The sequence below is a fragment of the Pseudomonas paralactis genome, assembly GCF_001439735.1.
GTDB classification, from domain to species: domain Bacteria; phylum Pseudomonadota; class Gammaproteobacteria; order Pseudomonadales; family Pseudomonadaceae; genus Aquipseudomonas; species Aquipseudomonas paralactis.
The window spans coordinates 171,678-287,020 of record NZ_JYLN01000001.1; the positions used below are offsets into that span (position 1 = coordinate 171,678).

Sequence of the window (115,343 nt, forward strand, 5' to 3'; positions counted from 1 at the left end):
CGCCACGCCCACATCCAACGCCAACCCAAGATATGTTCCTTGCTTTAACCATTTCGATATCTGCGTAATCGTCTGAACCCGCTGCGCATACCCCGCAATCTCGCCTTGATGCAGATAGCTTTTGGTCGAAATCCCAAGCTCTCCCTTCAGCGGTTGATTGCCACGCAACCTCGAGCCAAATCGTGCCGCCCCTTGCAGTTGCGAATCCAAAACGCCAAACATCCGTTGGCGTTGGCGTATAAACGTCTCTCTGTCCAAACCACCGTCCTTCAATTGGCGATGCAGTTGCTCGATTTCTTCCAAAGTATGTGCAACCTCCTGCAGGTGCCGGCTCCAAGCCGACGTCGCACTGCCGATGCCTATCGAGCCATACCCCAGAATGCTCTGCGCCAAGTCGTAATTTGTGTTTCCTGCTCCATCGAGCCGCCTATCCTGGTCCAGTTGGCGACTAATCTTTTCAGCGTGGCGCATCAACCAGGCTTCTTCGATTGTGCAATGGGTACTGGACGTTTCTGGAACGATCACCAACTCACCCGGCCTCACCATTCCTTGGCTCAGATGTTGATTCAGCACATCAAAATGATCTGGGCCCTGCAACAAGCCTGCGTGCCACAGCCGCGATTTCAAAAATGAGTATGGTGTTGACTGTTGATTTATGTAGCCGTACGCCATGTCCTGGATTCCGATACCGAGAAAAATGGCATCGAAATATAAGCAAGCACCTACAGCCCGGACACGAGCAGACGGGGGTCAAAAAATACGTTTGGGAAGTTGCCTACACAGCAAAAGATAAGCGCCTACAGAAGACGCCCTAATACCCCGTCATCTCCAAATACCCCACCCCACCTTCGAACTTCACCGGCCCTTCCCAGTAGGGAATCCCCAGGTTCATCCACGCCTTCGGATTGAGCGCCTCGGTGGTGATGTCCAGTTGTTTGCCGGGGATCTTCAGCGACCAGCGCGTGGGAATGCTGCGCCCGTCGATCTCGGTGCTGGTCAGCGGTACAAGTTGAATATCTGCGTTATGCAGGGTCTCGGTGCGGCCCTGGGCGTCGATCCAGGTGCCGGTGAGATACCCGCCGCCGTCTTTGTCCCGCACGCGAAAGAGCATCAGCTGTTCGCCCCGGTCCAGGTGCAGGGAGAACCAGTCCCAGCCGGTCTGGCTGGCGGCCAGGGGTTGGCTGCTCCATTCGCGGTCGAGCCAGGCCCGGCCGCTGACTTCGTACCTCTGGCCGTCGATGCTCACGCTGCCGGTGGCGGTAAAAAACGGCTGGCTGTAGTAGTAAGACGCCTGGCCCTGGTCGGATTTACGGCTGTAGCCGTTGTCGCCTTGCAGCACCAACGGGCGACTGGAGGTCAGTTGCAGGTCGTAGGCGAATTGCGCGCCATTGGCCTTGAGTTGCATATCGGCCAGCGCGCTGGTGGCGCCTGGGCGGGTGGCGAAGTTCCAGTCATCGATCCAGGCATTGAACGGCAGCGCCTGCGCCCCGGCCTGGCCGACGCCACCCCGGGCGAAGCGTTCGGCGGCGTAGTGGCGTGTGGCGCTGGTGACGGCGGCGTGGCCGAGCCAGATCGTGGAGTCGCGCCAGCCCGGTGGCATCGCCCCGGCATTTACAGCGTTGCGAAACAAGGTCCATTGCACGCCGAAGACGTTGCCCCGGGCGTCCTTGAGGTTGGCGGTGACGTACCACCATTCGATGCGAAAGCCTGGGTGCGGGCCGTGATCTTCGGGGAAGCTGAAGACTTTACCGGGGACCACCTGGGCAAACTCCGCCGCATCGCTGCCCAGCCCGGCGAAGCTTTCCTCGGGCGCGGGCGGCTTGTCGCAAGCACTCAACAGCAACACCACCACCCACCCCCACGCTTTAATCTTCACGGGCAAAGGTCCTCAACAAATCCGCCGGGCGGCTGCGGTAGAGCTGCCATAGCGGCCAGGCCGAGGCCAGCAATGTCGCCAGCATCGCCAGCCCCATCAACTGCGCAAGCTGCCCGGGGAATACCTGCAACGGCAGGCGCCAGCCGAACGCCTGGACGTTGATCACTGCATCCAGGCACCACGCCAGCAACAGCCCCAACGGCAGCGCCAGGACCAGCGTCAGTACCGCCAGCAGCCAGGTCTGGCCGAGGTTGAGCAGCATCAGTTGGCGACGCGTCACCCCCAGCGCCCACAGCGGCGCAAGTTGCCCCAGGCGGCTCTGGCTCTGGGTCAGCAGGCTGATGAACAGCGCCACGCCCGCCACGCCCAGGGTCAGGCTGTTCAACGCAGCGGTGGCAGCGAAGGTGCGCTCGAAGACCTGGCTGGACCAACCCTTGAGTTGTTGTTGATCGACAATACGGCTGTCTTCCAGGGCAAACTCACGCTGCACTTCACCTATCAGGAGCTGCACATCCTGCGGCGCCACCCGCAGGTTGAAACGCACCGGTGACAGCGTCGGCCAGTGAATCAGCAGGTGCCTGGCGTTGACCAGCAGATGGCCCTTGGGGTTGCCATAGTCGGCGTAGATCCCGACGATTGTCGGCGCCCATGTGCCCTGGGGCGTGGGGACTTGAACCCTGTCGCCCAGGCGCACGTTCAAGCGCCGCGCCAACTGCTCGCTGAGCATCACGCTGTCATCTTGCAGCAAGCGGTCCCAGGGCGTGCTCGCTGCCTCCAGCAGCGGCCAGTGCTGACGGTAGGTGGGGTTGTCGACCACACCAAACACTTCTGCCGGCCAGCCTTGCAACTGCACCGCGACCTGCCAGCTGGGCAGCACCGCCTGCACCAAGGGCTGCTGGGCCAACCAGCTGTGCAGTTGCTGCGCCTGGGCCGGATTTTGCGGGTTGAGGTAAAGCTCGGCGGTTAGACGTTGTTCCAGCCAATGGTTGAAGGTCTGGCGAAAACCCGAGGTCATGGAGCCGGCGCCGATATTCGCCGCCAGCGCCAACAGCAGCGCCATCAGGGCCAGGCTCAGGGCTGGCAGCTGCTGGCGACAGTCGGCGAGAAACCATTGGCCCAGCACCGAACGACTGCGCCCCAGCACGCCTTTCAACAGCGCATTGAGCAGCACCGGCAAACTCAGTGCAGCGCCCAGCAGCAAGGCCGCCATCAGCACGAACCCGGCGGCCAGGCTGTTGCCTAATCCCAGGGCCAGCAACGCGATGAGGAGCGCTGTGACAGCAACCCAACCCTGGCGCCGCAACCAGCGTCCATGGGCCTCATGCCAGGCCTGGGCATTGGCCAGCGCCAGCAACGGCAAACGCGCCGCACGCCACAGGCTGCTGGCCCCGGCGAGCACGGCACCGAGCAGGCTCAAGCCCAGCCCTGCCAGCCACCACCCGGGGCTCAAGCTCAGTTGGCCTGCCACTTCGGCCCCGTACAGGCCGCGCAAGCTGGCGGCGACATCCGGCAGCAACAGGCTGGCCAACAGGTAACCACTGGCAACCCCGAGCAAGCCGCCCAGCAACGCCAGAAATCCCAGTTCAACCCCCAGGCTGAGGATGAGCATTCGCGCACTGACCCCGCAGGCACGCAGGGTGCGCAGCAGGCCTCGACGTTGTTCCAGGGCCAGGCCGATGGCTGCGTGCACGATGAACAGCCCCACCACGAAGGACAAAAAGCCCAAGGCATCGAGGTTCAGGTGAAAGCTTTCGGTAAGGCGTGAGAGGTTGTTGTCCTCGCCCTGCTTGAGTTGCAAACCGGCGGGCGGCTGGGGATGGCGGGCGGCGAAAGCGTTATCCAGCAGCAAGCGCGACAGCCGCCCCTGCATGTCCAGCAAGGGTTGGGCAAACCCGATATCGGTGAGCAGCGTACCGGGAGCCATATCCGGCTGAACCTGCAACGGCGGCAAGCGCTGCCCGTTGGCCGTCAGCGGTTGTTCGCCTGCGCGCAAGCCGAGCGCTTCCAGGGTTTGCGCGGCAATCCAGGTACGCCCCGGCGCCTGGAAAAACGCCAGCATTTGCGCCTGACTCAAACGCTGCCCCGCCACGCTGCCGCTACCGGGTAACGATACCGGCTCGATGCCCATCAATTGCAGCCGTTGCTCTTCATGCCCCTGGAGTACGACTCGCCCCTGCACCACCGGTGACACCGGCCACCCGGCGCGGCGCAGCTGTGCAAACAGCGCCTGAGGGAAGGCGGCGCCGTCCGGTGCGCTCAAGCTGGCCTGCGGTTCGCCGCCAATCAATTGGCTGGCGCGCGCGTAGCCGTCCCGCGCCTGGCTGTTGAGGGCCTGCACGCCCGTCAATAATGCGGTCGCCAGCCACAGGCCGGTCAGCACGCTGAAAAACTGCACCGGGTGGCGTCGCCAGTGGCTCAACAAGGCACGCAACGCCCAATAGAACACCGCCATCTCAGCGCGCGTCCATCGGTACGACGCGGCCATGGTGCAGCAACACTTGCTGGTCCAGGCGTGCGGCCAGGCGTGGGCTGTGGGTGACCATCAACAGGCTGGTGGGGCTGTCGCGCAGCAGATCCAACAACAACTGCAGCACTTCATCGCTGGTGGTTTCGTCCAGGTTGCCGGTGGGCTCATCAGCCAACAGCAAACCCGGGCGCGAGGCCAGTGCCCGCCCTACCGCCACCCGCTGCTGCTGACCGCCGGACAGTTGCTCCGGATAACGCTTGAGCAAGTCGCCCAGCCCCAGGCGCTCCACCAGCTGCGCCTGCCAATGCGGATCGAAACGCCCCGCCAGACGCGCCTGGAAGGCGAGGTTGTCTTCCACGCGCAAGCTGCCGATCAGGTTGAACTGTTGGAACACCAGGCCGATTTCGGTGCGGCGCCAATGGGCCAGTTGCCCTTCGTTGAGCTGGTCCAAACGCTGCTCGCCGATGCGGATGCTGCCGCCGTCGACCCGATCCAGGCCGGCCACCAGGTGCAGCAAGGTACTTTTGCCACTGCCCGACTCGCCCATCAGCGCCAGGCTGCTGCGCGCCCCCAGGGACAGATCGACACCGGCCAGCACGGCCAGCGGACCTTGGGGAGTGGCGTAGTGTTTGATAACCCCTTGCACCTGCAACATAGGAACGCTCACTTGAAAGACTGCCGTTGAGAATAACGGCTGAGGGCAATGCCCACGCAAATTTTTCACATGGTTTTCACTGCCCGCCCATCCCCGGCACTTTAAAGTGCGTTCACAGTGGTGATAAGTCCCAACTTGTTAGTTGCCTGCCCTCACACTTTTCACGACGCAAATGTTCAGCAAAAAGACAGCAGTACTGTGACAGGCTGCTGCTCCAAAACCGGCTAACTGCACCTTTTATAAACACAACTAGAGCACCGAGGGTTAACAGCGTGGCAGACATGATCCTGGCCAACCCAAAACCCAAATGGGCAAGGTTAAAGCGCCTGAAAAAATACCGCCTGCACATGCTGGGCATCACCATGACCAGCCTGCTGCTGGCAGGTTTTCTGTTATGGCCCTCTTCACCACTCGACCTGGGCGTCGGCAATCGCCTGGTCACCTCCGGGGTGCTCGCCAGCTGGCGCCAGGGCGACGTAGTGGTGCTGGTGCGCCATGAAGAACGCTGCGACCGCTCGGAAAACCCCTGTTTTGGACCGGCCCACGGCCTCACGATTCTGGGCACGCAACGCGCGAGCGAAATGGGCAAAGCCTTTGATTCATTAGGCATGGAGGCAACCGACGTGTTGAGCAGCTCTGCCACACGTACCGCCCAAACCGCACTGTTCATGTTTGGCAAGACCGAGCTTTCCGCGGCGCCACTTGCCCTGTGTGGGGATGCAATTGCAAAGGAAATCCTCAGTCACAAACACCCTGGGCGCAACCTGATGCTGATCACCCATAGCGGCTGCATCAGCGACCTTCAGACAAGCTTGGGCTTTCCCCACGCTGCAGCCGCCGAATACGGCAGTGCGCTGTTCGCCAAAGCTTTGCCCAACGGCAGCCTGGAAGTTATCGGCACTCTGAAAAGCCAGGAATGGGCCGCAGTACTTAAACAACTTTAATTACACTTATTTACATATCCAGCAGCTATTACGTTCAGCAAAACGACAGCCCCGCTCTGGCATGTTTAGTTGCGCCTCTTAGTTAGGCTACCCCTTCATTTCGATTCAGTGAACATTCTGATGCTCGGCCCGATTAACTTAATACGCACACTGCACCTGATAGAACGTCATGGAGCGACGTACTCATGACGCGCTTGAATCCTCTGTCCTGGTTAATTCTGGGTTTTGCCGTTTTCTTCTTGCTGCCCCTGGGTTTTCACGGCCTGTGGATCCCGGATGAAACCCGCTACGCCCAGGTCAGCCAGGAAATGCTGATGAGCGGCAACTGGGTAGCGCCGCACTTTATGGGCGTGCGTTATTTCGAAAAGCCCGCCGCGGGTTATTGGCTGATCGCGCTGGGCCAGGCGGTGTTTGGCGAGAACCTGTTCGGCGTGCGCATCGCCTCGGTGCTGGCCACGGCGTTGAGTGTGCTGTTGGCCTACCTGATCGCGCGGCGCCTGTGGAACGACCCACGTAAAAGCTTCGCCTGCGCACTGCTCTACATGAGCTTTGGGCTGGTGGCCGGGCAAGCGGGCTATTCCAACCTGGATCCGCAGTTCACCTTATGGGTCAACCTGAGCCTGGTCGCCCTGTGGTTTGCCCTCGACAGCCCTTCCTTACGCGGGCGATTGGGGTGCTGGGCATTATTGGGGCTGGCGTGCGGCATGGGGTTCATGACCAAGGGGTTTCTGGCGTGGCTGCTGCCGGTATTGGTCGCGGTGCCTTACCTGATCTGGCAGCGCCGCGTCGGCGAGCTGCTGCGCTACGGACCGTTGGCGATTGTGGTCGCGGTGCTGGTTTGCCTGCCGTGGGCATTGGCCATTCATGTGCGGGAACCGGATTACTGGCGCTTTTTCTTCTGGCATGAGCACATTCGCCGCTTCGCCTCCGACAACGCACAACATGCGCGGCCCTTCTGGTTTTTCCTGCCGATCATGGTGGTGGCGTGCCTGCCGTGGGCCGCGCTGCTGCCGACGACACTGTGCAAGGCCTGGAAAGAAAAACGCCAACCGGCAATCGCCTTTCTCGGCCTGTGGTTGCTGCTGCCCCTGGGCTTTTTCAGCCTGAGCAACGGCAAGCTGCCGACCTACATCATGCCCTGCCTGTTGCCTCTGGCGTTGTTGATGGGCCACGGCTTGATCGACCTGATCAAGCAAGACAAGGCCCGTACGATTGTGATCAACGGCGCGGTCAATTTCGTCCTCGGCATGGCCGCCATGGTCGGGCTGATTTACCTGCAAATCACTGACCCGCTGTACAGCAACAGCCACGCGGAGATGTTCAGCCTGTCCCTGGCGTTTATCGTGCTGCTGGGCTGGATCCTCGCCAACCTGTTGCAAGCGGTGCGCCCGCTGACGCTGTGGGCGATGCCGGCGCTGGGCATTGGCTTGCTGGTGGCCCTGCTGCCGGCGGGAATGCCGCAGTTGATCGCCGATAACGAAATGCCTGATCAGTTCGTGCTTGAGCACCTGGACGAACTGCAACACACCCGTGCTTTGCTGAGCAACGAACTGGGCCTGGCGTCGGCGTTGTCATGGCGCCTGCGCGAGCCAGAGGTGGCGTTTTACGGTACCGAGGGCGAACTGCGCTACGGCTTGCATTACGAAGAGGCGGCGCACCGCAAGGTCACGCTCGACAACGTGCAAGCCTGGTTGGCCGAGGCCCGCGAGCGAGGTTCGGTGGCCGTGCTGATGCGAGTGCACAGCACCAGCGAACACCGCGAAGAAGGACAGTTGCCGCCCGGCGGCAAGCGCTATCGCAAAGGCAACCTGGTACTGACGATTTACCCCCAACACCCTTGATCGCCGTTGCAGGAACAGACCATGAGCCTATGGAAAACCGAACGCGGCGCCCTGGTCTTACTGCTGGGCGTCTCGGCCTTGCTTTTGTTGCTGGGCCTGGGCAGCCGAGACCTGTGGGGGCCGGAGACGCGCTGGGCGAACATCGCCTTGCAGATGCTGCAAAGCGGTGATTACTTCGACCCGTATCTCAAAGGCACGCCGTATTACGATAAACCCCTGCCCTCCTACTGGCTGATCACCGGTTTCGCCCATTTGATGGGCGGCCTTGGCCCGTGGTCATTGCGCCTGTCATCGGTGATTGCGGCGTGGCTGAGCATCTGGCTGGTGTACCTGATCGGCGAACGGCTGTTTCGCAAAGGCACAGGCTTGATCGCCGGCTGGATGCTCGCCACCACCTTCTACTTCCTGTTCTGGGCCAGGGTCGCCACCGCCGACATACTGACCGTGTGCGGCGTGCTGGCCGCCGTGTGGTGGTATTGGCGCGGGCCGGAAGATACCCGACTGGGTCGCTACACAGTGTTTTTTCTGTTGCTGGCGGCGACGTCATTGTTCAAGGGCTTGATCGGTTTTGTGCTGCCGGGGCTGGTGCTGTTGCCACACGTGCTCAGCGAGCAGCGCTACAAGCGCCACCTCAATCTGCGCCTGCCGTTGGCCATGCTGATCGCCGCGGCGTTTTACGCGATTCCCTTCGTACTGTCCCACCACTACAGCACGCCGTTCTATGGCCAGAGCGGTCTGGAGTTGGTGTTCAGGGAAAACGTGGTGCGTTTCTTCAACCCCTTCGATCACATGGGGCCGATCTACACCTACCTGATCTACCTGCCGGTCTACACCCTGCCCTGGGCTCCCTGCTGGCTATCGGGTTTGTGGTTGGCGGTGCGGCACTGGCGCCACACCCCGCCCAACGTGCGCTGGCTGGTGTGGGGCCTGGGCCTGTTGTTTGTATTCTTCACCGCCAGCGGCAGCCGCCGAAGCTATTACGTACTGCCGCTGGTGCCGTTTGCACAACTGCTCGCTGCCTGGTGGCTGAGCGAACGCCTGCAACAAAAACCGGCGAGCTGGCCGCGCTGGCAAAAGGGCTTCGGCATCAGCGCAGGCGTGCTCTTGCTGGTATTGGGCGTGATCTACCCCTGGACCACCGGCAACGGCGGCGTGACCCGCTTCGCCGAGGATGTGCAAGCCCAAGCCGTGAAAAGCGCACCGTGGAACCAATGGCAAATGGTGCTGGTAGAGGTCGATAACAAGCTGCCCATGTACCTGCAAAACCACGGCAAACCCTTCTACTACGTCAGCGAAACCCAGAACTACCCCCGCCAGGGCGACAGCGCCGCGTTCATGGCCTGGCTGGAAAAGACCAGCGGCCAAAGGTTCGATCCGCAACACACGATTGTCGTCGCGCAGTACTCCCGAGAAGATCCGATGCCGCTGGCGTTTCTGGGCGTGGATCATCGAGTGGTCACCACACAATCGGATAATGGCGAACGCTTGTTTCAGAAGCGTGAGGAGGGGAGCGTGGCGTTTGTTCCGATGCCACGCTGAGACTGTGGGAGCAATCCCGTTTTGAAGATGCGTTGCTCTTGCTCGACAGAGCCTGAGCCACGGCGCTCGATTGTGGCGAGCTGCTCGAAGAAATGTGGGAGGGGCGGTGCGACGACTCGACTTGCCCCCGATGGCGCCGGGTCAGTTGATATATCTGCTGCTGACACTCCGCTATCGGGGGCAAGCCGTAATGTCTGTAGGAGCGAGCTTGCTCGCGAAAAACGTCAACGATAACGCGTGTTTCCTGAATAAACGCGGCGCTTATGGTTTTTTCGCGAGCAAGCTCGCTCCTACAGGCATATGGCCTGCCGCCCCACACACATTGAAGGCATTCCAATACTCAGATCCGTCGGCGGCGGTTGAGGGCGGGGATGGCGGTTTGCGGTACTTCAACGCGCTGGACCTGCGCCACCGTCCTGGCCGCGAGTTGCGCCAGGGTTGGCTGGCTGAACAAGGTGCGTGCATCCACTTCCAGCCCGGCCTTGCGCAGGCGAGCTACCAGGTTGACTGCCAGCAGCGAGTGCCCGCCCAGTTCGAAGAAGTGGTCGTGGCGCCCTACCCGTTCCAGTTTCAACACGTCGGCCCAGATGCCGGCCATCAAGGTTTCCACCTCCCCCTGAGGCGTTTCGTAGGCACGGCTGAGCACGGCGTCCAGGCCGGGCGCCGGCAGGGCCTTGCGGTCGAGTTTGCCTGCAGGGTTCAGCGGCAGTGCATCGAGTTGTACGAAGGCGGCCGGCACCATAATTTCCGGCAGTTGTTCCAGCACATGGGCGCGTAAAGCCTCCAGGCTCGGCGCCTGGCCGCGCAGGGTAAAGTAGGCGACCAGGCGCTCATCGCGGATCAGTACCGCCACTTCCCGCAACGCCGGGTGTGCGCTCAGGCGTGCTTCGATCTCTCCCAGTTCCAGGCGCACGCCGCGCAGTTTGACCTGAAAGTCATTGCGCCCGAGGAATTCCAGATTGCCGTCCGGCAGGTAGCGCACCAGATCGCCCGTGCGATACAGGCGGTCACCGGCAACGAAGGGGCTGTCGATAAAGCGCTCGGCGGTCATCTGCTCCAACCCCAGGTAGCCGCGGGCTACGCCCACACCACCGATATGCAGTTGACCGCTGATGCCCATGGGCACCGGCGCGTCATGGGCGTCCAACACGTACAGGCGGGTGTTGTTGATCGGGCGGCCAATGGGCAATTGCACCGCAGGCACCGGCGCGCCGGGTTCGAGGGTCCAGGCGCTGCTGTCGACCGTGGCTTCGGTAGGGCCGTAGACGTTGTGCAAGCGCACCTTGGGCAAGCGCGCCTGCACGCCACGCGCCAGGGCTTCGGTCAGTTCGCCGCCGCCGCACAACACATCGGTGAGGCTGGTGCACAGCGCCGACTCGTCCAGCTCAAGAAACTGCTGCAACATCGCCGGCACAAACTTGATCACGCGGATCTGCTGCTCGCGAATCAACTGGGCCAGGTACGCAGGTTCACGATGCCCCTCGGGCCGCGCCAGCACCATGCGCATACCGTTGCTCAATGGCCAGAACAGTTCCCACACCGAACCGTCAAAGCTGAATGGCGCGCGCTGCAACAAGGCGCCGCCTGCGGCGTCGGGGCACAATTGCGAGCCCCAGTGCAGCAGGTTACCCAGGCCGCGATGTTCGATCATCACGCCCTTGGGGGTGCCGGTGGAGCCCGAGGTGTACATCACGTAGGCCAGGTTGGCGACGCTCAAACCCGGTACCGATGGATTGTCGGTCGGCGCCTGGCTCCAGGTGCAGTGGTCGAAGTCAATCACGGGGATTGCAACCTCGCCCGGCACTTCGCGGGTAGCACCGTGTACCAGCAGCGCCACCGGCTGGCTGTCGGCAAGCATGTAGGCCAGGCGTTCGCGAGGGTAGCCCGGGTCGAGGGGCACGTAGGCACCGCCCGCCTTGAGAATGGCCAATAACCCCACCACCAGCTCCAACCCGCGCTCCACACACAACGCCACCCGCGCGTCGGGCTGTACGCCATGCTTGCGCAAGTGAAAGGCCAGTTGATTAGCGCGTTCGTTGAGTTCGCGGTAGGTCAGTTGCTGTTCGCCGGCCTGCACCGCGATGGCATCGGGAATGTCCCGCGCATGAGCTTCGAACAGCGCCTGGACGGTGAGGGTTTGCGGGTAGTCCGTGACGGTGGCGTTGAAGTGCACCAACTGAGTGTGCAACTCGCTGGCAGGCAGCACCTGTACATCACGCAGCAGCATTTTCGGCGCCTGTTCAAGGGCATCCACCAGGCCGTTGAGCACCGTGTCCAGGTAGCCAAGCACCCGCTCGGCACTCACTGAACGCGGCGCCTTGGCCTTGAGCCGGAAGCCGCTGGCCACGTCGTCCACCGTCAACATCAGCGGGTAACTGAGGATGTCTTCACTGCTGAGCAAGGCCATGCCCGGCACCAGCTTAAGTTCGGGATCGGCCGAGGTGTGGCGGTAATTGAGCAGGCTGTTGAACAACGGAGACACGCCACTGCAACGCTGGGCCAACGCCAGGGAGGCTTGTTCATGGGCGAGCAAGGCGCTCAGTTGTGTATGGGTGTGATGCAGCGCATCCACCACGCTTTGCCCGGCCAGACGCAAGCGCAGCGCCAAGGTATTGATGAACATGCCCAGCGCCCGCTCGGCCCCCTCGCCTGCTTGCAAGCGGCCAAGCAATACGGTGCCGAACACCACATCGTCGCGACTCGCCACACGGCTGAGCACCTGGGCCCAGGCCAGGTGGAACAGGCTCGCGGCGCTCACGCCAAAAGCGCGGGCCTGGCGGCGCAGGCGCAGGTTGAGCGCGTCGCTGAGCGGGCGTTCGGCGTCTTCGGTCTCGGCACGCTTGGCCTGACGCTCCTGCAAGCCGAACGCCAGGGTCGGCTCATCCACCGCCGCCAACTGCTCGCGAAAGAACGCCTCGTGTGCCGCCTGGCGCACGGCTGATCGGGCTTGCGCCACCACAATGCGGTACGGCACCGGCACGGGCAGTTGCGTCTGTTGGCCCAGTAGATGGGCGCGGATCTCGTCCACCAACAGTGTGGTCGAGGTGGCGTCGTTGACCAGGTGATGAAAGCACAGCCTGGCGACCCAGCGCTGATGGTGAGGCTCTTGGGCGTAGTCCAGGGCCATCAGCGGCGCCTGACGCAAGTCCAGCGGTTGAGCCGGCTCACACAGCGGTTCGACTCGCAATCGCGCTTGGCGCCATACCACCTGCATCGGTTGTTCAAGGGCATCCCACACCAGGCTGGTACGCAGGATGTCATGGCGGTCGATCACCTGTTGCAGGGCGTGGGCGAAGGCATCCAGCTGCTCGCGGCGCTCAAAGCTGAACAGCGCTTGTTGCTGGTATGGGTCGTGTGCATCGGTGATGTGGTGATAAAGCAAGCCTTCCTGCAACGGCGCCAGCGGGTAGATGTCCTGCACGTTGGCAGCGCCGCCGGGGATGCTTGCAACGATGCGGTCAAGGCTGGGTTGATCCAGCTCGGCCAAGACGAGCAGGTCGGTGGTGATATGCAAACAGCCCGGCGGGATTCGATTGTCTGGCACCGTCATTTCAGTACCGCCACACGCCGCCGCCAGCGCCGCCAACGTCGGCTGGCCGAACAACACCTGCACATCCGCGTGCAGGCCGGCCTCGCGCATACGTTGCACCAGTTGCACCGCCAGCAGCGAATGCCCGCCCAGTTCGAAGAAGTGGTCGTGGCGCCCTACTGGCTGCACGTTCAGCAACTGCGCCCAGATTTGCGCCAGGGTGGTTTCCACCCCGCCCTGTGGGGCTTCGAAGCGGCGAGTGACAAAGGCTTCCTGGGTCGGTGCGGGCAAGGCTTTGCGGTCGAGCTTGCCATTGGCGGTCAGGGGCAACGCCTCAAGACGAACATAGGCCGCCGGCACCATGTAGTCGGGCAACGAGGCTTGCAGATGGGTGCGCAGGGCCTGGATATCGACTGGCTCGCGGGGGATAAACCAGGCCAGCAATTGCCCGTCGCGAAATTGCAGTACCGCGTCCTTGACGGCCGGGTGTGCGGCCAGAGCCGACTCGATTTCCCCCAGCTCGATACGTACACCACGGATTTTGACCTGATCGTCGTTGCGCCCCAGGTACTCAAGGTTACCGTCCGGCAGCCAGCGCGCCAGGTCGCCGGTGCGGTACATACGCGCGCCGTTGAAAGGGTCGTCCAAAAAGCGTTCGGCATTCAGTTCAGGACGGTTCAGATACCCCCGCGCCACGCCCTTGCCGCCCACATACAACTCCCCCACTGCGCCAATCGGCACCGGGCGTTGTTGCGCATCCAGCAGATAAGCCTGGGCGTTGGCGACCGGCGCGCCGATATGCAGCGGCTGGCCCACCTCGACAGCGCCCGAGGTGGCAACCACGGTGGCTTCGGTGGGGCCGTAGTTGTTGATCACCGCAAACGTCTGCGCCTGGGTGAACGTGCGCAAGCGATCGCCACCAATCAGCAAGGTACGCAAGGTGGGATGCCCAAGCTGCTGGCTGAAGGCGTACTCGGCCACAGGCGTGGGCAGGAAACACACGTCCAATGGCTGTGCGCGCCACCAGTCGAGCAGCCCATCGATATCTTCCGCACCGTCGTGGGCCGGTGGCAGGTGCAGCGTCGCCCCCACACACAGCGCCGGCCAGATTTCCCAGGCCATGGCGTCAAAACCAAAGCCGGCGACGCTGGCGGTATGGCCGCCCGCGTGCAGGCCGAACGCCCGGCAGTGCCAGTCCACCAGGTTCGAGACGCTGTGGTGCTCCACCATCACGCCCTTGGGCAAGCCGGTGGAGCCGGAGGTGTAAATCACATAGGCCAGGTTTGACGACGAGACCGCGACCTCGGGGTTACTGTCGATGCTGGCAGTGGCAGGCTCCAGCGCGAGCACCGGCACCGCCGATACGGGCAAACGCTGGTGCAAATCCTGTTGGGTCAGGATTGCCACAGGCGCACTGTCCTGCAGCAGGTAGTCCAGGCGTTCAGCAGGATGGGCCGGATCCAGCGGCACGTAGCAGGCGCCGGATTTGAGCACCGCCAACAACCCCGCCAGCGTGTCCAGGCCGCGTCGGGCCAGCACGGCCACGCGATCATCCGGCTGTACGCCGTGTGCCAACAGTTGATGCGCCAGGGCATTGGCCTGGCGGTTAAGTTGGGCGTAGGTCAGTTGATGGCCCTGGTACACCGCGGCAATGGCGTCGGGCGTGCGTGCGGCTTGCGCTTCAATCCGCTGGTGCAAGGTTTGCGTCAGTGCGTAGGGTTGTGCGGTGGCGTTCCAGTGCAGCAGCCGAGCCTGCGCTTCAGGCGCCAGCATGGAAAATTCACCCACTGACAAGCCGGTGTCTTCCAGCCCTTGCTCCACCAGCCAGGTGAAGCCGCGCGCCATCGCCTGGACTTCGTCGTGCTGGAAGTACGCCTCGTTGTAGACGCAGTGCAGCCACGCGCTGTCCTGGTAGCGGTTGCTGCGCAGGTGAATGGCGATCGGCAATGCCTCATGGTGGTTGGACACCTTGATTGCACGCGCCTGCACCTGACCGAAGCGCAGGTCATGGTCGTCCTGCTCGAACGACACTGACAGGTCGAACAACTGCCCGCGATCGCTTCGACGCAGGCCCAGCTCGCGGTTCATCTCGCTTAACGGGAAGCGCTGATGGCGAAAATCCTGTTTGAGCTGATCGCGTACGCCACGCACCAGTTCACCAAAAGGCAACCGCTCGCTGAACTGGAAACGCACCGCACTGACCTGAGCAAACATGCCGACAGTAGCGCGAAAACGTGCGTTGGAGCGGTTGAGAATCGGCAGCCCCACTACCCATTCCTGCCGTTGGCTGGTACGGGTGAAATACACATACATCGCCGCCAGCAACACATGAAAGGCCGATGCCTGGCAGCGGTTGGCCACCTGTTCCATACGGTTGAGCAGCGCCACCGGGAACGCTTCCAGGAAGGTGTTGCTCGACACCTTGGGGGTTTGCTTGGGCGTCAGCAGCGGCTCGGGCAGCAACTGGAATTTTTCCAGCCAATAATCGCGGTCACGGGCGTAACGGGCCGAGTGCAGGTAGTGCTGGTCGGCGTCGATAAAGTCGATATAGGACGGTGCCAGCAGCTCCACATGCCGGTCCTGCTCCAGGGCGGTGTACAGCTGCGCGAGGGACTGCACCAACTGGCCGAAGCCCCAGCCATCGAGAATCAGGTGGTGGGCCTGGATACCGAGGTGGTAGTGGTCGTCGTCGAGTTTGACCAACAGGACGCGTACCAGCGGCACGCCGCTCATCATGAACGGTCGGGCCATTTGCGCCTGCATCAGGGCCAGGCTTGCGGTGCACGGGTCGGATAACGCCGCGAAGTCATGCAAGGCCACGTCCACCGTCAGTGCCGAGGCGAAGGTTTGCCGCGCCAGCCCCTCGGCATCGGTATGCAGTTGAATACGCAACGCATCGTGCCTGGCCACCAGCTGCGCTACGGCTTGCTGGATGCGCTCGGGCATCACCGGGCCGGCGACATCCAGATAGCCGCCGATGTTGTACAGCGGCGAATCGCCCACGCGTATCTGATCAAGCCAGATGTCCTGTTGGGCGGCAGTGAGGGGGAAGCTGGCCGGCTGGCGGGAGGAATACTGCATAAGATCCTTCTCATGGGGGTCAGGCACTGGCCGCGCAAGGTGGCCCATTACGCCGAATTTGCCGGATTGGAGCATGGAGGGCCGCAGGTGTCTGTCACCTGAAACCCGGACATTCAAATGGATGGAACGAGCTTGGCGGGGCGTTCACTGCTGAAACGATTAAAGCGCTGTAGGAGATTGGCTATATCTCACCGATGCTGGCACTTTGGAATTCTGCGAGCATTAATACTTTTACTTTAAATATCATCTAGTTAATAAAATTTAAAAATACTTAGCGCGCGTTCGTTGCCGGTTTTATTGATCACAGACGTCGGAATAATGGCGCAGATTCTATGGCAGCTTGTGTCCCTCGTTTCCGCTACATACGTAGGACAAATCCATATGGCTAAATAAAATCTCGAACGCCGAGTCACGTTCAAGCAGTACGCATCGCTCCGCCACAGCCCGGGGCTTGCGCAGACGGTTTTCGACATCAAGGATGAGATGGCTATGAATCTGACCCGTAGTATTGGCGAGACACAGGGCCCGCATTTTTATGCCGAAATGGGCGAGTTGATTTCAAACAGCGGCGACGAACGTTTTGCCGCTGACATGTTGCACCTGGTGGACAAATGGGTGCCGATTCACCTGGTGGACCTCAGCGAATGGACGCTCGATGAGCTGCGCGACAGCGTGCTGGACATCAAGCTACTGGGCAGCGCCGGGCTGAAAAAGGAGTTGTCTGTACCCCAGACACTGCACCCGTTGAACGACCATCCGCTGATGCGCGAAATGCTGCGCATGCAAGACCCGCTGTTGATCCAGATGAAAGCCAAGGCCAACAGTGCGCACCCGCTGGGCAGTTCGCACCAATGCAACCTGGTATCACGCCAAGGGAACCGGCGTTGTGTGATTTCGTTCTACCGCCCACCGACCCAGCGTGGGTTTTCTCTGGCTGAGTTGTCGTTTCTCAAGTGTTTGTCGGACACCCTGTTGCCATTGATGGAGCGGCACGCGCAACTGCTGCGCCAGGTGCCGCACACCGAGGCTGAGCCGGCCCACACCCTGCTGGAACAATCGCAATTGCAGCGCGAGTTCTACAAACGTCTGGCTCTGAGCGATATCACCCTTTCGGCGCGTGAGCAGGAAGTGTGCCTGGGCCTGCTGACTGGCGGCACCGTGCCGCAGATCGCAGAAAAGCTCAGTGTAAAAAACAGCTCCATCGAAACCTACCTCAAGCGCGCCGCCGCCAAGCTGGGCGTGAGTGGTCGGCATGGCCTGGCCAAATGGATGGTGGGTTCCTGATGAACAAACGGTTGCTTTGCTGCGTCGGCGCGGCCTGGATGCTCGGTGGTTGCTCACTGATCCCCGAGTATCAGCGGCCCGCTGCGCCGACGCCTGCGCAGTATCCCCAAGGCGGCGTGTACAGCCAGACGCAGGCCGGCACGCTGTCGCCAAACCCGGATTGGCAGCAGCTGTTCCACGACCCGGCGCTGCAACGGTTGATTGCCGATGCCCTGGTCAACAACCGCGACCTGCGGGTGGCGGCCCTGAATGTTGAGGCGTTTCAGGCGCAGTATCGTATTCAGCGTGCAGACCTGTTCCCGGCGATCTCCGCCAGCGGCGCCGGCAAGCGCCAGAAATTGCCAGGTGAAGTGACGGGCACCGGCAAGTCGGCGATTACCTCCAATTATTCCGCCACTTTGGGCCTGAGCGCCTATGAGCTGGATCTGTTCGGCCGCGTGCGCAGCCTCAGCGAACAGGCGTTGCTGACTTACCTGGGCAGCGAAGAAGCCCGGCGCAGTGCGCAATTGAGCCTGGTGGCAAACGTGGCCAACGCCTACCTGACCTGGCGCGCTGATCAGGAGCTGTTGGCCCTGGCCGAGCAAACCCTGGAGGCCAACGACCACAGCTGGCAGTTGACCAGCCGCAGCAAAAGCGCAGGCAAAGCCTCGGCGCTGGAGGTAGTGCAAGCCCGTACAGCGGTGGAAAGCACCCGCGCCAGCGTCGCTCGCTATGAACGCCAGGTTGCCCAGGACCTTAACAACCTTGTGTTGCTGGTGGGCGGCCCGGTGGATGAGCACCTGCCCGCCCGCCCGCTGGCCGATGACCTGGTCGCACGGGTCCCCGCCGGTTTGCCCTCCGACCTGCTGCAGCGCCGCCCGGATATCCTCCAGGCCGAATACCAGTTGCAGGCGGCCAATGCCAATATCGGGGCCGCTCGTGCTGCGTTCTTTCCGTCGGTAACCCTCACGGCCAACGCCGGCAGCACCAGCAAGGAACTGTCGGGCTTGTTCAACGGCGGCTCGGGCACCTGGACCTTCCAGCCGCAAATCAACCTGCCGATCTTCAACGCCGGCAGCCTGCGTGCCAGCCTCGATTACGCCAGGTTGCAGAAGGACATCACGGTGGCCCAGTACGAAAAATCCATCCAGACCGCCTTCCAGGAAGTCGCCGACGGCCTTGCCGCCCGCCAGACCTTCAACGACCAACTGGATGCCCAACGGGACTTCGTCGCCGCCAACCAGACCTATTACGACCTGGCCCAACACCGCTACCGCAGCGGCGTGGACAGCAACCTGACGTTCCTGGATGCGCAGCGTGCGCTGTTCAGTTCGCAACAGGCGTTGATCGTGGACAGGCTGGCGCAGCTGGTAGCGGAGGTGAACTTGTATACCGCATTGGGTGGCGCGTGGCGCGTCAACGCAACGCCGACTGCCGCAGCCGATACTCCCCCGGCGTCATCTGCGCATACCGCAGGAAAAACCGGCTGAAATACGCCGGGTCCTTGAACCCCAGCTGGTAGCAGATTTCATTTGCGGAGCTGCCGGTAAACAACAGCAAGCGTTTGGCCTCTTGCATCAGGCGCTCAAGAATCAGGCGCTTGGAAGGCAGGTCGGCGATGCGTCGGCACACCTCATTGAGGCGCGCCTGGGTCACGCCGATGGCCTGGGCATAACGCGCCAGCGGCCAATGCTCCAGGTAATGGGCTTCGATCAGTTCGTTGAAGCGATGAAAAATGCGCAGGTCTTCATGGGCCGTCGGGCGTGCCGGCAGGGCGTGGGCGCACAGGCGCAGCAGGCGGATCATGATCAGGCGCGTCAGGCTGTCGAGGGCGGCCGCGCGCCCTGCCCGCTCGGCGTTGATCTCGCTGCACAGTTCTTCGAAAAGTTGCTCCAGCCCCTCAGCATCGTCCCCCAGTGCCACACACGCCGCACCAGAGGCGAGGCTCGGGTCGGCGTCGATCAAGCCCCACACAAGCTGCTGGCGCACCGTCAGCACGTGCCCGTCGGCATCGGCTTCGGTGACGAAGGCATGGGCCACCGTGGGCGGCGTGAGAAAAAACATCGGCCCCGCCTCGACGTACTGGCGGTCGTCCAGATACACCCGCACCGCGCCACTCTTGACGTAATGCACCTGGAAAAACCGGTCATGCCGATGCACGGCCATATTGCGCCCGAAAAAACCTGCCAGGTTGCCCAGCTTGTCGTAATGCACCTCGGCGTCGCTGTAACGCTGGTCGTAGACCTGCCCGAGGTTGATGTTGGGAATCGGCTGCACGGGGCCCTCCTCTTGTTGTTGTGATGCCTTCGGAGTTTGCCACGCTTGACGGTAGTTAACATATTAATTATAACGTTAACAACTTAACGAACTGCCTACGCAGCCGTCGTCACCGCCAGGAGAAACGCATGAGCCGTACCCTGCATGATGTTGCCAGCGGCACCCTGTTCGGCGTTGCGCTGAACTACCAGGGCCTGCTGGACCAGCATCTCGCCGCCTTCGAGCAGGCGCCCTACCAGCAGCCGCCGACCAAGCCGGTGTTGTTTATCAAGACGCCCAACACCCGCAATGCTCATGGCGGCGTGGTGCTGCAGCCTGCGGGCGAGCGCCTGCAAGCGGGCCCGGCGCTGGGCGTGGTGATAGGCCAGCGCGCCAGCCGCGTCAGCCTGGACAATGCCATGGCCCATGTGGCCGGGTATGTGGTGGTCAACGAATTCAGCCTGCCGGAAGACAGCTACTACCGCCCTGCCGTCAAGGCCAAATGCCGCGATGGCTTTTGTGCCCTGGGCCCGCAAGTGATCGCACGGGACCAAGTGACCAACCCCAATCAGCTGGACCTCAAGCTCTTCGTCAATGGCGAGCTGCGCCAGCAAAACTGCACCGCACATTGGGTGCGCGACATCCCGCAATTGATCGCCGAGATCAGCGAGTTCATGACCCTGCATCCCGGTGATGTGCTGATCACCGGCACACCGGAGGGCCGCGTGGATGTGCAGCCGGGGGATCGCGTTGAAGTTGACATCACCGGCGTTGGCCGTTTGCTCAATATCGTTCAGGCAGAGGCATTGGCATGAAGCGCGCACGTATCCGTTTTGAAGGCCAAATCCACGCCGTGCAGGTAGACGACGATCACAGCGTGCGCCTTGGCGATGGCCGGCGGCTTGCCGAGGATCAGGTGCAATGGCTGCCGCCTGCCACCGGCAACATGTTCGCCCTGGGCTTGAACTACGCCGACCACGCCGCCGAACTGGCCTTTACGCCGCCGACCGAACCGCTGGCCTTTATCAAGTCGGTCGGCACCTACACCGGCCACCGCCAAGTCACTTGGCGCCCGGATGGCGTCGCCTACATGCACTACGAGTGCGAACTGGTGGCGGTGATCGGCAAGACCGCGCGCAACGTCAAGCGCGCCGACGCCCTGGACTACCTGGCCGGTTACACGGTGTGCAACGACTATGCAATCCGCGACTACCTGGAAAACTACTACCGCCCCAACCTGCGGGTTAAAAACCGCGACGCCACCACCCCGGTGGGCCCATGGATCGTCGACGTGGCCGATGTGCCCGACCCAGGCAACCTGAAATTGCGTACCTGGATCAACGGCGAACTGCGCCAGGAAGGCAGCACCCAAGACATGATTTTCGATATCCCCTACCTCATCGAATACCTGTCCAGCTTCATGACCCTGCAACCGGGCGACATGATCGCCACCGGCACGCCCGAGGGGCTGGCCGATGTGGTGCCGGGGGATGAGGTCGTGGTGGAAGTCGAAGGTGTGGGCCGCCTGGTCAACCGTATTGTCAGTGAGACGGAGTTTTTCTCCGCGCGCAAAGAGGCTTGAGCACCATGATCAAACACTGGATCAACGGCCGTGAGGTCGAAAGCAAAGACACCTTTATCAACTACAACCCGGCCACCGGCGAGGCTATCGGTGAGGTGGCCAGCGGCGGCGCCGAAGAGGTCGCGCAAGCCGTGGCTGCGGCCAAGGAGGCGTTTCCCAAGTGGGCCAACACCCCGGCCAAAGAGCGCGCACGCTTGATGCGCAAGCTCGGCGAATTGATTGAACAGAACGTGCCACGCCTGGCCGAGCTGGAAACCCTGGACACCGGTTTGCCGATCCACCAGACCAGGAACGTGTTGATCCCGCGTGCCTCGCACAACTTCGACTTTTTTGCGGAAGTCTGCACCCGCATGGACGGCCACACCTACCCGGTGGACGACCAGATGCTCAACTACACCCTCTACCAGCCGGTAGGCGTGTGCGGGTTGGTGTCGCCATGGAACGTGCCGTTCATGACCGCCACCTGGAAAACCGCGCCGTGCCTGGCGCTGGGCAATACCGCCGTGTTGAAAATGTCGGAGCTGTCGCCGCTGACCGCCAATGAACTGGGGCGCCTGGCGGTGGAGGCCGGGATTCCCAATGGCGTGCTCAATGTGATCCAGGGCTATGGCGCCACCGCCGGTGATGCCCTGGTACGCCACCCGGATGTACGGGCGATTTCCTTTACCGGCGGCACCGCCACCGGCAAGAAAATCATGCAGACCGCAGGCCTGAAAAAGTACTCCATGGAGCTGGGCGGCAAATCGCCGGTGCTGATTTTTGAAGACGCCGATCTGGAACGCGCCCTCGACGCCGCACTGTTCACGATCTTCTCCCTGAACGGCGAGCGTTGCACTGCCGGTAGCCGGATCTTTATCCAGGAAAGCGTCTACCCGCAATTTGTCGCCGAGTTCGCGGCGCGGGCCAAGCGTCTGATCGTCGGCGACCCGCAGGATCCCAAGACCCAGGTCGGCTCGATGATCACCCAGGCCCATTACGACAAGGTCACCGGCTACATCAAGATCGGCCTGGAGGAAGGCGCCACGCTGTTGGCCGGCGGCCTGGAGCGCCCGGCCAACTTGCCTGCGCACTTGAGCCGCGGCCAGTTTATCCAGCCCACGGTGTTTGCCGACGTGAATAACCGGATGCGCATCGCCCAGGAAGAAATCTTCGGCCCGGTAGTGTGCCTGATCCCGTTCAAGGATGAAGCCGAAGCGCTGCAATTGGCCAACGACACCGAATACGGCCTGGCGTCCTATATCTGGACCCAGGACATCGGCAAGGCCCATCGCCTGGCGCGCGGTATTGAAGCGGGCATGGTATTTATCAACAGCCAGAACGTGCGCGATTTGCGCCAGCCCTTTGGCGGAGTGAAAGGCTCGGGCACCGGGCGTGAGGGTGGCCAGTACAGCTTCGAAGTGTTTGCCGAGATCAAGAACGTGTGTATTTCCATGGGCAGTCATCACATTCCGCGCTGGGGCGTGTAGCCCAGGCTCAAACAAGCCTCCTGTGGGAGCCGGGCTTGCCCGCGATGCAGACACCGCGGTCCTTCAGCCGTACCGAGTCGATGCCATCGCAGGCAAGCCAGCTCCCACAGGGACCTCACAGGCCATACAAGAATAATTATTCAGGAGAGTCATCATGGGCGAAGTGGTTCTGGCAGCGAAGATCTGCCACGTACCGTCGATGTACCTGTCGGAACTGCCCGGCAAGCATCACGGCTGTCGCGAAGCGGCGATTGCCGGGCACAAGGAAATCGGTCGCCGCGCCCGTGAACTGGGGGCCGACACCGCGGTGGTGTTCGACGTGCATTGGCTGGTCAACAGCGGCTATCACGTCAACTGCGGCGAACAGTTCCAGGGCACCTACACCAGCAACGAGCTGCCGCACTTTATCAAGAACATGGACTACGCCTACCCCGGTTGCCCCGAGCTGGGCGAGCTGATCGCCGCCGAAGCCAACCTGGCTGGCGTGCGCAGCATGGCCCACAACATCCCGAGCCTGGAGCTGGAATACGGCACCCTGGTGCCCATGCGTTACATGCATATGGGCGTACCCGAGGATCAAAAACTCCAAGTCATTTCCATCGCAGCCTGGTGCGCCTGGCATCGCCTGGAAGACAGCTTCACCTTCGGCGCTGCCGTGCGCCGGGCCATCGAAAAGAGTGACCGCAAGGTGCTGGTGCTGGCGTCCGGCTCGCTGTCCCATCGGTTCTCCGATGACCGTCAGGCTGAAGCGAATATCCATAACTGGACCCGCGAATTCGACAAGCAAATGGACCTGCATGTCGTCGAGATGTGGAAGCAAGGCCGCTTCAAAGAGTTCTGCGCCATGCTGCCCGACTACGCCGAACACTGCTTTGGCGAAGGCAAGATGCACGACACCGCCATGCTTCTGGGCCTGTTGGGTGGACCGGATTATGCCCAGCCAGCCGAGATCATCACGCCGCCGTTCGGCAGTTCGGGCACCGGCCAGATCAACGCGATTTTCCCGCTATAGATTGGGAGAAACCTATGCCGCACTTTATCGCTGAATACACCGACAACCTTGAACCACAGGCCGATTTGCCTGGCCTGTTTGAAAAAGTCCACCGCGTGCTGGGCGACAGCGGGGTGTTTCCGTTGGGCGGCATCCGCAGCCGTGGCGTGCGCCTGGACACCTGGCGCATGGCTGACGGCAAGCATGACTACGCCTTTGTGCACATGACCCTCAAGGTCGGCCACGGCCGCGACCTGGCGACGCGCGAAGCAGTCGCCCAAGCAGTGTTCGCGGTGATCACCGCACACTTCGCCGAGCTGCAGGCGCAACGGTTGTTGGCGCTGTCGTTCGAGATGATCGAGCTGCACCCGCAGCTCAACTTCAAGCAGAACAATGTGCATGCGTTTCTGAACAACGCGGCGAGCTGAAACGCCCCCGGCTCCTGTAGGAGCGAGCTCGCTCGCGAATAAACTCACAGGCACCGCGGGTCACCGACAGCACTGCGTTTTCGTTGACGTTTTTCGCGAGCAAGCTCGCTCCTACAACAACAAGAAGAACAACATCATGAGCACAGCCCATTCCACTGCAAGCCTGCGGCTTGCCGAGCACGACCGTACCCATCGTTTGGTGACCTGGCGCCTGATGCCATTGTTGCTGGTGTGTTACCTGTTCGCCCATCTGGACCGTATCAACATCGGTTTTGCCAAGATGCAGATGAGCAGCGACCTGCACTTCAGCGACACCGTGTATGGCTTCGGCGCCGGCCTGTTCTTCATCGCCTACGCACTGTTCGGCGTGCCAAGCAACATTGCCCTGGACCGCGTCGGGCCACGACGCTGGATCGCCTGCCTGATGGTGGTGTGGGGTCTGCTCTCCACCGGCATGTTGTGGGTGGAGAGCGCGCGCGGGTTCTACGTGCTGCGCTTTCTGCTGGGTGTGGCCGAGGCCGGTTTTTTCCCGGGGATCCTGGTATTCCTCAACCGTTGGTACCCGGCACGCCGTCGCGCCCAGGTCACTGCCTTGTTTGCCATTGCGGTGCCCATGGCCGGAGTGCTGGGCGGGCCGATTTCCGGGGCGATCCTGGAGAACTTCCAAGACGTCAGCAGCCTGCGCGGCTGGCAGTGGATGTTCCTGATCGAAGGCGCGCCCGTGGTGCTGCTGGGGCTGGTGGTACTCAAGTGGCTGCCGGACAGTTTCGAAGCGGTGCACTGGTTGAGCCGCGAGCAAAAACAACAACTGCGCACACAGTTGAGCAACGAAGAGCAACGCAAGACCATCACCTCGTTCAGCGGCATCCTGCGTGACCCGCAGGTGTGGCTGCTGGTGGCCGTGTACTTTGCGGTGATGCTGGCGGTCAATACCCTGGCGTTCTGGATGCCCACCCTGATCCACGGGGCCGGCATCGGCCGTGACAGCCAGGTCGGCTTGCTCAGCGCCGTGCCGTACCTGGCCGGTTGCTTCTTCATGCTCGGCTGCGGGCGCTCGTCCGATCGCCACCGCGAACGTCGCTGGCACTTATGCATCCCCCTGCTGATGGCCGCTGTCGGTATTGCCGTCGCAGGCCTTGCGCCTGGCAATGCGCTCCTGGTGATGAGCGGGTTGGTGGTGGCCGGCATGGGCGCCAGCGCGGCGCTGCCGATGTTCTGGCAATTGCCGCCGGCGTTTCTTTCCAACACCACTCAAGCGGCGGGCATCGCCATGATCAGTTCGTTCGGCAGCATCGCCGCGTTCCTCGCGCCCTACCTGATCGGCTGGATGCGCGACGCCACCCAAAGCGCCAGCCTGGCCCTGTACGTCCTTGCCCTGTTTATCGCCCTCGGTGGCCTGCTGGTGCTGCGCACTCAGGCTGCCATCGTCAACCCACACTAGAGACCGTTGCCATGCTCGACTCCCAGCAAATCCTCGCGGCCGCCGCCCACCTGGACCGCGCCGAACGCAGCCGCGAACAGGTGCGCCAGTTTTCCCTCGACTACCCCGATATGACGATCGAGGATGCCTACGCCATCCAGCGTGAATGGGTCGCGCAAAAGATCAAGGACGGGCGCACGCTCAAGGGCCACAAGATCGGCCTCACGTCACGGGCCATGCAGGTGTCGTCGAATATCACCGAACCCGATTACGGCGCCCTGCTCGACGACATGTTTTTCGACGAAGGCAGCGACATTCCCTTCGAGCGTTTCATCGTGCCACGGGTGGAGGTGGAACTGGCCTTCATCCTCGGCAAACCGCTCAAGGGCCCCAATTGCACGGTGTTCGATGTGCTCGACGCGACCGAATGGGTGATCCCGGCGCTGGAAATCATCGACGCACGCATCCAGCAGGTCGACCCGCACACCAACGCCACGCGCAAGGTATTCGACACCATCTCCGACAACGCCGCCAACGCCGGTGTGGTGCTCGGCGGCCGTGCGGTGCGCCCCACCGAGATCGACCTGCGCAAAGTGCCGGCGGTGCTGTATCGCAATGGCGTGATCGAAGAGTCCGGCGTCTCGGCGGCAGTGCTCAACCACCCGGCCAAGGGCGTGGCGTGGCTGGCCAACAAGCTGGCGGCGTATGACGTAACGTTGCTGCCGGGCCAGGTCATTCTCGGTGGTTCGTTTACCCGCCCGGTCGCAGCACGCCCTGGCGATACCTTCCACGTCGACTACGACCTGCTCGGTTCGATCGCCTGCCGCTTCGTCTGAACACTGGAGGATTGTCATGGACATGCCCGTCAACCGCTTCAAACAACGCCTGCACAACGGCGAGGTGCAGATCGGCCTGTGGCTCGGCCTCGCCAATGCCTATAGCGCCGAGTTGGCCGCCAATGCCGGCTTCGACTGGCTGCTGATCGACGGCGAACACGCGCCCAATCAGCTGCCGGGGATGCTCGCGCAATTGCAGGCCATCGCGCCCTACCCCAGCCAGGCGCTGATCCGCCCGGTGATCGGCGACACGGCGCTGATCAAGCAACTGCTGGATATCGGCGCGCAGACGCTGCTGGTGCCCATGGTCGAAAGCGCTGCCCAGGCCCGGGAACTGGTGCGCGCCCTGCACTACCCGCCCCAGGGTATTCGCGGGGTCGGCAGCGCCCTGACCCGCGCCTCGCGCTGGAACAGCATCGCCGATTACCTCGACCAGGCCGACGCGCAGATGTGCCTGCTGGTGCAGATTGAGAACCGCGAGGGCCTGGCCAATCTGGACGCCATCGCCGCCGTCGAAGGCGTGGACGGTGTGTTCATTGGCCCTGCGGATTTGAGCGCGGCCATGGGGCATCGCGGTAACCCGGGGCACCCTGAAGTGCAGGCGGCGATTGAGGATGCCATCGTGCGTATTGTTCGAGCGGGTAAGGCGGCGGGGATTCTCAGCGCCGATGAAAATCTCGCACGGCGCTATATCGAACTGGGAGCAACGTTCGTGGCGGTGGGGGTGGATACCACGGTGTTGATGCGCGGGTTGCAAAGCCTGGCCGGGAAGTTCAAAGGCGTACCTGTGGCTGCCAATACCGGTGGTGTCTACTGAAATCCATGTGGGAGCTGGCTTGCCTGCGATAGCGGTGTGTCAGCGACAGATAAGCCAGCTGACCCGGCGCTATCGCAGGCAAGCCAGCTCCCACAGTTGATCGGTGGTGATTCAGCTGTTGGTTTATCGCTTGATGTTCTTCAAGTCATCCAGCAACCCCAACAAGGTCTGGAATTTCTCTTCGCCAAACTGATCCTGCAAGCGCTGGTAGTTTGCCTCCATGCACTGGCTCATGGACTCGAAACTCGCCTTGCCCTTGTCCGCCAGAGTGATAAGCACCCGCCGCTGGTCCTGTTCGGCCTTGCGCCGGTGCACCATGCCGGCCGCTTCCATGCGCACCAGCACGCCGGTCATGCTCGGTTTGAGGATGCACGCCAGTTCCGCCAATTGGTAAATCTCCAGCTCACCGTGCTGCTCAAGGATGCGGATGATGCGCCATTGCTGTTCGGTCAGGCCGTGTTCATTCAGGGACGGGCGGAAAAAACTCATCGCGGCTTCGCGGGCTTGCAGCAGGGCCAGGGTCAAGGATTGTCGAGGTGTAGGCATAGGGATCAGGGTCACGAAGTATTTAGTTAATAATTTAACGAAACTCTAACATTCCCCGCCCGCGAGCGCGCTATAACTTGTGTGTGGCAGTGCCCGTGGCGCGCTGAATCAAAAACCCGGGCACGCAGGATCAAGACTTCCACCCCGTCAGAGGCCCTAATGGAGGCATCCGCTTTAGCGCCTTCTTTCACTTTTTCAGGCTGCGCCATGATCAACATCGAAACCCCCACGTATTACACCGCCACCAAGAAATACAACCTCAGCTTCCCCACCCTGGAGCAGGACATCGACGCGGACGTCGTGGTGATCGGCGGCGGCTTTTCCGGGATCAACACCGCACTGGAACTGGCGGAAAAAGGCATCACCAACATCGTGGTGCTTGAAGCGCGCTATCTGGGCTTTGGCGGCACGGGCCGCAACGGCGGGCAAATCATGGCGGGCATCGGCCATGACCTGGAGAAGATCAAAAAGGACGTGGGTGAAGACGGCCTGCGCCAAGTGTTCGAGATCAGCGACCTGGGCGCCGACATCATCAAGAACCGCATCGCCAAGTACAACATCGATGCCGATTTCTGCCACGGCTACGGCTATATGGGTTTCAACGCCCGCCAGGAAAAAACCCTGCGTGCCTGGGAGAAAGACTTCAAATCGGTCAACAGCCAGCACGAGATCCGCTTTCTCGGTGGCTCCGACGTGCAGCAGATCATCGGCTCCAACGCCTACACCAGCGCCCTGCTGCACATGGGCGGCGGGCATGTGCACTCGCTGAACCTGCTGCTGGGCGAAGCCACCGCGCTGGCCGGCCATGGTGTGAAAATCTTCGAGAACAGCCCGGCCCTGGAAGTCAGCTACGGAGAGCGCATCACCGTGCGCACCGGGCGCGGTTCGGTGCGCGCCAGCAAGTTGCTGTGGGCTTGTGACAGTTTCCTCAACAAGCTGGAGCCGGAACTGCACCGCTCGACCATTAACACCTATGCGTTCCAGATGATGACCGAGCCATTGTCCGAAGAATTGATCCAGCGCATCAGCCCGATCCGTGGCGCCTACAGCGACATCCGCCCGGTGATCGACTACTACCGCGTCACCAATGAAAACCGCCTGCTGTTCGGCGCCGCGACGCCATTGGTTGAACATATTCCGGGCGATTTAAAAGCCTGGAACCGCCACCTGATGCTGAAGATTTTCCCCTACCTCAAGGACGTGAAAATTGATTTGGCCTGGGGCGGCCCGATGGCGTGCAGCCCGAATCTGTTCCCGCAGATCGGCACCTTGCCGGGGCGCAGCAATGCGTTCTTCGTGCAGGGCTATTCAGGCTTTGGCGTCACCCCCAGCCACATCATCTGCAAGGTCCTGGCCGAAGGCATGAGCGAAGGCTCGACGCGCTATGACCTGGTCAGCTCGATTCGCCGCCCGACCATCATCGGCAAGGACGCGATCCGCCCGCTGCTGCTGACGGCAGGCAAATCCTGGCACCAACTGTCCGGCTACTGGAACGGGCGCCGCTAACCCCTGTGGGAGCGGGCTTGCCCGCGAAAAACATCAACGATAACGCGGGCGTTCAGGTCAATCGCGCTGCCTTGACGTTTTTCGCGAGCGAGCTCGCTCCTACAAAAATCTCGCACTTATCGGAGCATTTGCCATGACCCTTACCACTATCAAACATAACGTCCAGCTGTCGGAACTCGACGCCTGGGGCACCGTGGCCGACCTCGGCTCGCAAATCCTTGAAGGCGACGTACGCGCCTTCGGCAAGATGACCTTCGGCGCGCCGACCGATGCGGTCAGCAGCGCTTACTTCGGCACCACCCAGGGCAAATTCCGCATGGTCTACCCCTTTGCCGAACAGGCCACCGTGGTCACCGGCGAGGTGGTGCTCACCGATGAGTCCACCGGCCAGTCCACCCGCTACAAGGCCGGTGACAGCTGGTTCGTGACCAAGGGCACGCCGGTGCTGTGGGAAGTGGTCAGCGAGAGTTTCGTCAAACACTACTTCGCCGTCGTTTAAGGAGCGCTGCCATGACCACTTCTTCCGACTGGATCACCGTGGGCGCCCTGGCCGACGGTTTTGCCCCCGAGGCGTTCATCCTGCCCAACCTTGCCGACCTGGCGGGCCAGACCTTCACCCTGCACTTTGCCAATGGCTGGCAGATCGAGCATCGCTTCGAACAGGAGCGCCTGGCCTGGCACGCTGCCGACGGTCACTCCAGCGGCAGCGCCGCCTACCGCGCCAGTTCGATTCGCCCGGGCCTGTACCTGGTGGACTTTATCAAGCACGAGGCCGGGCAAAGCTGGTCGATCAGCCTGGTGCTGGACACGCCAAATGCTTCCTTTACCGCGGTGATTGGCCGGATGCCGGAACCGGCAGAGACCCACGAAGGCCTTTACCACCGTGCCCTGGCCGGCAAACCGCTGACTTCGGTGCAAGTCGAGTTTCTGCACGGCAGCCTCGACCGGCCATGGCAGGCCGGTCATTGCCTGCACGCACCGACCGACGAACTGGTGGGCCTGCGCAACCACTACCGCTACAGCCCCAGTGAGGTTTACGAGCACATCTACCTCAACCCGCGGTTCTACGCCTGGCAATGCCTTGAGGGCGTGGAAAAAGGCTTGTGCGACACCGACCGCTGCCATTACTACAAGATCGCCGAGCAGCTGTACCTGTTCGTCTGGCAGGAGAAAATCGTGCCCACCCTCGGCCTGGTGCTGATCGACCTGCAGCAGCACCGCAGCGATGGCAAGATCTTCGGCTATGCCGGGGCGTCCTTCGACGCGCTGTCGAACTTCCCGATCAGTTCCTATTGTCAGGTGCTCAACCGCACGGAGTATCCCCGTGACTGAGCCGCGCACGGTGGTGATCACCGGGGCCGGCACCGGCATCGGCGCTGCCTGCGCACGCTTGTACGCACAGGAAGGCGCGCATCTGGTGCTGATCGGTCGGCGCCGCGAGCCACTGGAGCAGGTGGCGCAGGACACCGGCGGGCTGATCCTGGTGGGCGATGCCGCCTGCCCGGACACCTGGGACGGCTTCATCCAACAAATCCGCAGCCACTTCGGGCGCCTCGATGTGCTGCTGGCCTGTGCCGGCGGCCATGGTCTGGGCAGCGCGACCCAGACCAGCCCGGCAACGTGGGAAGCGGCGCTGCGCAGTAACCTGGACAGCGCGTTCTACAGTGCTCGCGCCTGCCTGCCGCTGTTGCAGGCAAGCGCCGGCAGTGTCGTGCTGATCGGCTCCATTGCCTCGCTCGCGGCGGGGCCCGAGGTGTGCGGCTACACCACGGCCAAACATGCGCTACTGGGGCTCAATCGCTCGCTGGCACGCGACTATGGCCCCCACGGCGTGCGCGTGAACGCAGTGTGCCCAGGCTGGGTGCACACGCCGATGGCCGATGCCGAGATGCAGCCGTTGATGCAGGCCCATGGTGACACCTTGCAGCAGGCGTACGAACGCGTGTGTGCCGATGTGCCGCTGCGCCGTGCGGCTCGCGCCGAAGAGATCGCCAAGGTATGCCGCTTCCTGGCCAGCGACGACGCTTCGATCATTACCGGCGCCACGTTGGTCGCGGACGGTGGGTCCAGCATCGTCGACGTGCCGACGCTGGCGTTTACGCGCCTGGAGCCTGCCCATGCCCAATGATCTGGATTTCAGCGGCCAAGTCGTGCTGGTCACCGGCGGCGCCCAGGGGATTGGCCTGGGCATCGTCCAGGCCTTTGCCCAACGCGGCGCGCGGGTGGTGATTGCCGATCGTCTGTTTGAACAGGCTGAAGCCGTGGCTGCCGGGTTGTGCGCGCAGGGCTATCAGGTGGAAGCCGTTGGCGTTGACCTGGCGGATGCCGCAGCGGTGTTTGCTTGCGTCCAAGGCTTGGCGCAACTGGATGTGCTGGTGCACAACGCCGGGTACTTTCCGCTGACCGCCTTTGCCGACATCACCCCAGCGATTCTGGATCGCACCCTGGCGGTGAACCTGTCGGCGCTGTTCTGGCTGACCCAGGCAGCGTTGCCGATGTTTCGCGAGCAAGGCCGTGGCTGCGTGCTGGTGACGTCGTCGGTCACCGGCAACCGGGTCGGTTATCCGGGGCTGAGCCACTATGCGGCGTCCAAGGCGGGGGTGAATGGTTTTATCCGCAATGCGGCGCTGGAACTGGCGCCGTTGAATGTGCGGGTCAACGGCGTAGAGCCCGGCATGATCGCCACCCCGGCGATGGGTAACCTGGGCGATGCGGCCGTGAATGAGAGCATCGCCCGCCGTGTGCCGCTGGGGCGCCTGGGCGCGGCGGCGGATATTGCCGGGGCGATGGTGTTTCTGGCCTCTGACCTGGCGGGCTATATCACCGGGCAGACGCTGGTGGTGGATGGTGGGTCTACCCTACCCGAAACCTGAAACCCGAACTAACTGTAGGAGCGAGCTTGCTCGCGAAAAACGTCAACGATAACGCGTGCTTCCTGAATGAACGCGTCGCCTGGGGGTCTTTCGCGAGCAAGCTCGCTCCTACAAAATGCCTTGCCTGTTCCCACAGTGGATCTCATGCAGCTTGAAGAAGCTGTTTATGCCCCCACCGCCTGCAACCGGCTGGAACGAAAATCCTTGGGTGATACCTCGAACTGCTTCTTGAACGATCGGCTGAAGTGCGCCGAGTCGGTAAAGCCCCACTTGTAGGCAATCGAGGTGATCGATTCACTGCGCAGGAAGGGGTTGGTCAAGTCGTCTGCGCTGCGCTTGAGCCGTGCGCGCTGGATGTAGCGGCAGACGCTGTCATCCTGTTCCTCGAACAAGCGGTACAGGTGCCGTACCGAGATATTCAGGCGGTTGGCCAGGCCAATCGGGCTCAGGCCAGGCTGGCCAAGCGACTCATCAATAACCTTTTGCACGTAGCTGCGCAGGTTATTGCCCTGCAACGAGGCGACGCCTTCACAGCGTTCATCGCCCTGCTCCAGCGCCGAGCCCAGCAGCGACACAAAGGCCGCCTGCAGTGCGTCCACTTGCGTGGCGTCGTCGTCAGTGTCGTCCTTGCACAGTTGGTCCATCAACACATGCAACATGCGCCCGCAGGCTTTGGTCGAGGAGATCTTGCCGAACGCCCGCGTCTGACCGCCCAGGTGCTTGCACACTTCGGTGCGCGACAAAGACAGCGACGCATGTTCGATCAAACCAAAGGGGGTGATTTCGATGGAGCCCACCGAGTCCATCAACAGCATCTCGCCGGGCGCCAGTTGCACGGTCTGCTCGTTTTGGGTGATCTGCGAATAGCCGCTGCGCTGGCTGACCAGGAAGCACTCCTGGTCATTATCATGATCGGCGTGGTGCGTCGGGCGTTTGATCAGCCCGGCATTGGTGCGCAGGATCGCCAGGCCTCGGGGCAAGTTGTGGATCTGGCCAATAAACAGCGAACGGTTGAAGGCCAGTTCCGTATCGAAGTGGCCGCACGCGGCGCGCAGTTCGCGGTTCCAGCTGTCGAGCCCGTCGGGTGCATGCTGTGGGATGCTCATGGGGGTGTCTCCGCAGTGGCGTTCTTTTTGTTGTTCTGATGCAATAGTTAACATGTTATCTATATACACGCAACAACAACCTGTTTGCCCTTTGCAGAAGCACTAATGATGCCAATCACAGCGTCGACAGCGCCCGCTTGATTCCCGCCAAGGCCGCCAGTAGATGGTTGCGTTGCTCAGGGCTGACAGCAATGTAACGCCGAAACGCTGGCATCCGGTTGACCACCTCGCTGCCGCCCATATGCTCCAGGCGCACGCACCATTGCCCGTCCTTGAGATCAATGCGCAGGCGCTTGAAATCCAGGGGCATCAGCGCTTCGAACAACCTGTTGTCGGCCAGCAAACGCGCCTGTAGCTCGCAAGCCATGGCCTGGCTGCCGGAACGCCGGCGCACGCGGATACCGTTGCGCCGAATAGCGCCACCGTGGTGCACATCGAAGCTGCCCGCCCCTTCGGTGGACGTGGGTACATGCAAGACGAATTCAGTCATCACTACATGCATCAGCAACTGCGATTCGGTGCGCTCGACAAGCTCAAACACCAGGCCATTCACATCGAGCGTCGCCAGGCCCAGATCCCGCCGCAAGCGCGCCAGGGTCACCCCGGGTCGATAACCGCTCGGTGCACGGTCTGCGCTGAACAGCTCACACAGTTTTTGCCGCAAAGTCGTTATAACCGTCATGGACAGGCCCCGGTTCGTGGCTGAATTCCTTGGCCAACACCTCCTCAACGCAGGCGGGCTTGAAGGGGTTGACCTTCTGTACCACCAGGGTCCAGAACAACGCATAGGTAGCCGTCACGCCGAGCATCACCCCAAACGGCACATAAATGTCGGCCGGGTTCATGCCTGGCGGGGTGATAAACCACATACCCAGCAGGATGCCGATGCTGGAGACGATCTGCGGCAGCGGGAACCACGGCGAGCGATAGGCCCGGGGCAAGTCCGGACGCCGAATGCGCAGGATCACCACCGACAGTGTCACCAGCAGGTAAGCAAAACTCCACGCGCACACCGCGGCCAGCACCAGGTGCATGATGTTGTCGGTATTGCCGCCCAGGTACAGCGCGTGCAGGCACGGGATCAGCATCGCTACCAGAATGCACAGCAGCGGCGTCTTGAAGCGCGGGTGCAGGTAGGTGAACACCTTCGGCAACGCACCATCCACCGCCATGCCGTAGAGGATGCGCGGCACACCAGCCATCAAGGTATTAATGGTCGCAGCACCGGCGAAAAGAAATCCGATACCCAGCCACAGCGGCCCGATCTGCCCCATCACTTGCTCGGCAAACCGAGGGATGGCCATGGGTGTGTCCAACAGGTGCACCCCTGAAGCTGCGTCGAGCACCACGTTCTCCACCTGGCGTTTCATCGCGGCGCCATAGATGAACATGCAAGTCGCCACGCCCATCAGCCCGAGCATCATTGCCCGAGGCATGACCTTGGCCGATTGGCGCAGGTCTGGTGCCAGCGGGGTCACGAACTCACAGCCGACGAACATGAACATCGCCATGCCCACCAGCGACAGCACGGTGACCAGGTCGGTGCCCACCAGCGACTCACCGAACCAGCCATTCAACTGCACCGCCGGTGCGGCGATCAGGCCCAGTACACCAAACACCATCAGGGTGGTCCACATGCCGAACGTGAGGATGATCTCCGCCCGGCCAAACGCGCTGACCCCAAAGGCATTCAGCACGCCGAACACCAGCACGAACCCCACGCCCAGCAGCCATGAGCCGCCGGCCGATTCTGCCAGGGTATTGAGGTGTTCAAAGTTCACCAGGGCCATGACCCCGGCGAGGATGGTTTCAGCGGTGCCGGCGAACACATGCACGATCAGGTACGCCGACAAGGTGCCAGTGATTGCAAAGAACCGGCCCATGCCGCAGTTGATGTAGTCGTACACCGAGCCGGTGGTGGGCAGCATCGAGGCGGCCTCGGCGAAAGTGGTCGCCTGGGCCAGCATCATCACCACGGCGATCAGCATCGCCAGGGCAAAAGCGCTGCCGCCGATACCGAAACCCATGGTGGCGGTGAGGATCACCGGGCTTGCCATGATCAGGCCGATGGTGCTGGCCAACGCGGTGGGGAAACCTACCGTGCCCCGGTTGAGGTGCGCAGTGAGTCGGTCGTTGATCGACATGGTGGGGTCCTCGAAAGCGGTTTTTTTAGTGTGTCGGCACTCTGCGCCCCACCTGGCTCGATCGTCTTGCCCCTGTCTGCCGAAGGTTTTGTTGCTGCCTGCCACGGCGCATCGCCTGGCGGCCAGGGTCAACTGCCTGGCACGCATATGAAAGACTTGGCCCGCGACCGCTCGCCCTAATGCGCCCTCACTCTTAACCAAGATGGGGACAATAACAATGGAGCACACAGTGAAAAACCGCCGCCTGCGCCAGGCGGTCGTGGTGGGCATTGCGCTGCTGGTCGGCCAGGCCCAGGCCATCGAGTTGTATGCCGATCCCGACACCCAGGTCACCGGCAACTTCCTCGCCGTGTACGGCCTGTTCAATAGCCCGAAGAACTATGATGGCCGCAGCGGCGGCTCCACCTGGCGCGAGGGTTTCATCAAGTACGGCCTGAGCGTCGAGCAGCGCCTGGGCAACCTGGGCGGCGTGTACGGCACGGCGAACCTGGTGAGCTCCGGCACCTGGGGCGACGGTGACGCGGCGGGGTTGACCAACGGCACCGAGCGCACCACCAAGTTCGATGAAGCCTTCGCAGGCTGGCGCTCCGGCGAGCTGTTCCCGGCGCTGGGCACGGATGGCGTAGACCTGTCGTTTGGCCGCCAGATCATCATGCTGGGCGACGGTTTCATCATCAACGACGACGGCCCCAACCTCGGCAATGGCGTAGGCGACGGCGAGTTCAACCGTGGCGGCGCCTACTACATCGCTGCGCGCCACGCGTTCGACAAGACTGCGGTGATTCGCCTGGGCGGCAAGGACGGCGTGCATGGCAGCCTGATGTGGATCAAGTCCGACAACCGCGCCCAGGCCCTGACCGAAATGGCCGCCGGGACCCTGGAGTACAGCACCGCAGCGGGCACCCTCGGGCTGACTTACCTACACGGTATTGATGTAGATGAGCGCTTTGCCACCGACCTGCAGCGCCAGCGCAACGGCATGAACCTCTATAGCCTGCGTGGCGCGGGCAATGCAGGCATCGACAACGCGCACTTCGCCTTTGAACTGGCCCGTCAGGACCGGCGCGACAGCCAGCAAAATGCCGGTTACGCCGAAGCTGGCTACACCTTTGCCGAGCTGCCGTGGTCGCCCGACCTGACCTACCGCTACGCACGTTATTCGAAAAACTGGGACAGCCTGTTCTCCGGCTTCAATCGTGGCTACGGCACCTGGGTACAGGGTGAAGTGGCGGGCAACTATTCAGGCCCATTCAACAGCAATACGGCGGTGCAGCACGTGGCGCTCAAGGTCAAGCCGCTGGAGAACGTCACCCTCGGTGCGCTGTTCTTTGACTACAACACCGTCAGTACCCGCGACCAACCCAACCTGGATGGCCGCGAACTGGACCTGTACGCCGAATGGGCCGTGAACGACCACCTGATCATCACGCCGCTGCTGGGCCTGTACAAACCCGCTAAAGCGGCCGACACCGGCGGTAACCAGGTCGGCGGCAACGGCACCAATGTCTACAGTCAGTTGGTGGTGGCCGTACCGTTCTGAACCGCTTCGGGCGCGCATGGACGCAGCGCCTGCACCTGGGCGTAAGCCCCCTGGTGATACAACAACGGCGCACGCCCGAAGTCATCGAACGCCACCACCTTGCCGATCATGATCCAGTGGTCGCCGCCATCGATCTGCTGGTATTTCTCGCAGTGAAAGCGCGCCGAGCAATCGGCGAATACCGGCGAGCCGCCCTGCCCCGGCTCGTACTCGATCAGGGCGAAACGGTCTTCGCGGGGGCGCGCAAAGTTGTTGGACAGGTGCACCTGGTCCGCCGCCAACACATTCACCGCAAAATGGCTGGCCTCCTCGAACACTTCATGGCTGTTGGAGCGTTTGTCGATGCTCCACAGCACCAGCGGCGGGTCGAGGGATACAGAGTTGAAACTGTTGGCGGTCACACCGACCTTGCGCCCGGAAGCGGTGGCGGCGGTGACAACGGTTACACCGGTGGCGAAGTTGCCGAGGGCGCGGCGAAAGGCCCGTGGGTCGAAAACGTCAGACATGCAAGACTCCCGGGTGGCCGTCAGTGGCCGCCCTTATTGTTATCGGGTGATCAACGCGGCTACACCATGCTCGGGTCGGGCTCCAGGCCCATCAGCTCACGGCCGAGGATCTGCGCGCACACGTCGTAGTCGGTATAGGCATGGGCGCCGGTCATATGGGAATCGCGGAACAGGCGCTGCATTTCGTTGTGCTCGAACCAGGCATTGCCGCCCGCAGCGGCGAACAACCGGTCTACTGCTTCGATGCACATCTTGGTGGCATAACCCTGGTTGGTGCGCCAGAACGCCAGGGTTTCTCGCGTGGGGTAACGGTGGGCGGCGCTGTGTTCGGCGTGTTCCTGCCAGGTTTTTTCCAGGAACGCCCGGGCGGCGGCCACCTGGTGGGTGGACTCGGCCAGGCGCATCAACGCCGGAGTGGCGGCGCCGACGGCGGCACCGGTATAGGCGCGCACCCGGGTCCTGGTTTTTTCGCGGAACACCTCAAGCATACGCTCGGCCACACCGAGGCTGACGGTGGAGAAGCCACTGGCGAAATACGGCCGATAGGGTGCATAGAAAATCTGGCTGTCGGGGTAGAGGCCAAAACCTGCGGACTTGCCTTCCATCATGTCCCTGGCCTTCTGAATACGGTGCTCGGGCACCCAGGCGTTGTCGATGATCAGGGTTTTGGTGCCGCTGCCTTTCATGCCCGCTGCGAACCAGTCGTCACGAATCTGATAGTCACTGCGCGGCAACACGGCAAAGCAGTAATCCTGGGTGCCCTCGGCGTTCTGGCGACGGCAGCCGACAATCGCCCACTCGCCATGGTCGCAGCCGCTGCTCCAGCCCATTTCGCCGCTCAAGTGCACGCCGCCCTCGCCTTCAGTGATGCGCCCGAACGGCGCAATACTGCTGCTGGCCGTGGCATCCGGGTTGGCGCCCCAGATTTCCTCCTGCAACTGGGCCGAAAACAGCGCCAGTTGGTGGCTGTGTGTGCACAACAAACTCATGGCCCAAGCGGTACTCGCACAACTGCCGGCGAGCAAAGCGATGCAGTCGGCGAATTCGGGCAGCGACAGCTCCAGGCCGCCGAAGGCCTTGGGCTGAAAGGCACGGTGCAGGCCGATGCTTTTGAGCAGTGCGATATTTTCATCCGGTACCTGGCGCAGTTGCTCGGCACGGCTGGCATTCGCGGCAATGGCCGGTAAAAGGGGTTTGAGGTCTTCAAGGAGCGGGTTTGGCTTTTTCATGGACGGCCCTGCTTATTATTGGAAGTCCGACAGGCGCTCCGAAGTGCGGAACGGCGCTGGATGCAGGGCCAGTATCGAACGGGCCGTACAGGCGGGAAATGCACGTTCGGCAGGCAAGCTTGTACTTTTCACAGGCGCGGCAGGCACAGGCATAAAACCTGGCAGGCACAGTCAAGCCGCTTATCGGTGCGTTGGTTACCCTCGGGTTTTCTTTTGTGAACTGCCAGGAACCTGCCATGAGCGATACCCCGCTGTTGCCTCAAGTCGAAGCCTTTTTGCGTCGCCGCCATGGGCTGTTTATCGACGGTGTCAGCGTGCGCAGCCACGCCGATCAAACCCTGAACATCATCAACCCCGCCAACGGCCAGGTAATCGCCGAAGTGGCCGACGCTGACCTGGCGGATATCGACGCCGCGGTCGCTTCCGCCAACCGTGGTTTCCAGCAATGGTCCCAGGCCGCGCCCGCCATCCGTGGCAACGTACTGCTCAAGTTGGCCGATCTGCTGGAACAGCACCGCGAAGAACTGGCACAGATCGAAACCTGTCAGTCGGGCAAGATCATCCAGATTTCCCGCGCCTTCGAGGTCGACCAGGCTGCGCACTTCCTGCGCTACTACGCCGGCTGGGCCACCAAGCTCAGCGGCCAGACCTTGGCCCCCTCTCTGCCGTCATTCAATGGCGAGCGCTACACCGCCTTCACCCTGCGTGAGCCGGTGGGCGTGGTGGTGGGCATCGTGCCGTGGAATTTTTCCACGATGATCGCCATCTGGAAGCTGGCCTCGGCGCTGGTGACCGGCTGCAGCATTATCATCAAGCCCAGCGAATTCACACCGCTGACCCTGCTGCGCATCGCCGAACTGGCCATCGACGCCGGGCTGCCGGCGGGTGTGCTCAACGTGCTGACCGGCGGCGGCCATGTCGGCAAGGGCCTGGTGGAACACCCCGGCACGCACAAGGTGTCCTTCACCGGCTCAGTGCCCACCGGCATCGCCGTCGGCCGCAGCGCCATGGGCGCCGGGCTCACCCGTGCGACCCTGGAACTGGGCGGCAAGAACGCCGCCGGCTTCCTGCCGGATATGGATGTAGACAAGGCAGTGGGCGGCATCATCGAAGCCGGTTTCTTGCACTCCGGGCAGATCTGCGCGGCGGCCGAACGCTTCTTCGTGCACCGCTCACAAATCGACGCCGTGCTGGAAAAACTCACCGCGCGCCTGAGCCGCCTGAACATCGGCTCGCCCCTGGACGAACGCACCGAATTCGGCCCGCTGACCCATCAGCAGCACCAGCAAAAACTGCTCGGCTACTTCAACCAGGCCCGCGCCGAGAACAACACGATCATCCACGGCGGCCACCTCCTCGACCGCCCCGGCTGCTACGTCGAACCCACCGTAATCCTTGCCAACCACCTGCACGACACCCTGCTCAACGAAGAAACCTTCGGCCCCATCGCCACCTTCCTGCCCTACGACGACGAAGACGAACTGCTGGCGCTGATGAACCACGGGCCCTACGGGTTGAGTGCCAGCCTGTGGACCAACGACCTGGGCAAGGCCCTGCGCATGATCCCGGCGATCAAGGCAGGCACCTTGTGGGTGAACATGCACACCCTGCTCGACCCGGCGGTGCCGTTTGGCGGCAGCCGGTCTTCGGGGGTTGGGCGGGAGTTTGGCAGTGCGTTTATCGAGGATTACACCGAGCTTAAATCGGTGATGATTCGGTATTGAATGGCTGTAGGAGCGAGCTTGCTCGCGAAAAACCCGCAGGCGCCGCGCTTACTCAGGAAGCCCGCGTTATCGTTGACGTTTTTCGCGAGCAAGCTCACTCCTACATGGGTTATTCAGCGTACCCGCAATGGCGCGCTTGTCGGACCGCTCTTACGCAACTTTCGGGTTGCGTCCGATGAGCCTCGCCGCTAGCCTTCGCGGGTCGCTGCAAAATCAGCGAATGGGTGTGGTAGCCCAGTTATTTCATAGACCCCGAAACGCTCAAGGGCGTTTTTTTATGCGGGCTGCTTTGTGGCGGCTGTGCATGGGAGGCTTCGGCCTGCCGGGTTTCTATGACCGGTCTACCACTCCGTGTACAAACCCCCTCCCACATTCGATCTGCTGCACCCGAACCATCGTGCTCGACGCTGGACGATCACTGCTATCATACAGCCACTACTTATGGCATGGAGGTCGCTATGCGCCAGGTAACAACCCTCGCTTGCTTACTGGTATGCAGCGCCCTCACCGGCTGCAGCATCACGCAAACCGTCACGCCCGTCCCCTCCTCGACTGTTCACTCGCCTGAAATCTGCATGATCCCCGCTGCCGGCTTGCGTGAAGGCTTCAACACCACCTACACAGCCCAATTGCGCAGTAAAGGCTTTCAAACCCGCGAGTTACCGCCAGGCACCCCGCCCGCCAATTGCGCGCTTTCGACCACTTACATCGGTACATGGAGCTGGGACATGGCGTTGTATATGAGCTTCGCCGATATTCAGGTGTTCGAGAACGGTCGTCGGATCGGACAGGCACTGTATGACTCAACCTCCGGCGGCGCCCGAATGGGCAAGTTTATTGATGCACAAAGCAAGATCATCGAGATGACCAACCAACTGTTTCCCCACACTGACTATGGCAAAACTGCGGGTCAGGCCAACCGCCTTCCATAGACTGAATTCGTCAGACGGCTCTTACACAAACTTCGGGTTGCGTCCGATGAGCCTCGCCGCTAACCTTCGCGGGTCGCTGCAAAATCAGCGAACGGGTGTGGAAGCCCGAACTCTCCAGGCGTATAAGCGCCCATAGCCTTAGCGGGCGCTTTTTTCATGCTCGCTATAAAGTGTTATGGCGGCTGTGCGCGGGGCACTTTCGAGTGCGCCGGGGTCCTGGAGTCCGGTCTTCCACACCTGCGTACAGTCGCCACCCCATCATGTGGAAGTGATTGTGGCGGCTCCTCTAACTCCAGGAGCAACCGTATGAAAAAAGTCACACCCAATCCCCCGTCATCCCCCTCGGATGACAACCCGCAACTACCTCCCGATGTCATCTTCACCGTTCGCCCCGGACTCAGCACTGAAGCCGCCTTGAGCAATGCCAGCGAAATGCTGGAGTCAGCGACTGTCTGTGCCTACGACTGTGCCGAACAGCTTGACGGTCAGCGCCGCAAGCACGTGCTGGCTGTGGTGCAGATGATCGAGATTGCGCAGTTGCTGGTCGATGAAGCGCTGAACCGGGAATGCCCGGCGGCCTGATGAGCAAACGCAAACTCAACAGGCAATGACGTTCCCCTGTGGGAGGGGGCTTGCCCCCGATTGCGGTGGGTCAGTCACAGATGTGTTGGCTGACACTGCCTCATCGAGGGCAAGCGCCCTCCCACATTTGATCTGGCTGTGCCAGGGAGCGGGTGACAGGCTACCCGATGCCCATCGCCAGGCTGTGCGGCGAAAACTCAGCGAATTGCCAACGCAAGGCCAAGGCTGCCGGGCGGCGGACCATGTGCTCCACCGTCACCGTCCACAAGCGCTGCGCGCCTGCAAACTCAGCCACTTGCGGCCCGCTCAGGATCAACGAAGTACGCCCGGCCACTTGCAGCACGTCGCCGGTCTCAAAATCCACAAACAATAACCCTGCCACCGGATTGGCGTGCAGGTTGCCAAGGGTGTTGAAGAACAGGTTGCCGGCAAAATCCGGGATGGTCAGCACGTTACCCTCCACCCGCACAAACCCCGTGTTGCCGCCGCGATGGGAAACGTCCACCGAGCGTTCGCCGTGCTGGTCGATGTAGCTGGCGACGAAGAAGGTGTCAGCGTTGCGGATCAGCGCTTGTGCAGCAGCGTCCAGGCCATTGCTGCGCTCGGCAGCGTTGCCGGGTTTGCGTGCAATCCCGGCGACGGGGCGCAGTTGGATGTACTTGGGGCAATTGCCAAAGGTGTGCACCACCTCGACCGCCAAGCCTTCTTGATCAAGCATTCCAATCCGGCCATTCATGCGGTTGCGGCGGCGGGTGTTGAGGTCGATGCCCAGCAGGCCGATCGCCGCGCCATCCGTTACCCCGGCCCAGGCAGGATCGCTTTTGGCGGGCAGGCTGTCGATCTGCAGCGTGTGTGGATCCGGTGAATGCGCGAACCCGGGTGCGCCTTCCAGCATCGTCGCCCAGGGGATGCCTTGTTCGTCCACCACGCCCGCGATCAAGTACGGCAACAGAGGATAGAAATCGCGGTGCTGCTCAGGCAGATGATCACGAATGACCTTGGGCCCGATCATGGCCATGCGTTCAGAGACGCCGGCACTTTCCTGCATCTGTCGTTCGCCGACATGCCAAGGGGTTGCTTCAATCGAGTGCATGGCGCTCACCTCCGGTTAGATACTGAAGATGCTGCGCCCAAGCCGTGATAGAGAGAACGCCCACCCTGGGCAATCCACTATTACGCCAACTGAAACGCCGGATGCTCGCGCATCGCGGTGACGCAGTAGTCGACAAAGCTGCGCACGCGCATCGACGCATGACGGCCTTCGCGGTAGACCACATGCACCGGCTGCGGCGGCAACTCGAAGGTAGGCAACAGGCGCTGCAACTGGCCGCTCGCCAGGTGTTCGTGCAGCGGGTAACTCAAGGCTCGAATCACGCCCGCCCCCTGCACCGCCGCATTGATCGCGCCTTGGACAGTGGCGCAACTCAACCGGGCGCGGGCCTTGAGGGTGTAATGCGGGAAATCCCAATGCACCGGGTCGGCGCTGGCAATCAGATGATGCTGCTTGAGTTCAGCCGGATGCCGGGGTTCGCCCCGGGTCGCCAAGTAAGCGGGGCTGGCACAGACGACAGTGCGCACCTGCCCGACTTGCCGCGCAATGAGTGACGAGTTGGGCAACTCACCGATCAGCACCGCTACGTCCAACCCCTCTACGTGCAGGTTCGGATAATAGTCGTGGTAATGAGCGATAACACGCACCGCCGGGTAGCGATCCGCATAATCGGCCAACAGCGGCGCCATGACATAGCGACTGAACAGTAACGGCACAAATATCCGCAGGTCGCCCTGGGCCTGCACATGCAAACCTTTGGCCGAGGCCTCGGCCGCGTCCAACGCAGCCAGCAGACGCACGCAGTCGGCAAGGTAAGCCTGGCCTGCGTCGCTCAGGCTGACGCCGCGGGTACTGCGATGCAGCAACACCACATGCAGGCGTGCCTCCAGGCGCGCAACTGCACGAACCAGGGTCGGGCCGGAGACCTGCGCATGGCGCGCCGCCGAGGCCAGGCTGGGTTGCCCGGCCAGCGCGGCAAACAGCTGCATATCGCGATAACGCTCCATCAGGCGCGCTGCTTCGTCGCCGGGTTCAGGGCCGCGTCCTGCCCGAGGCGCTGACTGAGGAAATCCACAAAGGTATTAACCTTGGCCGGTACGCGGCCGTTTTGCTGGAACACCACGTGGATCGGCAGCGGCGCTGGTTCGAAATCTTCCAGCACCAGCTCCAGCTCACCCGCCGCCACCGCTGCTGCGACTTGATAGGACAGCACCCGCGTCATCCCCCAGCCCAGACGCGCCAGGTTGATCGCGGCATTGTTGGCCGTGACCACCAGGCGTGGCTCGATCGGTACCTTCAGCGGCTGGCCGGCGTCAATGAATGCCCACTCACTGACCAGTTGGCTGGAGGATGAGGTGACGAGCTTAGCCTCACACAACTGCTCAGGCCGCTGGGGGCGCCCGTGCTGGTCGAGGTACGCCGGCGATGCGCACACCACCCGTCGCACTTCGCCGACCTTGATCGCTTGCTGACCGGATTGCTGCAGGTGGCCGATGCGCACCGCCACGTCGACACCTTCGTCGGTCATATTGACCACCCGATCAACCAGCAAGGCGTTGATATTTACCAAGGGAAAACGGTCCAGATAATCCCCCAGCACCGGCGCCACATACAGTTCGCCAAACAACACCGGTGCGGTCACCGTCAACTGACCGCCCGGGATGGAGTAACTGCCCGCCGCCGCTTCTTCGGCCTCGTCCAACTCGGCAAGGATGCGTCGGCAATCTTCCAGGTAACGCTGGCCGGCTTCGGTCAAGTGCAGGCTGCGCGTAGTGCGGGCCAGCAGCTGCGTACCGATGCGCTGCTCCATAGCGGCAATGGCGCGAGTCACGCTGGGGGGCGAGGTTTTCAGGCGGCGCGCAGCAGCGGCAAAACCCTCCTCCTCGGCCACGGCCAGAAACACCTGCATCTCATGAAATCGATCCATTGGCGCCCCTCGGTTGTTATTGCGATTGCAGCCCCACTGCCGTGCGCGGCATACCGACAAACCCCGGCAAGGCTTCGATGCTGGCGAGCCAGGCACGAACCTTAGGGTAGTCGGCCAGCGACACATTGCCTTCCGGCGCATGGGCCACGTAGGTGTAGAACGCGATGTCGGCAATGCTGGGCTGCTCACTGGCAAGAAAACGGCTCTGCTTCAGTTGCTGCTCCATCACGCTCAGCAAGGCATGGGCACGCTTGATTGCGCTGACAGTATCCACCTCAGCGCCAAACACCGTGGCCAAGCGCGCCGTGGCAGGCCCGGCATGGAGTTGACCGGCGGCGGCCGACAGCCAGCGTTGTACCCGCGCTTGGCCAGTCGGATCGCTGGGCAACCATTCGCCGTTGCCGTAGACAGTGGCGAGATAAACCAGGATCGCGTTGGAGTCGGCCAGCACCGTGCCGCCGTCGTCGATCACCGGCACCTGGCCGAAGCTGTTGAGGTTGGCGAGGAACTCAGGTGCTTTATGGGCGCCCTGTTTGAGGTCCACGAGGATGAATTCGCTCGGCAAGCCCAGCAGAGACAGCATCAGCTCGACTCGGTGGGAGTGACCGGACAGGGGAAAACCGTAAAGTTTGATCGCGGACTGGGTCATGTAAAGCTCCAAAGGAAAAGGTAGCGACGCCAGGCATATTCCACTGCTGCCTTATTCGGCGGAATGACCAGAAATAACAATCCAGCATTTCACCCAATGAAACAATCCTTCATTGAAGCCGCCTCACGCTGGGAGCGAATGCGTTCATAAAAAAATTCAAACTATCGCCCTCCCCATCGTTCACACCTTCACGTGCAACGTTAAGTAGGAGGCGATATGCAATACCGACAACTGGGTCATTCCGGCCTGCTGGTCTCGGAAATCATCCTGGGGACCGTGCCCTTTGGCGGTCGGGCAGAGTTCGAAAAGTGCGGCGCGGTGGACGTGCCCTTGGCCAGGCGCATGTTCGATATCGCGTTCGATGCCGGGGTGAATATGGTCGACACGGCCGACCTTTATTCCCATGGCCTGGCCGAAGAAGTGGTCGGCAAGGCCCTTGGCGACAAGCGCAACGACATTCTGCTGGCGACCAAGGGCCGCAGCCCGGTGGACCAGAACCCAAACAATTCCGGCTCATCGCGCTACCACCTGGTTCGCGCCTGTGAGGCCAGCCTGAAGCGCTTGGGCACCGACCATATCGACCTGTACCAAGTGCATAACTGGGACGGCATGACGCCGATCGAAGAAACCCTCGAAGCGCTGCGTCTGTTGGTCGGCTCGGGCAAGATCCGCTACTTCGGCACCAGCAACTTTACCGCCTGGCAGATGATGAAAACCCTGGGTAAGGCCGAACTGCACGGCATGCTCAAGCCCATCACCCAGCAGATCTATTACACGCCGGAGTCCCGCGAAGCCGAGTATGAGTTGCTGCCGCTGGCCCTGGACCAGCAGGTCGGCACGTTGGTGTGGGGCCCGATGGGCGAAGGCTTGCTGACCGGCTCGACTCGCCGCGGGCACCAGCCGCCGGCCAATACGCGCCAGGGCAGCGGCTGGCCGGAGCCCTATGTGCATGACCGTGAGCGCGCTCTGGACATTATCGAAACCCTCGCCGCCGTCGGTGACGAGCACGGCGTCTCGGTCGCCCGCACCTGCCTGGCCTGGCTCAAGGATCGCCCGGGGATCACCTCGTTGATCGTCGGTGCGCGTACCGAAGAGCACCTGCGTGACAACCTCGCCGCGACTGAGCTGAAGCTGACCGAGGCACAGTCGTCACGTATCGAGGCGGTCACCCGTCGTCAGCCGTTGTATCCCTACTGGCATCGCTTTACGGCCGGGATCGATCGTTTTGATCCGGCCGAGCAGCCGTTCCTGGCCGAGCATCAAAAGACTATGGATGCGCGCAAGGGCGATGGGCAAGGTTGATTTGCTATCGTGCGCTGCCGCCGTTCATGGCCGACATGATCTTTCATGTGTTGGTACGTGACACGCAGATCAATGTTCGCGCGACATCCCGGCGGCACGCGCCATGGCCGCCGGGTCGAGCATCTCCAGGCAGCGGCACAGTGAGATGAAATCCGGTGATTGCGACAGGGGCAGATGCAGCGTCTGCCTGGCCGATACCGACACCACCGAGCGCTGTGCACATTGCCCGTCATAGATCAGCGCGTGGCGGATCATGGGGTTGTCACGGCAGTAGTTGAGCAGGTCGATCTGCCGCGAGCGTACCAGTGTGGTGTTGATGATCAATAAGTCGAATGTCACGCCGCCTGCGCGCGTCAACGCCTGAACCTCGTCGAACGAACTCAAGGGGGCGATCCGGTAATAACCCAACTGATTGAGCATTTTCTCGATCTTGTTGCGCTCCAGATGCTCACCATCGGCGATCAAAAAACGTAACGCTTTATTAGGCATAGGCAAACCTGGCAGGTGGGCATCAACGTGGATCACTCAACGCAGCACACACTACCCGCCCAGGGTAAGGCGTGGCTCTAAGAAGATTCTGAAATCGCACTGAGTTGCGCGCCGTGAATTAGACTACTGTGCTGACCACGCCCGACGATCTTCGAGACCCAGTCCCATGCGCACCCTGTTCTTCGCCAGCCTCTGTTTGCTTACCACGGCCCTTGCGGGCTGCCAGCAACACCCACCGGCCAACGACCAACTCGACGCCGTGCTCTGGACCCAGACGTCCATCGAGCACGAGATGATCTACCGCCAGCTCTTCGCCAACGCCACCCGCCAACTCGATGTAGCGCTGGCCGACCCCAACTGGGACGCACTGCCTTTACCTGCGCGCAAGCTGGCCGGCCTGCCGCCGGCGGTGATTGTGGATATCGACGAGACGCTGTTGGACAACGTGCCGCTCAACGCTCGCGACATCATCAACAATCAGGTCTATTCCTACGATCGCTGGAATACCTGGGTCGAGCAGGCCAAGGCCGAGGCACTACCGGGTTCCGTGGCGTTCCTGCAAACGGCCAGGCAAAAAGGCATCAAGGTGTATTACCTCACCAACCGCGAGCACAGCCAGGTCGCGGCCACGGCCAAAAACCTGCGTTTGCGCGGCTTTCCGATAGAGAGCGACGCACAGATCCTGGCGGCCAGCACCCCCATCGGCCATTGCGAAAGCGCTGGCTATGGCAAGAACTGCCGTCGCCAGTGGGTCGCCAGCCAAGCCCGCGTGTTGTTGATGGCCGGTGACTCGCTGGGAGATTTCGTGCAGGCCGAACACAACACCCTGGCTGCGCAGCGCAAGGCCGTCGAACCCTATGTGAACTGGCTGGGGCAGCGCTGGTTCCTGCTGCCAAATCCGAGCTACGGCAACTGGTACAGCGCGCCGTATGGGGACGATGAGAAGTTGCCGTTTGCGCAGAAGCGCAGGCTCAAGCAGCAGGCATTGTTGTTGCAGGAATAGAGAGTAGCCCCCTCCCACATTAGAAAACCGAGAGCCGTTCATCCCACTCATTTGCACCATGGCCCTCTTGTCATCACACTCGTCATCCAGCCGCCGACTCAGGAATCACGAATGCCTCACTCGTTGCTCAAGCCTGCCTTGCCCGGCGTTGCGATGCGGCGATGGCGTTTGCTGCACCGCATCAAGCAAAGTCATACAGCGCAGTTGTTCAACGTCACGCAATCGACTGTTTCGCGCTGGGAAAGTGGCGTACAAGCGATGGATCCGGCCGCGCACCAGCAGCTTGAGCAGTTGTTGGCAGCCCGGCTTGATGCAGCCGCCGATCAGGCATTGGCTCGGCTGGTCAGTGAGAGCTCGCAAGCCATGCATCTGGTGTGCGACCTGACGCACCGCCTGCTCGCGTGCTCGCCCTCCCGCGCACGCCAGTTCAGCAGCCCGCTCGCCGAGCTTATGGGCCAGTCGTTGTGGCGCCTCGCAACACCGCAAATCCAACTGATCGAAGCCAGCCTGGAGCACACCGGCTGGCGCGAAACCCAGGCGCCACCGGCTCTTGAGTTCGCCACTGGAAGCAACGATTCCAACCTCGTGCCCATCCACCCAAGCCTGTGTCGTTGGACACGCATGACCCTGAGCGATGGCAGCGCAGCACGCCTGGTCGAAACACTCTAAAGCCCGCCGCGCATATTTTATGCGTGGACGATCTGCACTCCCGCACCTAGGCTTACCTGCACAATCGACCTTGCGGGGCAGCAGCATGGACATGGAAAAAATCAAAGGCCGTCTCGATTTTCTGCGCGAGGCGGAAAAACTCAAGGATGTGCTCAGAAGTGCCCACACGGCTTCGGGCCGCACTGAAAGCACGGCCGAACACAGCTGGCGCCTGTGTCTGATGGCGATGGTGTTCGCCGATCAATTGCCCGGCCTGGACCTGCTGAAAATCCTCAAGATGTGCGTTATCCATGATTTGGGCGAAGCCATCCACGGGGATATTCCGGCAGTTAGCCAGGCGGCCTTCCCCAACAAGGGCGAACAGGAACGGCGCGATCTGCTGCTCTTGGCGCAGTCCCTGGACAGCCCCCTGAAAGCCGAGATCCTGACGTTGTGGGATGACTACGAGAACGCGCTTTCGCCGGAAGCAAAAGCCGTCAAGGCCATGGACAAACTTGAGACTCTGCTGCAGCACACCCAGGGGCTGAACCCGCCCGACTTCGATTACGCCTTCAACCTGGCCTACGGCAAAAAACACACGGATGCCGAACCCTTGTTCGAAGCGCTGCGGGCGTTGATCGATCGGGCGACAGAGCAAAGGCTTCACGCCGCAGAGTAACGCCTGTCATCTCAGCGCCCGGGGAGCAATCACCTCCACGTTCACCGACGCCAGCCACTGGAACCGTCTGTACTTCAGTGCTGGATAAAAATGTGGGAGAGGGCTTATTGGCCGGGTCGCAACAACTGCATCTGCTGGCGATAGTCATCCGTCACCTGCCGTGCCTGGCTGCTGCTGGTAATCACCCTCGGCGTGATCAATACAATCAACTCCGTACGGTCCCTGGACTTGCCAGTGTTGCCAAACAGCCACCGCAACCCCGGTATCTTCGCCAGGTAAGGCACGGCACTGACGCTCTCGGCATTGTCTTGCTTGATCAACCCGCCGAGCAACACCGTCTGCCCACTCTGCACCGCCACCTGGGTCGATACCGAACGCGTGGAAATGCGCGGGTTCACCGGCGTCTCACTGCTGCCCGCCGGGTTCTGGGCATCACTGACCTGCTGCTGGATATCCATGTACACCAGCCCGCCCGGATTGATGCGCGGCACCACATCCAGGATCACCCCGGTCTGTACATATTCGACACTGCTCAAGGTGGTGTCGGCGTCACCGGTGTTGACGGTGGTCTGGCTGATGGGAATGTTATCCCCCACCTGGATCTGCGCCGGCTGGTTATTCATCACCACCAGCGACGGCGCCGACAGCACCTGGGTACGGCCGTTGGTTTCCAGGGCGTGCAAGGCCACTTGCAGGTTGGAGCTGACAAAGGAGTAGAACAACGAATCCGCCGCCCCCAGCCCCGCCCCGCCACCGCCCAGGGCGCCATGGCTGCCGGAGGCGTTGGCCACCGTGGTGCTGGTGGAATTGCCGGCCAGGCGGCCGAGGTACCATTGCACGCCCAGGTCCAGTTCACCGGTGAGCTTGACCTCCAGGATGCGGGTCTCGATCTGCACTTGCAGCGGTGGGTTATCCAAGCGTTTGATCGCCGCTTCGATCTCTTTCCATTGCGCCGGGCGAGTGCGTACCAGCAGTTGGTTGCTGCTCTTTTGCGCGGTGATGCGGGTGCCGGCTTCGAGATCGCTGGTGGCGGGCGTCTGGGTGTTGTCGGCGGGTTCGGATTCGGCTTCGTCGGGGGCTGGCGCTGGGACATTGGCCTGCAACCCTGCGCTGGTAGACGAGGACAAGGTGGTGGTACGCAACCCTGGCGCGACCTTGGCCGGTGCGTCGTCCTTGATCGCGCCATTGCCGTAGATCTGCCGCAGGTATTTGGCCAGGTCGGCGGCCTTCATATTGCGCACGTCGTACACATACATCTGCGGCTCATTGCCGCCGCCTTCGTCGATGGTGCGGATCCAGTCACCCACCTCGCTGAGGTACTCGGGCTGAGACGAAATCGCGACTACCGAGTTGGTGCGCTCGACCGGCAAAAACCGCAACATGCCCGCCAGGGGGGTGCCGCTGTCGGCGCCGAACATGGCTTGCAGCTCGGGCATCAGTTCGGCTACCGAGGCGCGTTGCAGGCCGAAGACCGCCACCGACATGCCCTTGAGCCAGTCCACATCGAAGGTGTCGATGGTGTCCTGGTAGTTGGCCAGCTCTTCTGCGGTGCCGGCCAGGCTCAGTACATTGCGCGCCGGGTCGACCAGCAGAAACGCGTTCTCTCGGGCGAAAGGCTTGAGCAGTTTCTGCATCTCGGTGGCCGAGATGTAGCGCAGCGGGAAGAGTCGCGCCGAGAGGCCGCTGGAGGGCTGCGCCACGCGTATCTGCGGCACCAGCTTGCCCGCTACCGCCTGGCTGGCCGGTAGGATCACGTAGCGGTTGCCCTGCTTGATCATGGCGTTGTCGGTCCAGGACAGCAGGGTTTCGAGAATCGACAGGGCCTGCTGCTTGTCCACCGGCTTGGAGGTGGAGAAGCTGACATTGCCCTTCACGCCCTCGGCGATGCTGTAGTTCTCGTGCAGCAGGTCGCCCATCACGCTGTTGATCACCGCTTCGATGGGCTGGCCCTGAAAGTTGAAGACAATGTCGCCGCCCTCCTCACCGGATTTCACCGGCGCGTCAGGTTTACGTACGAACGTCTGATTGCCACGAATCAACTGGCGCTGCGGTGGCGACTTCGCCGCGGGCAAAGGGCTTTGCATCGCAGGCTCCTCATTGAGCGGGCGTTGCGAACCGGTGCCTTGCAGCGCCTCGTTCAGCAGCTGGTCGTCCGGATCAAGGCGGTCGGGTAAGGATCCACAGCCGCCCAGAGAAACGGCAGTGGCCAGGCAAAACAGCGAAGTGCGCATATCGATCAAGGGAGGGGCTCGCGGGGATGGGAAATCAGGGGTAACCGCTTGCCATAGAGGCTCAGGGTCTGGGTGCGCCCGTTGAGGGCGAAACGGGCGTATTGCGGGGTCAGGTGTTCCAGGCGCCAGCCGTTGGGCAGCGTCTGGCCCAGGCGCACCGTCAGGGGTGGGCCGCCAGCGTGTTTGAGCATGGCCATTTGCAGGTTGCCGGTGATCATGATGCCGCTGAGGGTCAGGTTGGCCAGGCTCGCCACCCGGGTCTTGCCGACCACGCTGTCCGGGCGTCGATCGGGACTGAACAGCGGCGTCTGCCAGGTGCTGGCGAGTGCTTGCAACGCTGGCACCGGTGCGGCCTGCACAGTGACGGCAGGCTGCGACGTCACAGGCGCTTGCGGCAACCATCGTGGCTGATCACCGATGCTGCTGAGGATCACCGCCATCAGCACGCCCAATAGCCCGGCCAAGCCGAGCAAGCCCCACTCCAGGGGGCGCAGTGCACCGATCATGGCGCCACCCGCGCCGGTTGCAGGTAGCCACGCACCAGCAGTTGGACCGCCAGCTTGCCCGCACCACCTGTGGCCGGTGCCTGTTTGCTGCGGCGGATGCGCAACTCATCAACAAACAGAAACGGCGGCTGGTATTCCAGCGCGTGCAAGATTGCGGTCAGCGGTTCGATGGCGCAGTTGAGCGTGAGGCTGACCTTGACCTGCCGATAGGGCTCGCTGTCGTCCTGTTCGGTGGTGATGGGCTTGCGCTGGGTGAGGGTACAGCCGCCGCCAAGGTTGGCGTGGCTGTTGATCAGGTCGGCCAGGCGCTGCATCAGGTCGGCGGCGACCACATCGGGGTCATCGCCTGGCAACAGGCTGGCGCTGCTGGCCGGGTCTTGCCGCGCCTGCTCAAGCTGCTCGCGCAATGCATCGCCCTGGCGCAACACGCTGGCGTAGCGTTGCTGCTGTTCACGCAGCTGTTGGGCCTGTTCGCCCATGGTGCGCAGCGGGCCGGCGAACCAGCTGTCGATCAACAGCCAGTAGGCCGCGCCGAGCACCACAGCCAGGAGCAACAAGGCTGCGCCGCGACGTTCACGGGGCGTCAGGGGTCGGTGCATCGGCGGCCTCCGGGCGTAAATGGGCGCGCAGGGCAAACTGGTCCTTGCCGGTGCGCGCATCGGGTTGAATGACCCCTTCGAATTGGGCATTGTCCAATCGTCGGCAGCCTTTGATGCGAGTAATCAGGCCGCTGGCCTTGGCGCTTTGGCCAGAGAACGTCACCTCAGTGCCCTTGACGTCCAATTGGTCGAGCCAGGTGTCGGCGGGCAGGCAGGTGGTCAAGTCATTGAGCAGCGCAGCCAGGGGCGGTTGCGCGAGTTTGCGCTGGGTCAGGTACTGCGCCGCGCCGCGGGTATTGAGCAGTTGCTGGCGCAGGGCGTGCACCTGGGCGACCTGGGCTTTTTGCTCCTGCACGGTGGTGTGCATGGCGTCGAGTACGCGCTGGCGGTCGTTGAGCCACAGCAACATGGCGGCGATCAGCAAAGCGCCGCATAGCCATGGCAGGCTGCGCTGCAAATCCTTGCCGGTGCGGCGTTGGCGCGGGCGTAAGGGTGCCGGCAGCAGGTCAACGCCCAGGCCCGCCACATCGACGCGATGGGGGTGCAGCCCGAGGGCAGCGCAGTCGCTGAGAATCCGATCCAGACGCTCGCGCAGGATCGCCACCAGCGTGACCTCAAGATGGGTGGATGTGCGTTGCTCCTGCCGCGCCACGAAGTACAACTGCTCTGCATCGAACGGGGTGTAGCGGTCCAGTTCATAGCCGACCACCACCGTGAGGTTGCGCGCGGCAGCCAGGGGCAATTGCAAGCGTTGCTGCAGCACCACATCAGGGCCGAGCATCAGCACCTGGCGGGCGTTGCCGGGGACAACCGGCGCCGTCAACGGCCAGTGATGCACCTGTTCAGGCGCCTCTTGCAGGGCCAGCCAGCTCGGCACACAGCCGCGCAGCTCCGTGAGCCACAGGCGCCAGCCTTGTTGCAACAGACTGCCGCGCCACTGGCGGGCGATAGGTTCGAGTCGATTCATTCTTGCCACCGCACCACCCGATAGGGCTGTGCACGGTCCTCCGCTGGGCTTAATAAGACGGTGAGTTGCAGGCGTGCCTGATAGCCGCCGGGGCGCTCGGCGCGGCTGTCGATTTCCAGCACCCGGCCGGGGTCGGCACCCTCGGCGTTTTGGCGTGGCAGGTTTAACGCCTTGCGCATCAAGGGGCTGGCAAATGCCGGATCGGGTCGATCCAGGTCGCTCCACAAGGTGATTTCCGGCAGCAATTGGCTGTACAGCGCCTGAGTCATACCGGGCAGCTGCCGCACTTCTTCCAGCACCCGAAACGGCGCCAGGCCCTGATGGCGACGAGCCTCAAGCGCCTGCACCAGTTGCCGGGCCTGGGCCGGATCAGCGCCGCAAGCCAGGGCCAGGTGCAGCCAGTCTTCGGGGTCGGCGTTAACCAGGTACAGCTTGCCGCGCTCACTGCGCAGGCGCACCTGCAGGCCGGCGTCGTCGAAGATCAGCGTGATGACACGCCCGTCCGCCACCCAGTGCCGATCAGCCATGACCTGGGCAATACCGGCTTCGGCGGCCAGGAGCGTCTGGGTGTGCTGGCGATACCACAGGGCCTGGCGACTTTGCAGTTGCACCCAGCCAGCCAAGCCGCCGAGCAACAGGCTAAGCAAGGCCAGTGCCCACAGCACCAGCAACAGCGCCGCTCCGCGTTGGCGCTTCACTGGTCACTGCTCGCGCTGCCGAGGTTCAGGCGCAGGGCAATCACTTGGGTCAGCCACGGCACCGGCCCGTTGACGCTGGCGTTGATGCGTACTGCGGCGGGCAAGCGCCTGGGCCAGGGCCATGCGCTCAACCAGCCGGTGGGCTGGCCCAAGGGTGATACACCGCGATAACTCAATTGCAGCGCCTGGACGTCATGCAGCAACACCTGCGGTTCAGCGAGCTGGGCGTTGGCAGCTGACTCGGATTGCGAAAATGTCACCTGAACATCCTGCTTTACCCGTTGCAAAGTAAAGCGCTGGATGCCACCGCCGAGCACCCCGGGCAAGGTCGCCACAAACTGCACGCGTTCAGCCGTGCCGATAAAAAAACCCTCGGCCTGGCTGTCGTCTTCAGTGATGTCCAGGGGCAACGCCTCACTGATCGCGGTGCGTAAAAACTGTTGAGCGGTGCGCATTTCATCCAGGTTGGCGGTGTAACCCTGGGCTTTGGCCACCGCACGATTGGCACCCAGCAAAGCAGCGCTAACCAGCAACAACAACATCGAAAGCAAGCTGAGCACCACGAGGATTTCCAGCAAGGTGAAGCCCTGCTCGCGGCGCTTCACAGGCGGGCCTTCAAGGTGCTGAAGCGGGCCTGATGCGCGCCTTCCCGCAGGCTCAGGTCCAGACGAAACAGATGGGGCTGTTGCCGGGTGCTGGTCAATTGCCAATGGATACCATCGAGTTCGCCCTGCCAGGTGCCTTCGCTCAATGGGCCGGCGGCTTCCTGGTCCAGCAGCGTGAGCGCCGCCTGGGTCAGCCGGTCACTGTGGGCGACCTGGGCCAGCGAGCGCGCACTCTGGCCAAAGGCAACCAGCAACACACTGCTGCACACCGCCATCAACGTCAGGGCGGCGAGCATTTCCAGCAGGGTAAAACCGGCCTGATGCTTCATGGCAGCGCCCTGGACTGCACGCTACCGGTGAGCCAGCCGATGTCGATACGCCAACGCCGGGCGCCGCTGGCCAGCAGCAGGTTGCCGCCGGTGGAACTGCCATCGGGGTAGAACACCACGGCGGCGCCCGTCTGCTCGGCACTGTGCAGCGTCACCTGCAACGGTGCCTGCCAGTGTTGCGGCGCGCGCCCCGGGGCGCGAAATGTCAGGCGTTGCAGGTCGAATTCGGTACGCGCCGCCTGGCCGCTGACGATCGCACCCGCCCGCGTGGCGCGCAGTGCCTCGACCATCTGCCCCACCACGCGCCGCTCCTGGGCCACTTGCAGCCCCTGGCGCACACCCAGCCCCAACAACGCGGCCGCAATGCCGATCAATACAATGACCACCAGCATTTCCAGCAAGGTAAAGCCGCGCTGGCTCATGGGCGGGTTATTCCCAGTTACCCAGGTCGGCACTGTAGCCCTCGCCGCCCGGTTGACCGTCCTGGCCGTAGAAGATCAGGTCGAAGGCGCCGTGCTGGCCGGGGAAGCGATAACCGAACCCGTGGCCGAACGGGTCTTTCAACTCCGAAGGCTTGGCATAGGGGCCCGCCCGGCTGGCCGCATTGGCGGGCTTTTCAAGCAACTGTTTCAGGGTGTTGGGCGGCGCTCCCACATCCAGGGCGTAGCTGTCGATCTTCATACTCAAGCTCGCCAACTGCGCCTTGCCCGCGCCGTATTTGCCCTTGTCCACATTGCCGCCGACCTGGCGCACCACAATGGTTGCGACAATGCCCAGCAGCACGATTACCGCGAGCATTTCCAGCAGGGTAAAGCCGTTTTGGCGGTGCCTGGTTCTCATTGATTCCACTCCATGAAGGTTCATATATGGCTGGTAAGGCTCATCAGCGGCAGCATGATCGCGAGCATGATGATCGCCACCAGCACCGCCATGATCACGGTCAGGCTCGGCACCAGCGCAGCGAGCAGGCGGTCGATAGCACGCTTGGCCTCGACGTCGAAAATGTCGGCGACCTTGAGCAACATGCCCGGCAGTTCACCGGCGTGTTCGCCGACTTCGATCATTTGCAGAGCCAGTTGCGGCAACAGCGGTTGGCTGCCAAACGCCTCCGCCAGGGTGCCGCCGCCTTTGACCTGTTGCGCCGCCGACGCCACTTGCGCCTGCAATGCATGGTTGCTGCAGACCTGCCGAGCGATCACCAGCGCGGGCAGCAATGCCACGCCATTGCTGAGCAAGGTGCCGAGGGTGCGGGTCAGGCGTGCGGCCTGCACCCGTTGCAGCAGCGGGCCGACCACACGGATGCCCAGCAGGCGGCGGTCGTAGCGTTCGCGGCGGCCGGGCTCGCGCAGGCGCGCCGTCAGGATCCCTGCACTGGTCGCCAACCCGGCCAACAGCACCAGGCCATAAGCCGACAAAAACTCCCCAAGCCCCAGGATCACTTGAGTGATCAGCGGAATCGGCACGCCCAGGTCCTGAAAAATCGGCACAAATTGCGGCACCACATAGGCCAGCAACAGCGCCAGGGAACCCAGTACGCCCACCACCAGAAACGCCGGGTAGATCAACGCGTTGATTACTTCGCCGCGCAGTCGCTGGCTGCGCTCCAGGTAGTCGCTGAGTTGGCGCAGGGTGTCTTCCAGCGCACCACCGGCTTCACCGGCGCGCACCATGCTCAGGTACAGCGGTGAAAACGTGTCGCCCTCTTGCTCAAGCGCCGCCGACAGCGGTTTGCCGGCCTTGACTTGGTCGCGGATACGCTCGATCAAGGCCTGTACCTGAGGTTGGCCGGGTTGTTTGAGCAGCAGGTTCAACGAGCGTTCAAGGGGCTGACCGGCGCCGAGCAGCGTCGCCAGTTGCTGGGTGAAACTCACCAGCGCTGCGCCCTTCAACGGCCCGCGTACCCGACGTAGCGAGGCACTGCCCGCCGTTTCGATATGCAACAGCAACCAGCCACGCTGGTGCAAGACGGCGACAGCGGCAGCCTGGTCGGCAGCTTGCAGCGTACCGCTCTGAGCGGCGCCCTGGCTGTCCAGAGCACGGAACTTGAACAACCTCACGCGTCCTCTCCACGGGTAACACGCAGCACTTCTTCCAGGGACGTGACACCTGCCAGCGCCTGACGCAAGCCGTCTTCATACAAGGTGCGCAAACCGCCGCGGCGCGCGGCCTGCTCAAGGGTGGCGGCGTCGGCGTGGGCCATCAGCAGGCCGCGCAACTCGTCGTTCATCACCAGCAATTCGGTGAGGGCGCTACGGCCATGGTAGTCGCCGTGATACAGCAAAATCGGGCGCTGCTCGGTCAGGCGATCCAGGCCATGCTCCTTGATCAGCGCAGGCGGCGCCTGGAACGCAACCCGCGTGGCCGGGTCCAGGCGCCGCACCAGGCGCTGGGCGAGAATGCCACTGACGGTGGAGGCGATCAGGTAGCTTTCCACGCCCATGTCCAGTAAGCGCGTGATGCTCGCGGCCGCGCTGTTGGTGTGCAGGGTTGAGAGCACCAGATGGCCGGTGAGTGAAGACTGGACGGCAATGCGGCACGTTTCCAGGTCGCGGATTTCACCGATCATGATCACGTCCGGGTCCTGACGCACGATGGCGCGCAGCGCTGCGGTAAAGTCCAGGCCGATGGCGGGCTTGACCTGGATCTGGTTGATGCCTTCAAGCTGGTATTCCACCGGGTCTTCCACGGTGATGATCTTGCGTTCAGCGGTATTGAGCCGCGACAAGGCGGTGTAAAGCGTGGTGGTTTTGCCCGAACCGGTGGGCCCGGTGACCAGCAGGATGCCGTGGGGCCGCTCCAGCAGATCAAGGAAGGCTGCCAGGCGCTCGCCGTCAAAACCCAGGCAGGGAAAGTCGAACTGCACGGTTTGCCGGTCCAACAGGCGCATCACCACCGACTCACCGAAGCTGGTGGGCACCGTAGACACCCGCAAATCCAAAGCCTTGCCCTGAATGCGCAGCATGATGCGCCCATCCTGGGGCACGCGCCGCTCGGCAATATCCAGGCGCGCCATGATCTTCACTCGCGAGATCACCGCCGCCGACGAACTGGCGGGCGGCGCTTCGGCGTCGTGCAGCACGCCGTCGATGCGGTAGCGCACCTTGAACTGGTTTTCGAAGGGTTCGATATGGATATCCGAGGCGCGTTGTTCCACGGCGCGTTGCAGGATCAGGTTGACCAGGCGAATCACCGGCGCTTCGGAAGCCATGTCTTTGAGGTGCTCGATATCTTCGAGGGCGCCGCCCTGCTCATCGAGGTTTTCGATCAGCGTGCCCATGGCCGAACGGCCCTGGCCGTAGTAACGCTCGATCAGGCTCTCGACATCGGTATGCGCGCCGATGGCAAGCCAGACAGGCACTTGGCAGGCATAGGCCAGGGCCTGAAACGGATACAACTGCGTCGGGTTGGCAGCCAGCACGCGCAGGCCGCCCTCGTCCCAGCCCATGGGCACCAGGTGGTAGTGACGCAGGAAGCGCTCGGTCACGGCGGGCAACGGGTCGAGCAACGGCGGCGCTGCGTCGACCGGCAGCAATGGCGCAGCCAGCAGATCGGCCCAGGCGCGGGCCAGTTCGATTTCCGACACCAGACCCAGGCGCGTGAGTAAACCCAGCAGGTCGAGAGGGTCCCTGGATAAGCGCCGGGCGCGTTCCAGATCCAGCGTTTTCAGCCCGGCGTGCTGCATCAGCCACGCGCACACCTGGTCGGTGTGCGGGATGTGCATCTTGCAAGCATCGATGGGGGCTGGCGACATCATTGAGGAATATCTAACGTTGCGAAAAGTATGGCTATTTGGAACTACCGAACAATGCCATTAGTTCGCCACAGCCGATGCAGAAGTTAGCCGGGGGTATCGACTGGAAGTTATAGCTCTAGTTCCTGCTGGCGGGAAATTAAATACAAAACATTGCCAAATACACTGATTTAGAGCGTTAGCAGCCAATAGCCACTAGTTGCACTTAGCCATACTCCGTAATGACTAGGTACTTTCCCTTTCAATTAACTGACAGTGCAAGAGATTCAAGCGTGCAACTTCGCCCTCAATCGGTAATACACCCAGACTTTGCAGAACGCGGGAGGCGGCTAATACACCAATCTGCAGGGCCGGTGGCTGGATCGTGCTGAGGCTGGGCAGCAACATCTGTGCGAAGGGGTAATCGCCAAAGCCTAATACGGCGCAGTCCCGGGGGATGCTTAGCCCGGCGCGTTGGCCGGCGAGCAAGCCGCCGGCAGCCAGGTTGTCGTTGGCAAAGAAGATCGCGTCGGGCCGGGTGACCTGCCCCATCAACGCCTCCATGGCCTGCTTGCCCGCCTCGAAAGGCGCGCGGTCGGCGTCCGGGACAAAGACCCAGGGCTGCACACCCAGCTCGCTCAAGGTGGCGGTAAAACCATCACGGCGCTCCAGCGCGCTGAAATCCCCCGCCGCGCTGTTCTGCACGAAAGCGATACGCCGATAGCCCTTGCCATGCAGGTAGCGCGCAGCAGTGACCCCCACTTGGTAATGGGAAAAACCCACTTGCAACGGCTCGCGTTCCGGCACGTAGTCCCAGGTTTCCACCACTGGGATATCCACTTCGGCGATCATCTTTTCCGTGCCTGGGCTATGGAAGCGGCTGGTCAGCACCAGCGCGGCCGGCGACCAGCCGAGAAAGGCGCGCACCGCGCTTTCCTCTTGCTCGACGCTGAAATAGCTGGACGCCAGCAACAGCTGATAACCGTGGCGGCTGAGGGTATCGCTGAAGCCCTGCAAGGTATTGGCAAAGATCGGCCCCGAGATATTCGGAATCACCATCGCGACGATTTTGCCTCGCGCAGAGGCCAAGCCACCGGCCACCAGATTGGGCACATACCCCAATTGCGCCACCACCTCGGCGATACGCTCGCGGCGCTCGGGCGAGACCTGCTCCGGCTGGTTGAAGTAACGCGACACCGTAATCGCCGACACCCCGGCCTGGCGTGCCACGGTGTTCAGGGTGACGCGTCCGGCGCCCCGGCGTTTGCGCGGTGGGTGTTCGCTCACGAAATAGACCTATAAAAAAGGAATATAAAACTAATTTTTTAGTATTTGACGCTCTAAATCCGCGCCTTCAATAATGCCGATGTTAGCGCTAACAAGGCGCAATGTCTGCTACTCGCTCGAGCGAATGCCAAGACATTTTCACAGGCGCTGACGGTCGCAGAACCGCAGCGGACCAGGGTATTTTTTCGAGCGGGCACAGCATGCATAACTTTCCACGGCACACCCCTTTGTTGCTCCTGGCTGGCCTCTGCGCCCTGCCCGTGTGCGGCGCGGTTGCAGCTGACGAGCAAGAGCCCACGCTCCAATCCATAACGGTTACCGCTACCCGCCGCGAAGAGTCGCTGCAAAAAGTCCCGGTGGCCGTCTCGGTGCTTGATGGCGAACAACTGGAGCGCGATAACCGCAACGGTGTGGCGAGCATCGCGCAGCAGGTGCCGTCACTGAACTTTCGCACCGGCGCGTCGAACAAGGACACCTCACTGTTCGTGCGCGGCGTGGGCACCATTTCTACCTCGCCAGGGGTGGAGCCCACTGTGGCCACGGTGATCGACGGCGTGGTCTATGCACGCCCCGGCCAGGCCACCCTCGACCTGCTGGACCTTGAGCGCATCGAAGTACTGCGCGGCCCGCAAGGCACGCTGTTCGGCAAGAACGCCTCGGCCGGCGTGCTGAATATCACCAGCAAGGCGCCGACGGCCCAGACCCACGGGTTTATCGATCAATCGTTCTACAGCGGCAATGAAAGCCGCACGCGCTTCGGCATCGGCGGCAGCCTGATACCGGAGGTACTCAAAGGCTCGATCAGCACCTTGTTCGGCAGCTACGACGGCAACGTCGACAACCGCCATAACGGCCAGGAGGTCAATGGCTACAACCACAAGGGCGTTCGCGGCAAGCTGGAGTTCACGCCCAACGACGACGTGAAGCTGACCCTGATCGCCGATTACATGCAGTCCCACGATGACGCGCCCAATGGTGTGGTCAGCAAGTCCCTGAACCCGGCGTTCAGCAATGCCTTGAGGCCGGTGCGCGCCTCAAGCGACAAGCGCGATATCAACACCGATACCCGCAGCCATGTGCAAGACACCAACAAGGGCCTGTCGGCACAGTTGGACTGGAACCTGGGCGACTACACCCTGACCTCGATCACCGCCTGGCGCGGCTGGGACAACACCCAATACCAGGACGGCGACCGCCTCGGCACCGTCACCGCCGCCTTCCCCGGCACCGCCGACAAAGGCGACCTGGCGTTCGACCAGTATTCCCAGGAGCTGCGCCTGGCCTCGCCCAAAGGTGAATTGCTTGAGTACGTCGGTGGCCTGTTCTACATGCATGGCAAGGACGAAGAAACCTATCAGCGCACCCTCACTTCCACCACGCGCACCGACCGTGGTATCGCCGACTACAGCACCACCAGCGACAGCTACGCGGCGTTCGGCGAGACCACGCTCAACTTCACCTCGCGCTTTCGTGGCATCGCCGGCTTGCGTTATACCCATGACGATTTGAAGTACGACCACCGCCGCGTGTCCACCTCTGCCACCACCGTCAGCGGCATTCAACCGGCGACGTCGAGTTCCGGCTCGGTAGACGAGGACGGTTGGTCCGGTCGGCTGGGCGTGCAATACGACATCAGCGACACCGTCACCAGCTACCTCACCTACTCGCGGGGCTATAAAGGCCCGGCCTACAACGTGTTCTTCAACATGCAGCCGCGCGACACCGAGGCGCTCAAGCCGGAGACTTCCAACACCTGGGAAGCCGGGATCAAGGCCACCGCGTGGAACAACCGCCTGACCACCAACCTGGCGGTGTTCCACAGTGATTACGACAACTACCAGGCCAACTTTTTTGACACCGTCGCCGGCCAGGTGGTGACGCGCCTGATCAACGCCGGCCGCGTCAGCACCGAAGGCGTCGAGCTCGATTATGCGTTGCAGGCCACCCGGCAACTCAAGCTCTCCGGCGCCCTGGCCTATACCCGAGCGCGTATCGATGAATTTGCCTGCCCGGCGGGTGCGGCGGCGACCTGCAATGTCAATGGCAAGCCACTGCCATTCAGCCCGGACTGGAAAAGCTACGTGCGCGCCGACTACACCATCCCCCTGGATAACGGCCTGGATGTCGAACTGGGCACCGACTACAGCTGGCAGAGCGAAGTGCAGTACGACATCAGCCAGAACCTGGACACCAAGCAAGGCGCGTACGGCATCTGGAACGCCAGCGTGGCCCTGGCCGACTACACCGCTGGCTGGCGCGTGGCGCTGTTGGCGAAGAACCTCGCCGACAAATCCTACTCACCGCTGCTGGCCAGCGGCGGCAATTACATCTACCGCGCCGTGCCCCGTGACGATGAACGTTACTTCGGCGTGCAACTGCGCAAGGATTTCTAACATGAGCCGTCAACTCAAACTCGGCGCGTTCCTGATGGCTACCGGGCACCACGTGGCCGCCTGGCGCCACCCCGATGTACCGGCGAATGCCGGGCTGGATTTCGCCCACTACAAGCATGTGGCACGGGTGGCGGAGGCGGCGAAGTTCGACGCACTGTTCGTGGCCGACAGCATTGCCGCCGCCACCGGTGAGGTCGCCAGCCAGATGGCGCGTTCGGATCATTTTGAGCCGCTCACCCTGCTCTCGGCACTCAGTGCGGTGACCGAGCATATCGGCCTGATCGCCACCGCCACCACCAGCTACAACGAGCCCTACCATGTAGCGCGCAAATTTGCCTCGCTGGATCATCTGTCCGGTGGCCGTGCAGGCTGGAATCTGGTGACCTCGGACAATGCCGCCGAGGCGCTGAATTTCGGCCGCGACGAACACCTGGGCCACGCCGAACGCTACAGCCGCGCACGGGAGTTTCATCAGGTGGTGACGGGCCTGTGGGACAGCTGGGACGACGACGCGTTCGTGCGCGACAAGGCCAGCGGTCGTTATTACGACCCGCATAAACGCCATGTGCTGGATCATGTTGGCGAGCATTTCCAGGTCAAAGGCCCCCTGAACGTGGCGCGCTCGCCCCAGGGCCAGCCGGTGATCGTACAGGCCGGCTCTTCGCAGACCGGCCGGGAACTGGCGGCGCAGACTGCCGAGGTGGTGTTTACCGCACAGACTTCGCTGGCCGAGGCTCAAGCGTTTTACCGCGACCTCAAGGGGCGTCTGGGCCAATACGGACGGGCGGCCGATTCGCTGAAAATCATGCCGGGCATGTTCGTGGTGGTCGGGCAAACCGAAGCCTTGGCCCAAGCCAAATTCGAAGCGCTCCAGGCGCTGGTGGAACCCGCGGTGGGCGTCGCGTTGCTGGGACGCATGTTGGGTAATTTCGACCTGTCCGGCTACCCGCTGGATGGGCCGCTACCCGAATTACCCTTGACCGACAGCGGGCAACGCAGCCGCCAGCAACTGCTGAGCGAACTGGCCCAGCGCGAACAACTGACGCTGGCGCAACTGGGCCGACGCATTGCCGGTGGACGCGGTCATTACAGCGTGATCGGCACGCCCACGCAGATCGCCGATGAGCTGCAGCGCTGGTTCGAAGAAGGCGCGGCGGATGGCTTCAATATTCTGGTGCCGCACCTGCCGGGCGGGCTGGAGGATTTTGCCCGCCTCATCGTTCCCGAGCTACAGCGGCGTGGCTTGTTTCGGCGCGAATACACAGGCACCACACTGCGTGAAAACCTCGGGTTGGCGCGCCCGGTCAGCCGCTACAAGACGGCTCAATCATGAAGAACACGGTGCGCGCGCCGAGCAAAGGTGGCCTGGGCGATTACTGTTTTGTCGCCAACACGAACCGGTGCACGAGCCCACCAAACACACCACCGAGTAAAGGCACCACCCAGAACACCCACAACTGAGCCATCGCCCAATCGCCTTGAAACAGTGCTACGCCCGTACTGCGCGCCGGGTTAACCGATGTGTTGCTCACCGGAATACTGATCAGGTGAATCAAGACCAGCGCAAACCCAATGGCCAGCGGCGCAAAACCGGCCGGCGCCTTTTTATCGGTAACACCCAGGATAATCAGCAGGAAAAACGCCGTGAGTACAAACTCGCTCACCACCACTGACAGAAACGAGAAGCCACCTGGAGAGTGCTCGCCATAACCATTAGTGGCAAACCCCGCCGACACATCAAACCCGGCCTTGCCGCTGGCGATGAGGTACAACACCCCGGCCGCTGCAATCGCACCCAGAACCTGAGTGAGGATGTAGGGCAGTACGTCCTTGCCACCCATACGCCCCGCGGCGAGCAAACCCAGAGTGACCGCCGGATTGAAATGACCGCCGGAAATATGGCCGACGGCGTAGGCCATGGTTAATACCGTCAAGCCAAATGCCAATGCCACGCCGGCAAAACCAATGCCCAACTCAGGGAACGCGGCCGCCAACACCGCACTGCCACAACCGCCCAGAACCAGCCAGAACGTGCCGAAGAACTCGGCGGCTAGACGTTTTGTCATCAGGAAACTCCTTGAAATAAGGTCGAAGAGTTGGAGCCTAACAACCGGGCATGGGTCTTGGATGTGGGAAATTTCCTTAGCGCATGTCACATATGAACACGCGCCAGCAAGGCACTCTCCCCTGTGCATATCTAGGCGGTTTCCAGCGCCCCTGTGGTAGCTGCCGCTTTCGGCGTTCTGCCGAGCATAGAGACAGGGATCGCCAGGATCAGCCCACCACTGACGAACAGACACAGGGCCAACACATAGGTGCCATTGTTGATGTTGCCGGTGAGGTTCTCGGCCACGGCAGTGATCATCGCCCCGGTGAACCCCGACAGGTTGCCGATGGCGTTGATCATGCCGATGCCGGCTGCAGCCGCTACGCCCGACAACAAGGTCCCCGGCAGGGTCCAGAAAATCGGCATCAGGCTGAGAATCCCGGAGGCGGCGACGCTCAAAAAGAGTACGGACAACACCAGGTTGTCGGCAAAGAAGGCGCTGAAGATCAAGCCGACCCCACCGATAAAGGCAGGAATGGCCGCGTGCAAGCGCCGCTCGCCGGTACGGTTGGAGTGTCGAGCGTTTAGCAGCATCACCACCGTGGCGACCGCATAGGGTATGGCGGTCAGGAAGCCGATGTGCAAACTGTTGGTGATACCGCTGCTCTTGATAATCGAGGGCATCCAGAACGCCAGGCCGTAGAAGCCGGTGTTGAAGGTCAGCAAAATCAACACCAGCAACCACACCTTCGGGTTGAAGAACACCTCGCTCAAGCGCGTCGCCTTGCCGTGGTTATCGGTTTGCAGGTTGGCCTTGAGCAGGGCTTTTTCCGCCGCTGAAAGCCACTTGGCCTTGTCGATGTTGTCGGCCAGGCAAACGATCACGATGAAGGCCATGATGATCGACGGAAGCCCCTCGATGATCAGCATCCACTGCCAGCCCGACAGGCCGTGCACGCCCTGCATACTGTTCATCAGCCAACCGGACAACATGCCGCCCAGTGTCAGGCTGATCGGCATGGCCATCAGGAAGCCGGACATCACGCGACTTTGCCGGTGCGTTGGGAACCAATAATTGAGGTACAGAATCACGCCGGGGAAGAAGCCGGCCTCACACACCCCCAGAAGAAAGCGCAACACATAAAACATGCTGCTTGACTGGATACCGAAGAACCCAGCCAGTGGCACGGTGTAGGCCACCGCCATGGAGATCACTGCCCAACTGAGCATGATGCGGGCGATCCAGAACCGTGCCCCGAAGCGATGCAGCAGCAGATTGCTGGGGACTTCGAAGAGGAAATACCCCCAGAAAAACATACTGGCGCCCAACGCATAGACCGTATTGCTGAACTGCAGCTCATTGAGCATATCCAGCTTGGCAAAGCCGATGTTGACCCGGTCCAGGTAGGCCGCCATGTAGCACAAGAGCAGGACGGGAAGGATGCGCCGGATGACTTTGCGGTAGGTCTGGTTTTCAAAGTCGAGTTCGCGAGATGACGCCTGTGCGGGCAAATGCTCGGATATGGTTTGCATGAGGTAACCCCTGGGCATATGGATATGCCTGATTATTTTTATCGAATGGGTCAAGCCGAATGAGCACTCATCCGGCAGTGCTGCCGTTATTACAGTGGCTGGGCCGTGTGCTCTCCGTTGACCAGGCGCATCAGCCCCAAGGGATTGCTGTTCTTCAAGGCATCGGGAAGCAAGCCATCGGGGAAGTTCTGGTAGCACACCGGCCGCAGGAACCGATCGATGGCCAAGGTGCCTACCGAGGTGCCACGGGCATCGGACGTCGCCGGCCAAGGCCCGCCATGGACCATGGCATCGCAAACCTCTACCCCGGTCGGGTAACCGTTGATCAGCACTCGCCCAACTTTTTGCTCAAGCACGGCCACCAGGTCGGCGCACTGCTCAAGTTCAGCCGGCTCACCGATCAGGGTGGCTGTCAGTTGGCCCCGCAACCCCTGCAAGGCCGCCAACAGCTCGGCCCGATCAGCCACTTCCACCACCACAGTGGCCGGACCGAAGATTTCTTCCTGCAGCAAGACGCTGCCTGTCAGAAGCAGCTCGACATCGGCCTGGAACAACTGCGCCCGGGCCTGATTACCCTGCTGTACGTTCCCGGCCAAATGAGTGATCTGCGGATGCTCCAACAAGGCTTCACAGCCCTGGACATAGCTGCGCAGGCCATTGGCATTGAGCATGGTTTGCCCCGGCTGATCGGCCAGCAATGTACTGAGCGCTTGCACGAAGCGGCTGAATGCCGCCGAGCGAATACCGATGACCAAGCCAGGATTGGTACAGAACTGACCTGCCCCCATGACCACCGAAGCCGCCAGCTCGGTCGCGACACGCTCGCCACGTACCTGCAAGGCTTCTGGCAACACCACTACCGGATTGATGCTGCTCATCTCGGCAAACACCGGGATCGGTTGCGGGCGCGCGGCCGCCATGTCACACAGCGCCCTGCCGCCCTTGAGCGAACCGGTAAAGCCGACGGCTTGAATCATGGGGTGCTTGACCAGGGCTTCACCCACACCGGCACCGAAGATCATGTTGAACACACCTTTGGGCATGTCGGTCTGCTCGGCGGCCCGGATAATGGCTTCGGCCACCCGTTCTGCAGTCGCCATGTGCCCGCTGTGGGCCTTGAACACAACCGGGCAGCCTGCGGCGAGCGCGGCAGCGGTATCGCCGCCTGCGGTGGAGAATGCCAGCGGAAAATTACTCGCGCCGAACACCGCTACCGGGCCCAGGCCCAAGCGGCACTGGCGTAGGTCGCTACGGGGCAGGGGCTGGCGGGCAGGCAGCGGCAAGTCGATACGCGCGCCGTAAAAGCTGCCGTGACGCAGGGCCTTGGCGAACAGGCGCATCTGGCCACTGGTGCGGGATCGTTCGCCCTGAATACGTGCCGCCGGCAACGCAGTCTCCTGACAGACAAGGGCCACAAAGTCATCGCCCAAGGCGTCCAGTTCACTGGCGATGGCCTCCAGAAAGTGCGCGCGACGCAGGGCCGACAAGTTGCGAAAGGCGGGATAAGCCTGGGCGGCCGCCACGGCTGCGGCATCCACCTCTTCGACCGTGGCCTGGACGAAACCTGTGGGCAGTGGTTGCCCGGTTGTAGCGTCCACGCTGTGCAGCAACACCGACCCGGCTGCGCTGCGACCACCGGCGATAAAGTTGTGTCCGGACAGTTTGGGCATGACAGTCTCCTGACCCAGATGGGAATCTGGTCGGTACTCTACTGCCGCCAATCGATTCTTTCCCAATGGCATTTGTTGATTATCCGATAACGATACGTTATCGCAGCAATCATCAATTCGTGCCGCTCAATCGGGCTGATCCCTGGCCAGGCGTGCGTTTTCCTTGAGTATTTCGGCGAACTCCAGCGCCGCCCCTATCAGTGGTTCGCCTTTGCGCGTGAGGATGCCGTAGTCCTGCGGCACCAAATGCAGCGGGGTATCGAGCGTCTTCAATTGGCCGCTTTCGAGCAGCGGGTTGACCATGGCGCTGGGCAGCATCCCGATCATGGGCCCGCGCTGCAAAACCTGAAGGAAGGTTTGCATGGAAATGGTGTCGATGGTGTTACGTGGCATCCCGACACCGGCTTCGGCAAAGGCATGTTCCATGCGGCCACGAATCGGCGTGCCGACCGGATAGAGAATCCACGGCAAGTCCACCAATTGCTGCAACGAGAGCGGGCCGGCGTCCGCCAGCGGATGACGACCGTTGACCACGATCGAGAACGGTTCGGGGGCCAAGGCCTCGAAGTCATAGCGTCGCTGCTGGCTTTGATCGGTAAACCGGGCCACCGCCAGATCCAGCTGCTTCTCTTCAAGCATCTCCATCAGGCGGTTACTGGTCTGCTCCACTACTTCAATCGAAAGCAGCGGCCAGCGCTGTTTGATTTGCAGGACCGCTTCGGGCAAAGCCGCCGCCGTTGCGGCAAAAATCCCGCCGACCTTGAGGGAGCCGTGACCGCCCTCACGCAGGCTGCTGATTTGCTCGACAAACGAACGCGCGTCGTTCAAGGCTATCTGCGCATAACGCAGCACATGCTCACCAAGGGCCGTCGGCGGCATGCTGCGCGGCAATCGTTCGAACAAGGCGAAGCCGAGCAGGCTTTCGATTTCCTTGAGCATCTTGCTGATGGCCGGCTGACTGAGGTTCATCTGTTGCGCCGCCAAGTGCATGTTGCGCGTGCGTCCCAACGTATCGATCAACACAAGATGACGGAATTTCAGCCAGCTGCAGAAGCTGGAGAAGGACAGATCGGACATGACTATTCCCTGGGCGACCAATAACCTGGCGTTATCAAATACTGAATATATCTCATTGGAGTTTATCGACTCGCCGCCCTAGCGTGAAGGCTTTACGAACCAGGAAAATTCGCCATGCCGTTATTGCTGACTCCCGAAAACACCCTTCCGGTCGATGGTATGGCCGCCACCCTGATCGGCCGCGCGTGGGTGCCAGGCAGTATCGCCGGGCCCTCGCCGATAGTGCTGCGCAGCGACGGCGTGTTTGATCTGTCGGAGCGTTTTTCGACCCTGAGCGACCTGCTGGAAACGCAATCTCCATTGCAGGCCGTAAGGCAGACGCCCGGCACCTTCATCGCCAGTGTCGAAGCGCTGCTCGCCAACACGGGCCCCACTCATGATCCGTCCAAACCCTACTTGCTGCCGCCCCTGGACTTGCAAGTGATCAAGGCCGCCGGGGTCACGTTCGCCGCCAGCATGATCGAGCGCGTGATCGAGGAGCAGGCCGGCGGTGACATGGCAAAAGCCGAAGCTGTGCGCGCCACCGTCCGCAGCGTAATTGGCGACAACCTGCGCTCGATCGTACCGGGCTCGGAGCAAGCCATGCGCCTCAAGGCTTTGCTGATTGAACGGGGGATGTGGTCGCAATACCTGGAAGTCGGCATTGGCCCGGATGCGGAGATCTTCACCAAGGCGCCTATCCTTGCGGCGGTGGGAAGCGCCAGCCACATCGGCATTCACCCCGGCTCGCAATGGAACAACCCGGAGCCCGAAGTGGTGCTGGCGGTGAACAGCCGTGGCCAGATCCACGGTGCCACCCTGGGCAACGACGTCAACCTGCGCGATTTCGAAGGCCGCAGCGCGCTGTTGCTGAGCAAGGCCAAGGACAACAATGCCTCCTGCGCCATTGGGCCGTTTATTCGCCTGTTCGACGAACACTTCGACCTGGATGATGTGCGGGCCTGCGTGGTCGATCTAGAGGTACAAGGCGAAGACGGTTATCGGCTGCACGGTTCAAGCTCCATGAGTCAGATCAGCCGCGACCCTCAGGACCTTGTGGATCAGACACTCAACGCCAATCACCAATACCCCGATGGTTTTCTGCTGTTTCTCGGTACGCTGTTCGCCCCCACCGAAGACCGCGACCAGGCCGGCAGCGGTTTCACCCACAAGCTGGGTGACCGCGTTCGCATCAGCAGCCCGTTGCTCGGTAGCCTGCATAACCAGGTGACCCACAGCTGTGCCGCCACCCCCTGGACATTTGGGGTAGGCGCCTTGTTGCGCAATCTGGCGTCCCGTGGCCTGCTCGCCCGCTGAATCCCAACCGATTGTCGATTCTGCCAATAATGACAAGAGAGAAAAGCATCATGAGTGAAATGCCAAAACGTCGCCTGCGCAGCGAGCAATGGTTCAATGACCCTGCCCACGCGGACATGACTGCCCTGTACGTCGAACGCTACATGAACTACGGGATGACCCGTGAAGAACTGCAATCGGGCCGCCCGATCATCGGCATCGCCCAGACCGGCAGCGACCTGACCCCCTGCAACCGTCATCACCTGGAGTTGGCGCAACGCGTCAAGGCCGGTATTCGGGATGCCGGCGGTATACCCATGGAGTTCCCGGTGCATCCGATCGCCGAGCAATCGCGTCGGCCCACCGCGGCATTGGACCGTAACCTGGCGTATCTGGGGTTGGTGGAGATCCTCCACGGCTACCCGTTGGACGGCGTAGTCCTCACCACCGGTTGCGACAAAACCACCCCCGCCTGCCTGATGGCTGCCGCAACCACCGACCTGCCGGCCATTGTCCTGTCCGGCGGCCCGATGCTCGACGGCCACCACAAGGGTGAATTGATCGGCTCCGGCACTGTGCTGTGGCACGCACGCAACCTGATGGCCGCCGGCGAGATCGATTACGAAGGCTTCATGGAGATGACCACAGCGGCCTCGCCATCCGTGGGGCACTGCAACACCATGGGCACCGCGCTGTCGATGAATGCGCTGGCCGAAGCACTGGGGATGTCATTGCCGGGCTGTGCGAGCATTCCGGCGCCCTACCGTGAGCGTGGGCAAATGGCTTACGCCACCGGCAAGCGCATTTGCGAACTGGTCCTGCAAGACATAAGGCCGTCGCAGATCATGACGCGTGAGGCATTCGAGAACGCGATCGCCGTCGCCTCGGCACTCGGTGCATCCAGCAATTGCCCTCCGCACCTGATTGCGATTGCCCGGCACATGGGCGTCGAACTGAGCCTGGATGACTGGCAACGGATTGGCGAGGACGTGCCGCTGCTGGTCAATTGTATGCCGGCGGGCAAGTACCTCGGCGAAGGCTTTCACCGCGCCGGCGGCGTGCCGGCCGTGATGCACGAACTGCAAAAAGCCGGGCGCCTGCATCAAGACTGCGCGACGGTCAGCGGCAAGACCATCGGCGAAATCGTTAGCAGTACCCTGACCAGTAACCCCGACGTGATCTACCCCTTTGAAACCCCGCTCAAGCACCGCGCCGGTTTCATCGTGCTCAGCGGCAACTTCTTCGACAGCGCCATCATGAAAATGTCGGTGGTAGGCGAAGCGTTTCGCAAGACCTACCTGTCCGAACCCGGCGCAGAAAACAGCTTCGAGGCCCGGGCGATTGTGTTTGAAGGTCCAGAGGACTATCACGCCCGCATCGACGACCCGGCGCTGGATATCGACGAGCGCTGCATCCTGGTCATCCGCGGTGTCGGCACCGTGGGCTACCCCGGCAGTGCAGAAGTGGTGAACATGGCGCCTCCGGCTGCGCTGATCAAACAAGGCATCGACTCCCTGCCCTGCCTGGGTGATGGGCGCCAAAGTGGCACGTCGGCAAGCCCGTCAATTCTCAACATGTCCCCCGAAGCAGCAGTAGGCGGTGGCTTGGCGTTGCTCAAAACCAACGACCGCCTGAAGGTGGACCTGAACACCCGCACGGTGAATCTGCTGATAGACGAGGCCGAGATGAGCCGACGTCGAGGCGAGTGGACGCCGAACATCCCACCCTCCCAGACACCCTGGCAGGAACTGTACCGGCAACTGGTGGGACAGCTTTCTACAGGTGGGTGCCTGGAGCCTGCAACTCTGCATCTGCGCGTGATTGCCCGCAGTGGTGAGCCGCGGCATTCGCATTGACGAGCGAGCGAGGGCATAGTCGCCCCGCTTGAGAAGCCAAAGCAGAAAAGCCCAGCAGACATGCCTAATGTTGTAGGAGCAAGCTTGCTCGTGAAAAACTCACAGGCGCCGTGTTCAATCAGGAAACACGCGTTATCGTTGACGTTTTTCGCGAGCGAGCTCGCTCCTACAGTAAGCGGAATGCTCCGGACATCGATCATTTTCGCGGCGCTCCACTTCCATTACCCCTTGCTCAATTGAGGTATGGCGATGCGGCTACCGGCCTTGATTTCGCGCAAAGCCAGGCTCGACTGAATAGACGCGATACCCACCTGCCGCCTCAGCACTTGCTCGATAAAGTCGCTGTAGCTATCAAGATCCTCTGCCAACACCTGGAGCACGTAGTCAGCGTCACCGGTGATCTTGTGGCAGGCCAATACCTCAGGTAATTGCGCAATCACTGCCTCAAAGGCGTCCGGAGCGTGATCAGCGTGGGTAGAAAAGCGGATGTGCACGAATGCCATGATATCCAGCCCCAGCATTCTTCGATCAAGGGTTGCCTGATACCCCTTTATCACCCCCGCCTCCTCCATTCTCTTGCGCCGTCGCCAGCAAGGCGTAAGGCTCAACGAAAGCCGCTCACTGAGTTCGGCGTTGGAAATGCTCGCGTCTTCCTGCAATAACTCAAGAATGGCCAGATCGGTCTCATCGAGGCTGATGCGCCTGGATATATTTTTCCTCATTACGCCGCTTCCGAGTTAAATCGCCCGATAAATATAGAAAAGCACGAAAACAAAGCAAAGAAATCGCACCCCGACCAGAACAGAATATTTCCACTGGCTCACATTAACGGATGCGCAGAATGTTTACAGTTTTCAGTGATTCTCATCGTCTACACCATGGCACCGAATTGAAAGATGGCGTGCTCAAGCCGTCGTTCGAACAGCCCAGTCGGGCGGACACCGTTCACAACCGTGTCAAGCAAGTAGGCCTTGGCCAGATAGTCGAACCGCGCGTGTTTGACCGGTCGTGCTATGTCAACGCGCACAGCGAGCGCTACGTGAGCTTCCTGGAAAGCGCCTGGTCAGAATGGTGCGCGACAGGGCGCACTCATGATGCCTTGCCACTGGTATGGCCGGTGCGCGATTTGGCCAACGACCAGATGCCAACATTTATTGACGGCAAACTCGGCTTTTATGCGATGGATGCCGGTTCCCCCATCACCGCCACCACCTGGCAGGCGGTCAAGACCAGTGCCGATATCGCACTGACAGGTCTGGCACTTATCGATGAAGGCCACGACAGTGCGTTTGCCCTTTGCCGTCCGCCGGGCCATCACGCGGCGCGTGAATACATGGGGGGTTACTGCTATCTCAACAATGCGGCCATTGCCGCACAGCAGGCGATCACCCGGGGCGCCAAACGTGCCGCGGTCCTCGACGTCGATTTTCATCACGGCAACGGCACCCAGAATATTTTTTACCCGCGCAATGACGTCATGTTCGTCTCGCTGCACGGCGAGCCGAGCGTGTCCTATCCGTACTACTCAGGGTTCAGCGGTGAGGTCGGCGCCGGCCGTGGCGAAGGGTACAACCTCAATTACCCGTTGCCGAAAAACACCGCCTGGGAAAGCTACCGCGACGCCCTGCTTCACGCCTGCAGAAAACTTCAGCAATTCGCGCCAGACGTATTGGTGATCTCATTGGGCGTCGACACCTTCAAGGACGACCCCATCAGTCATTTCCTGTTGGAAAGCGAGGATTTCATCGGGATTGGCGAGCTGATAGCGAGCGTTGGTTGCCCCACCCTCTTCGTGATGGAAGGCGGCTACATGGTCGATGAAATCGGAATCAATGCGGTGAACGTATTGCATGGCTTCGAGAGCAAGCGCGCCTGACGGTATTCGATTCCGTGGGCTTTGCCCTGGAGGATTTCTCGTCGCTTCGCTACCTGCCTGCGATGGCGCACGAACATCAGGTCGGCCGCACATCCACCGGGTGCTAACGCCTGAAAATATAAAAACCTGTTCCTGATGCTTGATCAGCAACCGACCCAGGCAGCCCATCTGCGCACGGCCAGTTGACCTGAGCCAATACCATCATCCGCCATTGCGTCCTGACAGTGGCGCTGGATACCCACTTTTCTGCCAAAACTCAAAAACATAAGATCAAGAGGTTTTGAAATGAAATCGAATTCATCAGAGCGGGTTGAACAGCCTGCGCTGCAGCGTACGCTCAGCAATCGTCACATCCAGTTAATGGCCATGGGCGGTGCCATTGGTACAGGTTTGTTCATGGGCTCCGGAAAGATCATCGCCCTCTCCGGCACCTCGATCATCCTCATCTACATGATCATTGGCCTGTTCGTTTACTTCGTCATGCGTGCCATGGGCGAAATGCTGCTTTCCAATTTGAATTTCAAAACCTTTGCCGATTTTGCCGGCGCTTACCTCGGGCCTCGCGCCGCATTTTTTCTCGGCTGGTCGTATTGGCTGAGCTGGAGCGTTGCAGTGATCGGCGATGCCGTCGTCGTTGGTGGCTTTTTCCAGTACTGGTTCCCCGATCTGCCTGCGTGGATACCGGCTATCGGGATGCTGGCCACACTGTTTGCCTTGAACGTGCTGACGGTCAGGCTTTTCGGTGAAGTCGAATTCTGGTTCGCGATCATTAAGATCATCGCCGTCGTGACGCTTATTGGGGTCAGCCTCGTGCTGATTGCCAGCTCGTTCGTATCCCCCAATGGCGTTACCGCGTCCCTGAGCCATCTGGTGGATAAGCAGGCTGCATTCCCTAACGGTTTGTTTGGTTTTTTTGCCGGTTTTCAGATGGCGATATTCTCATTTGCCGGCACCGAGCTGATCGGCACCGCTGCGGCAGAAACCCGCTCTCCGGAGAGGACCTTACCCAAGGCAATCAACTCGATTCCGTTGCGAATCATCCTGTTCTACGTATTGGCATTGGGCTGCATTATTGCCGTGACGTCCTGGCAACAGGTGTCACCCGTAAAAAGTCCTTTTGTCGAACTTTTTCTCGTCGCCGGCTTTCCTGCAGCTGCCGGCATCGTTAACTTCGTGGTCCTGACATCCGCCGCTTCATCGGCCAACAGTGGCGTATTCTCCTCCAGCCGTATGCTGTTCGGGCTGGCGAATCAGGACAACGCACCGGGTATTTTTCGGCGACTGTCGAGCAACAGCGTGCCTTTACTGAGCCTGGCCTTCACCACGCTGTTGATGCTGCTGGGTGTACTCGTGCTGTTTATCGTTCCGGAAGTCATGACGGCCTTCACCATCGTTTCCACTGTGTCAGCGACTCTGGTGATCTTCACGTGGTCGACCATCCTCGTATCCTACATTGCCTATCGCAAAAAACGTCCTGAGCTTCACGCAAAATCTGCTTACAAGATGCCAGGCGGCGTGCCAATGGCATCGCTTTCCCTGGCTTTTATGGGCTTCGTTCTGTGCCTGCTGGCATTGAGACCTGACACCCGCGTTGCCTTGATGGTCATGCCGGGATGGTTCATATGGCTGGCCGTTGCTTATCAGCTAACGCGCAGCAGGAAGCCAAAAACCGCGGTGGAAATTGATGTACAAGGAATCGTTGAAAGGCCGTGCCAGCGATCCACTTGAATGCGTACTTGAAAACCGTGCCTGGAAATAAACCCCAGTGGAATTTGCAGACGAAAAAAAGCCACTCCATGAGCGTTCTGTTCCCTCAAACAGGGCTTCTTTTAATCTGAATTAAAAATGCCAAAAAGCTTTGAGCCAGATGCAGAAAGCCCGGCAATTAGCCGGGCTGTTACCGGCTACTCCAGAATAGGCGTCAGCCGTTTTATTCCTGCCAGAATCACCAGCGGAGAGTGAGCATTTGATTTTTGCCGCGTGCGCAACCACTTTACGCTGGGAAGCGCTTACCTTGTGAAGCACTTCCTGGAAAACTTCACGTTTGGTCTCGCAGGAGGCGCTACTGAAGAAATCGGCCAGTAGACTGGAGTCTTCGGTGTTAGTTTTACGCATGGCGATCTGCCTCAGTCAGTAGCCCGATAAGCTGCTGGTAGCCATAGGTCTTTGGAATTAGGGCGTCAATCACCCTTACCCCAGGATCGACGAACCAATACTGGATCCACGGCGCTCGATCATCGACGAGCTGAACCAGCAGATGGAAGCGTTCTTCGGCTCTGGCAAGAAAGCCCAGGTCATCCCGAACGCCTGCGCAAAGAACGCGACAAGCTCGCACCGTCCGTGCTCGCCGAAGTAGCTAAGAGCGTCGTAGCCAGCGCGGCAGCGAAGAACCTGGGTATGCACATCAAACGCGTGACGCTGATCGCCTAGGAGAACGGCTTCAAGTTTGCCGACACCCCATGAGGCGCATCAGCAAGAGAGCTGCCGCACGGCGCAGACCGACCTGGCTGGCGTTGCCGGCAAGTGGAATAAAGGAATCAGGCCAGGGCCAAGGACAACGCGCAGATCCAGCGGGAAAAGCGCCCGAAAGAGAAGGCGCTGCTCGACAAGATCGGCGCCGAGAAGCGCTCGTTGATTGTCTCGAAAGCGCTCGATGATGCACTGCTGGGCGTGCGCCACGATTTCGAGGAATGGCATGAGACAGTAACCTTCCTGATCAACTTAGCGGCAGCACCTGCCAAAGAGACTGCACGCCTCGTAATCATGTCGCGACCGAGTTTCGAGATAACAGAAAAGCAGCCGCGACAGCTGGAAGAATTCAGCAAGACGGGGCTTGATCCTCTCAGCTCAAGACCGACTCGGTCGAATTCAGCAGCTTAATCTGGAAAACAGAGTTTTTCTTCGACTTCCCAAGTAACACCCGCACTCTGATTGCTTTCGACGACGAGAAGGTCGCCTTTCAAGGCCTTAACCTGCCCAAAGCGTTCTGAGCCAGTAGTCGTATCGCCTACTTGATCACCGATTTCAAAGGTCACGCTCCCGTTTTCGTTGTGCTTCATGTCACTGCTCCGGTTTGGTTTAGGGGCAACCGTAATACCCCATATCACTGAACAGCGCCAGCCAACGCATCCCTATCGCTTTGCTTGCGTATCGGGAATAAGCCAACCCAATAAAAAAAGCGCTCGCGGGGCCAACAAGCCAAGTGACAGTCGTTCCTGGGCTGAGAATTGGCACTACGATAGCTACTGCAAACAGACCTATTGCTGTCCATAGTTTACTACGCGGCGTAAACCACTCGCGAAACGCTTCAAGCCTTCTTGTAGTGGTCAACTTCAATTTCACGCCATACTGGACAATGGAACAAAAAAACCATATCTATCAAAAACTGCCTTACCCTGTGTTTATTTAAGCCCCTAGAATAACCGCGCAGCCAGAATGGCAATGGCCAATAGCAGAATAACAGCGCCAAAAAATTTATTAATAGAGACCCCTATGGCCGGACGCCTTTTTATTTTCATTGCAATTTCACCAGCCAGAAACATCAGAGGAGTTTCAATCAAGAACATAATGAAGATTAGCTCAACGCCCAAAATCAGCATCTGCATACCCGGCATACCCGCTTCAACCTGAATAAACTGCGGGATAAATACCAATGTAAAGATGATGGCCTTAGGGTTCAGCACGTTGGTCAGTAATCCTTGCGAATAAAGTTCACTAAGGCTTTTCTGCTCGCTGTTATTTTGAAGGCTAATCGTGTTTTTGTTGTTAAAAATGCCAAGGCCTACCCACATGATATAGAGCGCGCCACCGATGACGAAAAACTCATATAACACAGGCGAAGAGGCGATCAGTGCCGTAACGCCGGCAATCGCAAGACCGATGTGACACATCACCCCAGTGACAGCGCCCAATACCGTAATCAGCCCCGCTTTCGTTCCCTGGGTTATGGCATTAGACAATGCGCAAAGCATGTCGGCACCAGGGATCAACGTTAACGCAGCAGCCGAAATAGCAAATAAACCCAGCGTAGAAATATCGATGAACACGTTTTCATCTCCTCGTCAAAAAGGCACATAGTCGGTCCCTCTTAGTCGGCGAGATAGAACGATATTGCTCACATGCGTCGGTTGCGATAGCTACATGGCGTGACGCCGTAAGTTGACTTAAATACCCTGCCCATGTGCGACTGATCGGCAAACCCGCAAGCGATAGCGATTTCCGCGATATCTCCGCCCCTGGAAAGCAATACCTTAGCCTGTTGCAATCTAAGCTGCCGCTGATAGCGACTCGGTGATAAACCGAATTTTGCCGAGAATTGACGACAAAGGTGGAACTTCGATATGCCGACTTCCCGTGCCAGCATATCCAGACGCACTTCCTGGGCATTATGATCGTGCAGATACTCTTTTGCTCTTCGCAAGCTTGGCGTGATGTCGCTGGCCTCAGTTAATGACTGCCACGGAGAAAACACCTGGAGCAGCTCCGCCACACATTCGCTCCATACCACTTCTCGGTCAAAATGACTGGATTGCGTTTCAATCAGTACCGAAGCGGTTTCACACAACTTTCTGGCGAAAGCCGCATGTTCGATGTGCTTCCCCTTAATAGCCGGTAAATGCACAGCCATGCTTTCCGCTGCGCCGAGCAGCATCTCGTTGCTGGGATAAAACATAAAATAGTGGCAGCCCTCCTCACCCAGAGGTGTCCCGGCATGCATCTGCCCTGGCGAGATGATGCTGATTTGCCCACGGCGGACGATACCGTCGGAATCTCCTTTGGCGCTGTTGTTATTGGCGCCACGCAGGACAACGCCAATCGACCAGGTATCATGCCAGTGCACGTCAAATCGATGGTCCGAAAAGTCCGCTATCAGCAACTCAAGACCGCCCAACGCGTCAAAACGATGCATGAATGCCGAATTTCCCATTACATTTTTACCCGAACAATCGTTGCCACCGTAGGCCAAAATAACACACAACACGCAGCGTGAAAGCCCGCAGCTCAGCATTGAAAATGCTTGCGCAGCATCTTAAAAAAGGGGCCGCTGGGCCCCATAACATTATGTTGGCATTCGTTCCTTGTTAACTAGCATGCAGATTAATGTTTATTAATCACACCGTAGTTCAAAGGGTGCCAGTCATAGCCATCTCCCTTTTTACTGATGTAGCCCAGGCCAGGGAAGGACAAATGGGCGCCCGCGACAAGCGCTTTTTGCTGTGCAAGGTCATCAAACAGCCTCTTGCGCTGCGCAACGGCGGCAGAGGCGTCAATATCATAGGCGATGGCGACATTCGGGTCAGGGAATTGCACGGAGGCGACGTGGATCATATCCCCCAGTATCACCATCTTTTTCCCTTTGCTTTCGACGGCAAACACGCTGTGTCCTGGCGTGTGCCCGCGCGTTTCGATAGCCGAAATACCCGGGGTTAGTTCCTTTTCGCCCTCGAATGTCTTCAGTTTCCCCGCCGTTTCATAAGGTTTCAATGAGGCGATCGCGGCATCGAAGAAGCGCTTATCTTTCTCTTCCGCCTGCCGTTTTGTTTCTTCATTAAGCCAAAAAGCGACTTCTTCTTTTTCCACTCTGACAATGGCGTTCGGGAAAGCGATTTTATTCTGCGCCACCAGCCCCCCCACATGATCGGGGTGCAAATGGGTTAAATAAATCTCATCCACCTGCTCCGCCTTATAGCCCGAAGCATTCAAATTTTTCATCATCTTGCCCAGCGTTTCACCATGCAGCGCGCCGGTGCCGACATCGACTAAAACTAACTTTTCTCCGGTGTTAATAAGATAGGCATTCACCGATGTCGGCAACGGTAACGATAGGTTATTGACCTCCATCGCCTTTTCAAGCTGCTTCAGCTGAGTATTGATCAATATTTTATCTGCGGGCATGGGACTTATTCCGTCAGACAACGCCGTCACTTCGAAATCGCCAAGCATTATCCTGTAGAAACCAGGATTTTCTATTTTAGAAAAAGGCGCCGCGGCGGCTGAAGCGGCAGAAAAAACGGCGAGAAACGCGCCAATGAGTATATTGCGACGCATAGAGAACCTCGTAGATTGAAGAAGGAAATACCTAAAAAACTCTATGTAACAAGGGACATGAACTAAGAATATCCCTCTAATCACTTAGAACTCCTGCACTGTCGGCCTGATAACGATTTCACTCACGTCAACGTCCAAAGGCTGCTCGATCGCATACGCTATGGCACGCGCGATCGCATCGGCAGAAATTGCCTGGCTCTGGTAAAGCTCGCTAACGGCCTTCGAACTCTCCGCGTGCGAGCTACCCATCTTCAGTTCGGTATCTATCAGGCCCGGAGAAATGATCGTGGTTCTGATCTTCCCGCCGACTTCATGGCGTAAACCTTCGGTTATAGCGCTTACTGCGAATTTTGTGCCGCTATAGACCGTCCCTCCGGGACTAAACACTTTCTTGCCGGCGATAGAGGAAATAGTGATGTAATGACCGAATTGCTGTTTTTCGAACAGCGGCAACGTCGCGGCGATGCCGTAAAGCACCCCTTTAACATTGATATCGATCATCCGCTCCCACTCATCAACCTTCACGGCATTGAGCGGAGCAATCGACATCAGCCCCGCGTTGTTGATCAATACATCGATCTTACCAAATTGCCTAACAGCCATAGCGATGATCGCTTCGACATCCTGGCGGTTCGTCACATCCGCCTGCAGCGCCAATGCAATCCCCCCGGCATCAACGATTTCCCGAACTAAATCGTCAAGACGAGCTTTTCTACGCGCTGCGACGACCAACTTGGCCCCCTTCGCCGCCAGATGCTTTGCGGTGGCTTCTCCAAGACCGCTGCTTGCGCCGGTGATCACAACGACTTTGCCTGAGATACTGTTCATCTTGCTTCCCTCATGTGTTTGTCTGTGGGAGTACTTTATCTACTGTTTAACATCAGTAAATGGGCGTATCGCAAACCGGCTTTTTAATACCTGGAATACACCCGATCAGCACGAACGACTTAGTCAGCTTAGCTTACGCTCACCACTGCCCTCTGATACCGGCGAAAACTCTCTCGCTAACGTCTCTGCATTACGTGCCAAAATGCCAACATCGACTCCAACCGCCACGAATGTAGCCCCCAGCATTAGGCATCTTCGGGCAAAGTTAACATCGAGTGTCAAAATACCTGATGGTTTTCCAACTCGCTCCAGGCGCTTGATTGCATCTTCAATCGCATTAACAACCACAGCACAATTGGGCTCTCCGGGGAAACCAAGGCTGGCAGCAAGATCCGCTGGCCCAATAAATACGCCATCCACGCCTTCAATCAAGGCGATTTTTTCCAATCTTTCGAGAGACTCTGCCGTTTCTACTTGCACCAACAGACAAAGCTCCTCATGAGCACGCTTTGCATAATTGTCAATCCGACCAAACCGGGTCGCGCGCGTCAGGCCAGAAACACCTCGGATACCTGCAGGCGGATAATGCATGGCCGCGACAGCACGTTCAGCCTCTACCTCATTTTGGACGTAAGGAATCAACAAGGTCTGAGCACCAATATCCAGAAAACGCTTGATTAAAACCGGGTCATTGCTCGCAGGCCTGACAATCGGATTTACTTGGTAAGGCGCCAGCGTCTGCAGTTGAGGAAGAACACTCAATACGTCAGACGGTGAATGTTCTGTATCTAAAAGAAGCCAGTCAAACCCTGTTGCGGCAACAATCTCCGCCGCGTAACTTCCGGGCAGGCTGCACCATAATCCAATCTGTTTGCGTCTTTGCGCAATAGCATACTTGAAGTGATTGACCGGAATTTGCATGTGGCGCCTCTCTATTTAAATGATACGCCAATAGCCCCAAGTGGACCGAAATCCGCATGAATCACATCTCCTTTAGAAATATCGACTGGTCGCGTAAACGAGCCGCAGAGCACAATCTGGCCCTTCTCCAGTTTCCCGCCAACGGCATGAAGTTTATTCACCAGCCATGCGATGCCAGCCGCCGGGTGCCCCATGATTGCGGCTGATACACCAGACTCTTCGATGATGCCATTCTTCGAAAGCGTGGCGCCTATCCACCGGATATCAACATCCATTGGGCGAATTGTGCGCCCGCCAATGACTATCGCTCCAAAGGCGGCATTGTCGGCAATAGTGTCGGTGATCGCCCGCGGCACCTCGGTCCGATAATCAATTATTTCCATGGCAGGTGTAACGAATTCGGTAGCACGCAAGACATCGTGAATTCGGGTGCCTGGCCCTTCGAGATCCTCGCCCATAATGAATGCCAGCTCAACTTCAAGACGTGGTTTCAAGAATCCGGCAGCGTCGATGCATGCACCATCGTTGTAAAGAGCATCGTCAAGAATGCGGCCGTAATCCGGCTCGGTCATGTTTGATGCCTGCTGCATAGCCCTGGATGTCAAACCGATCTTGTGCCCGATTACGCGGGCACCTTTAGCTATCCTGAAATCCGCCCAAAGCGCTTGTATTTGATAGGCATCCTCGATTTCTATATGTGGGAAGGTCTTGCTCAACTGCGCAATTGGCTTTCGTTCAATCTCTGCTTGCATAAGTTGAACGGCGGCGCTTTGGCGTTCTATTTCGCTCAGCATGTTAATCTCCCATTCAAATTGAAAACACACTATCAAATGACAGCATTAATTGATTTTTTACTATTGGCTGTCCGTCGAATGGAATAAGGCGAGCCTCAATCTTCGCTCGCAATTTTTTGCAGAATTAGCGCCAAGAGGCCTGCAATAAATAGACACGCAGCCATCACTGCGAGACCCGCCGTGAAGTTTCCCGTTTCCTCTTTCAACCATCCCATAATCCACGGGCCTAAAAACCCGCCAAGAGTGCCAATCGAATTGATTAGCGCGAGCCCGCCTGCCGCCGCAACGCCTACGAGATAGCGCGATGGGATTGCCCAAAAAACGGCGCGGGCGGCGTTCACACCTACCAATGCAATCGTCAACCCCACTAATGAAAATACAAACGACTGAGTGAGGAAAGAAACAAAGAACCCTAAGCCCGCGATCACGCAGGTGAGCATTACATTTTTGATCCGACGGCCGTTCTTGTCGACGTAAGCAGCCCAAGCGATCATTACAACGACAGCACATAGATAGGGGATGGCGGTCAGGAAGCCGACAGCGACGTTCGAAAAATTCTCCTGCTTGATAATCTGTGGCAACCAAACTTGCACACCGTATGATCCGATAGAGAACCCCAGATATATACCGCTGAGTATCCAGACACGAATATCGGAAAGTACAGATCGCATATTGGTTGCGGGTTTTACACGCTGCTCGTTAGCTACCAGCCTGACTACGAGCTCCCGCTCGTGAGGCTTGAGCCATGACGCTTTGCCGGGAGAGTCTGCCAGTAGTTTTGCGACGACGAATCCAAGTACAACGCAAGGGAGTGACTCTATTAAAAACATCCACTTCCACCCCGCGAGACCCAATACACCATCAAGATTGAGCAATAAAGCGGAGACGGGTGCACCTATAAAAGAAGACGCAGGGATAGCGATTAAAAACCAGCCAATGATTTGAGCACGGTATTTCGATGGAAACCAACATGACAAATAATATGCAACACCGGGAAAGAATCCAGCTTCGGCGACCCCCAGCATAAAGCGCAATATATAAAAACTCATTGGCCCTGATGCAAATACCATGGCGGAAGATACCAGCCCCCAGGATATCATTATCCTGGAGATCCACAGCCTGGCCCCTACGCGATAGAGAATTAGGTTACTGGGCACCTCAAAGAGACAATACCCCAAAAATAGAATGCCCGCGCCATAACCGAATTGAGATGACGTTAACCCGATATCTTCATTCATGGTTAATGCTGCGACTGAGATACTGGTGCGATCTATATAGTTGAAAACATAAGAAATCATGAGAATCGGAAGAAACCGCCACGCGATTTTTGCGAATAGTTTCTTTTCTATTTCATCAGTAACATTTTGCTGTGCAGGGGTGCTCACTTCTTGTATTAATGACATATTCCCTCCCGCTAAATGCTTGAATGCTGGCTTCTCGCATGTCTCCAGCACTACACCACACGAATCACCTTATTCAGAAAAGAAGCGCTCAGCATAGGTAACCTCGATGAAGCCGCGACTCTTGAACCAGGAGGCCAACTCATCATGTCGGGGATACCAGACATCCGGAAACTGCTTAAAATGGTGAAGTATTTTATTGAAGACCGACGCAATTAACGGACGCGCACCAAATTGGCAATGAAGCGTCAGATTTATAAGTGAGCCGGGCTCGTGCCGATATAAATAATCAAATGTTTCTTGGTAGGCATTGAGATAATCCGATGGGCTCTGCCGTAATACACGATTGTCAGCGAAATCAGTATGGGGCAGCCCGACAATGGAGCCTTTGGGCGTTTCAACCATACGAGGAAGATCGGTATCATTGTAATCCCCATGCCAAAGAAACCCCTCCTGAGCCAAGAATTCTGCGGTTCGATCGGTTGCCGCGACCACAGGAGATAACCACCCTAACGGAGAATGCCCCAACTGTTCTTCAAATATTCGCTTACAGTCGCGAATGTTTTGCTCCTCTTCCGCAGGCTCCATATAAGCGTGAACTTTATCCTGCGTATATGAATGAGCTGCAATTTCATGGCCGTACTCCAGAACTGTCTTCATCGCCTCTGGGTACATTTCAATCGACTTGATGTTGGCGCAGACTGTCGCGTTGATCCCGTGGTCATGGAGGATTCGAACCAATCGCCAAATGCCTTCTCTACCGCCGTATTGGGACCAGGTAACACCTGCACGGTCATAAGTCCCCGGCTTGAGTGAGGTTGTCATTGGACCGTAAGGCGGCGCCTTTCCTTCAGACCAATTCTCAAGTAATACAGTAACGATGACTGCAATGCGATTTCCATCCGGCCACGCAAATGCTGTAGCTGACATATTTTCTCCGGTTACCTTGCCGCCCCGACAAAAGTACCGGGGGGTTGTGTAACCTAAAAGAACGGCGCTATATTCGTCCAATGGATTAATTGAATAGAATAATAAGCCATGCCAATAACTCCCACACTGCGACAACTGGAAATTTTTCGGACCCTTGGGCGCACTCAAAATTTTTCACGTGCCGCCGAAGCTTTGCACATGTCACAACCAGCACTTAGCCAAGCGGTTAGTCAGATGGAAATCGTAATTGGCACGGCGTTATTTGTAAGAACCAAACGGGCTGTAAGCATTACGCCTGCTGGCCAAAGATTTTTAATCCGAGTGGATGCAATACTTAATGAGCTTGGCGAGGCGCTCACTGAATTATCCAAAGACAGTGACCCGCGCAACGGGCGTGTTGACGTCGCATGCCTTTCTTCCGTTGCCACTCGGCTGTTGCCACGAGCAGTGTCATTATTTCGAAAATCATTTCCAGGGGCAGTGGTCAGGGTTCGTGATGAGGATCCAGATGGCATTATTAGTCGTGTGAAATCTGGAGCGGTTGATTTCGCATTTTCAGCGATGTTTGAAGAGGATGGCGGCGTCGTGTTTGAGCCTGTAATACAGGACGTTTTACATTTTGTATGCAGAGCTGATCACCCACTTGCTCAAAAAGAAAAAGTTGAATGGTCTGATATTGCTTCATTTGACGTGGTTGCGTTGGCCCAAGGATCAGGCATTCGGAGGCTGATAGATAGGCAATTCCCCACTGGAGGAGTATTTTCGCACTCAACCTACGAAGTCTCCCGAATACCTTCAATTCTGGAAATATTGGAGCAAAGTGACTGCGTTTCAGTTTTGCCAGCGCTGGCGTTTGCTTATCCTGGCGCGTCGGAAAAATTCCATCATCGCCCGATGTGCGACCCGGTCATAATAAGAGATATTGGCTTCATATTGCCAAACACGCCTCTGTCGGCGACCGCTCAGGCGTTCAAAGTCACGTTAACACAGTCTCTGGAAGCGCAATCGCAACTACCATTTCGGGGCGTCACTTTTTGGAAAAGGTAACGCCTTAAAAGTAATTCACTCACTCAAAACGCTTGGACGATGACGAACAAAGTCCGGCGTTCCAAGCATATCGGTTCTCGCTTTCAGCTCCCATTATGCATCTGCTGCCTGATCCGGCGAGCTCATCAGGCGTCGTTGCGTGATCACTTAAAGCCCGCCCATAGGGTGTCAAGTCAATCAGCAGCAAGATATTTTCTACTTTCAGCAACAGTGCTAACGCATTTACCGGGTTTGAGGCCAAGATCCGCGGCAGATACCTTTTGCCACCGCCGTGACCTGGACCTTTACAAGACGCTCACCATCCGCCTTCACCTAAGGTCCGCCTGACGGGAGGGCAAGGAGATCTTTCATGCACGTCAAAACCTCAATCTCATGGGCCTTCTTGGCCTTAATGGCAGCGCTCAGCGTTCAAGCTGTTCAAGCGGCCGCGCCTGAAAATCTCCCAAAAGATAAGTCCCTGGGAGAAATTGAGCAGGTTTTTGCCTTCCACGACGCCATGCCGACGGGCGTAAGCGTCAGCGAAAAAGGCCGAGTTTTTGTCAACTTCCCTCGCTGGGGCGACAAGGTTCCATTCACTGTCGGGGAAATACGCGAGAATAGGGTATTCCCCTACCCCAACCTTGAGGTGAACCAGGCAGATCCCAAGCACCCAGGCAAAGGTTTTATCAGCGTTCAGAGCATCGTGGCCGATGGTTTAGGGAAGTTATGGATCCTGGATACAGCTTCGCCTAGCTTCTCCACACCGATTGCTGGCGGCGCCAAGTTGGTGGCGGTTGACCTGAAGACGAACAAAGTAGTCGACACACTGGTTTTTCCAGACAATGTCATTTTGCCTAGCACCTACGTCAACGATATGCGTTTTGACTTCGGCGCGGGCGAGAAGGGCGTGATCTATATCACCGACTCTTCTCTCAACGGGCCGGGCGCAATCATTGTCATGGATATCGCTACTGGAAAAGCTGTACGTCGACTGAATGGCGCCACCTCGACTTCAGCAGATCGGGACTTCATACCGAAGGTTGAAGGTCAGATGCTCATGTTCCGCAATGCCGACGGTAGCAGTAAACCATTTACCGTCGCTTCTGACGGTATCGCTCTATCGGCGGATCGCCAAACCCTATACTTCTGCCCACTGTCCAGTCGACACCTGTACTCAGTGCCTACAAAGCTGTTGCGTGATCCGACCGTTTCCGAAGATCAGCTTGCTGCGGCGGTTCAGGACCTTGGTGAAAAAGGGGCGTCCGATGGGTTAGAGGCTGATGCTGAAGGCGCGATCTATGCTGGCGATTACGAAGACAACAGTATTCGTAAGCGACTCCCAGACGGGACCTGGCAGACCGTAGTTCACGACCCACGGATACTTTGGCCGGATACTCTGTCCGTAGGGCCAGACGGCTATCTCTACTTCATCGCTAACCAGGTGCATCGCCAAGCAGGGTTTCATGGAGGCAGAGACCTGCGGGAAAAACCCTACAGTCTGCTACGAGTGAAAATCAACGCAAAGCCGGCTCAGACTCGCTGAACAGTCAATGGCCAGCCCTGCTGGCCATTGAAAATCAAGCCTGCGCCCAGGCCGTTCGCCACAGACATGCTCAATCCACTATCAAATGCGGCAAAAACCGGCTCGAATTCTTGGTAATCAAATGCACAGTTTCCTCGGCCATCGAAACCCGAATCTGAGTGACACCATTGCGGTGCCAAAAATTCGGAGAAATCCCGCGCTCCTAAGGCAGACACCCTGTGCCAAACATCCTGCAAGGCGGTGCCAAATCCGACGCTTCCTTACAAGTTCTGCTTCGCTTGGGAAATGCTGCTTTCCCTCTTTAGCTGCCAGGTATTGGTCTGCGTAGACGGTGTCTGGCAGCTCAGAGGACGCTTTGGCGAGCGCGAATGCTTTCAAATCGATCCTTGTCGCAAGGAAAAGCGCGAGCAATTGGCACCCGTAAGATGCCAGGTTCAGGGCTTTCACGACGGTCATGGCGCAGCTCCCTCAGAATGATTTGCCATTTTGCCATGTGAACCTGATTTGGTGCGAAATTTACCCCACCACCATGTCAAGGCGACCACGGAACGATCGTAACCTTATGATATATAAAGAAATAATGTCTATTTAGGCCGCTCCAAGAACCCCCTTATAGCTCTATAAGAATCAATAACTTAGCGCTGGATATTGCTACATTAATTCCCCTCCAGGCGTCCTGCCGACGAACACCACTCCCCAAACCTGCCATGCCTCGATTACTGTGCGCACATACAGTAATTGCGATTCACGCTATGAACGTTGACATGGACACCGATGATTGGCTCGGCTGCCCTACCCCACTTGAGATGTACCAGCACCAGTGCTCAATCCTCGTAGATGAACTGGCTGAAACCGAGCGCATGTTGAGTCGAGCGCGGGCGAACATAGCTGGCCTGGTCCAGATGAATGACGCTCTTCTGATAGACAAGGCTCGCGCAACTGAGCGCCACGCACACCCAGACAGCGGTATAAATACTCTCATAGGAGTGCGCCGAGCCTACTTGTAGTACACGTCCAAAACTGCGCCAGCGTTGAACCTTCCAGCTTTTGGGGCCTTGGTACGCCACTTCAAACGAGCCTCGAATTGCTTTGAGTTACTGATTGTTCCTACCTTGGGGATAACGACGAACTCATTGTTGAAGCGTACAGGTGTGTTGTTTTCAACATCGAAGATGCTAATGCCTACCGAGTCATTGTCTTTAGGAACCAGGGTACCCATGCTGCCGTATAGGTTTGCGTTCGCAGCCGGGCGCAGAACACCATTCAATCCATAGGTGGAGGCGCTCTGGCAATCCCGTTGCTCTGAAAGGGTAAAGTTCTCTCGCTGAATTTCAAGCTCCGGGGTCGCACCAGTGCTCCTGATCTCACCAAAGTCTATCGTGTTGGGAATGATAATGACTGTTGATGTACAGGGAAGTAGATTAGCCTCAAGGCCTGTAATCCGAACTGACGTATTTGAGGAATTTTTGTCCTTCCCAATCTCATAAGGAATGTAGTTATTAATGTCGATAACTTTTGTCTTTGAAGTACTCCCTGAGTTAGATTTCTTCACTACAAACATAGACATTCTGTAAGACGCATAAGAATTCGCACATGATTGGCCGTTACCACACATCTTTGAGGCAAAGCTATGTGCATACTTTTCTGTCGAAGATGGCAGATAATCCACACCATTAATTGTTACTCCAACTTCGATTTCAGAACCAAAATTTTTATTTTTCGGATTAAAAAAATAATATGTAGAGAAAGCCTCAGCCCCTCTCCAACAATTATAATTCATTGCTCTCTCTGGCGCCCTCCAAACAATAGTTCCGGCAGCGGCCGAATTTGGAATATTGACAACAGCATTTACAACCAGACTCTGAATAGGAGATCCGCTCCCTGCATCACAGCTGTATTCCTCCACGCCAGCATTAGCATTAGATACATTAAAAATAAACAGTACAATCACCATTGCATTTACTATCCCTTTCATTGCTCAGCACCCTGACTTGATTGTGGCTTGGTAACATACATAGTTTTTAATATCTCGCTCCCGTCATCCGTGACAAGTACTCCGGTAATTTTGCTTACCGGCTCTACACAGGTAATTACATTTACATCCAGCGTAGAAAAGGGAGCAACCATAAAGTGCGCCACCTTACCGCCACATATTTGTCCCTGCTGGCCATATAAACTGATATCCGTGAGTGTCAGATAATAAGGAGAGTCATTGTGAGCTTTGAGTCCCGCATTTTCCGAACGGGACAACTGCGTCCAATACAGTTTGGTGAAAGCATCCTCCACTCTCATGGACAATAATGGGCGAAATAAAAATTTCAGGCGGTGGCGCAAAGCAACCTGCAGCAGATTGGCTTGCTCAGGTATCTGAGGAATATCTGTAACGCTCAACAGGAAATAGGACTCGCGATCTTGAGGAAGCCCTGTTCCCTGATAAAAAATCTCAACGGACTGCCTGTCGCCCGCCACAAGCTTAAGTAAGTGCCTCGAAAGTGCCATTGATAGATCGTGGAGATTCTGCTCACCATTCCCTTGATCGAGAGTAATCTGCGCCAGCACAGTTTCATTTCCAGTATTAACAACTGTAATCGACTTCTGCTTATCCTTCGCATTCAGAACAAATCGAGTTACCCCGTCGAACTCAATATCAGCTATAGCAACACCACTTAATGATATTAGAGAAATAAAGAAAGCCCATATCATTGTATTGATACACATTATATAAATTCACCACCCCTACCTATCAGCACATCCTATCAAGCCGCTATCAAGCACGATATAAGACGAACCTTAATCTGCCTAAACACACACTCGCTGCATCCGGTAACCCGGAGAGCGGCGTCTGACTGGAGATTTATCATGACCTTCATTGCCTGGGTAAACCCTAAGTACTTTGCCGCCATCCATCATTGCGCCGCTAAAGGCGACGTCCGTTACTACCTGAATGCCGTCCACATTGAGCGGCACCCTTCCGGTGGTGTGCTGATCGTGGCAACCAACGGGCACTTCATGGGTGCGATGCACGATCCTGACGGCTGGATTGACCCAGCGCGTGAATCAGTGCTGCTCGGCAGCGTTTGGAAGCGCTTATTGTCAGCCTGCTCTGCTCGACGAGGCCCAGATCATGAGCCCCCCCGCCCAGCTTTGGATCGCTGAAAAATTCTCGCTGGTATCGAGCCAGGTAGAAACCACCGAGGATCCTGAGCTTTTCGGAGAAACATCGCACCTTACCGAGAAAACGGAACTGGTCGACGGCGTATTCCCAAGCTGGAGAAAGGTCATGCCGTCTAAGCGGCGGACACAGGTTGAAACGTTCCCCTGCCTAAACGGTGAGTAACCTTGAGGTATTCAATAAAATTGGGGTTCTGCTTTCGGGCCAGAAACAGTTCGGCGGTGGCGGCATCAGGCTTGAGGCAAGCGAAGGAAAGGGCTCGGTGGTGGTGCGATTCAACCACCATGAACTCGTTGATCGCTTCCTGGGCATGAGCGCTCGGGCGTGAAGAACGGTGAGGAGAGGCTGGAGGTGCTGAACAGAGTGGCCAGGTCGATCATTGAGTAGCAGCGCGGCATCAGCAAGGAATGGGTTTTCCCATACAACGGCACCGCGATGCACCGCATGAACGACTCGGCCTGGAAGAAGGCTCGAGTGAGAGCGGCGAAACTCTGGCAGGAGGAAAACCTTCGCCCCGCTCACCCTGGGTATGCATCCATCAGTATCCATGACCTTAAACACACGCTTGGCCCAGCAGGCGTAACCGAAGAAGACCGCAAGGCCCTTCTGGGGCACAAGAACGGCAGCATCACCAGTCACTACTCGGGCGTTGAACTCGGGCATCTGATTGAAGCTGCGAACATGGTATCAGCAACCGATTCTCGCGGACCGATACTGACAATCTTGAAGAGGAAGCAGGCGTGAAAAAACGACACGTCACGCAAAAGTTACGCACATGAAAAAGGCCAATGCTGTGAACATTGGCCTAAGTCATTGAATAATATGGTCGGGACGGAGTGATTCGAACACTCGACCCCTAGCACCCCATGCTGGCGGGAGTCCTGAAAATCCTTTCATAGCAATACTTTACGTGGGCGCCCACTGCAATCGACGCCTAACGATGCTGGACAGAGATTAACGAATCCCCGCAAATCTCCCTGCAGGATTTCGCCAAGAAATTCCCTGTATCCCGGCGTCCTGCCAACGAACACCATCCCCCAAACCTGACACACCCGGCGGTCGCTTATAGAATCGCCCCTCACATCAAGGGAGCAACACGCCATGTTCGAAAAAATAAAGGAAACCATCAAGCATTGGTCAAGGACTGCGGAGGAAGACTTCCGCTTGAAGTTCGAGGGTAAGCACGACGACACCAGCATTACCAGGCTAGAGAACGGCACGTATGCAGATCCAGCCGTTGAGGCTGAATGGCAGATAGCCTTGAAAGACTTCAACGCCGAAGAATACGAAAAGTTTATAGATAATCAATGGTGAGCATCCTTGCTCAGTCGGGCGGCTAGAAGTCCAAAGCCGCCTGGCGAGCAATCTTGTTGTGCCCTTGGTCGTTCGGATGCAGCGTATCGGCAAGATCTGTCGAGGGCTCGATAACCGCGTTTGTATTTGAGATAGCTATATCCAGTCCATCCCTCTTCAAAATTGCCACGTTGGTCGCTATGAGAGCGTTATAGGCGGCAACTCGAGCGTCCGTAGACGAATCACTGCTCCGGATGATCGTCATCGCATTTACGCGTGGTAACACGCCAGACGTCGGCGGGACGCTGATACCTAGAAATGTCGCAGAGCCTCCAGAACCGACGGTGATAATCTTCAATTCTAGGCTGTGCGGCCCATCAGACAATCCACCGATACGCAACGCAGAAGGTCCGACAGCGCCGGCGGCGGCTGGCGATGGGCTTAGAAGCGTCCCGGTGCCAGGGCCGGCAAAGTTAACCGTAGAGCGCAAAACTCCATCAACCCTGACTTCTCCAGTCGCAACATTACCATCCGTTCGCAGGATATTGAGATACACCACTGGCCCGCTAAAAGGGACGGTTACAGTTGCTCCAACGGTTGTTGTGAATCTTGTGAAGATCTTCCCATAGGAAGAGGTTCCCCAGGATCCGGTGTAGGTGCATGCCGCATTGTTTGGGAACACCTTCAATGTATCAGGCACGGCCAGCCACGATAGGCAGGCTAAGTGACCTGTCGCAAAGCAGTCTTTGCGATACGCATCATCTAGGTAGACACGGTTGTCGTTGGTGCCAATCATCAATGAGGTGGTGAAAGTTGAATCTATGGTGAATGCGAACATCACCGCTGCCTGGTCATAGACCATAGAGGCGGCAACCGCACTGATAGTAACTATGCGTCCTTGATACGTCGCAAGGTTACGCACGTAGCCGTTTACATAAATGCCACCAACCGGCGTCGAGCCAATGCCGAAAGTAATAGAGTCACCAAATGCAAAATTCGCTCCGTACTGCTTTCCACTGTCAAGGTCGCCTGTGATATGCCAACGATTTGCCGTGATGCGACGGATATTAGCCCGGCCACGAGCTGTGACCTTCGCCACTTTCCCAACTGGCGTGATGATCGATACACCGGCTATTGGCGCAATACGCAACACAGCATCACTATCATTGAAGAAGCCAACCTCAGTATTAGCCTTCCAGGACACGCTTGCTTCCAACGGAATGCTTCGGATCTTCCCGGCAGCAGCCGCACAGAAATTCAACGAGTTGTAATCGGTGGAATCAAGCACCCGATCAAGGGGCAAGTCTGCACGACCCACTTCAAATGTTGATTCCAGTTCAGACTTGAGCGCTAGGGTCAGCAGGAAGTCTTCCAGGGTGCCAGAGCCTCGCCCCACTAGAGTTGTGCCGTCAGCGACCGCAATATCCTGCACTACGCGCGACGTGCCATTGGGCGCGCGGTAGAAAATGTTTAGCGCATTGTTAATTGGTCCAGTGATAGCTCCCACCACCCCAGCGACAAACCGGCTGACCCAAATTGAAGTCGCCGCGTCCTGAGGATCAATAGGATCGAGGACGTTTTTGATTCGGCGATTCTCAGCAAAAAAGTAATCTCTTCCGTACGGCCGCTTCAATGCCCGAGAAAACAGAGAAAAGCCCTGCTGAATAAGCATCGTCAGCCGGTCAAACACATCCTCATGCGTTTCAGCCAGGAACTTGCCTTGGTTGCGCAGGCTTGTCTGCTGGAAGGCTTCCATCTCCCTGGCGACCACCAGTTGGCCAGGTCCTGCCAGGGCGGTGGTGGTGACGATGCTACCGCCCAGATCATTACCCGCACCATTTACGGTGTAATGCGTGCCCAGTGTCAGAACTGTGCTAGTCCCGGCCGGATCTATATAGGTAACAATCAGGTCCTCGTTGGCCAGGAACTTGAAATAGAACGGGTAGTTGGTGGTTACCCCGTTGGTATCGAACTCTGCAATGCTGCCGATTGTGCTGACGGTCACGGTTGTGACTCCTTTCCTGGGGGCAAAAAAAATCCCGCTCAATGGCGGGATTCGATGGGGTGTTGCGTTGTTATTTCTTCGGGGCGCCGTGCAACAGGGCTTTGATGAAATCGGCCGCGTCTTCTGGCGTTTCCTCGCCCACGGCGACGTTGTAGAGATATGAGCCCTGGCGGGTTAAGGGTTTGGTAGGTACGCCCAGCAGGTAACCGCCGGCGGTCACAATCGACTTAGCGGCGGCCCCCGCTTCCTTGTCACCAGTTGCCAGGCCGGTAACAGCCCCGGCAGCCTGGCGGCCGGCGTTGATCGCCTGCCAGGCTGGAGACAGGGAGCCAGCGTGACCACTGAGCGCAGCCCCGAGGGTGTCACGGATCACGGGGAAGCCGGACACACCAAACCCGAGCGTGCTTTTTGCCATCCAGGCTGCGGTGTTCTCGTCTTCGTCGGGGCCCTTGCCTGTGAGTAGATCGCCCACCACGCCCTGGAAGAACGCCACGGCCAGCATGGCAGCGGCCGCGCTGGCCACCGTGCGCGAACCCTGCTTGGCCTCAAAGGCCAGGTCTCGGTTCTGGTTGTAGTAGGCGCTGAACGGCGTGTAGAACATCGTCAGCAGGCGCATGGCGGCGCCCTGGTCCTTGCGCTGGATGGCCGCGATATCCATTGCCCCAGTACCGCCCTGCGATAGGCGCACAGCCTTGTCGCCATCGAGCGCCGCCGCCGCTGCATCTTTGCCAGCCGCCAGTCCTTCGCGGTAGCTGGCCATCCAGATCGCGCCGGAAATTCCACGGTCTAGGTAACCCAGCAGGTTGAACGAGAACCGCACCAGGTCGTCACGCTTGCGGAAAAAGGCGTTCTTGCCGATCAGGTCGGCCATGCTGGAAGCCAGTCGGCCGTCCTCGGTATCCCAGCGCAGGCGCATTGCCGGGGATGCGTCGGTGATCATCCGGTACGTTTCAACAGGGGAACGGATGCCATCGAGCAGGCTTTTTGCAAGCAGCTGGGGCTTCACGTACAGCAGCCCCGGAATCAAACCACCTACTTGAGCCAGTAGTGTCGTACTTGAAAGGCCCAGGCCCACAATGGATGTATTCGTTCTGGCCGCGTCGAGGAACCGGTTGAAGTTGCCGGTTTCTGGTGGATTGCGGTCATTGGCTATCGCCTTCAACCACGGCAGGAACGAATCCGCGCCACGCGGCCCCAGCTTGTCGATCAGCACCGCCCTTATCTGCGGGTCTTTGGTCAACCGGTGGGCGTCCTGCAATGCCTCGCGGTGCGTCAGGTCGTGAACGTGCTGGGCCAGGCGTTGTGGAATGGCGCTCAAGTCCAACAACAGCGGGCCGCTGGCGTTGTCATTACGCTGATTGGTGAACCCGTTGGACGGCAGCGCCCCCTCGAAACCCTCGTTGAACAACTCGCCACCCACTGCCGCCGGCGGCGCACCTGCCCGCTTGCGGTCGTACATGATCGGGAAGTAGCCGCCACGGTATTCGCCAAACGCGGTACTGACTGGCTTTGGTTCGATACGCGGTGGCGCTACACCAGAAAGGCGTTTGTACATCGCCGCGATATCCGGCCAGAGATTGTCGAACGAATCCCACACCGACTGCACCAGGTCCCAGTCCTGTTTGTCCAGGCGCCCGAGCATGTCGGCCAGGTCCACGTCATTCAGCTTGTTGCCCTTGAGTAGCTTGGTACGGTTCGACTCGTTGCCGGTGTTGAGCGCGTGCATCAGGATTTCACGGCGGTTGAACGACTTCCCAGCGCTAGCTATATAGAAGCGGTCGGCCAGGCGCTTGGAATCCATGCCGGCGAAGCGCTCAACAATGGATCGAATGCCGTTCTTGAACAGTGTGCGCTCGTTGGCCTGGGCTTCTGCCAGCGGATTCCATACCAGTTCATGCCAGGGGCCGCTGGTATTCTTGCCGTCCAGACGGTTGATCACGTTTTCCATACGGGTCAGCGAAGCATCGAGCCCAGCCAGTTCACCAAAAGCCTTGTCGGCGGTGGTTTCGCTACTTTCGGAGGTGGCGACCTTGCGCGCATCGACAGGAACGTTGACATTGAGGGAGGCGATCAACTCACTGCGGGCCTGCTCGTAGTCGCGCTTGTACTTGCTGTTCAGCAGTTTGTTTTTCAGCTTGGCCAGGTGCTCGATGTTCACCACGGCATCACGCACGCCGTTCAGCTCTTCAAAGGTCAGGTCTCGGTAGTTGACCCGGGCGCTCTGTTCAATCAGGTGCTGGGGAACGGTCACGACGTTGCCGGCGGCTTCCTGCTCGCTGACGAACTGGGCCAAGCTACGACGGCGCTCTACCTGCGGACCGCTGACCTTGCGGAACTCATACTGATCAAGCAGGCCCTCGATCTGCTCCAGATAGCTGGCGCCGGCCTTACCGATGCGTTCACGCGTCGAAGGTTTTTCGAAGCGGCGCATGAAGGTGTAAATCTTTTCCTCTTCCTTGCGGGCGGCGGTTGCTTCCCGGTACAGGTAGTGGTTCAACAGCTCGCGCTGCTTGGCCTCGGCGGCTTCCTGCCAGCGGTTTTTGGTGGCGAAGTTGAAGGCGTCACGGTTGGCCTTGCGTTCAGCGTTCAAGTACAGATGTGGCTGAATATCGCGCACCACCTTGTCAGCGATCACCTGCTTGGACACAGCACGGATATCTTTCAAAGATGGGATTGCGCTGTAGGCGTCTTCGCGCAAGGCGCGGGAATTGCCATCCTGTGCCCGCTGGACTTTCTCCACCTGGCGGCGCAGGCGGTCAATGGCGCGCAGCTCTTCCCGGACCACCTGGGCCCGGTCATCGTTGTGCACCGCATCAACGGCGCGGTCAGCCAGCGAGCCATCGTTAAGCATGTCGCCATACTCGGCGCGCATCCTGGCTTCGGTTTCGGCCTGGATCAGTTCTTTGCGGCCACGAGCGCCCACCAGGGCCTGAACCATTTCATCGCCCGAGCCGTAACCGAACTGCTCGGCGACGATATCGGGATGAATCCCATCTTCGCTGGTCATGCCGCGCAGGCGGGACACAACCGGCTTACCGTAACGCTCCATCAGCGGGCCACGGGACAGCTTGACCGGCTCGCCCACGGTGCCATCGGTTTGCAACCCTTTGCGCAACAGATCCTGAACGCGGTACACCGGCTGTGCATCGACTTCTTTGGTCACCGCTTCCTGCATAACGCCGCGGGCTTCCTTCCACCACTTCTGCTGCTCGCGGGTCAGCTCATGCAGGGCTTCGGCAGTAAGTCGTTCCTCGGCGGCCTGGCCAGCCTTGTCGGCGGTGGAGCGGTAGGCGTCGAACTCGGCGGGCGACATGCCGGCCGTTTGCGCGTCAGTGAACAGGCTGCGGTACGGGGCCTGGGCTACGGCGATTTCGTCATCGGTGGCCAGCAGTCGGTCGAACACCCGGCGCACGTCGTCATTGAGCTGAACGTTAAGGCGGCTCGCATCCCGGTAGATTTGGGTTAACCAGGCCTTAAATCGGGAAAAGGCCGACTGCAATGCAGCGCTGGGCGCCTTGCCTTCGCGCAGATATGCCTCAAAGCCACGGGCAAACTGTTCGTGCTGATCGACCTTAACGCCGGATCGATCCTTCACACCAAACCAATCAAGGACCGTCTGATAATCCTGCTTTACCTGGTCCGGCACATCGGCGCGTGCTGCCAGATCGCCCATCACTTCCAGGTAAAAGTGCCCAGTTTCATGCAGGAATGTGGACAGGTTGGCCTTGTCGGTCAGCTTGATATTGAACTTTCGGTCGGCGCCGAACTGGATAAACCCACGGGCACCGTCTTCGGCCTGATCAAACCGAACGGCATCATCACCCAGCAATGCCTTGCGCACAGCCGCGTTATCCAGTGCATTCAGGTCGAGGCCAGATTGATCTATAGCGCGCTGCAGGTCATCCAGGGTTGCCCGGGTGTTTAACTGTTCCTGATTGACGTTACCGGGCGCTGACTGGCGCTGGCCGCGCAATTCCTTGTCGAGCGATGCCAGCAACATATCGGGAGTGGCGGTGGGGACATTGCCAAAGTAGCCGGCCTCGGCGGCCTGGGTCGCCATATCGTCGAGGCTGCGCCCGCCCTTCCTGGCAATGCGGTTAAACCCACGGCGCCCCACATCAGCATCACGGGCGGCCAGCTCGCCACCTTCGTCATCGATGCCGCCGCGCTCACGGATGAAGTCGATCAGCGACGGGCCGTTGACTGTGGCGTCGTCCGGGATATCCCCAGTTCGCAGCCGGTCCAGCATCAAATCCAACTGATCAGCGCTTGCCGGACTGCGTAGAACCTCAGGAATGTCCCGGCCCACACGCAACTGGTAATGATTGAATAGGTCGTAGGGATCAATGCCGGAACGCTCGCCCAGGGACCGGAACGCCGATTGATACAAAGATGCCTCACGGTCGGCGGTCTGCGCTTCCCGACCAATGCCCAGCAACTGCCCGCGCACGTCCTCAAATACGCGTCGGTCTGAAGCTGCAGCAGTGTCCTGTTCAACGCGGTCGCGCAGGCGGTCCAGCTCTTCCGGAACACGCTGCTGGAATTCGGCCAGCTCGCGCAGAGTCATTGCGTCCGGGGTGGCGCGCATTTCTTGCTCCAGCCCCCGGTGGTGACCATCCTTCGCGATAACGGAGGCCCACTTTTCCAGCGGGATAGAGATATCGCCGCCCAGGGTCAGGGCCTCACCCAGGGCCCCAGAGTTACCGGTGGCCGCCGTGGCGAACTGCTCAGGGTCAAGGTTGTTTTCCTGAAAGTAACGCTGGAACTGTTCAGCCGGGACCAGGATGTTTTCCACGTTCCCGCCGGCCTGCTCCTTCAAGCGCGCAATCAAAGCCTCGGCGCGCTGTGGCGAGCGCTGGAACATCTTGGAGCTTTTCGCCATATCGCCCAGGCGCTGGACTGCGGCCAGATCTTGTTCGATCTGCCAGTACCGCCGGCCAGAGCTGGCGCCGGCAATCGCCACGTCAACCGGTGCGGTGGCCAGGCCCAGGGCGGCATTCAAGAACATCTCTCCCCCGCTCGCCTCTTCGCCCACGGCGGCAGCGCCCGCTGCTGCACCACCTGCACCACCTACGGCCTGTGCCGAACCTTCGGCGGCGACGTTTCCCAGCTTTCCGCCAATGCCGCGCCCAGCAAATGGAATGGGTAGCATCCCGCCCAGGGCGTTTACAGAGGCTTCGGCCAACGTGCGCTTGAGGCTGTATGCGTAGGACTGGTCGATATCGCCGGTTTTCTTGAAGCCTTCGGCCAGGTTTTCACCCGCACCACCAGCAACGCCGGCGCCGAAGTTCACGCCACCCACCACAATGGCTTTCTCTGCGGCGCGCTGGGCGAAGGTGCTGGCCAACCGGCTGACAGCAAAGTTCTTTACCGGTTGCGCCGCAAGCCCACCTAACCCACCGCCGGCCACCAGGCTTGGCAATGCCTCAGTCAGCGCGCTACCAATGAGCCCTGGGTTGCGCAGTGCGTACATGCCGGTGTCCGCCGCCGCACTACCAAAGCCAGCACCACCAGAGCGCGCCTGATCAAACACCTGGCCAGCGAAGGCAATGCGCTGGTCCCGAGGCATAGCCATGTAGCCCTCAACAGCGCTGACGACGTTGTTGTCAGTCTGTCCGGTGTAGTTCGGCTCATCCGTACCGTTGCGATCAAGCGCGCTTTGCGGGGCCAGCATGTTGACGAAGAACCCGCCGACCGAGGAAAGAGACCGGTCAAGCAGGTTAGCGCCGGCCTCGCCGATCAATCCGAGCTGCCCAACCCCACGGGAAAGCGCATCCAAGGTGCCGGTGGAGTGCTGCTGACCCGACTCTTTGACGAAGCTGTCGAAAGCCCCCTCAACGTTCGACAGACCGTCGATATCGTCATGGGCCACGCCTGCGTTATTCGGGTCAGTCAAAAACTGGTTGGTGACCGGCGCACGGCTCAATAGCGCGTCGTAGTCCACGGCGTCGAGCTTTGCCTTGCACTCAATCTCCGGGCGGTTGCGCGAGACCATTTCCGGCGCCAGCCCGGTCAGTTCTGCCAGGCGCTGGATGTTCGCCTGCTCGTCGGGGTTGGTGTCAGCGACATAGCTCAAGGTGTTGCGCGGGTTCGGCAGGTCGCGCTGGCGCTGAATCACTGCGTCGTATTTGTTGGGCTCGGCGGCGGCCTGCTCACCGGTGCTGGTGAGAATTTCGTCGTAGCGATTCATTGATTGGCCTCATTGAACAGTTTCAAGATGTCGGCGTCATTGGGCACGCGGCCATGGCGCTTGAGCGCTTCGACGATCTGCTGGTGTTCGTCTGCTGGAATTTGCTTGATGTCCCGGACAATCACCTGATCGCCGGGCTCACGTTCGAAGGCTCGCTTCTTGGACGAGAACATCCCCATGAAGCCGGAGCCAGGCACATCACCCTGGATGAATGCCCGGTCTACGACCTTCTGCACCTGGTCGGGGGTGGCCTTCTTGCCCTGGTCCTGTTCCAGGGCGCGGATCTGCGTGTCGACGTACCGGCGGGCAGCGGCCACAGACTTGGCGTCTGACTTCCCGGCCTTTGCATTGGGGTCAATACCGGCATTGCGCAGGGCTTCCTTGAAAATATCGTCATTGCTGCCAATGGACGATGTGACCTCGGCACCTTTCTCGCGCCGATCCTGCTGGAGTTTCGTCAATTCCTGGAAGTCGGAATCAGAAAGCTTGGCGCGCATCCCCAATAGATTCAGCTCGTTGCCGCTGACAATCTCATCGCGGGCCCGGTAATAGACCTCTTGGTCTGTTGGGCGGCCTGGCTTGTAATCCATGATCTGCTTGCGGCCTTCGGCGGGCAGCGCGGCCCAGGTGGCGGCGGGGATCGTGTCCCAGCTATTGCCCTGCAAAACCACATCCCATGCAGATTCCAGGTTTTGCGCGTCCTGTTGCTTACGCTGTTCGGCTTGCCAGTCGATGCGCTGCTTTGCGGCTTTCAGAGCGATTGATTTCTGGTCGGCGGTCAGATCGTCACGCGCATCAATGGCCTGTGCTACCTGGCCAAAGCTTGGTTCGTGAGTCTGCAATGCCTTGCCCAGCACCTTTTCAGTGTATTCGCGGGTTTCTTTGAACGGGATCCTGTCCAGGAACTCGGCCTGGCTTATTTCACCGGTGCGCGGGTCACCCAGCTTGAGCTTGCTTGCGTTCTTGCCGGTGGTGTTGGTGCCGTTGATCCAATCGTTAACCATGCCTGGGCCAGCGTTGTAGGCAGCCACGGCCAGCGCTGGTGACTTGAAATCGTTGGTCAGCTTCTGGAAATAGGCCTGGCCGAGCTGACGGTTGTAGTCCGGATCATTGCGAAAGCGGTTTTCATCCCATTCAACACCGGCAAGCTTTGCCGCTTCTGGCCCAGTGCTGGGCATGATCTGAGCGGTACCAATGGCGCCACGGCTGGACGTCATCGGCTGGCCGTTGCGGTCGAACTGCTTACCGCCGCTTTCAGCCTGCAGGATTGAGGCGAACACCCTGTTGTCCTGGCTGCTGACATCCTGCACGGCCTGGCTGCCCACGTTGACGCCAACCTGTCGATCAATAAGCGGCTTGAGCATCGAGGCTGCCTTGAGTTGAGCGTCGGCGGTCATGCTGACAGCGTTATCCATGAAGTACTGCTTTGCCTTCATCGGGTCACGCGCAGCCAGTTGTTCAATCACTGCTGCATTAAGTCGGGTATTCGCCTCCAGGCGTTTCTGTTCGGCAAGCTCGGGTGGAAGGCCCTTGCGCTGCGCCTCAGACCCTTCAACTACATTCATCTTGGCTTGGTAGTAGGCGAGCTGTTGCGGGTCGTTGGCGTACAGGGCGGCGCCCTGGATAGCACTCCGGCGCTGCCCTTCGGCCGTGTCGTCGTAATGCTGTTCCCGTTGGGCGAACTCGTATTTGTTCAGTTCGTTGGACAGTGAGTTACGGCGGCTGGCGACAATCTGCGCATAGCGCGCTTTCTGCTGCTCGCTGGTCAGGGTTTCGGCGATCTTGGCCTGGGCCTCTTCGAACTGGCCCAGCGTTTGGTTGGTGATATCAAGCGCAGCCCCGCCCTTGCGCGTGTATACGCCGCCTTCCGGGTTGAACATGGTGTTCTGCTGCCACTCGGTCAGCTTGCGATCAGCATCCATGATCGAGGCGGTATCGGCCTGCTCCCTGGACTTGTTGGCCAAGATTTCCGCGCCACGCTGAAAGCTCTGCAAGCCCTGGGCAATCGAGGTGGTATCAGGCGCCACGCCCTGCAATTGAATGGGCCGGGTTGGCTGCTGCTGGACCTGCGCCGTGTCGTATGTCGGTACCCGTGGCATTAGCGAGCCCCCGCGAACGAACCGAATGCACCGCCGATGCCGCCGAGGATTGAGCCCATGGCGGCGGTCTTGCCGTTCTGCACGGTCTGGTTGGCATTGAGCAAGTCTTGCTTGGCCTGCACGCGATAGCCGTATGCTTCGCGGGCGGCGTTGTTCTGGATCGTCAGCGCGTCCAGCTCGCCGAGCATGGCGGTGTCGTCCTGCAGCTGGGCCGAACTGCCGCTGTTCACGTCGATCCCGTTGGCGGCCTGCACGCTGCGCTGTGTGCCGACTGCCTGGCCGGCGCGCACGCGCTGCCAATCCGCCGAAGTGTTGCCGGCGTTGATCGTTTCGTCAGCGGTTTGTCGCTTGAACGCGGCGTTCTGTTCCATCATTCCAGACTGGAACTGGGCGTTTTGCTTCTGGCCCTGGGCCTGCATCATGCTGCCGGCCAAGCCAATGGCGACGGGTATCAATGCCATCCAGCACATGGTTATTCCTCTCGGTTCAGGGTGAAGGGATAGAACGGCAGGCGCTTGGGCCCATACGGGACGGCCTCGCCGAAGTCGAAGCCAAGCCATTTCAGCCAGCGAATGGCCGAGGTGTTGCGGGCGTCGACGTAGTTGATGAGGTGGCGGTGCCGGGTCAGCATCCCTTGCACCTCGGGCTTGCAGACCTTGAGAAAGGCGCGGGCGTGGCGCTCGACGTGGGTGGTGCTGATCAGCCAGGGCACGCCGACCGATCCAAGAAGGCTGTGCACCGCATCCCCAAACACGGCGACGATGTGGCCGTTAACCACGATCTTGCGGGCGTTGAGGCTGTCGTTGATGCCGGACAGCAGCTCACGCTCCAGGGATACGCCGAGCCCTTCTACAATCTCGTCGATATCGGCCTGGCGCACGTCGCGCAGGATTACCGGGATATCCTCTGGCTCGATGGGCAAAACGTCAGCGACCGCCAATGGTCACCTCCGGAATCACCGCCAACACGGTCAGCGGCAGTGGGTCGGACTGTCGAATAAACACGCGCCCTTTGCCCTGCCAGTCGTTTGATATCGGGATGTCAGCCTGTCCTGTAAGTAACTCGATAGGCGACTCGTAGTCGTCCCGGTCGGTCTTGTGTTCGTACAGGTTCTTTTTGTCTTTGCCCGCAAAGATGCCCCGCGATTCCTCGACACGAACGGTCAGGCCAGTGACAGAGATTTTCTTATCGAGCACCGTCTCGTTGGCGTTTTTCAACTCAAGGTCGAGGGTTTCCATGTCGGAGATGTATTGCAGCCCTACGTGGGCGATGCCTGCGGCTTCCTGCAATGCAACGGAACCACCAGTAACCACGCGTTGGGGGTGTACGCTGCCGTCGGCCAGGATTGAAACGGTCTTACCTTCCAGGTGGCCCAGGCCGGACAGAGTTTTGACCTGGCGGGCCCAGGCAGATACGGCCACACCGCGCAGCGATACCGGGCAGATGATCAACAGCTTGACCGTAACTACGCTGGTGCTGGTGTAACCGACCACTTCAACGCGCACAATTTCCGTAGCCGGGTCGCCATTTTCGTCGGTCACCTGGCGCTTCAATGAGTAATCGGCGCCGATGCTCCCGACAGTGAACGGGGCATGACCGACCGCCGTCATGGTAACGACCTCGGGAAACTGCCAGGTTGTGCCGCCGGATAGGGTGAAGGTCTTGGCGGCGTCGGTGTTGCGCCCGTCATAGGTCAGGCCGCAGTCAACAAAGAAAGCGTCCTCGATGCTGGTTATCTGCCGGCTTTCCATGCGTTCTATGTAACGCTTCTGCACGCCGTTGATGTTGCGGCGCACCACCATGTACAACACATCTTCCTGGCCTTCGGGGATGCAGGCGATGGACTCGACGAAGCCGTCAGTGTCGTGCCAGTGCCAGCCCACCAACTGCTGTTCGGGAACGTAGGTCAGGCCCAGCAGCACACCGTCATCACGCACATACCAGACAATCGAGTCGGGCACCTTCTGGTAAGCAACGTTGGTCAGTTCCTTGCCCTTGAACAGGTGCGCGCTGAACAGCGTCAGATCGTCAGCGGCAAACCCGTCAGCATTCAGGGAGTAACCGAACGATGACACCCGGTTACCCCGTGCCTGGACGTACACCGCGCTATTGCCCACCACCACGGGCGGCACGATAGCTGTGCCGTCGTAGCCCTCTGGAACGGCCTGCACGGTCTTTGCCGACAAACCTGTGTCACCGCCCGAAATAGTGAACTCTGCGCCCGTGGTGAGCGCCAGCAGCTTGCGCAGCCCCAGCAGATGGCGAACCCGGTTCACCTTGTTACTGCTCAAAGTGAAGGTAATAGCGTCATCGTCCTTGTTGGGCACCGAGTAGCCGAAGTTCTTGAACAGGCCGGTCTTGCTCGTCCACACGGTCTGTGGCTGCAAATTGCTGCCGGCGAATATCAGGCGCTGCTGGTAATACACCACGGCGCCTGGGAAGTTACCCGCGCCGACAAAGGGGTCATTGCCGTTCGGTGGCGTGTCGGTCTTGACGGCCGTGATGTTCTGGTCCGTGAAGGTGGTGCCGGTGGCGCGCCCGATGAACCCATAGATCCCGGCGCCAGCGTTGTCCTTGTAGATGATGTAGTACGTTGCACCGGTGACAGCGGGCCAGGTGATGGCTGCCGACGCAATGTCTGTGTGGGTCGTGACTGGGTTTGAGGTAGTTGGCAGGGACTCATCCAAGGTGTTGCCGTCATCCAGCACAGCGGTGACTTGGTAACGCCAGGTCTGTGGGGTGCCTGTGCCGCCATTGCTTGTTGCGGTTACAGACGTTGGCGCGGCAATGCGCGGGGCCAGGTTGATTTCGGCGGTGGTCCAGTTGTCGTGTGCCAGACGGTTTAATTCACGTGGCTTGTACCCTGGCTGCGCGAACGTCATCACGTCGGCGGACTGGGTGTAATTCAGGGATGCAAGGTCATATTGCGTGTACGGCATGGCCAGTTCGAATGGCGTACCGATGTTGGGGCCGGCGCTGTACAGCACCTGGCCACCGTCCTTGATAACCCGCATGTTCAAGTCGCCAAACACGAGAATGTAGGTCTGCACGTCGTTGAACTGGAACGGGACCAGCCGGCAAAGCTTGGTCGAATCCTTGACCTCGGCCACCAGGCGCGTGCCAGCACGGTTACGCACGCCGCCGTATGGCATGACCATGAAGTTACGGCACAGCTTGAGGCCCGTGTAGTAGCGGGCGATATCGGTACGGGCGCTGGCAGATGGCGAAAGCTCGCCCGCCGCGAAGGTCGGCTGGAGTATTCCGCTCATGATCGCACCGTAATGAATTCAGATTCAGGCTCGGGATCGTCCTGGGATTCCTCAAAAGCAGAGCCCTCAGCGATGGTCAGCGCTATTTGGTATTGCTGGGCCGCGAACTGCTGTAGGTCAGGCTTGGAACTGAGCGGCAAAGCCAGGTCCATCGCCAGGCGCCAGGCCAGCGCGTCGGCAAATTGAGGGTCGAAGAACGTGGAGTCCTCGACCTTGAAGGTGAAGCGGCACGCAGCCTCTGGCTGATCGGTGTGAATCACCCGGCCGCCTGCGTCGTAACCAATTCTGTAGGGGATCTGCATATCGCTGGTGAGCGAGCGGCGAAACCCTGGCTGTACGATGTCACGCACTTGCAGGCAGTCGGCCGGGTACCGATAACGGTAGGCCCAGCCAGGAGCAGGGTTGCCCAGGCTTGCCAGTGCAACTACAGATTCCGCGAATGGCCAGGGAAACGCCTGCAACACCAGCTCACGCAGCGGGGCATAGAACACACGGCATAGTTCGGCCGCCTTGCTCTTTTCCGTGAACGAAACGATGGGCTGCGTGTGTTCAACACGCGACAGCGCGATGTTGCAAATCTCTACGTCGCTGGACATTCGGGAACCTCAGAAAAAGAAAAGGGCCCAGAAGGGCCCGTAAGGTGTATTGCTGGTGATCAGGCGTCTGGCAGTCCATTGCCGTTGGTGTTGTCTTGGCCCGCGCCGCCATCACCACCAGCGTCCTTCTGGATGGTTGGCACAACAACTTCGCCACCAGCATTCAGCCGGTCGGCTTCCACTTCCGCTTCCGCCTTGCTGCCGATGAACTCACCGACACGCTGGTCCTTGTCGTCTTTGATCACGTACTTGCCCGCAGCACCACGCGCAGCAACGTAGCCAAGGCCCAAGCCATCAGCGTCCTTCTGGATGGTTGGCGCCTTCGCAGCCCCAAACTCCTTGAGATTGCTGCCCGGGCTATCAATCTCCAGCACGACAGTTTCTTTGGGCTCATAGAGTCGGCCGTTGATAAACGACCGCTCAAGTACTTCATAGCGCTTAGGCATTGGTCTGCACTCCAGCAACGATGCCGGCGGTTACCTTGCCCAGTGTTGGGGCGGTGCCAGTCACGGTGTAATTGAGGCGCAGGAAGCGTTCAGTTTTCTGCGGCAGGGTGATGACGGGGGTCTGGTAACCCAGTTTCAGGTCGGCCAGGGGGACCACCACCGAATACAGTGAGCGAGCCGAGGAAAACGCCGAGTTGTCATCGGTCTGTAGCTCGATAGTGAGGCTGGTCAGGGTGTTGAACGCTTCAACAACCTGAATGACCAGGGGAATGTCACCGGCGCGACCTACGTCCTTGTTGTCGCCACGGTCGATGACGTCGGTCGAAGCTGCGGAGGCAGTGATTGCCTGGGCGTTCGACATGAGCAGCTTTGCGTCGAAAAGCATGATGGTCTCTCCTGAATAGGGGAAAGCCACGCAGTCGTTAGACTACGCGGGCTTCGGTGTTGAGGATGGCGTCGATACGCTTGATTGGGATGCCCAGGAACTCGGGGATCTTCTTGCCGCCGTACTCGCCCAGGGTGAGGTTGACGTTTTTGGAGTTCATCGCCTGTTTGTGCAACCACGACTGGATCGTGCGGTTGGCATAGATGATGGTCCGGCCCTCGCCCTGCTCCGGGTTGTCGATGCGGTACAGAGCATCAATCATCAGGTCAATGATGTTCGCGCCAGTCGCACCATCACGGGTCAACTGGGTGACATCGATGTTCGCGATACGGCTGTTTGCGCGCCAGTCACGGACGGACATACCGATATCCCACTTGAAGTGATCGCGGTACGCCTCGAAGTCGCCGCCGTTTTCAGCACGGGCGGTTTGCTGGCCCAGGAACTTGTGCTGAAAGCCCGCCACGCTGCCTTTCGGATACAGCAGGTGGGTAGACATCTCGCCCCAGGTCACAAACCAGATGGAGGTGTTGGTGGAGCCGGTGCCGCCCGCATCGACGATGTTGGCGCCCGACTCTGCCGACTTATCGTTGTAGCGCGGCGCCAGGCCCAAGAACGCCTGAGGCTCTGCCTGAGTGTTGCCGTAGATCATGTAACGGGCGGCTTTGTTGTTGAAGCCCTGCAACTTGGCCATGTTTTCGGAGGTGCGGAAAGCATCGGCGTTACCGCTCAGGTCAGCCAGCGCCTTATCGACTAGGCCGTAGTCTTCCATCATGCCGGTGGTATCCAACACGGGCACGGTGGTTGATTTGCTTGGCTGAATGCCTTGGTTGAACATGCGCCAAGTTGGCTCGGGGATACCGGAACGCATGGTGGTCTTGTGCTTGGAGCCGTCGTTGCACTCCTGGTACTCGGCGTCTTGAAGAATGTCGTTACGCTTAGCCATCAGCTCAACGATCTTCATGACCTTTTTGGTGCTGTCTTCCCTGCTGAACTTATCGATCAGGGTCGGCATGGTGGAGGTAAGGATGCCCATCTGTGTATCTCCTACGGTTTATGAATGCCTTAGCTGAAGGCGTCAACAATGGTCATTTCTTTGGGTGCATTGGTCTGACTACCCGGCAAGACGAACTTGTCCTCCGAGATAGCCGCGCTGATGCGGTGGCAGAACTTGAACAGCGCCGGGTGGTTGCCCAGCCCGGAGGTATTCAGCAACTCGGTCAATGCCGGGTCACCGAAGGACTGAATGACCTTGATAGCGCTGGCTACGCTCTTGTCGTAGTTCTCACCGCCAATTTCAGGGTCGTTCTTTATTTCAGCGGCCCAGTCCTGGGCCTGCTTGGTGACGGCGGTTTGGTATGCCTCGGCCTGCTTGCTCGCCAGTTGCGATTGGAAGTCGATGAGTTGCTGGGCCTTGACCTGAGGGATGTTCAGTTCCTTGGCCAGGTTCTTGAACTCGCCCAGGATTTCCACATCCATCTCCATGCCTTCTGGCAGGGTGAAGTCCTCGTAGACTTCGGGCGCGCTGGTTTCGGCCTTGAGCTTCGCGGCTGCATCGGCGTCTTGCTGGATCTGCTCAGGGGTTTTGGTTTCGGCTTCGGTTGCGGCTGTCTCGGTTGCTGCTGTAGCTGCGGCAGGCGTCAGAGTGGTGGTGGTCGTTGCCGCCTCGGCGGCTGTCTCGGTGGTGGACGCCGCAGCAGTCTCACCACCACCAGTAGTGCTTGCTTCCGCCTCGCTCATGTACACGCGGCCAAGCAGCTTCATCATCAAAGGGCTCATTCATCTGTCTCCTGGGGTTGTTCAGCAATCGGCTTTGGCGCGTTCTCGGCAGCCATGACCGCGTACAGCGATGGGGTCAGGTCGTTGACCTGGCTCAAAAGAAGAAGGCCAACATTGCGTTGGCCTTCGTTGAAGTTCGTGATTGCGTCGGTGGGGCCTATTGAGCCCTGGAAAATCCTGCAATGGCCCAGGGTTCGCCACATGAAGCGGCGCCCTCGGCTGTCGCCCATCAGCCACTTGAAGTCGGCGACGTCCTGCAATTCCTGCTCGGTGGGCTCCTGTCGTTCGGTCATCACATCGCCCCTACAAGCGCGGTTAGGGCGTTATCCCCTCCCGTGTCGGTCTGGCTAAGCGCCTGGGCGCCCTGGATGACGCTTCCCAGCTCCTGCTGCATCTGCTGGTTTTGTTGCGCCTGGGCACGCTGCTCGCGGATCTGAGCAACCATGTCATCAGCCCGTACCAGCGTTGGGGGCACGCCGATCAGTTCGAAGTACTGGCGCATTGCTTCGTCGGAGTCGAGCAGGTCCAGCGCTTCAGTGCTTTGGGTGACGGTGGCCACGGTGCCGGCGAAACCAATAGCGCGCTCGATGCTGGATACGCCAATGGCCTTCTGTGCCTGAGCCAGGATGCTGGTGAACTCGATGCGCAGATCCATGTTCGCCAGTTCTTTCGGTGGCGGCGGCAACAGTGGCGCACCCGGCAACATGCCAGTCCAGCGCGGAATCGATTGCTCCAGCATCTGGTTGAAGTACATATCAACCAGCGGGTCTAACAGGTCATCGGTCTGGCGCTCCAGCACTGGGCCGAGCATCAGCAACTTTTCTTCCTTGCGGGTGGCAATCTCGTACGCGGTGCGCACGCTGTCCATTTGGCTGATCATCAGGAACAGATCGACGAAGAACGCGGTGTCGATGATCGAGCTGTCAGCGGCAATCTCACCACGCAATTGGCCGAGCCATGCAGGCTGAACCTCATACAGCGGGGCGAACTTGGCCCCAACCTGCATATCGTTCAGGTAGGTGATGCTGCCCGGCAGGATCGAGGCGCGTTGATTCTTGAGGCTGGCCGGCGCTCCCATTGGCGGGCGCACGCCCTTCTCCAGCAGTTCGGCCTTACGGCGCTCCATCAGCTGGATGGCCTTGGTGGTGCCGATACACGTAGAGCCGGGGCCTGAGCCATACACATCCTCGCCTAGCACGTCCCAGCGCGGCGCCATGACCGGGAACACCTTGAACCCGGATTCACGCAGCATCGAATCCTTGTCGCCGCTCTTCTCCCAGTACACCGACCGGAACGGCATGTTGGTGTTGTCCTTGCGGCCCTTCTCGCGGGTGTCGTTGGGTTCGATGCCGTGGCAGATATCAACCCAGGCGTCTGGCTTGCTGCTCAGCAGGTTCCGCGCCGTGAGGCTCATCTTGTCTTTGCCGAACTGCTGCTCCATCTGGCGGGCAGTCATGCGGAAATCACGGTAGAGCGTGTCCACCTGGTTGCGGCTGTTGTTGGCGAGCATGTAACTGCCGATAGCCAGGGGGTACGAACGCAACAAATCGCTATCGTCCGGCATCACCACCATAGGCGCGGTACCGAAAATGCCTTCTTCGCTGTAGCGGTTGGGCAGAACGCTGTACAGGTTCGACCTGGCCATGACTTCGCGCATCGACTTCTCGGCCGCGTACAGCCAATCCTTGACCGGGCCGTACTCCATCAGGCCAGGATCTGGCGTACCGAACTTCACCCAGGGCGATGCAGGGTTGGTCATGCCAGTGTGCATACCAGCGCCAAGCGTGCGAGACGCAAACGTCGCTTGCGGGTTGATGATCTTCTGATCACGGCGCTTGCCGTCGTTGGTGTCGGTGTTGTTCCAGCGACCAGATCGCGGACTGATGAAGTCGCCCAGCTCTTTCCAGTCAGGCAGCCAGTTGCTGTCGCGCTCGCTCTTGAGAGCGGTGTAGCGCTTCTCGCAGCGTTCGCGCAGGGAGTCGGCCAACTTACACCCCCAACAGCGTTTTCTGGCTGGTGTTGGCACCGCCAAGCACGCCAGACGAACCGGTCAAGATGGTGCCGTTCTGGCCGGATTGGGCCAGGCGGCGCTTGCGTTCAGCCTCTACAGCGGCCTGCACTGAGTCGCTGGAGGTGGTGGGCGCAGCACCTGGTGACGTTGAGCCCGCCGCTTCGGCTGCTGCCTTTGCCGCTGCCTTCTCGCGCTCGGCCTTGTTGAACATGCCAGTGTTCTCGCCAAACATGTTCGGCAGGCCCAGCCCTTCTAGGATGACGTCGCCGCCGCGCAAGGGGTCGAGCTTGACCACCTTGTTCACAAGTTTTTTGATTCCGCGTCCACACATGGTCAGTTACTCGCGTAAGGGTCGTATTCGGATTGAAATTTGCCTGAGTCATTTGTCTCAAGCTGCCAGCGCTGCTGCCCGTGGCGGCGCATCATGTAGGCGTAACGAACGGCAGAAAGAATGTCGTCGTTGAGCTTTACGATCTTTCCGTTCTCGTCGCGGTGATAACTCATCTTCTCGTCGAAGAAGTCCGCCAGGTGTGAGAACACCTTGAAGCGGCCCGTGGTCATGCGCTCGTAGAGCTCAACAAGGCCAATTTCCACCCCAACACCGCCGTCAGCCCAGGTAGCGTGCACATCGAGCATTTGCCAGCCTGCGTCCACATAGGCTTTCTTCTGCTGCTCACCCGAAGATTTCTCAGACTGCAATCCATCAGAAGGCCATGCGGTTGGGATTCCTGCGGCCCAAGCCTTGACCGTGCCCCACACCGTCGATGGTGTGACGCGGGACTTCTTCCAGGCATGGGCCAGATAGATAACGTCCGACTCAATGTCGATCCATAACTGGATGTGCGCCTGCGGGTGATCCCAGCCGAAGTCCATACCGTTGATGACGTAGAAGTGCGGCGGACATGGGAACGCCTGGCACTTAATATCCTCATCAGAGAAGTCGAATATCAACCCAGTGCCGAGCAACGGAAGCCCCTTGGAACGCATGTCGCGCTGCCACTCGGGGTACATGCCCAGCAACTTGCGCTGCGTGTCAGCGGTCAAGTGCGGTGCATCGGCCCAGGTGGCGCGCTGGATGTATTGGCCCTCGGCCGGGCAGTCCATGAACTGAACAACCAGTTCGGTGCGCCCGTTCTCGGGGGTGAAGGTCAAAATGCCGCGACCACCTCGGCCACCGTCACCAGTCGCGGTACGGGTCAGCACTTGCGGGTAGATCGCTTTGTCGCGGGGCTCTTCATCGATGTGGTACCAGTCGACGCTGTCGCCCATGATTGCGTGCTGGCCCTGGCTGTAGGACCAGAACTGCACTGTGGATTGACTGCCGGACTTGTGCCGGACGGTGATCTGTCGCATGGCCCCGGATGTACCGGTGGCGGACAGATGCGCAATGATTCGGTCAGCGGGGATTAACCCACCAGTCCACTTGCCCCCCTCCAGCGTGCCGAACAAAGGCGTTTGGAGCAGGTCACGGGTTTTCTCCATCGAGAACCCCAGCAGCCAGCACATCGGCGCGTGGTCGAATGCGTGGCCGCCCCAGTCCTCGGGGTAATCGCCCAGCAGGTGCATGGCATCGATGGTCAACCCGGTGCGGGTCTTGCCCACCCGGTTGGCCGCCATCAACATGCATGACGTGTGATCGGCCGTCGCCTTTACGAACTTGTGCTGCCACTCATACAGCGTGTCGAACTGGAGTAGGTGACGCCTCTGTGCATCCCGGCGCGCCTTTTCCTCCAGCAACGCCAATAGCTCAAGCTTGTCAGCCCTGGCCTGCGAGCTTGGCGATTCTGCGATCAAGTTCTTCTTCCGTCAGTTGGCTGCGGTCATCGCCTGGCTTCTCGGCGCCAACGTCATAAGCCTGACGCTCAAGAGCAATCAGGTTCTTCAACGTTTCGGCCAGTTCCTTCATGGTCTTGGTGCGGGCCGGCAGATCAATGACCTTCATGTACAAGTCGTTGCGCTTGTCCTGGCCCTTGTCATCCTCATCACGCAGCAACTCTCCCAACCGGTCGAACAGGTCGCGGTTGTCGGTCAACCCTTCCAGTTCATCCAACAGCTTGTTGGCCAGGCGACGTGAGCGGCCAATGTCAGTCCGGTGGGCAATGCGAATGTTTGCAATGACCTGGGCATTGGCTTCAACGATCCCGCGTTCGGTTGCCAGTGCCTGCGTGGAAACCTCTTTGGAAACCTCGGCTTTGGAAACCAACGAATCAGCCTTGGCCTGGATCTTGGCTTTCAGGTCTCTATCCCAGCTAGCAGCCTTGGCCCGCTTATTGATTGCGGTATGGGATACGCCACACGTTGCGGCGATTTCACGCACTGAAAGCAGGCCGGCACGGTAGAGCTGTTCAATACGCTCCCAGTCGGTTGGCTGCTTATCGGTCATTGCCCACCTACCAGCGCAGGCTTATCGGTGGATGGATCATCTTCCACGACTGGGGCAGTCACAACAGGGACAACCTTGAGCCAGTCGAACGCGCCGAAGATGGCCACAACTGCACCACCCTCACCAATAAGGCGCAGATCCTCGCCCTGGGTGAACGTGACAGCCAGCACTTCGTGGACTTCGCCGGCGGACTTGACTTGATACTTGGTCATTGGGATGCCCTCATGGCGTCGTAGGAGCGTTCACAGGCGAATCCGGCCCGGCGACTTGCGTCAAGCGCTGCTGCCAGTTCGCCCGCATGGTTGTCAGCTTCTGTGCGCAGCTGGGCGAGCAAATCTGTAAGGTCGTCGATTGTCTTGCCTCTTGCGGTAAGGCGGGCACGGAGGGTGGCGCGGTCGGCAAGCAGCTTGGTTTGTTGCTCGCGCAGGCTGACACCCACAGCAACAAGCTCAGCAGCGTGAGCGTCATCGCTGATCTTTTGATTGGCTGCATCGGTGCGTACCTGGTCAATAATTCGTTGGTGTTGCTGTTCGGTCTGGCGGGCCTTCTCGCTGGCTTCCTGGGCCTGGGTGGCGATGCTGGCTACGTACTGCGTGTGATCGGTCTGCGCGCTGTCCAGGCGGTGCGTCTGGATTCCCGCCACGATCACCAGCAGCACAATGGCGGCGATCAGGCAGCGAGTCATTGCGCTGCCATGCACTTAGCGTGGCGCCCAAGCTGGCGAGTCCATACGCCGGCGCAGCGCTTGTTACCCGGCGTGGAGCAGTCGAAGCCGGCGGCGAACTTGTACTTGAGCAGGTCATTGCAAGCCTGGGCGTAGTTGCCGGCCAGCAGGTCGCGGCGGGGCGAACCCTTGAGCCAGGTGCCAATTCCGTACTGGCCAACGAAGTCCATGTAGATATCGAATTCGTCCTGGTGCAGCTTCACGCCCGGGAGCGATGCGGCGAACTGCTTTTCCGCCTGGCTGTTCAGATTGCGGGCCAGGACTTCGGCTCGGGCCCGGGTGATGGTGTCGCCCATGCGGACTGGCTGGCCGTCTTCATAGCGGGTGGAGCCGTGGCCGATGGTGGGAACGTCGCCCTTGGTGGGGATCACTGCGACAGGGGTGAACCCTTCACTTGCCTGCCAGGTGGCAAAGCCGGCGGCGCTCAGGCTCAACACCGTTACGGCGATGCGCTGGCGCAGTAGCGGGCTCACAGCTTGCACTGCTCGCGCATCACACGGATGCGCTCCTGGCTTTCAATGGTCTCCCGGCGATCACGGCGGATCTGAAAGTAAGCGCTGATCACCAGGCCCAGCACCGCGACCAGCACGCCAGATAGGCCAATCCAGTTCACCTGGGAAAGCCAGCCCGCAACCCCTGTCACCGTTCCTACGACCAAACCTTTGTTGGCAACAGGAATAATCACAGCCTCTACGATGCTCTCGGGCGATGGGTTGGCCATGCTGTTTCTGCTCCTGCCTGGGGCGTCCATACGGGCCTCCAGTAACGAAAAAGCCCCGGCAAATGCCAGGGCCCGTGTGTATTGAAAATATCGATTATTTAGAATGTGTCAGCGTTACTGAATCCAGGTACTCATGGCCAGCCCAAGTCATTTGAATCAGATTTCCAGAACCGATGGAAAGAAAGCCGGCGTCCGCGCAACGATTCAACAGATACACAAGTTGATCTTCGGTGAGCGCTTGATCTGGATTGCCGCTGGACTCTTCCCACTTCGGCACCAAGTCAATCAGATAAATGCCGCTATGATCCGCATGAGCCTGAACCATATCCAACAGATGTTTAACCAAACTGAGATCGCGACGCATACCAAAATCCTTTTGAAATAGGGACGCTAGTAATAGCACAACGAAATCCAGCAAACAAAAAGCCCGACTCAGTGGTCGGGCTTGAGAGTTGGTGGCGAATATCTGTGTCGAACAATCATCATTTCCAGCGGCCCGGGGTTCAAAGCCCGTTACCTCCGGCAAAGCACGACGCGCGCCACCATTACAAACAAAGAGCCCCACATCACGCGGGGCAGTTCAGATAATCATTCCTGTTGGTAATGCAAAAACGGATTGCTCTTCAAGCCTTCCGCAAGTTCGATAGTATCGAGATAGTCATAACCGGCGGATGTGA

Annotated in this window: 104 protein-coding genes and 4 pseudogenes (2 of these 108 cut by a window edge); 39 read left to right on the forward strand and 69 right to left on the reverse strand. The window is 59.7% G+C overall.

Annotated elements, in window-relative coordinates:
• The 4 genes from TX23_RS00740 to TX23_RS00755 all read right to left on the reverse strand — a co-directional run.
• Positions 1–672, reverse strand: partial view of a hypothetical protein gene (locus TX23_RS00740; RefSeq protein WP_057700591.1) — the 5' portion only. The gene continues 324 nt to the left of window position 1, outside the view; only the first 672 of its 996 coding nucleotides appear in the window; its start codon is at positions 670–672; the stop codon falls past the left edge of the window.
• A 139-nt stretch (positions 673–811) separates the two neighbouring features.
• Positions 812–1,876 (reverse strand): lipocalin-like domain-containing protein, encoded by a 1,065-nt coding sequence (locus TX23_RS00745; protein WP_057700592.1) that lies wholly within the window; start codon positions 1,874–1,876, stop codon positions 812–814.
• Positions 1,866–4,328 (reverse strand): ABC transporter permease, encoded by a 2,463-nt coding sequence (locus tag TX23_RS00750; RefSeq protein WP_057700593.1) that lies wholly within the window; start codon positions 4,326–4,328, stop codon positions 1,866–1,868. Before TX23_RS00750 ends, TX23_RS00745 begins: the two co-directional genes overlap by 11 nt.
• A gap of 1 nt (position 4,329) precedes the next feature.
• Entirely contained in the window at positions 4,330–4,998 is a 669-nt protein-coding gene (locus TX23_RS00755; RefSeq protein WP_057700594.1) for an ABC transporter ATP-binding protein, read from the reverse strand.
• A 281-nt stretch (positions 4,999–5,279) separates the two neighbouring features.
• Here TX23_RS00755 and pmrG point away from each other — a divergent pair, with 281 nt between their 5' ends.
• The 3 genes from pmrG to TX23_RS00770 all read left to right on the forward strand — a co-directional run bounded on the left by pmrG (position 5,280) and on the right by TX23_RS00770 (position 9,322).
• A complete protein-coding gene (gene pmrG, locus TX23_RS00760; protein WP_057700595.1) occupies positions 5,280–5,942 on the forward strand; it encodes a lipopolysaccharide core heptose(II)-phosphate phosphatase PmrG in 663 nt (220 codons plus the stop codon).
• 185 nt (positions 5,943–6,127) lie between these two features.
• Entirely contained in the window at positions 6,128–7,783 is a 1,656-nt protein-coding gene (gene arnT, locus TX23_RS00765; protein WP_057700596.1) for a lipid IV(A) 4-amino-4-deoxy-L-arabinosyltransferase, read from the forward strand.
• 21 nt (positions 7,784–7,804) lie between these two features.
• On the forward strand, positions 7,805–9,322 hold the full coding sequence (locus tag TX23_RS00770; protein ID WP_057700597.1) for an ArnT family glycosyltransferase: 1,518 nt from the start codon (positions 7,805–7,807) through the stop codon (positions 9,320–9,322).
• 340 nt (positions 9,323–9,662) lie between these two features.
• Here the strand turns inward: TX23_RS00770 and TX23_RS00775 are convergent, their stop codons facing one another.
• The gene (locus TX23_RS00775) at positions 9,663–15,932 is read right to left on the reverse strand and encodes a non-ribosomal peptide synthetase (protein WP_057700598.1); all 6,270 of its coding nucleotides are present in this window, start codon (positions 15,930–15,932) and stop codon (positions 9,663–9,665) included.
• A 489-nt stretch (positions 15,933–16,421) separates the two neighbouring features.
• Here TX23_RS00775 and TX23_RS00780 point away from each other — a divergent pair, with 489 nt between their 5' ends.
• Both TX23_RS00780 and TX23_RS00785 read left to right on the forward strand, forming a co-directional pair.
• A complete protein-coding gene (locus TX23_RS00780) occupies positions 16,422–17,216 on the forward strand; it encodes a helix-turn-helix transcriptional regulator (protein ID WP_057700599.1) in 795 nt (264 codons plus the stop codon).
• A complete protein-coding gene (locus tag TX23_RS00785; protein WP_057700600.1) occupies positions 17,216–18,685 on the forward strand; it encodes an efflux transporter outer membrane subunit in 1,470 nt (489 codons plus the stop codon). The genes TX23_RS00780 and TX23_RS00785 overlap by 1 nt, the downstream gene beginning before the upstream one ends.
• Here the strand turns inward: TX23_RS00785 and hpaA are convergent.
• A complete protein-coding gene (hpaA, locus tag TX23_RS00790) occupies positions 18,612–19,472 on the reverse strand; it encodes a 4-hydroxyphenylacetate catabolism regulatory protein HpaA (protein ID WP_057700601.1) in 861 nt (286 codons plus the stop codon). The genes TX23_RS00785 and hpaA overlap by 74 nt on opposite strands.
• Before the next feature lie 128 nt (positions 19,473–19,600).
• On the opposite strand from hpaA, the gene TX23_RS00795 reads away from it, so the two are divergent.
• The 8 genes from TX23_RS00795 to hpaI all read left to right on the forward strand — a co-directional run bounded on the left by TX23_RS00795 (position 19,601) and on the right by hpaI (position 26,991).
• Complete coding sequence (locus tag TX23_RS00795) at positions 19,601–20,266, forward strand: fumarylacetoacetate hydrolase family protein (protein ID WP_057700602.1); 666 nt, start codon at positions 19,601–19,603, stop codon at positions 20,264–20,266.
• Positions 20,263–21,033: a fumarylacetoacetate hydrolase family protein gene (locus TX23_RS00800; RefSeq protein WP_020301325.1), complete on the forward strand. Its 771-nt coding sequence runs from the start codon at positions 20,263–20,265 to the stop codon at positions 21,031–21,033. The genes TX23_RS00795 and TX23_RS00800 overlap by 4 nt, the downstream gene beginning before the upstream one ends.
• Positions 21,034–21,038: 5 nt before the next feature.
• On the forward strand, positions 21,039–22,499 hold the full coding sequence (hpaE, locus tag TX23_RS00805) for a 5-carboxymethyl-2-hydroxymuconate semialdehyde dehydrogenase (protein WP_057700603.1): 1,461 nt from the start codon (positions 21,039–21,041) through the stop codon (positions 22,497–22,499).
• Positions 22,500–22,653: 154 nt separating this feature from the next.
• A complete protein-coding gene (gene hpaD, locus TX23_RS00810) occupies positions 22,654–23,511 on the forward strand; it encodes a 3,4-dihydroxyphenylacetate 2,3-dioxygenase (protein WP_057700604.1) in 858 nt (285 codons plus the stop codon).
• 14 nt (positions 23,512–23,525) lie between these two features.
• A complete protein-coding gene (locus tag TX23_RS00815; RefSeq protein ID WP_057700605.1) occupies positions 23,526–23,918 on the forward strand; it encodes a 5-carboxymethyl-2-hydroxymuconate Delta-isomerase in 393 nt (130 codons plus the stop codon).
• 136 nt (positions 23,919–24,054) lie between these two features.
• The gene (locus tag TX23_RS00820) at positions 24,055–25,359 is read left to right on the forward strand and encodes an MFS transporter (RefSeq protein ID WP_057700606.1); all 1,305 of its coding nucleotides are present in this window, start codon (positions 24,055–24,057) and stop codon (positions 25,357–25,359) included.
• Between the two features lie 11 nt (positions 25,360–25,370).
• Complete coding sequence (hpaH, locus tag TX23_RS00825; protein WP_057700607.1) at positions 25,371–26,174, forward strand: 2-oxo-hept-4-ene-1,7-dioate hydratase; 804 nt, start codon at positions 25,371–25,373, stop codon at positions 26,172–26,174.
• Positions 26,175–26,190: 16 nt separating this feature from the next.
• Positions 26,191–26,991, forward strand: coding sequence for a 4-hydroxy-2-oxoheptanedioate aldolase (gene hpaI, locus TX23_RS00830; protein WP_057700608.1), 801 nt, complete (start codon positions 26,191–26,193; stop codon positions 26,989–26,991).
• 123 nt (positions 26,992–27,114) lie between these two features.
• Here hpaI and hpaR read toward each other — a convergent pair whose 3' ends face one another.
• Positions 27,115–27,537 (reverse strand): homoprotocatechuate degradation operon regulator HpaR, encoded by a 423-nt coding sequence (gene hpaR / locus TX23_RS00835; RefSeq protein WP_057700609.1) that lies wholly within the window; start codon positions 27,535–27,537, stop codon positions 27,115–27,117.
• A 207-nt stretch (positions 27,538–27,744) separates the two neighbouring features.
• On the opposite strand from hpaR, the gene TX23_RS00840 reads away from it, so the two are divergent.
• The 5 genes from TX23_RS00840 (at position 27,745) to TX23_RS00860 (ending at position 31,916) form a co-directional block, all read left to right on the forward strand.
• On the forward strand, positions 27,745–29,043 hold the full coding sequence (locus tag TX23_RS00840) for an NAD(P)/FAD-dependent oxidoreductase (RefSeq protein WP_057700610.1): 1,299 nt from the start codon (positions 27,745–27,747) through the stop codon (positions 29,041–29,043).
• A gap of 133 nt (positions 29,044–29,176) precedes the next feature.
• On the forward strand, positions 29,177–29,542 hold the full coding sequence (locus TX23_RS00845) for a cupin domain-containing protein (protein ID WP_057700611.1): 366 nt from the start codon (positions 29,177–29,179) through the stop codon (positions 29,540–29,542).
• An 11-nt stretch (positions 29,543–29,553) separates the two neighbouring features.
• Positions 29,554–30,375 (forward strand): molybdenum cofactor biosynthesis F family protein, encoded by an 822-nt coding sequence (locus tag TX23_RS00850; protein WP_057700612.1) that lies wholly within the window; start codon positions 29,554–29,556, stop codon positions 30,373–30,375.
• Positions 30,368–31,171 (forward strand): SDR family NAD(P)-dependent oxidoreductase, encoded by an 804-nt coding sequence (locus tag TX23_RS00855; RefSeq protein ID WP_057700613.1) that lies wholly within the window; start codon positions 30,368–30,370, stop codon positions 31,169–31,171. The genes TX23_RS00850 and TX23_RS00855 overlap by 8 nt, the downstream gene beginning before the upstream one ends.
• Entirely contained in the window at positions 31,161–31,916 is a 756-nt protein-coding gene (locus TX23_RS00860; protein WP_057700614.1) for an SDR family oxidoreductase, read from the forward strand. Before TX23_RS00855 ends, TX23_RS00860 begins: the two co-directional genes overlap by 11 nt.
• 164 nt (positions 31,917–32,080) lie before the next feature.
• On the opposite strand, the gene feaR is transcribed toward TX23_RS00860, so the two are convergent.
• The 3 genes from feaR to TX23_RS00875 all read right to left on the reverse strand — a co-directional run bounded on the left by feaR (position 32,081) and on the right by TX23_RS00875 (position 35,166).
• Positions 32,081–33,022 carry a transcriptional regulator FeaR gene (gene feaR / locus TX23_RS00865; RefSeq protein WP_057700615.1) on the reverse strand — a complete coding sequence of 314 codons (942 nt, stop codon included), beginning with the start codon at positions 33,020–33,022 and terminating at the stop codon, positions 32,081–32,083.
• Positions 33,023–33,137: 115 nt separating this feature from the next.
• Positions 33,138–33,704 carry a DUF3156 family protein gene (locus TX23_RS00870; RefSeq protein ID WP_057700616.1) on the reverse strand — a complete coding sequence of 189 codons (567 nt, stop codon included), beginning with the start codon at positions 33,702–33,704 and terminating at the stop codon, positions 33,138–33,140.
• Entirely contained in the window at positions 33,667–35,166 is a 1,500-nt protein-coding gene (locus TX23_RS00875; protein ID WP_057700617.1) for an APC family permease, read from the reverse strand. The genes TX23_RS00870 and TX23_RS00875 overlap by 38 nt, the downstream gene beginning before the upstream one ends.
• A gap of 217 nt (positions 35,167–35,383) precedes the next feature.
• Here TX23_RS00875 and TX23_RS00880 point away from each other — a divergent pair, with 217 nt between their 5' ends.
• Positions 35,384–36,706, forward strand: a complete 1,323-nt coding sequence (locus tag TX23_RS00880; protein ID WP_057700618.1) for an alginate export family protein — start codon at positions 35,384–35,386, stop codon at positions 36,704–36,706.
• A 32-nt stretch (positions 36,707–36,738) separates the two neighbouring features.
• Here the strand turns inward: TX23_RS00880 and TX23_RS00885 are convergent.
• Positions 36,739–37,212, reverse strand: a pseudogene (locus TX23_RS00885) (flavin reductase family protein); the annotation flags it as partial.
• A gap of 59 nt (positions 37,213–37,271) precedes the next feature.
• Positions 37,272–38,441 (reverse strand): p-hydroxyphenylacetate 3-hydroxylase oxygenase component, encoded by a 1,170-nt coding sequence (locus tag TX23_RS00890; RefSeq protein ID WP_057700620.1) that lies wholly within the window; start codon positions 38,439–38,441, stop codon positions 37,272–37,274.
• 236 nt (positions 38,442–38,677) lie between these two features.
• On the opposite strand from TX23_RS00890, the gene TX23_RS00895 reads away from it, so the two are divergent.
• From TX23_RS00895 to TX23_RS00905, 3 genes are all read left to right on the forward strand, one after another.
• Positions 38,678–40,165: an aldehyde dehydrogenase family protein gene (locus TX23_RS00895; RefSeq protein WP_057700621.1), complete on the forward strand. Its 1,488-nt coding sequence runs from the start codon at positions 38,678–38,680 to the stop codon at positions 40,163–40,165.
• 458 nt (positions 40,166–40,623) lie between these two features.
• Positions 40,624–41,097, forward strand: a complete 474-nt coding sequence (locus TX23_RS00900; RefSeq protein ID WP_057700622.1) for an Sbal_3080 family lipoprotein — start codon at positions 40,624–40,626, stop codon at positions 41,095–41,097.
• A gap of 306 nt (positions 41,098–41,403) precedes the next feature.
• Positions 41,404–41,679, forward strand: a complete 276-nt coding sequence (locus TX23_RS00905; protein ID WP_057700623.1) for a DUF6124 family protein — start codon at positions 41,404–41,406, stop codon at positions 41,677–41,679.
• Positions 41,680–41,839: 160 nt separating this feature from the next.
• On the opposite strand, the gene TX23_RS00910 is transcribed toward TX23_RS00905, so the two are convergent.
• From TX23_RS00910 to TX23_RS00925, 4 genes are all read right to left on the reverse strand, one after another.
• The gene (locus TX23_RS00910) at positions 41,840–42,772 is read right to left on the reverse strand and encodes a pyridoxamine 5'-phosphate oxidase family protein (RefSeq protein ID WP_057700624.1); all 933 of its coding nucleotides are present in this window, start codon (positions 42,770–42,772) and stop codon (positions 41,840–41,842) included.
• Positions 42,773–42,852: 80 nt separating this feature from the next.
• A complete protein-coding gene (locus tag TX23_RS00915) occupies positions 42,853–43,737 on the reverse strand; it encodes a LysR family transcriptional regulator (protein WP_057700625.1) in 885 nt (294 codons plus the stop codon).
• Entirely contained in the window at positions 43,737–44,657 is a 921-nt protein-coding gene (locus TX23_RS00920) for a LysR family transcriptional regulator (protein ID WP_057700626.1), read from the reverse strand. Before TX23_RS00920 ends, TX23_RS00915 begins: the two co-directional genes overlap by 1 nt.
• 16 nt (positions 44,658–44,673) lie before the next feature.
• A complete protein-coding gene (locus TX23_RS00925; protein ID WP_057700627.1) occupies positions 44,674–45,306 on the reverse strand; it encodes a glutathione S-transferase family protein in 633 nt (210 codons plus the stop codon).
• A gap of 216 nt (positions 45,307–45,522) precedes the next feature.
• On the opposite strand from TX23_RS00925, the gene TX23_RS00930 reads away from it, so the two are divergent.
• A complete protein-coding gene (locus TX23_RS00930) occupies positions 45,523–46,608 on the forward strand; it encodes an aldo/keto reductase (protein ID WP_057700628.1) in 1,086 nt (361 codons plus the stop codon).
• A 69-nt stretch (positions 46,609–46,677) separates the two neighbouring features.
• Here the strand turns inward: TX23_RS00930 and TX23_RS00935 are convergent, their stop codons facing one another.
• Entirely contained in the window at positions 46,678–47,097 is a 420-nt protein-coding gene (locus TX23_RS00935) for a response regulator (RefSeq protein ID WP_057700629.1), read from the reverse strand.
• A gap of 166 nt (positions 47,098–47,263) precedes the next feature.
• Between TX23_RS00935 and TX23_RS00940 the strand changes: the two genes are divergently transcribed.
• The 3 genes from TX23_RS00940 (at position 47,264) to TX23_RS00950 (ending at position 49,427) form a co-directional block, all read left to right on the forward strand.
• Positions 47,264–48,100: a 5'-nucleotidase, lipoprotein e(P4) family gene (locus TX23_RS00940; protein WP_057700630.1), complete on the forward strand. Its 837-nt coding sequence runs from the start codon at positions 47,264–47,266 to the stop codon at positions 48,098–48,100.
• Between the two features lie 111 nt (positions 48,101–48,211).
• Positions 48,212–48,769, forward strand: coding sequence for a helix-turn-helix domain-containing protein (locus TX23_RS00945; protein WP_057700631.1), 558 nt, complete (start codon positions 48,212–48,214; stop codon positions 48,767–48,769).
• Between the two features lie 85 nt (positions 48,770–48,854).
• Positions 48,855–49,427, forward strand: coding sequence for an HD domain-containing protein (locus TX23_RS00950; RefSeq protein WP_057700632.1), 573 nt, complete (start codon positions 48,855–48,857; stop codon positions 49,425–49,427).
• A gap of 104 nt (positions 49,428–49,531) precedes the next feature.
• Here the strand turns inward: TX23_RS00950 and gspD are convergent, their stop codons facing one another.
• The 12 genes from gspD to TX23_RS01010 all read right to left on the reverse strand — a co-directional run bounded on the left by gspD (position 49,532) and on the right by TX23_RS01010 (position 60,379).
• Positions 49,532–51,658, reverse strand: coding sequence for a type II secretion system secretin GspD (gene gspD / locus TX23_RS00955; protein WP_057700633.1), 2,127 nt, complete (start codon positions 51,656–51,658; stop codon positions 49,532–49,534).
• 5 nt (positions 51,659–51,663) lie between these two features.
• Positions 51,664–52,164, reverse strand: coding sequence for a hypothetical protein (locus TX23_RS00960; protein WP_057700634.1), 501 nt, complete (start codon positions 52,162–52,164; stop codon positions 51,664–51,666).
• Positions 52,161–52,763: a type II secretion system protein GspM gene (gene gspM / locus TX23_RS00965; protein WP_057700635.1), complete on the reverse strand. Its 603-nt coding sequence runs from the start codon at positions 52,761–52,763 to the stop codon at positions 52,161–52,163. The genes TX23_RS00960 and gspM overlap by 4 nt, the downstream gene beginning before the upstream one ends.
• Positions 52,738–53,730: a type II secretion system protein GspL gene (locus tag TX23_RS00970; protein WP_057700636.1), complete on the reverse strand. Its 993-nt coding sequence runs from the start codon at positions 53,728–53,730 to the stop codon at positions 52,738–52,740. Before TX23_RS00970 ends, gspM begins: the two co-directional genes overlap by 26 nt.
• Complete coding sequence (locus tag TX23_RS00975) at positions 53,727–54,428, reverse strand: hypothetical protein (RefSeq protein ID WP_057700637.1); 702 nt, start codon at positions 54,426–54,428, stop codon at positions 53,727–53,729. Before TX23_RS00975 ends, TX23_RS00970 begins: the two co-directional genes overlap by 4 nt.
• Positions 54,425–55,033 carry a prepilin-type N-terminal cleavage/methylation domain-containing protein gene (locus TX23_RS00980; protein ID WP_057700638.1) on the reverse strand — a complete coding sequence of 203 codons (609 nt, stop codon included), beginning with the start codon at positions 55,031–55,033 and terminating at the stop codon, positions 54,425–54,427. Before TX23_RS00980 ends, TX23_RS00975 begins: the two co-directional genes overlap by 4 nt.
• Positions 55,030–55,362 carry a type II secretion system protein gene (locus TX23_RS00985; RefSeq protein ID WP_057700639.1) on the reverse strand — a complete coding sequence of 111 codons (333 nt, stop codon included), beginning with the start codon at positions 55,360–55,362 and terminating at the stop codon, positions 55,030–55,032. The genes TX23_RS00980 and TX23_RS00985 overlap by 4 nt, the downstream gene beginning before the upstream one ends.
• The gene (locus TX23_RS00990) at positions 55,359–55,784 is read right to left on the reverse strand and encodes a type II secretion system protein (protein WP_057700640.1); all 426 of its coding nucleotides are present in this window, start codon (positions 55,782–55,784) and stop codon (positions 55,359–55,361) included. The genes TX23_RS00985 and TX23_RS00990 overlap by 4 nt, the downstream gene beginning before the upstream one ends.
• Positions 55,785–55,791: 7 nt before the next feature.
• Positions 55,792–56,202, reverse strand: a complete 411-nt coding sequence (gene gspG, locus TX23_RS00995; RefSeq protein ID WP_087149468.1) for a type II secretion system major pseudopilin GspG — start codon at positions 56,200–56,202, stop codon at positions 55,792–55,794.
• Positions 56,203–56,222: 20 nt separating this feature from the next.
• Positions 56,223–57,419, reverse strand: a complete 1,197-nt coding sequence (gene gspF / locus TX23_RS01000; RefSeq protein ID WP_057700642.1) for a type II secretion system inner membrane protein GspF — start codon at positions 57,417–57,419, stop codon at positions 56,223–56,225.
• Complete coding sequence (locus TX23_RS01005; protein ID WP_057701126.1) at positions 57,416–59,113, reverse strand: GspE/PulE family protein; 1,698 nt, start codon at positions 59,111–59,113, stop codon at positions 57,416–57,418. The genes gspF and TX23_RS01005 overlap by 4 nt, the downstream gene beginning before the upstream one ends.
• Before the next feature lie 225 nt (positions 59,114–59,338).
• Positions 59,339–60,379: a LacI family DNA-binding transcriptional regulator gene (locus TX23_RS01010; protein ID WP_057700643.1), complete on the reverse strand. Its 1,041-nt coding sequence runs from the start codon at positions 60,377–60,379 to the stop codon at positions 59,339–59,341.
• Positions 60,380–60,579: 200 nt separating this feature from the next.
• On the opposite strand from TX23_RS01010, the gene TX23_RS01015 reads away from it, so the two are divergent.
• Both TX23_RS01015 and TX23_RS01020 read left to right on the forward strand, forming a co-directional pair.
• Positions 60,580–62,772: a TonB-dependent receptor gene (locus TX23_RS01015; protein WP_057700644.1), complete on the forward strand. Its 2,193-nt coding sequence runs from the start codon at positions 60,580–60,582 to the stop codon at positions 62,770–62,772.
• Between the two features lies 1 nt (position 62,773).
• Complete coding sequence (locus TX23_RS01020; protein ID WP_057700645.1) at positions 62,774–64,105, forward strand: LLM class flavin-dependent oxidoreductase; 1,332 nt, start codon at positions 62,774–62,776, stop codon at positions 64,103–64,105.
• 40 nt (positions 64,106–64,145) lie between these two features.
• Here TX23_RS01020 and aqpZ read toward each other — a convergent pair whose 3' ends face one another.
• The 4 genes from aqpZ to TX23_RS01040 all read right to left on the reverse strand — a co-directional run bounded on the left by aqpZ (position 64,146) and on the right by TX23_RS01040 (position 69,099).
• Complete coding sequence (aqpZ, locus tag TX23_RS01025) at positions 64,146–64,838, reverse strand: aquaporin Z (protein WP_057700646.1); 693 nt, start codon at positions 64,836–64,838, stop codon at positions 64,146–64,148.
• Between the two features lie 131 nt (positions 64,839–64,969).
• On the reverse strand, positions 64,970–66,352 hold the full coding sequence (locus TX23_RS01030) for an MFS transporter (RefSeq protein ID WP_057700647.1): 1,383 nt from the start codon (positions 66,350–66,352) through the stop codon (positions 64,970–64,972).
• Between the two features lie 89 nt (positions 66,353–66,441).
• On the reverse strand, positions 66,442–68,022 hold the full coding sequence (locus TX23_RS01035; RefSeq protein ID WP_057700648.1) for an aldehyde dehydrogenase (NADP(+)): 1,581 nt from the start codon (positions 68,020–68,022) through the stop codon (positions 66,442–66,444).
• A gap of 126 nt (positions 68,023–68,148) precedes the next feature.
• Positions 68,149–69,099, reverse strand: a complete 951-nt coding sequence (locus tag TX23_RS01040) for a LysR family transcriptional regulator (RefSeq protein ID WP_057700649.1) — start codon at positions 69,097–69,099, stop codon at positions 68,149–68,151.
• 114 nt (positions 69,100–69,213) lie between these two features.
• Between TX23_RS01040 and TX23_RS01045 the strand changes: the two genes are divergently transcribed.
• Both TX23_RS01045 and TX23_RS01050 read left to right on the forward strand, forming a co-directional pair.
• Complete coding sequence (locus tag TX23_RS01045; protein ID WP_057700650.1) at positions 69,214–70,395, forward strand: fumarylacetoacetate hydrolase family protein; 1,182 nt, start codon at positions 69,214–69,216, stop codon at positions 70,393–70,395.
• A gap of 50 nt (positions 70,396–70,445) precedes the next feature.
• On the forward strand, positions 70,446–72,230 hold the full coding sequence (locus tag TX23_RS01050) for an IlvD/Edd family dehydratase (RefSeq protein ID WP_057700651.1): 1,785 nt from the start codon (positions 70,446–70,448) through the stop codon (positions 72,228–72,230).
• Between the two features lie 221 nt (positions 72,231–72,451).
• Here the strand turns inward: TX23_RS01050 and TX23_RS01055 are convergent, their stop codons facing one another.
• Positions 72,452–72,952 (reverse strand): Lrp/AsnC family transcriptional regulator, encoded by a 501-nt coding sequence (locus TX23_RS01055; RefSeq protein WP_057700652.1) that lies wholly within the window; start codon positions 72,950–72,952, stop codon positions 72,452–72,454.
• Positions 72,953–73,071: 119 nt separating this feature from the next.
• On the opposite strand from TX23_RS01055, the gene TX23_RS01060 reads away from it, so the two are divergent.
• The 3 genes and pseudogenes from TX23_RS01060 to TX23_RS01065 all read left to right on the forward strand — a co-directional run bounded on the left by TX23_RS01060 (position 73,072) and on the right by TX23_RS01065 (position 75,834).
• On the forward strand, positions 73,072–74,106 hold the full coding sequence (locus TX23_RS01060; RefSeq protein WP_057700653.1) for a histone deacetylase family protein: 1,035 nt from the start codon (positions 73,072–73,074) through the stop codon (positions 74,104–74,106).
• Positions 74,097–74,292 (forward strand): annotated as a pseudogene (locus TX23_RS28285) (ornithine cyclodeaminase); the annotation flags it as partial. The gene TX23_RS01060 and the pseudogene TX23_RS28285, both read left to right, overlap by 10 nt.
• Positions 74,293–74,391: 99 nt before the next feature.
• Positions 74,392–75,834, forward strand: coding sequence for an amino acid permease (locus TX23_RS01065; RefSeq protein WP_057700654.1), 1,443 nt, complete (start codon positions 74,392–74,394; stop codon positions 75,832–75,834).
• A 111-nt stretch (positions 75,835–75,945) separates the two neighbouring features.
• Here TX23_RS01065 and TX23_RS27920 read toward each other — a convergent pair whose 3' ends face one another.
• From TX23_RS27920 to TX23_RS01115, 11 genes are all read right to left on the reverse strand, one after another.
• Complete coding sequence (locus tag TX23_RS27920; RefSeq protein WP_157243886.1) at positions 75,946–76,221, reverse strand: hypothetical protein; 276 nt, start codon at positions 76,219–76,221, stop codon at positions 75,946–75,948.
• Between the two features lie 354 nt (positions 76,222–76,575).
• On the reverse strand, positions 76,576–76,803 hold the full coding sequence (locus TX23_RS27925; protein ID WP_057700655.1) for a hypothetical protein: 228 nt from the start codon (positions 76,801–76,803) through the stop codon (positions 76,576–76,578).
• A 179-nt stretch (positions 76,804–76,982) separates the two neighbouring features.
• Positions 76,983–77,165: a hypothetical protein gene (locus TX23_RS01075; protein WP_057700656.1), complete on the reverse strand. Its 183-nt coding sequence runs from the start codon at positions 77,163–77,165 to the stop codon at positions 76,983–76,985.
• 354 nt (positions 77,166–77,519) lie between these two features.
• Positions 77,520–78,152 carry a LysE family translocator gene (locus tag TX23_RS01080; RefSeq protein ID WP_057700657.1) on the reverse strand — a complete coding sequence of 211 codons (633 nt, stop codon included), beginning with the start codon at positions 78,150–78,152 and terminating at the stop codon, positions 77,520–77,522.
• Positions 78,153–78,220: 68 nt separating this feature from the next.
• Entirely contained in the window at positions 78,221–79,015 is a 795-nt protein-coding gene (locus TX23_RS01085) for an AraC family transcriptional regulator (RefSeq protein ID WP_082629535.1), read from the reverse strand.
• Between the two features lie 188 nt (positions 79,016–79,203).
• Positions 79,204–80,154 (reverse strand): MBL fold metallo-hydrolase, encoded by a 951-nt coding sequence (locus TX23_RS01090; RefSeq protein WP_057701127.1) that lies wholly within the window; start codon positions 80,152–80,154, stop codon positions 79,204–79,206.
• An 84-nt stretch (positions 80,155–80,238) separates the two neighbouring features.
• Positions 80,239–80,982 (reverse strand): SDR family oxidoreductase, encoded by a 744-nt coding sequence (locus TX23_RS01095; RefSeq protein ID WP_057700659.1) that lies wholly within the window; start codon positions 80,980–80,982, stop codon positions 80,239–80,241.
• A gap of 123 nt (positions 80,983–81,105) precedes the next feature.
• Positions 81,106–81,903 (reverse strand): aldolase/citrate lyase family protein, encoded by a 798-nt coding sequence (locus TX23_RS01100; protein ID WP_057700660.1) that lies wholly within the window; start codon positions 81,901–81,903, stop codon positions 81,106–81,108.
• Positions 81,904–81,914: 11 nt separating this feature from the next.
• Complete coding sequence (gene hpaH, locus TX23_RS01105) at positions 81,915–82,697, reverse strand: 2-oxo-hept-4-ene-1,7-dioate hydratase (RefSeq protein WP_057700661.1); 783 nt, start codon at positions 82,695–82,697, stop codon at positions 81,915–81,917.
• A gap of 95 nt (positions 82,698–82,792) precedes the next feature.
• Positions 82,793–84,100 (reverse strand): MFS transporter, encoded by a 1,308-nt coding sequence (locus tag TX23_RS01110; RefSeq protein ID WP_057700662.1) that lies wholly within the window; start codon positions 84,098–84,100, stop codon positions 82,793–82,795.
• A gap of 69 nt (positions 84,101–84,169) precedes the next feature.
• Positions 84,170–85,027: a polysaccharide deacetylase family protein gene (locus TX23_RS01115; protein ID WP_082629536.1), complete on the reverse strand. Its 858-nt coding sequence runs from the start codon at positions 85,025–85,027 to the stop codon at positions 84,170–84,172.
• A gap of 108 nt (positions 85,028–85,135) precedes the next feature.
• Here TX23_RS01115 and TX23_RS26715 point away from each other — a divergent pair, with 108 nt between their 5' ends.
• The 3 genes and pseudogenes from TX23_RS26715 to TX23_RS28290 all read left to right on the forward strand — a co-directional run.
• Positions 85,136–86,074: a LysR family transcriptional regulator gene (locus TX23_RS26715; RefSeq protein ID WP_082629537.1), complete on the forward strand. Its 939-nt coding sequence runs from the start codon at positions 85,136–85,138 to the stop codon at positions 86,072–86,074.
• Positions 86,075–86,465: 391 nt separating this feature from the next.
• Complete coding sequence (locus TX23_RS01120) at positions 86,466–87,596, forward strand: major royal jelly family protein (RefSeq protein WP_244885937.1); 1,131 nt, start codon at positions 86,466–86,468, stop codon at positions 87,594–87,596.
• A 752-nt stretch (positions 87,597–88,348) separates the two neighbouring features.
• Positions 88,349–88,540, forward strand: a pseudogene (locus TX23_RS28290) (hypothetical protein); the annotation flags it as partial.
• Between the two features lie 53 nt (positions 88,541–88,593).
• On the opposite strand, the gene TX23_RS26720 reads toward TX23_RS28290, so the two are convergent.
• A complete protein-coding gene (locus TX23_RS26720) occupies positions 88,594–89,571 on the reverse strand; it encodes a fimbrial protein (protein WP_082629538.1) in 978 nt (325 codons plus the stop codon).
• Positions 89,568–90,314 carry a fimbrial biogenesis chaperone gene (locus tag TX23_RS01140; protein WP_082629539.1) on the reverse strand — a complete coding sequence of 249 codons (747 nt, stop codon included), beginning with the start codon at positions 90,312–90,314 and terminating at the stop codon, positions 89,568–89,570. The genes TX23_RS26720 and TX23_RS01140 overlap by 4 nt, the downstream gene beginning before the upstream one ends.
• 141 nt (positions 90,315–90,455) lie before the next feature.
• On the opposite strand from TX23_RS01140, the gene TX23_RS27930 reads away from it, so the two are divergent.
• The 3 genes and pseudogenes from TX23_RS27930 (at position 90,456) to TX23_RS01155 (ending at position 92,082) form a co-directional block, all read left to right on the forward strand.
• Positions 90,456–90,752: a hypothetical protein gene (locus tag TX23_RS27930; protein WP_157243887.1), complete on the forward strand. Its 297-nt coding sequence runs from the start codon at positions 90,456–90,458 to the stop codon at positions 90,750–90,752.
• A 325-nt stretch (positions 90,753–91,077) separates the two neighbouring features.
• Positions 91,078–91,512, forward strand: a pseudogene (locus tag TX23_RS01150) (tyrosine-type recombinase/integrase); the annotation flags it as partial.
• Positions 91,513–91,869: 357 nt separating this feature from the next.
• On the forward strand, positions 91,870–92,082 hold the full coding sequence (locus tag TX23_RS01155) for a hypothetical protein (RefSeq protein WP_057700669.1): 213 nt from the start codon (positions 91,870–91,872) through the stop codon (positions 92,080–92,082).
• 22 nt (positions 92,083–92,104) lie between these two features.
• On the opposite strand, the gene TX23_RS01160 is transcribed toward TX23_RS01155, so the two are convergent.
• The 22 genes from TX23_RS01160 to TX23_RS01265 all read right to left on the reverse strand — a co-directional run.
• Positions 92,105–94,066, reverse strand: coding sequence for a hypothetical protein (locus TX23_RS01160; RefSeq protein ID WP_057700670.1), 1,962 nt, complete (start codon positions 94,064–94,066; stop codon positions 92,105–92,107).
• A 70-nt stretch (positions 94,067–94,136) separates the two neighbouring features.
• Positions 94,137–100,256 carry a hypothetical protein gene (locus tag TX23_RS01165; protein WP_057700671.1) on the reverse strand — a complete coding sequence of 2,040 codons (6,120 nt, stop codon included), beginning with the start codon at positions 100,254–100,256 and terminating at the stop codon, positions 94,137–94,139.
• Positions 100,253–102,355 (reverse strand): transglycosylase SLT domain-containing protein, encoded by a 2,103-nt coding sequence (locus TX23_RS01170; protein ID WP_057700672.1) that lies wholly within the window; start codon positions 102,353–102,355, stop codon positions 100,253–100,255. Before TX23_RS01170 ends, TX23_RS01165 begins: the two co-directional genes overlap by 4 nt.
• The gene (locus tag TX23_RS01175; protein WP_157243888.1) at positions 102,355–102,816 is read right to left on the reverse strand and encodes a hypothetical protein; all 462 of its coding nucleotides are present in this window, start codon (positions 102,814–102,816) and stop codon (positions 102,355–102,357) included. Before TX23_RS01175 ends, TX23_RS01170 begins: the two co-directional genes overlap by 1 nt.
• An 11-nt stretch (positions 102,817–102,827) precedes the next feature.
• Complete coding sequence (locus TX23_RS01180; RefSeq protein ID WP_044271500.1) at positions 102,828–103,295, reverse strand: phage protein Gp13 family protein; 468 nt, start codon at positions 103,293–103,295, stop codon at positions 102,828–102,830.
• The gene (locus tag TX23_RS01185) at positions 103,282–105,624 is read right to left on the reverse strand and encodes a hypothetical protein (RefSeq protein WP_057700674.1); all 2,343 of its coding nucleotides are present in this window, start codon (positions 105,622–105,624) and stop codon (positions 103,282–103,284) included. Before TX23_RS01185 ends, TX23_RS01180 begins: the two co-directional genes overlap by 14 nt.
• Positions 105,621–106,220, reverse strand: coding sequence for a hypothetical protein (locus tag TX23_RS01190; protein ID WP_057700675.1), 600 nt, complete (start codon positions 106,218–106,220; stop codon positions 105,621–105,623). Before TX23_RS01190 ends, TX23_RS01185 begins: the two co-directional genes overlap by 4 nt.
• Positions 106,221–106,279: 59 nt before the next feature.
• The gene (locus TX23_RS01195; RefSeq protein WP_057700676.1) at positions 106,280–106,666 is read right to left on the reverse strand and encodes a hypothetical protein; all 387 of its coding nucleotides are present in this window, start codon (positions 106,664–106,666) and stop codon (positions 106,280–106,282) included.
• Complete coding sequence (locus TX23_RS01200) at positions 106,659–107,051, reverse strand: Bbp16 family capsid cement protein (protein ID WP_057700677.1); 393 nt, start codon at positions 107,049–107,051, stop codon at positions 106,659–106,661. The genes TX23_RS01195 and TX23_RS01200 overlap by 8 nt, the downstream gene beginning before the upstream one ends.
• A gap of 37 nt (positions 107,052–107,088) precedes the next feature.
• Complete coding sequence (locus tag TX23_RS01205) at positions 107,089–108,084, reverse strand: major capsid protein (RefSeq protein WP_057700678.1); 996 nt, start codon at positions 108,082–108,084, stop codon at positions 107,089–107,091.
• 29 nt (positions 108,085–108,113) lie between these two features.
• Entirely contained in the window at positions 108,114–108,827 is a 714-nt protein-coding gene (locus TX23_RS01210) for a hypothetical protein (protein WP_057700679.1), read from the reverse strand.
• Positions 108,824–109,120 (reverse strand): Bbp19 family protein, encoded by a 297-nt coding sequence (locus TX23_RS01215; RefSeq protein WP_057700680.1) that lies wholly within the window; start codon positions 109,118–109,120, stop codon positions 108,824–108,826. Before TX23_RS01215 ends, TX23_RS01210 begins: the two co-directional genes overlap by 4 nt.
• Positions 109,120–110,814 (reverse strand): portal protein, encoded by a 1,695-nt coding sequence (locus tag TX23_RS01220; RefSeq protein WP_057700681.1) that lies wholly within the window; start codon positions 110,812–110,814, stop codon positions 109,120–109,122. The genes TX23_RS01215 and TX23_RS01220 overlap by 1 nt, the downstream gene beginning before the upstream one ends.
• Position 110,815: 1 nt before the next feature.
• Positions 110,816–111,169, reverse strand: a complete 354-nt coding sequence (locus TX23_RS01225; RefSeq protein WP_057700682.1) for a hypothetical protein — start codon at positions 111,167–111,169, stop codon at positions 110,816–110,818.
• A gap of 2 nt (positions 111,170–111,171) precedes the next feature.
• The gene (locus TX23_RS01230) at positions 111,172–112,632 is read right to left on the reverse strand and encodes a phage terminase large subunit family protein (protein ID WP_244885936.1); all 1,461 of its coding nucleotides are present in this window, start codon (positions 112,630–112,632) and stop codon (positions 111,172–111,174) included.
• The gene (locus TX23_RS01235; RefSeq protein ID WP_057700683.1) at positions 112,595–113,221 is read right to left on the reverse strand and encodes a hypothetical protein; all 627 of its coding nucleotides are present in this window, start codon (positions 113,219–113,221) and stop codon (positions 112,595–112,597) included. Before TX23_RS01235 ends, TX23_RS01230 begins: the two co-directional genes overlap by 38 nt.
• Positions 113,218–113,433, reverse strand: coding sequence for a hypothetical protein (locus TX23_RS01240; protein ID WP_057700684.1), 216 nt, complete (start codon positions 113,431–113,433; stop codon positions 113,218–113,220). The genes TX23_RS01235 and TX23_RS01240 overlap by 4 nt, the downstream gene beginning before the upstream one ends.
• The gene (locus tag TX23_RS01245; RefSeq protein WP_057700685.1) at positions 113,430–113,906 is read right to left on the reverse strand and encodes a DUF2514 family protein; all 477 of its coding nucleotides are present in this window, start codon (positions 113,904–113,906) and stop codon (positions 113,430–113,432) included. The genes TX23_RS01240 and TX23_RS01245 overlap by 4 nt, the downstream gene beginning before the upstream one ends.
• The gene (locus TX23_RS01250; RefSeq protein ID WP_057700686.1) at positions 113,903–114,418 is read right to left on the reverse strand and encodes a glycoside hydrolase family protein; all 516 of its coding nucleotides are present in this window, start codon (positions 114,416–114,418) and stop codon (positions 113,903–113,905) included. Before TX23_RS01250 ends, TX23_RS01245 begins: the two co-directional genes overlap by 4 nt.
• Positions 114,415–114,666, reverse strand: a complete 252-nt coding sequence (locus TX23_RS01255; protein ID WP_057700687.1) for a holin — start codon at positions 114,664–114,666, stop codon at positions 114,415–114,417. The genes TX23_RS01250 and TX23_RS01255 overlap by 4 nt, the downstream gene beginning before the upstream one ends.
• Positions 114,667–114,760: 94 nt before the next feature.
• Positions 114,761–115,030 (reverse strand): hypothetical protein, encoded by a 270-nt coding sequence (locus TX23_RS27935; RefSeq protein ID WP_157243890.1) that lies wholly within the window; start codon positions 115,028–115,030, stop codon positions 114,761–114,763.
• A gap of 224 nt (positions 115,031–115,254) precedes the next feature.
• Positions 115,255–115,343: the end of a hypothetical protein gene (locus TX23_RS01265; protein WP_057700689.1), read on the reverse strand. Its footprint extends 148 nt past the window's final position; the window shows 89 of its 237 coding nt (coding positions 149–237); its start codon lies off the right edge, out of view; the stop codon is at positions 115,255–115,257.

Coding starts and splice junctions, on each gene's coding strand:
- TX23_RS01030 (WP_057700647.1), bottom strand. CDS start 66,352: ATGCAAACCATATCCGAGCATTTGCCCGCACAGGCGTCATCTCGCGAA.
- TX23_RS27920 (WP_157243886.1), bottom strand. CDS start 76,221: ATGCGTAAAACTAACACCGAAGACTCCAGTCTACTGGCCGATTTCTTC.
- pmrG (WP_057700595.1), top strand. CDS start 5,280: ATGATCCTGGCCAACCCAAAACCCAAATGGGCAAGGTTAAAGCGCCTG.
- TX23_RS01045 (WP_057700650.1), top strand. CDS start 69,214: ATGCCGTTATTGCTGACTCCCGAAAACACCCTTCCGGTCGATGGTATG.
- TX23_RS01110 (WP_057700662.1), bottom strand. CDS start 84,100: ATGTCATTAATACAAGAAGTGAGCACCCCTGCACAGCAAAATGTTACT.
- aqpZ (WP_057700646.1), bottom strand. CDS start 64,838: ATGACAAAACGTCTAGCCGCCGAGTTCTTCGGCACGTTCTGGCTGGTT.
- TX23_RS26715 (WP_082629537.1), top strand. CDS start 85,136: ATGCCAATAACTCCCACACTGCGACAACTGGAAATTTTTCGGACCCTT.
- TX23_RS00845 (WP_057700611.1), top strand. CDS start 29,177: ATGACCCTTACCACTATCAAACATAACGTCCAGCTGTCGGAACTCGAC.
- TX23_RS01210 (WP_057700679.1), bottom strand. CDS start 108,827: ATGAGCCCTTTGATGATGAAGCTGCTTGGCCGCGTGTACATGAGCGAG.
- TX23_RS01185 (WP_057700674.1), bottom strand. CDS start 105,624: ATGAGCGGAATACTCCAGCCGACCTTCGCGGCGGGCGAGCTTTCGCCA.
- hpaD (WP_057700604.1), top strand. CDS start 22,654: ATGGGCGAAGTGGTTCTGGCAGCGAAGATCTGCCACGTACCGTCGATG.
- TX23_RS27935 (WP_157243890.1), bottom strand. CDS start 115,030: ATGCGTCGCGATCTCAGTTTGGTTAAACATCTGTTGGATATGGTTCAG.
- TX23_RS01120 (WP_244885937.1), top strand. CDS start 86,466: ATGGCAGCGCTCAGCGTTCAAGCTGTTCAAGCGGCCGCGCCTGAAAAT.
- hpaH (WP_057700661.1), bottom strand. CDS start 82,697: ATGCTGAGCGAAATAGAACGCCAAAGCGCCGCCGTTCAACTTATGCAA.
- feaR (WP_057700615.1), bottom strand. CDS start 33,022: ATGAGCATCCCACAGCATGCACCCGACGGGCTCGACAGCTGGAACCGC.
- TX23_RS01065 (WP_057700654.1), top strand. CDS start 74,392: ATGAAATCGAATTCATCAGAGCGGGTTGAACAGCCTGCGCTGCAGCGT.
- TX23_RS00785 (WP_057700600.1), top strand. CDS start 17,216: ATGAACAAACGGTTGCTTTGCTGCGTCGGCGCGGCCTGGATGCTCGGT.
- TX23_RS01040 (WP_057700649.1), bottom strand. CDS start 69,099: ATGTCCGATCTGTCCTTCTCCAGCTTCTGCAGCTGGCTGAAATTCCGT.
- TX23_RS01055 (WP_057700652.1), bottom strand. CDS start 72,952: ATGAGGAAAAATATATCCAGGCGCATCAGCCTCGATGAGACCGATCTG.
- TX23_RS00895 (WP_057700621.1), top strand. CDS start 38,678: ATGAGCGATACCCCGCTGTTGCCTCAAGTCGAAGCCTTTTTGCGTCGC.
- TX23_RS00890 (WP_057700620.1), bottom strand. CDS start 38,441: ATGAAAAAGCCAAACCCGCTCCTTGAAGACCTCAAACCCCTTTTACCG.
- TX23_RS00945 (WP_057700631.1), top strand. CDS start 48,212: ATGCCTCACTCGTTGCTCAAGCCTGCCTTGCCCGGCGTTGCGATGCGG.
- TX23_RS01195 (WP_057700676.1), bottom strand. CDS start 106,666: ATGCCTAAGCGCTATGAAGTACTTGAGCGGTCGTTTATCAACGGCCGA.
- TX23_RS01095 (WP_057700659.1), bottom strand. CDS start 80,982: ATGAACAGTATCTCAGGCAAAGTCGTTGTGATCACCGGCGCAAGCAGC.
- TX23_RS00770 (WP_057700597.1), top strand. CDS start 7,805: ATGAGCCTATGGAAAACCGAACGCGGCGCCCTGGTCTTACTGCTGGGC.
- TX23_RS00985 (WP_057700639.1), bottom strand. CDS start 55,362: ATGAAGCATCAGGCCGGTTTTACCCTGCTGGAAATGCTCGCCGCCCTG.
- TX23_RS00915 (WP_057700625.1), bottom strand. CDS start 43,737: ATGGAGCGTTATCGCGATATGCAGCTGTTTGCCGCGCTGGCCGGGCAA.
- TX23_RS00840 (WP_057700610.1), top strand. CDS start 27,745: ATGATCAACATCGAAACCCCCACGTATTACACCGCCACCAAGAAATAC.
- TX23_RS01020 (WP_057700645.1), top strand. CDS start 62,774: ATGAGCCGTCAACTCAAACTCGGCGCGTTCCTGATGGCTACCGGGCAC.
- gspM (WP_057700635.1), bottom strand. CDS start 52,763: ATGCACCGACCCCTGACGCCCCGTGAACGTCGCGGCGCAGCCTTGTTG.
- hpaE (WP_057700603.1), top strand. CDS start 21,039: ATGATCAAACACTGGATCAACGGCCGTGAGGTCGAAAGCAAAGACACC.
- TX23_RS00850 (WP_057700612.1), top strand. CDS start 29,554: ATGACCACTTCTTCCGACTGGATCACCGTGGGCGCCCTGGCCGACGGT.
- TX23_RS01190 (WP_057700675.1), bottom strand. CDS start 106,220: ATGTCCAGCGACGTAGAGATTTGCAACATCGCGCTGTCGCGTGTTGAA.
- TX23_RS01140 (WP_082629539.1), bottom strand. CDS start 90,314: ATGTGTATCAATACAATGATATGGGCTTTCTTTATTTCTCTAATATCA.
- TX23_RS01255 (WP_057700687.1), bottom strand. CDS start 114,666: ATGGCCAACCCATCGCCCGAGAGCATCGTAGAGGCTGTGATTATTCCT.
- TX23_RS01050 (WP_057700651.1), top strand. CDS start 70,446: ATGAGTGAAATGCCAAAACGTCGCCTGCGCAGCGAGCAATGGTTCAAT.
- TX23_RS00875 (WP_057700617.1), bottom strand. CDS start 35,166: ATGTCGATCAACGACCGACTCACTGCGCACCTCAACCGGGGCACGGTA.
- TX23_RS00860 (WP_057700614.1), top strand. CDS start 31,161: ATGCCCAATGATCTGGATTTCAGCGGCCAAGTCGTGCTGGTCACCGGC.
- TX23_RS00795 (WP_057700602.1), top strand. CDS start 19,601: ATGAGCCGTACCCTGCATGATGTTGCCAGCGGCACCCTGTTCGGCGTT.
- TX23_RS00960 (WP_057700634.1), bottom strand. CDS start 52,164: ATGATCGGTGCACTGCGCCCCCTGGAGTGGGGCTTGCTCGGCTTGGCC.
- TX23_RS00815 (WP_057700605.1), top strand. CDS start 23,526: ATGCCGCACTTTATCGCTGAATACACCGACAACCTTGAACCACAGGCC.
- TX23_RS00910 (WP_057700624.1), bottom strand. CDS start 42,772: ATGCACTCGATTGAAGCAACCCCTTGGCATGTCGGCGAACGACAGATG.
- TX23_RS00935 (WP_057700629.1), bottom strand. CDS start 47,097: ATGCCTAATAAAGCGTTACGTTTTTTGATCGCCGATGGTGAGCATCTG.
- TX23_RS27925 (WP_057700655.1), bottom strand. CDS start 76,803: ATGCCATTCCTCGAAATCGTGGCGCACGCCCAGCAGTGCATCATCGAG.
- TX23_RS00870 (WP_057700616.1), bottom strand. CDS start 33,704: ATGACGGTTATAACGACTTTGCGGCAAAAACTGTGTGAGCTGTTCAGC.
- TX23_RS01015 (WP_057700644.1), top strand. CDS start 60,580: ATGCATAACTTTCCACGGCACACCCCTTTGTTGCTCCTGGCTGGCCTC.
- TX23_RS01205 (WP_057700678.1), bottom strand. CDS start 108,084: ATGGGCATCCTTACCTCCACCATGCCGACCCTGATCGATAAGTTCAGC.
- TX23_RS01115 (WP_082629536.1), bottom strand. CDS start 85,027: ATGTCAGCTACAGCATTTGCGTGGCCGGATGGAAATCGCATTGCAGTC.
- TX23_RS00750 (WP_057700593.1), bottom strand. CDS start 4,328: ATGGCGGTGTTCTATTGGGCGTTGCGTGCCTTGTTGAGCCACTGGCGA.
- TX23_RS01075 (WP_057700656.1), bottom strand. CDS start 77,165: ATGAAGCACAACGAAAACGGGAGCGTGACCTTTGAAATCGGTGATCAA.
- hpaH (WP_057700607.1), top strand. CDS start 25,371: ATGCTCGACTCCCAGCAAATCCTCGCGGCCGCCGCCCACCTGGACCGC.
- TX23_RS00940 (WP_057700630.1), top strand. CDS start 47,264: ATGCGCACCCTGTTCTTCGCCAGCCTCTGTTTGCTTACCACGGCCCTT.
- hpaI (WP_057700608.1), top strand. CDS start 26,191: ATGGACATGCCCGTCAACCGCTTCAAACAACGCCTGCACAACGGCGAG.
- gspG (WP_087149468.1), bottom strand. CDS start 56,202: ATGAGAACCAGGCACCGCCAAAACGGCTTTACCCTGCTGGAAATGCTC.
- TX23_RS00820 (WP_057700606.1), top strand. CDS start 24,055: ATGAGCACAGCCCATTCCACTGCAAGCCTGCGGCTTGCCGAGCACGAC.
- TX23_RS00800 (WP_020301325.1), top strand. CDS start 20,263: ATGAAGCGCGCACGTATCCGTTTTGAAGGCCAAATCCACGCCGTGCAG.
- TX23_RS01215 (WP_057700680.1), bottom strand. CDS start 109,120: ATGACCGAACGACAGGAGCCCACCGAGCAGGAATTGCAGGACGTCGCC.
- TX23_RS01235 (WP_057700683.1), bottom strand. CDS start 113,221: ATGACCGATAAGCAGCCAACCGACTGGGAGCGTATTGAACAGCTCTAC.
- TX23_RS01090 (WP_057701127.1), bottom strand. CDS start 80,154: ATGCGTCGCAATATACTCATTGGCGCGTTTCTCGCCGTTTTTTCTGCC.
- arnT (WP_057700596.1), top strand. CDS start 6,128: ATGACGCGCTTGAATCCTCTGTCCTGGTTAATTCTGGGTTTTGCCGTT.
- TX23_RS01175 (WP_157243888.1), bottom strand. CDS start 102,816: ATGGCATTGATACCCGTCGCCATTGGCTTGGCCGGCAGCATGATGCAG.
- TX23_RS01100 (WP_057700660.1), bottom strand. CDS start 81,903: ATGCAAATTCCGGTCAATCACTTCAAGTATGCTATTGCGCAAAGACGC.
- TX23_RS01170 (WP_057700672.1), bottom strand. CDS start 102,355: ATGCCACGGGTACCGACATACGACACGGCGCAGGTCCAGCAGCAGCCA.
- TX23_RS27930 (WP_157243887.1), top strand. CDS start 90,456: ATGACCTTCATTGCCTGGGTAAACCCTAAGTACTTTGCCGCCATCCAT.
- TX23_RS01035 (WP_057700648.1), bottom strand. CDS start 68,022: ATGCCCAAACTGTCCGGACACAACTTTATCGCCGGTGGTCGCAGCGCA.
- TX23_RS00900 (WP_057700622.1), top strand. CDS start 40,624: ATGCGCCAGGTAACAACCCTCGCTTGCTTACTGGTATGCAGCGCCCTC.
- TX23_RS01225 (WP_057700682.1), bottom strand. CDS start 111,169: ATGTGTGGACGCGGAATCAAAAAACTTGTGAACAAGGTGGTCAAGCTC.
- TX23_RS00990 (WP_057700640.1), bottom strand. CDS start 55,784: ATGAGCCAGCGCGGCTTTACCTTGCTGGAAATGCTGGTGGTCATTGTA.
- TX23_RS01085 (WP_082629535.1), bottom strand. CDS start 79,015: ATGCATCGTTTTGACGCGTTGGGCGGTCTTGAGTTGCTGATAGCGGAC.
- TX23_RS00930 (WP_057700628.1), top strand. CDS start 45,523: ATGCAATACCGACAACTGGGTCATTCCGGCCTGCTGGTCTCGGAAATC.
- TX23_RS01200 (WP_057700677.1), bottom strand. CDS start 107,051: ATGCTTTTCGACGCAAAGCTGCTCATGTCGAACGCCCAGGCAATCACT.
- TX23_RS00920 (WP_057700626.1), bottom strand. CDS start 44,657: ATGGATCGATTTCATGAGATGCAGGTGTTTCTGGCCGTGGCCGAGGAG.
- TX23_RS00905 (WP_057700623.1), top strand. CDS start 41,404: ATGAAAAAAGTCACACCCAATCCCCCGTCATCCCCCTCGGATGACAAC.
- TX23_RS00970 (WP_057700636.1), bottom strand. CDS start 53,730: ATGAATCGACTCGAACCTATCGCCCGCCAGTGGCGCGGCAGTCTGTTG.
- TX23_RS00950 (WP_057700632.1), top strand. CDS start 48,855: ATGGACATGGAAAAAATCAAAGGCCGTCTCGATTTTCTGCGCGAGGCG.
- TX23_RS26720 (WP_082629538.1), bottom strand. CDS start 89,571: ATGAAAGGGATAGTAAATGCAATGGTGATTGTACTGTTTATTTTTAAT.
- TX23_RS00925 (WP_057700627.1), bottom strand. CDS start 45,306: ATGACCCAGTCCGCGATCAAACTTTACGGTTTTCCCCTGTCCGGTCAC.
- hpaR (WP_057700609.1), bottom strand. CDS start 27,537: ATGCCTACACCTCGACAATCCTTGACCCTGGCCCTGCTGCAAGCCCGC.
- TX23_RS00775 (WP_057700598.1), bottom strand. CDS start 15,932: ATGCAGTATTCCTCCCGCCAGCCGGCCAGCTTCCCCCTCACTGCCGCC.
- TX23_RS01005 (WP_057701126.1), bottom strand. CDS start 59,113: ATGTCGCCAGCCCCCATCGATGCTTGCAAGATGCACATCCCGCACACC.
- TX23_RS01165 (WP_057700671.1), bottom strand. CDS start 100,256: ATGAATCGCTACGACGAAATTCTCACCAGCACCGGTGAGCAGGCCGCC.
- TX23_RS00880 (WP_057700618.1), top strand. CDS start 35,384: ATGGAGCACACAGTGAAAAACCGCCGCCTGCGCCAGGCGGTCGTGGTG.
- TX23_RS00755 (WP_057700594.1), bottom strand. CDS start 4,998: ATGTTGCAGGTGCAAGGGGTTATCAAACACTACGCCACTCCCCAAGGT.
- TX23_RS01060 (WP_057700653.1), top strand. CDS start 73,072: ATGTTTACAGTTTTCAGTGATTCTCATCGTCTACACCATGGCACCGAA.
- TX23_RS01240 (WP_057700684.1), bottom strand. CDS start 113,433: ATGACCAAGTATCAAGTCAAGTCCGCCGGCGAAGTCCACGAAGTGCTG.
- TX23_RS01155 (WP_057700669.1), top strand. CDS start 91,870: ATGTTCGAAAAAATAAAGGAAACCATCAAGCATTGGTCAAGGACTGCG.
- TX23_RS00780 (WP_057700599.1), top strand. CDS start 16,422: ATGAATCTGACCCGTAGTATTGGCGAGACACAGGGCCCGCATTTTTAT.
- TX23_RS01245 (WP_057700685.1), bottom strand. CDS start 113,906: ATGACTCGCTGCCTGATCGCCGCCATTGTGCTGCTGGTGATCGTGGCG.
- gspD (WP_057700633.1), bottom strand. CDS start 51,658: ATGCGCACTTCGCTGTTTTGCCTGGCCACTGCCGTTTCTCTGGGCGGC.